Annotated in this window: 102 protein-coding genes and 1 other RNA gene (1 of these 103 running past the window's edge); 61 read left to right on the forward strand and 42 right to left on the reverse strand. The window is 73.2% G+C overall.

From position 1 onward, the window contains the following. A protein-coding gene (locus tag OZ948_08905; GenBank protein ID MEB2344847.1) for a nitronate monooxygenase crosses the window boundary here: on the reverse strand, nt 1-394 show its 5' portion. It extends 578 nt beyond the left edge of the window; only the first 394 of its 972 coding nucleotides appear in the window; it begins with the start codon at nt 392-394; its stop codon lies off the left edge, out of view. 71 nt (nt 395-465) lie between these two features. On the opposite strand from OZ948_08905, the gene OZ948_08910 reads away from it, so the two are divergent. Together OZ948_08910 and metA are read left to right on the forward strand one after the other, a co-directional pair. Further along, a complete protein-coding gene (locus OZ948_08910; protein MEB2344848.1) occupies nt 466-1,791 on the forward strand; it encodes an O-acetylhomoserine aminocarboxypropyltransferase/cysteine synthase in 1,326 nt (441 codons plus the stop codon). Beyond that, nucleotides 1,782-2,684, forward strand: a complete 903-nt coding sequence (metA, locus tag OZ948_08915) for a homoserine O-succinyltransferase (protein MEB2344849.1) — start codon at nt 1,782-1,784, stop codon at nt 2,682-2,684. Before OZ948_08910 ends, metA begins: the two co-directional genes overlap by 10 nt. A gap of 127 nt (nt 2,685-2,811) precedes the next feature. Here the strand turns inward: metA and OZ948_08920 are convergent, their stop codons facing one another. The 11 genes from OZ948_08920 to OZ948_08970 all read right to left on the reverse strand — a co-directional run bounded on the left by OZ948_08920 (nt 2,812) and on the right by OZ948_08970 (nt 16,847). Further along, nucleotides 2,812-3,255 carry a DUF2304 domain-containing protein gene (locus OZ948_08920; protein ID MEB2344850.1) on the reverse strand — a complete coding sequence of 148 codons (444 nt, stop codon included), beginning with the start codon at nt 3,253-3,255 and terminating at the stop codon, nt 2,812-2,814. 10 nt (nt 3,256-3,265) lie between these two features. Next, on the reverse strand, nt 3,266-3,964 hold the full coding sequence (locus OZ948_08925) for a glycosyltransferase family 2 protein (protein ID MEB2344851.1): 699 nt from the start codon (nt 3,962-3,964) through the stop codon (nt 3,266-3,268). Continuing rightward, nucleotides 3,943-4,674, reverse strand: a complete 732-nt coding sequence (locus OZ948_08930) for a class I SAM-dependent methyltransferase (protein MEB2344852.1) — start codon at nt 4,672-4,674, stop codon at nt 3,943-3,945. The genes OZ948_08925 and OZ948_08930 overlap by 22 nt, the downstream gene beginning before the upstream one ends. Nucleotides 4,675-4,684: 10 nt before the next feature. Continuing rightward, nucleotides 4,685-6,637, reverse strand: coding sequence for a hypothetical protein (locus tag OZ948_08935; GenBank protein MEB2344853.1), 1,953 nt, complete (start codon nt 6,635-6,637; stop codon nt 4,685-4,687). Further along, nucleotides 6,634-8,481 (reverse strand): hypothetical protein, encoded by a 1,848-nt coding sequence (locus tag OZ948_08940; protein MEB2344854.1) that lies wholly within the window; start codon nt 8,479-8,481, stop codon nt 6,634-6,636. Before OZ948_08940 ends, OZ948_08935 begins: the two co-directional genes overlap by 4 nt. Nucleotides 8,482-8,692: 211 nt before the next feature. Then, the gene (locus tag OZ948_08945) at nt 8,693-10,837 is read right to left on the reverse strand and encodes a glycoside hydrolase family 3 C-terminal domain-containing protein (GenBank protein ID MEB2344855.1); all 2,145 of its coding nucleotides are present in this window, start codon (nt 10,835-10,837) and stop codon (nt 8,693-8,695) included. Nucleotides 10,838-11,596: 759 nt separating this feature from the next. Continuing rightward, nucleotides 11,597-12,391 carry an inositol monophosphatase family protein gene (locus OZ948_08950; protein MEB2344856.1) on the reverse strand — a complete coding sequence of 265 codons (795 nt, stop codon included), beginning with the start codon at nt 12,389-12,391 and terminating at the stop codon, nt 11,597-11,599. Continuing rightward, nucleotides 12,388-13,191 carry a TatD family hydrolase gene (locus OZ948_08955; protein ID MEB2344857.1) on the reverse strand — a complete coding sequence of 268 codons (804 nt, stop codon included), beginning with the start codon at nt 13,189-13,191 and terminating at the stop codon, nt 12,388-12,390. The genes OZ948_08950 and OZ948_08955 overlap by 4 nt, the downstream gene beginning before the upstream one ends. 6 nt (nt 13,192-13,197) lie before the next feature. After that, on the reverse strand, nt 13,198-14,739 hold the full coding sequence (metG, locus tag OZ948_08960; protein MEB2344858.1) for a methionine--tRNA ligase: 1,542 nt from the start codon (nt 14,737-14,739) through the stop codon (nt 13,198-13,200). Next, nucleotides 14,736-15,614, reverse strand: a complete 879-nt coding sequence (locus OZ948_08965) for a hypothetical protein (GenBank protein MEB2344859.1) — start codon at nt 15,612-15,614, stop codon at nt 14,736-14,738. Before OZ948_08965 ends, metG begins: the two co-directional genes overlap by 4 nt. Nucleotides 15,615-15,662: 48 nt before the next feature. After that, nucleotides 15,663-16,847 (reverse strand): aminotransferase class I/II-fold pyridoxal phosphate-dependent enzyme, encoded by a 1,185-nt coding sequence (locus tag OZ948_08970; GenBank protein MEB2344860.1) that lies wholly within the window; start codon nt 16,845-16,847, stop codon nt 15,663-15,665. Between the two features lie 117 nt (nt 16,848-16,964). On the opposite strand from OZ948_08970, the gene OZ948_08975 reads away from it, so the two are divergent. Beyond that, nucleotides 16,965-17,780 (forward strand): SDR family NAD(P)-dependent oxidoreductase, encoded by an 816-nt coding sequence (locus OZ948_08975; GenBank protein MEB2344861.1) that lies wholly within the window; start codon nt 16,965-16,967, stop codon nt 17,778-17,780. A 107-nt stretch (nt 17,781-17,887) separates the two neighbouring features. After that, the gene (locus OZ948_08980) at nt 17,888-18,289 is read left to right on the forward strand and encodes a polymer-forming cytoskeletal protein (GenBank protein MEB2344862.1); all 402 of its coding nucleotides are present in this window, start codon (nt 17,888-17,890) and stop codon (nt 18,287-18,289) included. 22 nt (nt 18,290-18,311) lie between these two features. On the opposite strand, the gene OZ948_08985 is transcribed toward OZ948_08980, so the two are convergent. After that, nucleotides 18,312-18,572 (reverse strand): NifU family protein, encoded by a 261-nt coding sequence (locus OZ948_08985; protein ID MEB2344863.1) that lies wholly within the window; start codon nt 18,570-18,572, stop codon nt 18,312-18,314. A gap of 58 nt (nt 18,573-18,630) precedes the next feature. Between OZ948_08985 and OZ948_08990 the strand changes: the two genes are divergently transcribed. Genes OZ948_08990 through OZ948_09000 form a run of 3 tightly spaced genes read left to right on the forward strand, consistent with a single transcriptional unit; the run spans nt 18,631 to nt 21,113 of the window. Next, the gene (locus tag OZ948_08990) at nt 18,631-19,302 is read left to right on the forward strand and encodes a molybdenum cofactor biosynthesis protein MoaE (protein MEB2344864.1); all 672 of its coding nucleotides are present in this window, start codon (nt 18,631-18,633) and stop codon (nt 19,300-19,302) included. Next, a complete protein-coding gene (locus tag OZ948_08995) occupies nt 19,299-19,841 on the forward strand; it encodes a MogA/MoaB family molybdenum cofactor biosynthesis protein (protein ID MEB2344865.1) in 543 nt (180 codons plus the stop codon). The genes OZ948_08990 and OZ948_08995 overlap by 4 nt, the downstream gene beginning before the upstream one ends. A gap of 3 nt (nt 19,842-19,844) precedes the next feature. Then, entirely contained in the window at nt 19,845-21,113 is a 1,269-nt protein-coding gene (locus OZ948_09000; GenBank protein MEB2344866.1) for a DUF4124 domain-containing protein, read from the forward strand. A gap of 97 nt (nt 21,114-21,210) precedes the next feature. Here the strand turns inward: OZ948_09000 and OZ948_09005 are convergent, their stop codons facing one another. After that, nucleotides 21,211-21,822, reverse strand: coding sequence for a DUF99 family protein (locus OZ948_09005; protein MEB2344867.1), 612 nt, complete (start codon nt 21,820-21,822; stop codon nt 21,211-21,213). Then, the gene (locus OZ948_09010) at nt 21,800-22,081 is read right to left on the reverse strand and encodes an acylphosphatase (protein ID MEB2344868.1); all 282 of its coding nucleotides are present in this window, start codon (nt 22,079-22,081) and stop codon (nt 21,800-21,802) included. Before OZ948_09010 ends, OZ948_09005 begins: the two co-directional genes overlap by 23 nt. A gap of 20 nt (nt 22,082-22,101) precedes the next feature. Here OZ948_09010 and OZ948_09015 point away from each other — a divergent pair, with 20 nt between their 5' ends. Together OZ948_09015 and OZ948_09020 are read left to right on the forward strand one after the other, a co-directional pair. Further along, nucleotides 22,102-23,310: a M20 family metallopeptidase gene (locus tag OZ948_09015; protein MEB2344869.1), complete on the forward strand. Its 1,209-nt coding sequence runs from the start codon at nt 22,102-22,104 to the stop codon at nt 23,308-23,310. Next, entirely contained in the window at nt 23,307-23,642 is a 336-nt protein-coding gene (locus OZ948_09020) for a hypothetical protein (GenBank protein MEB2344870.1), read from the forward strand. The genes OZ948_09015 and OZ948_09020 overlap by 4 nt, the downstream gene beginning before the upstream one ends. Here the strand turns inward: OZ948_09020 and OZ948_09025 are convergent. The 3 genes from OZ948_09025 to OZ948_09035 all read right to left on the reverse strand — a co-directional run bounded on the left by OZ948_09025 (nt 23,621) and on the right by OZ948_09035 (nt 26,724). Further along, on the reverse strand, nt 23,621-24,589 hold the full coding sequence (locus OZ948_09025) for an RNA polymerase factor sigma-32 (GenBank protein MEB2344871.1): 969 nt from the start codon (nt 24,587-24,589) through the stop codon (nt 23,621-23,623). The two genes, OZ948_09020 and OZ948_09025, sit on opposite strands and share 22 nt — an antisense overlap. An 86-nt stretch (nt 24,590-24,675) precedes the next feature. Next, nucleotides 24,676-25,062: a cytochrome c gene (locus tag OZ948_09030; protein MEB2344872.1), complete on the reverse strand. Its 387-nt coding sequence runs from the start codon at nt 25,060-25,062 to the stop codon at nt 24,676-24,678. Nucleotides 25,063-25,200: 138 nt separating this feature from the next. Then, nucleotides 25,201-26,724 (reverse strand): leucyl aminopeptidase, encoded by a 1,524-nt coding sequence (locus OZ948_09035; GenBank protein ID MEB2344873.1) that lies wholly within the window; start codon nt 26,722-26,724, stop codon nt 25,201-25,203. 89 nt (nt 26,725-26,813) lie between these two features. Between OZ948_09035 and OZ948_09040 the strand changes: the two genes are divergently transcribed. The 14 genes from OZ948_09040 to OZ948_09105 all read left to right on the forward strand — a co-directional run bounded on the left by OZ948_09040 (nt 26,814) and on the right by OZ948_09105 (nt 38,289). Further along, nucleotides 26,814-27,563 carry a MotA/TolQ/ExbB proton channel family protein gene (locus OZ948_09040; GenBank protein MEB2344874.1) on the forward strand — a complete coding sequence of 250 codons (750 nt, stop codon included), beginning with the start codon at nt 26,814-26,816 and terminating at the stop codon, nt 27,561-27,563. After that, on the forward strand, nt 27,563-27,973 hold the full coding sequence (locus OZ948_09045) for an ExbD/TolR family protein (GenBank protein ID MEB2344875.1): 411 nt from the start codon (nt 27,563-27,565) through the stop codon (nt 27,971-27,973). Before OZ948_09040 ends, OZ948_09045 begins: the two co-directional genes overlap by 1 nt. A 28-nt stretch (nt 27,974-28,001) precedes the next feature. Then, nucleotides 28,002-28,967, forward strand: a complete 966-nt coding sequence (locus OZ948_09050; GenBank protein ID MEB2344876.1) for an energy transducer TonB — start codon at nt 28,002-28,004, stop codon at nt 28,965-28,967. After that, complete coding sequence (locus tag OZ948_09055; protein MEB2344877.1) at nt 28,964-30,328, forward strand: DPP IV N-terminal domain-containing protein; 1,365 nt, start codon at nt 28,964-28,966, stop codon at nt 30,326-30,328. Before OZ948_09050 ends, OZ948_09055 begins: the two co-directional genes overlap by 4 nt. A 14-nt stretch (nt 30,329-30,342) precedes the next feature. After that, nucleotides 30,343-31,203 (forward strand): tol-pal system protein YbgF, encoded by an 861-nt coding sequence (gene ybgF / locus OZ948_09060; GenBank protein ID MEB2344878.1) that lies wholly within the window; start codon nt 30,343-30,345, stop codon nt 31,201-31,203. 52 nt (nt 31,204-31,255) lie between these two features. Then, complete coding sequence (dksA, locus tag OZ948_09065; GenBank protein MEB2344879.1) at nt 31,256-31,618, forward strand: RNA polymerase-binding protein DksA; 363 nt, start codon at nt 31,256-31,258, stop codon at nt 31,616-31,618. Nucleotides 31,619-31,623: 5 nt separating this feature from the next. After that, nucleotides 31,624-32,649 carry a tRNA (adenosine(37)-N6)-threonylcarbamoyltransferase complex transferase subunit TsaD gene (gene tsaD, locus OZ948_09070; GenBank protein ID MEB2344880.1) on the forward strand — a complete coding sequence of 342 codons (1,026 nt, stop codon included), beginning with the start codon at nt 31,624-31,626 and terminating at the stop codon, nt 32,647-32,649. Between the two features lie 25 nt (nt 32,650-32,674). After that, complete coding sequence (rsmA, locus tag OZ948_09075; GenBank protein MEB2344881.1) at nt 32,675-33,553, forward strand: 16S rRNA (adenine(1518)-N(6)/adenine(1519)-N(6))-dimethyltransferase RsmA; 879 nt, start codon at nt 32,675-32,677, stop codon at nt 33,551-33,553. A 19-nt stretch (nt 33,554-33,572) separates the two neighbouring features. Then, entirely contained in the window at nt 33,573-33,869 is a 297-nt protein-coding gene (locus OZ948_09080; protein ID MEB2344882.1) for a PilZ domain-containing protein, read from the forward strand. Nucleotides 33,870-34,058: 189 nt separating this feature from the next. Further along, nucleotides 34,059-34,913, forward strand: coding sequence for a 3-methyl-2-oxobutanoate hydroxymethyltransferase (gene panB / locus OZ948_09085; protein MEB2344883.1), 855 nt, complete (start codon nt 34,059-34,061; stop codon nt 34,911-34,913). Continuing rightward, a complete protein-coding gene (gene panC, locus OZ948_09090) occupies nt 34,913-35,806 on the forward strand; it encodes a pantoate--beta-alanine ligase (protein MEB2344884.1) in 894 nt (297 codons plus the stop codon). The genes panB and panC overlap by 1 nt, the downstream gene beginning before the upstream one ends. Beyond that, nucleotides 35,803-36,153 (forward strand): aspartate 1-decarboxylase, encoded by a 351-nt coding sequence (locus OZ948_09095; GenBank protein MEB2344885.1) that lies wholly within the window; start codon nt 35,803-35,805, stop codon nt 36,151-36,153. Before panC ends, OZ948_09095 begins: the two co-directional genes overlap by 4 nt. Nucleotides 36,154-36,190: 37 nt before the next feature. Beyond that, entirely contained in the window at nt 36,191-36,670 is a 480-nt protein-coding gene (gene smpB, locus OZ948_09100; GenBank protein MEB2344886.1) for an SsrA-binding protein SmpB, read from the forward strand. Continuing rightward, nucleotides 36,667-38,289 carry a matrixin family metalloprotease gene (locus tag OZ948_09105; GenBank protein ID MEB2344887.1) on the forward strand — a complete coding sequence of 541 codons (1,623 nt, stop codon included), beginning with the start codon at nt 36,667-36,669 and terminating at the stop codon, nt 38,287-38,289. The genes smpB and OZ948_09105 overlap by 4 nt, the downstream gene beginning before the upstream one ends. Here the strand turns inward: OZ948_09105 and OZ948_09110 are convergent, their stop codons facing one another. Together OZ948_09110 and OZ948_09115 are read right to left on the reverse strand one after the other, a co-directional pair. Next, nucleotides 38,290-39,354 (reverse strand): type IV pilus twitching motility protein PilT, encoded by a 1,065-nt coding sequence (locus OZ948_09110; protein ID MEB2344888.1) that lies wholly within the window; start codon nt 39,352-39,354, stop codon nt 38,290-38,292. It lies immediately after the preceding gene. Continuing rightward, nucleotides 39,354-40,403: a type IV pilus twitching motility protein PilT gene (locus tag OZ948_09115; protein MEB2344889.1), complete on the reverse strand. Its 1,050-nt coding sequence runs from the start codon at nt 40,401-40,403 to the stop codon at nt 39,354-39,356. The genes OZ948_09110 and OZ948_09115 overlap by 1 nt, the downstream gene beginning before the upstream one ends. Nucleotides 40,404-41,139: 736 nt before the next feature. Between OZ948_09115 and OZ948_09120 the strand changes: the two genes are divergently transcribed. Further along, complete coding sequence (locus OZ948_09120; GenBank protein MEB2344890.1) at nt 41,140-42,366, forward strand: acyl-CoA dehydrogenase family protein; 1,227 nt, start codon at nt 41,140-41,142, stop codon at nt 42,364-42,366. Between the two features lie 80 nt (nt 42,367-42,446). Here OZ948_09120 and OZ948_09125 read toward each other — a convergent pair whose 3' ends face one another. Continuing rightward, the gene (locus OZ948_09125) at nt 42,447-44,489 is read right to left on the reverse strand and encodes an ATP-binding domain-containing protein (protein ID MEB2344891.1); all 2,043 of its coding nucleotides are present in this window, start codon (nt 44,487-44,489) and stop codon (nt 42,447-42,449) included. A gap of 456 nt (nt 44,490-44,945) precedes the next feature. On the opposite strand from OZ948_09125, the gene ssrA reads away from it, so the two are divergent. Continuing rightward, nucleotides 44,946-45,307, forward strand: a transfer-messenger RNA (tmRNA) gene (gene ssrA, locus OZ948_09130). 1,338 nt (nt 45,308-46,645) lie between these two features. Here the strand turns inward: ssrA and OZ948_09135 are convergent. Then, nucleotides 46,646-47,239: a hypothetical protein gene (locus OZ948_09135; GenBank protein MEB2344892.1), complete on the reverse strand. Its 594-nt coding sequence runs from the start codon at nt 47,237-47,239 to the stop codon at nt 46,646-46,648. A 144-nt stretch (nt 47,240-47,383) separates the two neighbouring features. On the opposite strand from OZ948_09135, the gene OZ948_09140 reads away from it, so the two are divergent. From OZ948_09140 to OZ948_09170, 7 genes are read left to right on the forward strand one after another with little or no spacing between them, the layout of a single operon-like run. After that, complete coding sequence (locus OZ948_09140; protein MEB2344893.1) at nt 47,384-47,638, forward strand: helix-turn-helix domain-containing protein; 255 nt, start codon at nt 47,384-47,386, stop codon at nt 47,636-47,638. Between the two features lie 59 nt (nt 47,639-47,697). Further along, nucleotides 47,698-49,281 (forward strand): class I SAM-dependent DNA methyltransferase, encoded by a 1,584-nt coding sequence (locus OZ948_09145; GenBank protein MEB2344894.1) that lies wholly within the window; start codon nt 47,698-47,700, stop codon nt 49,279-49,281. Next, complete coding sequence (locus OZ948_09150) at nt 49,271-50,521, forward strand: restriction endonuclease subunit S (protein ID MEB2344895.1); 1,251 nt, start codon at nt 49,271-49,273, stop codon at nt 50,519-50,521. The genes OZ948_09145 and OZ948_09150 overlap by 11 nt, the downstream gene beginning before the upstream one ends. Further along, the gene (locus OZ948_09155; protein MEB2344896.1) at nt 50,518-51,588 is read left to right on the forward strand and encodes a hypothetical protein; all 1,071 of its coding nucleotides are present in this window, start codon (nt 50,518-50,520) and stop codon (nt 51,586-51,588) included. Before OZ948_09150 ends, OZ948_09155 begins: the two co-directional genes overlap by 4 nt. Continuing rightward, a complete protein-coding gene (locus OZ948_09160; GenBank protein MEB2344897.1) occupies nt 51,585-54,737 on the forward strand; it encodes a type I restriction endonuclease subunit R in 3,153 nt (1,050 codons plus the stop codon). Before OZ948_09155 ends, OZ948_09160 begins: the two co-directional genes overlap by 4 nt. Before the next feature lie 25 nt (nt 54,738-54,762). Further along, nucleotides 54,763-56,841 (forward strand): DEAD/DEAH box helicase, encoded by a 2,079-nt coding sequence (locus OZ948_09165; GenBank protein ID MEB2344898.1) that lies wholly within the window; start codon nt 54,763-54,765, stop codon nt 56,839-56,841. Beyond that, the gene (locus OZ948_09170; GenBank protein ID MEB2344899.1) at nt 56,834-58,177 is read left to right on the forward strand and encodes a DNA-processing protein DprA; all 1,344 of its coding nucleotides are present in this window, start codon (nt 56,834-56,836) and stop codon (nt 58,175-58,177) included. The genes OZ948_09165 and OZ948_09170 overlap by 8 nt, the downstream gene beginning before the upstream one ends. 88 nt (nt 58,178-58,265) lie before the next feature. Here the strand turns inward: OZ948_09170 and OZ948_09175 are convergent, their stop codons facing one another. The 3 genes from OZ948_09175 to tnpB form a co-directional block, all read right to left on the reverse strand. Next, nucleotides 58,266-58,436 carry a hypothetical protein gene (locus tag OZ948_09175; protein ID MEB2344900.1) on the reverse strand — a complete coding sequence of 57 codons (171 nt, stop codon included), beginning with the start codon at nt 58,434-58,436 and terminating at the stop codon, nt 58,266-58,268. Nucleotides 58,437-58,539: 103 nt separating this feature from the next. Continuing rightward, nucleotides 58,540-60,057, reverse strand: a complete 1,518-nt coding sequence (locus OZ948_09180) for an IS66 family transposase (protein ID MEB2344901.1) — start codon at nt 60,055-60,057, stop codon at nt 58,540-58,542. 9 nt (nt 60,058-60,066) lie between these two features. Next, nucleotides 60,067-60,423, reverse strand: a complete 357-nt coding sequence (tnpB, locus tag OZ948_09185) for an IS66 family insertion sequence element accessory protein TnpB (protein ID MEB2344902.1) — start codon at nt 60,421-60,423, stop codon at nt 60,067-60,069. A 93-nt stretch (nt 60,424-60,516) separates the two neighbouring features. On the opposite strand from tnpB, the gene OZ948_09190 reads away from it, so the two are divergent. Further along, on the forward strand, nt 60,517-60,690 hold the full coding sequence (locus OZ948_09190) for a hypothetical protein (GenBank protein MEB2344903.1): 174 nt from the start codon (nt 60,517-60,519) through the stop codon (nt 60,688-60,690). Nucleotides 60,691-61,018: 328 nt separating this feature from the next. On the opposite strand, the gene OZ948_09195 is transcribed toward OZ948_09190, so the two are convergent. Together OZ948_09195 and OZ948_09200 are read right to left on the reverse strand one after the other, a co-directional pair. Beyond that, entirely contained in the window at nt 61,019-61,825 is an 807-nt protein-coding gene (locus tag OZ948_09195) for a hypothetical protein (GenBank protein MEB2344904.1), read from the reverse strand. A gap of 74 nt (nt 61,826-61,899) precedes the next feature. Continuing rightward, a complete protein-coding gene (locus OZ948_09200; GenBank protein MEB2344905.1) occupies nt 61,900-62,388 on the reverse strand; it encodes a VOC family protein in 489 nt (162 codons plus the stop codon). A 153-nt stretch (nt 62,389-62,541) separates the two neighbouring features. On the opposite strand from OZ948_09200, the gene OZ948_09205 reads away from it, so the two are divergent. Beyond that, nucleotides 62,542-63,123, forward strand: a complete 582-nt coding sequence (locus tag OZ948_09205) for a hypothetical protein (protein MEB2344906.1) — start codon at nt 62,542-62,544, stop codon at nt 63,121-63,123. 60 nt (nt 63,124-63,183) lie between these two features. Here the strand turns inward: OZ948_09205 and OZ948_09210 are convergent, their stop codons facing one another. Beyond that, on the reverse strand, nt 63,184-63,852 hold the full coding sequence (locus tag OZ948_09210) for a hypothetical protein (GenBank protein MEB2344907.1): 669 nt from the start codon (nt 63,850-63,852) through the stop codon (nt 63,184-63,186). A gap of 119 nt (nt 63,853-63,971) precedes the next feature. On the opposite strand from OZ948_09210, the gene OZ948_09215 reads away from it, so the two are divergent. The 3 genes from OZ948_09215 to OZ948_09225 all read left to right on the forward strand — a co-directional run bounded on the left by OZ948_09215 (nt 63,972) and on the right by OZ948_09225 (nt 69,803). After that, entirely contained in the window at nt 63,972-64,661 is a 690-nt protein-coding gene (locus OZ948_09215) for a hypothetical protein (protein ID MEB2344908.1), read from the forward strand. Nucleotides 64,662-65,259: 598 nt separating this feature from the next. Beyond that, nucleotides 65,260-68,541 carry a hypothetical protein gene (locus tag OZ948_09220; protein ID MEB2344909.1) on the forward strand — a complete coding sequence of 1,094 codons (3,282 nt, stop codon included), beginning with the start codon at nt 65,260-65,262 and terminating at the stop codon, nt 68,539-68,541. Nucleotides 68,542-68,678: 137 nt separating this feature from the next. Next, nucleotides 68,679-69,803, forward strand: a complete 1,125-nt coding sequence (locus OZ948_09225; GenBank protein MEB2344910.1) for a HEAT repeat domain-containing protein — start codon at nt 68,679-68,681, stop codon at nt 69,801-69,803. Between the two features lie 58 nt (nt 69,804-69,861). Here OZ948_09225 and OZ948_09230 read toward each other — a convergent pair whose 3' ends face one another. After that, on the reverse strand, nt 69,862-70,605 hold the full coding sequence (locus OZ948_09230) for a hypothetical protein (protein MEB2344911.1): 744 nt from the start codon (nt 70,603-70,605) through the stop codon (nt 69,862-69,864). 23 nt (nt 70,606-70,628) lie between these two features. Next, entirely contained in the window at nt 70,629-71,978 is a 1,350-nt protein-coding gene (locus tag OZ948_09235; GenBank protein MEB2344912.1) for a hypothetical protein, read from the reverse strand. Between the two features lie 263 nt (nt 71,979-72,241). Here OZ948_09235 and OZ948_09240 point away from each other — a divergent pair, with 263 nt between their 5' ends. From OZ948_09240 to OZ948_09270, 7 genes are all read left to right on the forward strand, one after another. Further along, nucleotides 72,242-72,661 (forward strand): DUF1924 domain-containing protein, encoded by a 420-nt coding sequence (locus OZ948_09240; protein ID MEB2344913.1) that lies wholly within the window; start codon nt 72,242-72,244, stop codon nt 72,659-72,661. Then, entirely contained in the window at nt 72,658-73,137 is a 480-nt protein-coding gene (locus tag OZ948_09245; protein ID MEB2344914.1) for a cytochrome C, read from the forward strand. Before OZ948_09240 ends, OZ948_09245 begins: the two co-directional genes overlap by 4 nt. Next, a complete protein-coding gene (locus OZ948_09250) occupies nt 73,134-73,817 on the forward strand; it encodes a cytochrome b/b6 domain-containing protein (protein MEB2344915.1) in 684 nt (227 codons plus the stop codon). The genes OZ948_09245 and OZ948_09250 overlap by 4 nt, the downstream gene beginning before the upstream one ends. A gap of 18 nt (nt 73,818-73,835) precedes the next feature. Continuing rightward, complete coding sequence (locus OZ948_09255) at nt 73,836-74,501, forward strand: response regulator transcription factor (protein ID MEB2344916.1); 666 nt, start codon at nt 73,836-73,838, stop codon at nt 74,499-74,501. Next, nucleotides 74,498-75,880, forward strand: coding sequence for an ATP-binding protein (locus OZ948_09260; GenBank protein MEB2344917.1), 1,383 nt, complete (start codon nt 74,498-74,500; stop codon nt 75,878-75,880). The genes OZ948_09255 and OZ948_09260 overlap by 4 nt, the downstream gene beginning before the upstream one ends. Before the next feature lie 225 nt (nt 75,881-76,105). Beyond that, nucleotides 76,106-78,958: a YncE family protein gene (locus OZ948_09265; protein MEB2344918.1), complete on the forward strand. Its 2,853-nt coding sequence runs from the start codon at nt 76,106-76,108 to the stop codon at nt 78,956-78,958. 244 nt (nt 78,959-79,202) lie between these two features. Next, nucleotides 79,203-79,460, forward strand: coding sequence for a DUF2249 domain-containing protein (locus OZ948_09270; protein MEB2344919.1), 258 nt, complete (start codon nt 79,203-79,205; stop codon nt 79,458-79,460). Here the strand turns inward: OZ948_09270 and OZ948_09275 are convergent. Together OZ948_09275 and OZ948_09280 are read right to left on the reverse strand one after the other, a co-directional pair. Further along, nucleotides 79,447-80,634, reverse strand: coding sequence for a serine hydrolase (locus tag OZ948_09275; GenBank protein MEB2344920.1), 1,188 nt, complete (start codon nt 80,632-80,634; stop codon nt 79,447-79,449). The genes OZ948_09270 and OZ948_09275 overlap by 14 nt on opposite strands. Before the next feature lie 87 nt (nt 80,635-80,721). Then, a complete protein-coding gene (locus OZ948_09280; protein ID MEB2344921.1) occupies nt 80,722-81,405 on the reverse strand; it encodes a DUF4336 domain-containing protein in 684 nt (227 codons plus the stop codon). Nucleotides 81,406-81,572: 167 nt separating this feature from the next. Between OZ948_09280 and OZ948_09285 the strand changes: the two genes are divergently transcribed. The 5 genes from OZ948_09285 (at nt 81,573) to OZ948_09305 (ending at nt 85,662) form a co-directional block, all read left to right on the forward strand. Next, the gene (locus tag OZ948_09285) at nt 81,573-82,019 is read left to right on the forward strand and encodes an Hsp20/alpha crystallin family protein (GenBank protein ID MEB2344922.1); all 447 of its coding nucleotides are present in this window, start codon (nt 81,573-81,575) and stop codon (nt 82,017-82,019) included. A gap of 237 nt (nt 82,020-82,256) precedes the next feature. Beyond that, entirely contained in the window at nt 82,257-82,910 is a 654-nt protein-coding gene (locus OZ948_09290) for a TetR/AcrR family transcriptional regulator (protein MEB2344923.1), read from the forward strand. A gap of 30 nt (nt 82,911-82,940) precedes the next feature. Continuing rightward, nucleotides 82,941-83,378: a hypothetical protein gene (locus OZ948_09295; GenBank protein ID MEB2344924.1), complete on the forward strand. Its 438-nt coding sequence runs from the start codon at nt 82,941-82,943 to the stop codon at nt 83,376-83,378. Nucleotides 83,379-83,402: 24 nt separating this feature from the next. Then, entirely contained in the window at nt 83,403-84,536 is a 1,134-nt protein-coding gene (locus tag OZ948_09300; GenBank protein MEB2344925.1) for a ferritin-like domain-containing protein, read from the forward strand. A gap of 19 nt (nt 84,537-84,555) precedes the next feature. Then, complete coding sequence (locus OZ948_09305; GenBank protein MEB2344926.1) at nt 84,556-85,662, forward strand: hypothetical protein; 1,107 nt, start codon at nt 84,556-84,558, stop codon at nt 85,660-85,662. 54 nt (nt 85,663-85,716) lie between these two features. On the opposite strand, the gene OZ948_09310 is transcribed toward OZ948_09305, so the two are convergent. Beyond that, nucleotides 85,717-86,616, reverse strand: a complete 900-nt coding sequence (locus OZ948_09310; GenBank protein ID MEB2344927.1) for a hypothetical protein — start codon at nt 86,614-86,616, stop codon at nt 85,717-85,719. After that, entirely contained in the window at nt 86,613-88,502 is a 1,890-nt protein-coding gene (locus OZ948_09315; GenBank protein ID MEB2344928.1) for a hypothetical protein, read from the reverse strand. The genes OZ948_09310 and OZ948_09315 overlap by 4 nt, the downstream gene beginning before the upstream one ends. 369 nt (nt 88,503-88,871) lie before the next feature. Between OZ948_09315 and OZ948_09320 the strand changes: the two genes are divergently transcribed. Continuing rightward, nucleotides 88,872-89,603 (forward strand): hypothetical protein, encoded by a 732-nt coding sequence (locus tag OZ948_09320; protein ID MEB2344929.1) that lies wholly within the window; start codon nt 88,872-88,874, stop codon nt 89,601-89,603. Between the two features lie 55 nt (nt 89,604-89,658). Here OZ948_09320 and OZ948_09325 read toward each other — a convergent pair whose 3' ends face one another. Then, nucleotides 89,659-90,585 (reverse strand): oxygenase MpaB family protein, encoded by a 927-nt coding sequence (locus OZ948_09325; GenBank protein ID MEB2344930.1) that lies wholly within the window; start codon nt 90,583-90,585, stop codon nt 89,659-89,661. 140 nt (nt 90,586-90,725) lie between these two features. Between OZ948_09325 and OZ948_09330 the strand changes: the two genes are divergently transcribed. From OZ948_09330 to OZ948_09340, 3 genes are all read left to right on the forward strand, one after another. Beyond that, nucleotides 90,726-91,304, forward strand: a complete 579-nt coding sequence (locus OZ948_09330) for a TetR/AcrR family transcriptional regulator (protein MEB2344931.1) — start codon at nt 90,726-90,728, stop codon at nt 91,302-91,304. A 404-nt stretch (nt 91,305-91,708) separates the two neighbouring features. Then, nucleotides 91,709-92,344, forward strand: a complete 636-nt coding sequence (locus OZ948_09335) for a hypothetical protein (GenBank protein MEB2344932.1) — start codon at nt 91,709-91,711, stop codon at nt 92,342-92,344. An 87-nt stretch (nt 92,345-92,431) separates the two neighbouring features. Next, nucleotides 92,432-94,381, forward strand: coding sequence for a right-handed parallel beta-helix repeat-containing protein (locus OZ948_09340; protein ID MEB2344933.1), 1,950 nt, complete (start codon nt 92,432-92,434; stop codon nt 94,379-94,381). Nucleotides 94,382-94,439: 58 nt separating this feature from the next. On the opposite strand, the gene OZ948_09345 is transcribed toward OZ948_09340, so the two are convergent. The 6 genes from OZ948_09345 to OZ948_09370 form a co-directional block, all read right to left on the reverse strand. Further along, a complete protein-coding gene (locus tag OZ948_09345; protein ID MEB2344934.1) occupies nt 94,440-96,575 on the reverse strand; it encodes a TonB-dependent receptor in 2,136 nt (711 codons plus the stop codon). A 62-nt stretch (nt 96,576-96,637) separates the two neighbouring features. After that, nucleotides 96,638-96,961: an energy transducer TonB gene (locus tag OZ948_09350; protein MEB2344935.1), complete on the reverse strand. Its 324-nt coding sequence runs from the start codon at nt 96,959-96,961 to the stop codon at nt 96,638-96,640. A gap of 810 nt (nt 96,962-97,771) precedes the next feature. After that, nucleotides 97,772-98,182: a hypothetical protein gene (locus OZ948_09355; GenBank protein ID MEB2344936.1), complete on the reverse strand. Its 411-nt coding sequence runs from the start codon at nt 98,180-98,182 to the stop codon at nt 97,772-97,774. A 143-nt stretch (nt 98,183-98,325) separates the two neighbouring features. After that, a complete protein-coding gene (locus tag OZ948_09360; protein MEB2344937.1) occupies nt 98,326-101,418 on the reverse strand; it encodes an efflux RND transporter permease subunit in 3,093 nt (1,030 codons plus the stop codon). Next, the gene (locus OZ948_09365) at nt 101,415-102,497 is read right to left on the reverse strand and encodes an efflux RND transporter periplasmic adaptor subunit (protein ID MEB2344938.1); all 1,083 of its coding nucleotides are present in this window, start codon (nt 102,495-102,497) and stop codon (nt 101,415-101,417) included. Before OZ948_09365 ends, OZ948_09360 begins: the two co-directional genes overlap by 4 nt. 1 nt (nt 102,498) lies before the next feature. Next, nucleotides 102,499-103,194: a TetR/AcrR family transcriptional regulator gene (locus tag OZ948_09370; GenBank protein MEB2344939.1), complete on the reverse strand. Its 696-nt coding sequence runs from the start codon at nt 103,192-103,194 to the stop codon at nt 102,499-102,501. A 703-nt stretch (nt 103,195-103,897) separates the two neighbouring features. On the opposite strand from OZ948_09370, the gene OZ948_09375 reads away from it, so the two are divergent. Then, nucleotides 103,898-105,073 (forward strand): acetate/propionate family kinase, encoded by a 1,176-nt coding sequence (locus OZ948_09375; GenBank protein ID MEB2344940.1) that lies wholly within the window; start codon nt 103,898-103,900, stop codon nt 105,071-105,073. 31 nt (nt 105,074-105,104) lie between these two features. Beyond that, nucleotides 105,105-105,485, forward strand: a complete 381-nt coding sequence (locus tag OZ948_09380) for a RidA family protein (GenBank protein ID MEB2344941.1) — start codon at nt 105,105-105,107, stop codon at nt 105,483-105,485. Between the two features lie 40 nt (nt 105,486-105,525). On the opposite strand, the gene OZ948_09385 is transcribed toward OZ948_09380, so the two are convergent. Then, a complete protein-coding gene (locus tag OZ948_09385; protein ID MEB2344942.1) occupies nt 105,526-106,056 on the reverse strand; it encodes an Rrf2 family transcriptional regulator in 531 nt (176 codons plus the stop codon). 194 nt (nt 106,057-106,250) lie between these two features. On the opposite strand from OZ948_09385, the gene OZ948_09390 reads away from it, so the two are divergent. The 6 genes from OZ948_09390 to OZ948_09415 are packed head-to-tail and all read left to right on the forward strand — an operon-like array spanning nt 106,251 to nt 113,183. Beyond that, nucleotides 106,251-107,651, forward strand: coding sequence for a cbb3-type cytochrome c oxidase subunit I (locus OZ948_09390; protein MEB2344943.1), 1,401 nt, complete (start codon nt 106,251-106,253; stop codon nt 107,649-107,651). A gap of 4 nt (nt 107,652-107,655) precedes the next feature. Beyond that, entirely contained in the window at nt 107,656-107,811 is a 156-nt protein-coding gene (locus OZ948_09395; protein ID MEB2344944.1) for a hypothetical protein, read from the forward strand. Between the two features lie 18 nt (nt 107,812-107,829). Further along, complete coding sequence (locus OZ948_09400) at nt 107,830-108,357, forward strand: cytochrome C oxidase subunit II (GenBank protein ID MEB2344945.1); 528 nt, start codon at nt 107,830-107,832, stop codon at nt 108,355-108,357. A 5-nt stretch (nt 108,358-108,362) separates the two neighbouring features. Then, nucleotides 108,363-110,108, forward strand: a complete 1,746-nt coding sequence (locus OZ948_09405; protein ID MEB2344946.1) for a cbb3-type cytochrome c oxidase subunit I — start codon at nt 108,363-108,365, stop codon at nt 110,106-110,108. Between the two features lie 29 nt (nt 110,109-110,137). Continuing rightward, complete coding sequence (locus tag OZ948_09410; protein MEB2344947.1) at nt 110,138-111,073, forward strand: SCO family protein; 936 nt, start codon at nt 110,138-110,140, stop codon at nt 111,071-111,073. Next, on the forward strand, nt 111,063-113,183 hold the full coding sequence (locus tag OZ948_09415) for a hydrogenase iron-sulfur subunit (protein MEB2344948.1): 2,121 nt from the start codon (nt 111,063-111,065) through the stop codon (nt 113,181-113,183). Before OZ948_09410 ends, OZ948_09415 begins: the two co-directional genes overlap by 11 nt. The last annotated feature ends 1 nt before the right edge of the window (nt 113,184 follow it).

The raw sequence follows: 113,184 nt of genomic DNA on the forward strand, positions 1-113,184 counted from the left end.
CCGCCGCACCCGCGGCGAGGGCCGCGCGCGCCATCTCCCGATCCTGGACCTGGCAGAGGAGCGGCACGCCCGCGTCGTGGATGCGCTTCGCGAACGGCCGGGGGTCGCCGAAGGAGAGCAGGAGCGCGGCCGGACGGTGGCCGAGCACGAGGTCGAGGAGCGCCGGCGCCTGGGCGAGGGACCAGGTGATGAAGCCGCATCCGACGCGCGCGTCGCCCGCGCGCTCGAGCTCCGACCGGAGCCAGTCGGGATCCCCGTAGCCGCCGCCGATCAGCCCGAGCCCTCCCGCGCGCGAGACCGCGCCCGCGAGCGCCCCGCCGGCTGCGAACGCCATGGGCGCGAGGATCACGGGATGCTCGAGCGCGAAGCGATCGGTTAGTCGCGTCCTCAGCATTCGATACATTCCCGCCCGTCCCGACCCGAGACCCCACCTCCGGGGGCTCGACGCGGAGCCGAGAGAGGCCGATGGCGGAAGCGAAGACGAGACGCATCGACACGCTGGCGATCCACGCCGGCCAGGCGCCGGACCCGACGACCGGCTCCCTCGCGGTGCCCATCCACCAGACGACGAGCTTCGTCTTCGAGGACGCCGAGCACGCGGCAGACCTCTTCGCGTTGCGGCGCTTCGGGAACATCTACACCCGGCTCACGAACCCGACGACGGCGGTCCTGGAAGAGCGCCTCGCGGCGATGCACGGCGCCACCGGCGCGACGGCGACCTCCTCCGGCATGGCGGCCATCTTCTACGCCGTCGCGACGATCACGAAGGCCGGCCAGAACATCGTCGCCGGCTCGAACCTCTACGGCGGCACGCTCACCCTCTTCCAGCACACGCTCCCTCGCTTCGGCATCGAGGTGCGGGTCGTGGACACCCAGGACCTCGACGCCGTGCGCGCCGCGATCGACGCGGAGACCCGGCTCGTCTTCACCGAGTCGGTCGGCAACCCGCGCGGCAACGTCGACGACTTCGAGGCGCTGGCCCGGGTCGCCCACGAGGCCGGCATCCCCTTCGTCGTGGACAACACCTTCACGCCGCCGCCGCTCTTCGATCCCTTCGCCCACGGGGCGGACATCGCCGTGTACGCGCTCACGAAGATGATCGGGGGGCATGGCACCTCGATCGGCGGGATCGTCATCGAGAAGGGCGACTTCGACTGGAAGCGTAGCGGACGGTTTCCGGAGATCTGCGAGCCCGACCCGAGCTACCACGGCGTGAACTTCTGGGAGGCCTTCGGCAATCACCCGAAGGCCGTGGCGCCGGGGCTGGCCTTCGCCCTGAAGATCCGGACCGGCCTGCTGCGGAACACCGGCGCCTGCCTCTCGCCCTTCAACGCGCAGCAGATCCTGCTCGGCATCGAGACGCTCCCGCTCCGGGCGCGCCGCCACGCCGAGAGCGCCCAGGTGGTCGCGCGGCACCTCGAACAGCATCCGCTGGTCGAGTGGGTGCACTTCGCGGCGCTTCCCTCGCACCCGGATCACGCCCGCTGCAAGAAGTACATGCCGCTCGGGCCGGGAGCGGTCTTCGGCTTCGGGATCCAGGGCGGGGCCGAGGCCGGCAGGCGGTTCATCGGGGCCGTGAAGCTGGCCTATCACCTCGCGAACGTCCTCGACGCCAAGACGCTCGTGATCCACCCCGCCTCGACGACGCACCAGCAGCTCTCCGAGGAGGAGCAGCGCGCGGCGGGCATCACGCCCGACCTCGTGCGCCTGTCCGTCGGCCTCGAGGACGTGGAGGACATCCTCGCAGATCTCGACCAGGCGCTCGCCGCCAGCCAGTCCGGATGCCGCTGATCATCCAGAACGACCTGCCCGCGACGAAGATCCTCGACGCGGAGGGGATCTTCGTCATCCCGCGGAGCGAGGCGGTCCGCCAGGACATCCGGGCGCTCCAGGTGGCGCTCGTGAACCTGATGCCGACGAAGGTCGAAACCGAGACGCAGATCGCGAGGCTCCTCGCCAACTCGCCGCTCCAGGTCGAGCTCACGCTCGTCACGATGGACTCCCATCGGGCCGTGAACACCTCCGAGGAGCACCTGCTCCAGTTCTACCAGACCTTCGATCGCGTGCGGGATCGGCGCTTCGACGGGCTGATCGTCACGGGGGCGCCCGTGGAGCGCCTGCCCTTCGAGGAGGTCGACTACTGGCCCGAGCTCGTCTCGCTCTTCGAATGGAGCGGCTCGCAGGTGCACGCCTCGCTCTTCATCTGCTGGGGCGCGCAAGCGGCGCTCCATCACTTCCACGGGATCCCGAAGTATCCCCTCGTCGCGAAGCACTCCGGGGTCTACAAGCACCGGCTCGTCACCCCGTACGCGCCGGTCGTCCGTGGCATCGACGACGAGTTCTACGTGCCCGTGAGCCGCTTCACCGAGGTGCGCAAGGAGGACGTCACGAAGATCGGCGCGCTCGAGATCCTCGCCGAGTCGCCGGGGACGGGGCTCTACCTCGTGCACGATCGGGACCACCGGAGGCTCTACTCCTTCAATCACGCCGAGTACGATCCCGATACGCTGGCCCGCGAGTACCGGCGCGATCTCGAGAAGGGCCTGCGGCCGTCGGTCCCGTGCAACTACTACCCGGACGACGACCCGGCCCAGCCCCCGGTGGTCCGCTGGCGCTCGCACGCCTGGGCGCTCTTCGCGAACTGGCTCAACTACGAGGTGTACCAGGGCTTCTCGCCCCTGTGACGAGCGGGTTCCCGCCCGGGGCTCGGCGCCGCCGCGTGAGGGTCCGCGTGCAGGACGCCGTTGCTCGCGAGGATCGAGCGCCCGCTGGCGCGCGCGGGGCCACCGGCGCCCGCCGATCGCCAGCCGGCTACCGCGCCTCGCCGGCGGCCGGCGGCCGCGTCTGCGAGGGGGCGGGCTCGAGCCGTTCGAGGCGCTGGCGCAGCAGCGCGACCTCCTGGGCGAGATCGCGGATGTGGACGGCCGACTGCGAGATGCGCACGGCGTAGTTGAGGCAGATCGCGACCAGGAAGAGCTGTCCGAGCATGAAGAGCGTGGCGCTGATGGTCCAGGCGCCGAGCAGGCGCGAGAGCCAGCGCAGCACGTCGAGGTCCACGCCGACGACCAGCGTCGCGAGCGCCACCGCCATCCAGATCGGCGTGTACTCCGCACGCAGGGTGCGCCGGCGGACGAGCCACAGCACGCCGGCGGCGAGCGAAAGCCCGAAGACGAGCGCCACCGCCTGGGCGGCGCCCGACTCGGGAGCGTGGAGGAAGAGCTCCCGCAGGTCGGCCAGGCGTTCGGCCTCGGTCATCGCGATCCCCTCATCGACGCGACTCCGTCCAGAGCGAGAGCAGCATCTTGTAGGCGTAGTAGAAGTCGCGCGTTCCGCCGTGCAGCGTCGAGCTGCGCGGGCTCTCGTACATCTTCACCGGCACCTCGTGGATCCGGATGCCGCGGCGGACCGCTGCCACGAGCACGTCGACGTCCGGGTAGTCGGGCGGGAAGAAGGGCTCGCAGTAGAGCGCGATCACCCGGCCGTTCAGCGCCTGGAAGCCCGAGGTGGGATCGCTCACCTCGACCCCGGCGAAGCGAGCGAGCGCCGAGAGGAGCCGGCGCCCGAAGCTGCGCAGCGGCCCCATCCGGTAGTCGGACGGCGCGACGAAGCGCGAGCCGATCGCGAGGTCGCACGCGCCGCCCGTGACCAGGGCAGCGAGGCGCGGGATCTCCGCGGGGTCGTGCTGGCCGTCGGCGTCGAGCTGGACGACGAGGTCGGCGCCCCGCCGGCGCGCGTACTTGTAGAGCGTCTGCAGGGCGGCGCCGTAGCCGAGGTTGAAGGGATGGCGGAGCACCGTGGCGCCGTGGTGCGCAGCGACGTCCCCGGTGCCGTCCCGCGAGCCGTCGTCGACGACGACGATCTCCGCCGAGGGCATCGCCGCGACGACGGAGCGGAGTACGCCGGGCAGCCGGGCGGCCTCGTTGTAGGCGGGCAGGCCGACGATCACGGGCCGGCGGAACGCCACGCCACCGTCAGGTAGCGGTTCGTGAAGCCGAAGCGCAGCGTGGCGGCGGCCCTGCGCAACGCCGCCCGCGGGTGGTGCAGGTAGTAGCGGAGCAGGTCCGGCCGCAGGTCCGCCATGCGCTGCTCCGTGCGGCCGAGCGCGGCGAAGAGCCGGTAGGGCTGGACCTGGGGGAGCGAGGCGACCTCGCGCAGGCCGAGGCCCGCGAACAGGCGGCGGAACGAGGCGGCGGTGAAGTCGTGCAGGTGGTGCAGGTTCACGTCCGCCGACGGCGTCGTCGGCGCCGACGCCACGAGGACGCCGCCCGGCCGGAGCAGGCTCGCGAGGTGCGCCACGAGGCGCCCGGGCTCGGGCACGTGCTCGATCGTCTCGAGCGAGACGATCGTGTCGAAGCCGGCCGCGTCCCGGAAGGTGAGCCCGTCGCAGGCGCGGTACTCGACGCCCTCGCGCCCGTAGTGGTCGCGGGCGTAGGCGACGGCCTCGGGCGAGAGGTCGACGCCGAGGGCGCTCTCGACGCCGGCCGCGTCGTCGGCCACGAGGCGCGTGCCGTAGCCGACCCCGCAGGCGAGGTCGAGGAGACGTCCGGGGCGGGCGCAGCGCGCCGCGAAGCGGTAGCGCTCCAGGTGCAGCTCGAGCGTCTGCCGGCCCGTGACGTCCCGGCCGTCGAGCTCCGAGGGCACCAGGCGCTCGAGCGTGCTGGCATCGACGGGCATGGCGGCGATGCTAGCCCGGATTCCGCGCCGGGCCGCTCGCGCGGACCCGGAACAGGTGCACGTTCCCGACGGAGCCGAGCGGCTCGAAGCCGGACATCTCTTCGAAACGCCGCCGGCTTGCCTCGCCGCCCTGCACCAGGACGTGTGTCACCCCGAGCGCCCGGAGTCCGGGCCCGCCCGGGTCGAGCCGCAGCGCGAGGACGTCCCGGGAGACGAGGCGGAAGGGCGGGCCCGCGACCCGCCTCGCCACCAGGTTCACGTGGGCGTAGCGGTTGTAGATCTCCTGCGCGGCGGCGGAGGGGTCGATCCGGCGCCAGAGCTCGAGCTGGGGCACGGGGTGCACGCCGCTGATCGACCGGACGCCCAGGATCCGGAACAGGTTCCCGATCTCGTCGGGCCCGAAGGAGGCCCAGACGCTGCGGCCACCCTCGGCGCGGTCGATCGCGAGGATGCGCTGCGAGACCTCGTTCTCGACCAGCCAGCGCGTGCCGCCGACGGTGAGGGGGTGGAACCAGATCGCGCCGGCGAGCGAAGCCGCGGCCAGGATCGCCAGCGGCCAGCGGGGCCGGCGCGCCACCAGCACGAGCCACGCGAGCCCGCCGTTCGCCACGACGAGGGCCCCCAGCAAGAGGGGCGGGGCGCCCGGGAGATCGCGAGCCAGCTCGAGCGCCGCCGCGCCGAGCAAGGCGCTCCAGCCCGCGGCGAGCCCGACCCCGAGCCCCAGCCTCCGCTCCTCCGCTCGCAGCGGCTCCGCGCGCGCGAGCCAGCGGACGACCAGCAGCGTATCGGCGAGCCCGATGCCGATCACGGCGCGCGGGCCGGGCACCAGCGAGAGCCCCGTGGCCCGCGCCACGAGGGCCGGCGCGCCGATCACCGTGAAGGCGCCGAGCAGCCAGAGGTAGACGAGCAGCGCCGCGGCGACCGGGTCGACCCGCTCGCCGCGTGCCCAGCGGACCAGCCAGAGCACGGCGGGGACGGGTGCCAGGAGCCAGAACGAAGCAGCCTCGCAGATGTTGTGCAGCGGCCCCCAGCCCTCCGCCCACCAGGCGGCGGCGAGATTCGCGGTCGTGAGCTGCGCGAGCGTCCGTCCCCCTCCGGTCGAGACCCGGGCGCCGGGATAGGCGGTCTGCCGCATGGTCTCGATCGACTCGCGCGCCGCGAGGTAGAGGCCCGCCACCGCCGCGAGCACGACCAGGGCCGCCGCGATCGCCGCCAACAGGCGCAGCCCCGGGTGGCGTCGCCACGGAGCCTCGCCACGCAGCTCGAGGGCGCGCCCCACGAGCAGCGCCACGACCAGCCAGGCGAGGGTCACCTGGTACGGGGGATAGGTCGCCAGGGCGAAGCAGGCTCCTGCGAAGCCGAGGCCGGCGCCGCTCGCGACGATTCCGGCCCGGCTTTGCGCGCGCAGCAGCGAGGCGGCCGCCAGGAACACGCCGCCGCCGGCGGCCGCGATCGTCGCGGACTGGAAGTACGACCAGAGCTGGAAGAAGGGCGCTGCGGTGACGGCGAGTGCGCCGATCCCGGCCAGGTCGGCGCGCCCGGCCGACACCACGAAGAGTACGCCGTACCACACCGCGAACAGCCCGAGAACGCGCGACCACCAGAGCCATGCCACCCCGACGTCGCCGCCCAGGAAGAAGCCCCAGACGGTCGGCCGGAAGGCGACGAGCGGGTGCGCCACGGGCAGCTCGAAGGGCACGAGGGCGCTCTGGCCGAGGGCGATCGACTCGTTCACGAGCGGGAACGGCGGATCGTGCGCGCGCTGAGCGAGCGCGAGCGGCAGGTGCACCTTCCAGTCGTCCGAGCGGATCGACCGGGGCGCCCCGAGCAGCACCTCGCCCGGCTCGCTGCCGTCGATCACCTGGTGCCACATCGCGAGCGAGAAGCCATGCACGCGCAGGCCGACCAGCAGCGCGAAGACGAGCAGCACGCCGGCCGGCACGGCCCAGGGCGAGCGCCTCATCGCGTGCCGGGCGCCCGGGCCGGAGCGCTGCCGCCGGCGGTCGGCCAGGCGGCGAAGGCCGCGACCGCGTTGCCCGTGCCGACGCCGGCCTGCTCGATCCGATCGATCCGCCAGGGGGAGCCCGGCGCGCTGCGGACCAGGAAGAAGCGCTGCTCGAAGGGCGCGCCCTCCGGCGCGGTGAGCGGGAGCGAGACCTCCGCCCGGTCCGCGTCCACCTCCACCGAGGCCGCCCCGGCGCCGAGCCGGCCCGCGAGTCGGAGGACCGGCCCGCCCGTCTGCACGGCGAGCCAGCCGAGCAGGCGGTCCTCCGGGCGGACGTCGCGTGCCTCGCCCGCCGTGGCCGCGGTGCCCACCCCGAGGCCGTGCTGCTCGTGGGCGGCCGGGGTGAGGAGCGGCAGCGTGCGGAGCGGGTCGCGGCCGAGCGCCCGGAGGTAGGCGTAGACGGTCGCCTGCGGGCTCCCTTCCGGGGCGGCCGGGAGCGCGGCGGCGGGAGCTTCCGGGCGCGGCGCCTCCCACCAGCCCCAACGCGTGGCCCATCCCGCGGCGAGCGCGTAGGCGAGCAGGGCCGCGCGTGCGGCGGCGCGCGCGCCGCCGGGCAGCGAGGCGGTCCCGAGCGCGAGCAGGAGCGCGAAGGGCAGGAGCGCCGGCAGCAGGTAGCTCGCCTTCACCGCCGAGTAGTAGGGCAGCAGCCAGCTCTGCACGACGAAGCCGGCGAGCAGCAGCGCCGCGAACAGGAACCACGGCGCGGTCGGGCCGAGCCGGTGGCGCCGGCGCCATGCAGCGCGGGCGCCGAGGCACCCGATGGCGGTCGGCAGCAGGCCCCCGATCGCGAGCAGCGCCGCCACGCGCGCCACCCGGGGATCCTTCGCCGGCAGCAGCCGGCCATGGCCGTCGGCCCAGGTGCTGGCGTAGAGGAGCCCCGGCACGGAGGTCACCATGCCCGGCGCATCGTGGAACGGGGCGACGAGGGCCGAGCGCGGGACCCGGAGGTAGTGGGCGAGCGAGCGGAAGCCGGGTGGCTGCCCCGACATCGCCGCCCGCATCGCCTCGGAGTGCGCGTACCCGCTCAGGGGGGCGAGGAGCGAGCCGCCGTGCGCCAGGAGGCGGCCGTAATGGGCCCCGAGCAGCAGCACCGCGACCAGCGCCGAGAGGGCGAGCGGGCGCAGCGCCCGCGCGGGGGAGCGGCGCCCCCGCCAGGCCAGCCAGAGCCAGCTCACACCGACGGCGACGAGGCCGGTGCTCTTGGCGAGCGCTGCCAGGGCGGCGAGCCCGACCGTCCCCATCGCGTGTCGGGACGCGCGAGGGTCCTCGCTGGCAGGCGTCCGGGCGAGCGCGGCGAGGGCGAGGGTCGTGAAGAGCACGCAGGTGGTCTCGTTGCCGAGCATGCTCGTCGGGAGCGCGAAGACGGCGGAGCCCGCGACGAGCGCGATGGCGACCGCCGCGTCGGCGCGCGGCACGAAGCGGGCCAGGGCGCGAGAGGCGACCACGAGCGCCGCGAAGCCCGCCGCCGCCGACAGCAGGCGGAGCCCCGCGTGGACCGGCACCGCTGCCGGCAGGAGGGACCAGAGCGCCGCGCCCGCGGCATGGAAGAGCGGGGGGTGGAAGCCCGACCAGGTGGCGGGATCCGGAAGCCGGCCCTGGTACAGGCGGAAGACGTTGAGCGCGTGGCCGGCGCCGTCGAAGTCGTGGAGCGGGGGGAAGGCGAAGGCATTGTGGACCCGGGCCGCCGCGGCGGCGGCGACCACGACGAGGGAGGCCGCCTGCCAGCGCCGCGCACCGCCGCCGGCCGGGGCTCGATCGGGCCCCGCAGGGTCGGGCGCGGAGTCCGAGGCGGCGTCGTCCATGGGGCCGCCGAGGGTACACGCCCGGCAGACCGTGTCGCAGGTGGGGAGGGGGGCGTCTCCACCCCAGGTGGCCGGGGCGGCTCGCGCTTCGGGACGCCCCGGTCCGTAGCGCCGAGGGTCGCACCGCGCCCGCGCCGAAGGCCGGGAGGGCGCGCCGGTGCGCCCGCGGTCGGGTGCACACCCCGATCACCGATCGCGAGACGAGCGAGGCTCACGGCGTGATCGGGCGAGGTCGCGGTGACCGGCGGAGACGCCGGCTGCCGAGGAGGGCCACGAGGGCGGCGCAGGATCGAGCCCACCCCACCGGCTCCGGCACGGTGATCGAATCGCCGAGGACGATGTCGCCGGCTGAACGTCCCACGTAGACCTGGTACTGGCCGGGGGCGACCTTCCACGCCTGCGTCGCGTCGTCCCAGATTCCCAGGGGATGGTTCGCCGCTGCCGGGTCGATCACGATCTGCACGCTCTCCACCTGTCCTGGGTCCAGCCACACCTTCTCGAAGCCGACCAGACGCTTCGGCGGCTCGCCCAGTCCTTCCGGCAGGCCGAGGTACACCTGCGGCACCTCGGCGCCCCGCCGGCTGCCGGTGTTCTCGACGAGGAACTCCACCGTGATCGGAGGCGTGCCGTCCGAGACCTCCGGCGTCACCTCCAGGCCCGAGATCTCGAACGTCGTGAAGGACAGGCCGTGGCCGAACGGAAAGGCGGGAGCGATCCCGTTGGCGTCGTACCAGCGATAGCCGACCTCCAGGCCTTCGCGGTACGTGACCTCGGGCTGGTTGGAGGCGTTCCTCACCCCTGGAAACACCGACGCGTCGCTCCTGGCCCAGTCGAGGAATCCCTGACCGGCCACCGGGAAGGTGACCGGCAGCCTGCCCGACGGATCGACCACACCGAACAGCAGGTCGGCCACGATGTGGCCGTCCTCCTGTCCGGGGAACCAGACCTCCAGGATGGCTGGCCCGGCTGGACCCAGCAGGGCGGGATCGATCGCGACGCCGCCGTTGTCCTTGAGCACCAGCGCGGTCTTCGCGGCCATGGGCTTCGCCGTCGTCGAGGTCGCGGCGAGGATGCCCTCGATCATCGCCACCGTCTGGCTGTCGGCCGGTGGGTTGGATGCCAGCGTCGAGATCTGGTTCGGCCTGGCCACGTACCAATCGAGGTGATCACCCATCTCCACCACCGCGTTGCCGCTCCCGTCGCTGAACGTCACGCGGTCCGCGCCTTCCTCGGCAATCGTGCCCGCCATGAGGATCACCGCATCCGCCGCGGCGGCAGCCGCCTTCGCCGCCTCCAGGTCGCTGTTGTCGTCCTCGACGGTGATCAGCGTGACCGTCGCCGACGCGTTGCCCAGCGCCGCGAGCACGTCCTCCAGCCCGTCGATCGGGGACACCGTGTAGGCGGGCACCACGTCCGAGCTGCCGCCTCCGGCGCCCATCGGCTCGCCGACCCGGGATCCGCCGGCCACCGCCTGTTGGGCGTAGACCTGCGTCGCCTTGCCGATCAGGACGACGCTCTCGAGCGTGCTGGCGTCGAAGGGCAGCACCCCGTTGGGGTCCTGGAGCAGGACTCCACCGTGTCCCCCGATCGTCCGCGCAGCGACCCCGCCCGCGGCGTAGTCGATCGGCGCCTGCACGAGCGGCTGGCGTTCGAAGATGCCCAGCTCGAACATCTTCGTGTAACGACGCAGGAGCGCCCGGTCGAGGTCGGCGACCTGGAGCTCTCCCGCTGCCAGCGCCACGTCCAGCTCGTCCGCCGTCCACGGCGCCGGCACCACCAGGAGCGGCGTCGGAACGGGCATGTGGTGGTCGAGCCCGGCGAGCATCGCGGGTGCCGTGCTGCGGACGGCAAAGAAATCCGATTGCACGTAGCCGGCGAAGCCCCACCGGTCGCGCAGGACATCGGTCAGCAGCTCCCGGTTCTCACAGGCCTGGAACCCGTTCACGAAGTTGTAGGCGCACATCACCGCGGCGACGTCGCCATCCCGGACCGACATCTCGAACGGCAACAGGTAGAGCTCGTGCAGGACCCGCGCGCCGACGGTGGTCTGGAGCTCGAACATCCGGTTCGTCTCCTGCTCGTTGCCCGCGAAGTGCTTGGCCATCGCGATGACGCCGTGGGCCTGGACCGCCTCGATCTCCGCGACCGCCATCGTGCCCGCCAGGAAGGGATCCTCGCCGAAGTACTCGAAGTTGCGCCCCAGGACGGGGGTGCGCGCGAGGTTCATGCCCGGCGCTTCGAGGACGTGGAGCGCGAGGTCGTTGGCTTCGCTGGCGACCACGTCGCCGAAGAGGCCGGCGACGGCGGGATCGAACGACGCCGCGACCGCCGGGGCCGACGGCAGCGCGGTCGCCATCGCCGACGAGGGATCGCTGAAGGCCCCGATGCCCGTGACCGACGGGTCGACGCAGTCGTTCTGGCCGATGCCGACGGGCCCGTTGGTGATGCGCAGGGTCGGGATGGCCAGCGACGCGATCCCGCGCACGTGCCGCGCGCCCATGCAATCGGGAAGCTCGGGGACGAGCTCGGGGGCGCTGCCGGCGAGCTGCTGCTGCTTCTCCTCGAGCGTCATGGCGCCGACCAGCAGCGCGGCCCGCGTCTCGGGCGCGAGCGCGGGATCCATCCACGGGAGCGGCTCGGCGCCGGCTCCCGGCGCCAGCAGCACCGCCGCGATGGCCACGATGGCCGTCCGACTCCTCGCCACGCGGTCCCTCCCGCGGATCCCGATGGCCCGCTTCGAGCCGGAACAGGTCTTCGGATGCCTCGCGACCGAAGGTAGCGCCCGGGCGCCGGCGGCCGGACTCGAGCCAGGCGATCGAGAGGCAGACCGGGCGCGGTCCGCGGCCCGTGGCCGTCAGGGCTCGCCGATCCGCTTGCAGTCGAGCCGGATCGGCGCCTTCGCCGCCACGGCCGAGGCGGTGATCGCGGTCATCGGTGGCTTGGTGGTGGCGCTCGTGGGCGCAGCGGCGCGGCACCGCCGCGCTGGCAGCGCTCGCCGCGATCGGGGCGCGGCGCCGCCGAACCCGCTGCCACTCCCGGTGAGCGCGAGGCATCGGCGCGCCGCCTGGCAGACGGATCCCGGCGCTGCGCCCTGCTCCGCGGGGCTCGCGACGGCTCAGCGCAGCAGCGCCACGAGCTCGTCGTGGAGGAGCGCGTTGCTCGCGAGGATCTCGCGTCCGCTCGCGGGGGCCGCGCCCCCCGCCAGATCGCTCACCCGGCCGCCGGCCTCCTCGACGATCAGGAGGCCAGCCGCGACGTCCCAGGGATGGAGCTTCAGCTCCCAGTAGCCGTCGAAGCGGCCGCAGGCGACGTAGCAGAGGTCGAGGGCGGCGCTGCCGTCGCGGCGCACGCCGCCGGCGCGCTTCACGGCACGCACGACCCGGTCGAGGTTGTCGTCGGCGGAGTCGTGGACGTCGTAGGCGAAGCCCGTCGCGAGCAGGGCCCGGCCGACACCGGTGGCCTTCGAGACCTCGATCGGCTGGCCGTTGCGGCGCGCGCCGCCGCCGCGCACGGCCTCGAAGAGCTCGTCGCGCAGCGCGTCGTAGACGACGCCCACGTGGCGCCGGCCGTCGTGCTCGACCCCGATCGAGACGCAGAAGCAGGGATAGCCGTGCGCGAAGTTCACCGTGCCGTCGAGGGGGTCGACGACCCAGCGCCAGCGCGCGCCGGTGTCGGCGTGGGCACCGCCCTCCTCGGCGAGGATGTCGTCACCCGGGCGCTCGCGGCGCAGCGCGCCGACGATCAGCGCCTCGCAGGCGCGGTCCACCTCGGTGACGAGGTCGATCGGGCGGCTCTTGCTCGCCACCTCGAGCACGGTCTCGTAGCGGGCACGCTGGATCGCGCCGGCCTCGCGCGCGAGCCGGACGGCGAGCGCGTGGACCGCGCCCGTCTCGGCGTCGATCGCGCTCACGCGGGCCCCGGCGGCGCGGGCAGCCGGAACAGCCGGCGCGCGTTGGCGCTGCTGGCGCGCGCCACCTCCTCGACCGGGATCCCGCGCGCCCGGGCGATCGCGGCCCCCACGTGCGCGACGTGGGCCGGCTCGTTGCGCCGTCCCCGGTGCGGGACCGGTGCGAGCAGGGGACAGTCGGTCTCGACCAGGATCCGATCGAGCGGCAGCGCCGCGGCCACCGCCCGCAGGTCGTCGGCGTTGCGGAAGGTGACGATGCCCGAGAACGAGATCTCGAGCCGTGCGTCGAGCGCGCGGCGCGCGAAGGCGAGCGAGCCCGTGTAGCAGTGGAGCACGCCGGCCACCTCGCCGCGGCCCTCGGCGCGCCAGACGTCGAGCAGCTCCTCCCAGGCGGCGGGATCGTCGCCGCGGACGTGGATCGAGACGGGCAGGTCGCGCGCGCGCGCCCAGGCCACGTGCTCGGCGAAGACCGCGCGCTGCACGGGGCGGGGCGAGTGGTCGTAGTGGTGGTCGAGGCCGCACTCGCCCACCGCCACCACGCGCGGGCGCTCGAGCCAGGCGGCGATGCGCGCGCGGCCTTCGTCGTCGAGGGCCTGGGCGTCGTGCGGGTGGACGCCGACGGCGGCCCACACGTCGGGCTCGCTCGCCGCAAGGGCGACCGCGGCTTCGTTGGCGTCGATCCCCCAGCCCGCGCCGATGGCCAGGAAGCCCGACACACCGGCGTCGCGGGCCCGCTCGAGCACCGCCGTGCGGTCGGCCCCGAACTCGGGGGCCGTCAGGTGCGCGTGGCTGTCGATCCACACGCCCGCTCAGGCCTCCGCTACGAGCTCGACGCGGGGGAAGAGCGGGGCGCCCTTGCGCACCGGCGTGCCGGCCACGACGGCGCCGTCCGCGCCGGCGCCGACGCGCGCGGCGATCTCGGCCGCGGCGGCGGGCAGGAAGGGCGCCAGCAGCGCGGAGAGCCGCCCGAGCGCCAGACAGGCGTGGTGCAGCGTCGTGCGCGCCTGCGGCAGCGTGGCCGGGTCCCGGGCGCCCTTCCACGGCGCGCGCGCATCGACGTAGCGGTTGACCGCGCTCGCGTACTCCTGGATCGCCGCGAGCGCGAGGTGCGGCTGGACGGCCTCGAGCGCCGCGTCGACCCGCACCCGCGCCGCATCGGCCCCCGCCACGACCGCCAGGTCCGCGTCGCCCGCCGGCCCGGCCTCGGGCAGCACCCCGCCGCAGAGCTTCTCGACGAGGTTGAGCGCGCGGCTCACCAGGTTGCCGAGGTTGTTGGCGAGGTCGGCGTTCACGCGCTCGACGAGCGCCTCCTCCGAGAACCCCGCGTCGAGGCCGAAGCTCATCTCGCGGAGCAGGAACCAGCGGAAGGGCTCGAAGCCGTAGCGCTCGCGCATCGCGAGCGGCGAGACCATGTTGCCGAGGCTCTTCGACACCTTGCGGTCGTCGACGTTCCAGTAGCCGTGCACGTGCAGGCGCCGGTAGGGTGCGAGGCCGATCGCGCGCAGCATGATCGGCCAGAAGATCGCATGCGGCTTCAGGATGTCCTTGCCGATCAGGTGCTCGGCGGCAGCCCAGCGCGCCGTGAAGGCGGGCGGCTGCGCGTCGGCCGGTCGCGTGCCGTCGAAGCCGGCCCCGGTCAGGTAGGAGAGGAGGGCGTCGAACCAGACGTAGCAGACGTGGTCGCGGTCGAAGGGCAGCTCGACGCCCCAGTCGAGACGGGTCTTCGGGCGCGAGATCGAGAGGTCGCCGAGGCCCGACTCGTCGCGCAGCATCGCGAGCGCCTCGTTGCGGTAGCGCTCGGGGCGGATGAGCTCGGGGTTGCGCTCGATCTGCTCGCGCAGCCAGGCGAACTCGCGGCTCATCCGGAAGAAGTAGTTGACCTCGCGGCGGCGCTCGGGGACGCGCTCGTGGTCGCGGCAGCGGCCGTCCTCCAGGTCGCGCTCGGTCAGGAAGCGTTCGCAGCCGACGCAGTAGAGGCCTTCGTACTCGCGCTGCTCGATCCAGCCCGCGTCGTGGACGCGCTGGAGCACGGCCTGGACGTTGCGGACGTGGGCCGGCTCGGTGGTGCGGACGAAGCGGGAGGGCGCGATGTCGAGCTCGGACCAGGTACGCTGGAAGGCCTCCGAGACGCCCGCCGTGAACACGGCCGGCGACACCCCGCGCGCCCGCGCGGCCTCCACCATCTTCTCGCCGTGCTCGTCGGTTCCCGACACCGAGAATGCGTCGTCTCCACGCTGGCGGCGCCAGCGCACCAGCACGTCGGCCACCACGGTCGTGTAGGTGTGGCCGATGTGAGGCGCGGCGTTCGCGTAGTAGATCGGCGTGGTGACGAAGACCGTCCGGCCGCTCATCGCAGCGCCCCGTGCAGCGCGAGCAGCGCGCGTTCCGCCACCATCTGCGGGTTCGCGTTGCGCTGCGCGAGCGACTGGCGGCAGGCCTGGAGCTCGGCGAAGGCCGCGAGCTCGCGCTCGAGGTCGCCCGCGCCGGCGCGCGCGGCCACCCGCTCGCGCAGCCAGAGCGACGCGGTGTGGAGGAGCCCGGTGACGGCCTGCGCCGCCTCGGCGCGGGCTCCCCGGTACTCCTCCGCCCAGTCGAGGAGCTCCGGGACGCGGAGCGCCCCGGCGCCGGCCAGGCGCTCGGCGAGGGCACGCGTCTCGGGGTCGTCGGCGAGCCGGGCGGGGGGCGTCGCGAAGGGGACGCGCTGGCAGCGCGAGCGCACGGTCGCGAGCAGGCCGCTCGCGGTGGCGGCCACCAGCACCAGCACGGTGCGGGGCGGCGGCTCCTCGAGCAGGCGCAGGAGCGCGTTCTGGGCCTCCTGGTTCAGCCACTCGGCGTCGGCGACCACCGCGGCCCGCCAGCCGTCCTCGCGGGCGGCGCGCAGCCGCAGCCGCTCCTGGAGCGCGCGCACCTGTCCGATCCGCACGCGCGTGTCGTCGGCGCCGCGCTCCACCCAGAGCAGGTCGGGATGGTCCCCGACGTGCCGGTAGAGGGGGCCCTTCCTGCCGGCGCCGTCGATCGCGATCGGCTCGCCCGCGGCCGAGCGCCGGCACGAGGCGCAGGCCTCGCAGGGGCGCTCGCGCCCAGCCGCCTCGCACGCGAGCCCGCGCACGAAGCGCAGCGCCGCCTCGCGCGGCGCGTCCCCGGGACCCGAGAGCAGGTAGGCCGAGTGCACCCGCCCCGAGGCGAGCGCACGGCGCAGCAGGTCGTCGGCAGGGGAGCGCTCCATCGGCGCGCGCAGTCTAGCGAGGGCCCGTGGTCCCGCCGCGCGGAGCCCTCAGCGGACGCCCAGCTCGCGCCCGACCCGGGCGATCGCGTCGAGCGCGCGATCGAGGTGCGCCCGCTGGTGGGTGGCCATGTAGGAGGTGCGGACCATCGCGCGGTCCTCGGGCACGCCCGGCGAGATCACGCAGTTGACGAAGACGCCCTCCTCGTGGAGTCGCCGCACCATCCGGAGCGCGCGCATGTCGTCGCCCACGATGATCGGGATCACCGGCGACTCCGAGTCGCCGGTGTCGAAGCCGAGCCCCGCGAGCTCGCGCTTCATGTAGGCGGTGACCTCCCAGAGCTGCTTGCGCCGCTCGGGCTCACGCTCGACGATCGCGAGCGCCGCGAGCGCCGCGGCGGCCGAGGCGGGCGGCAGGGCGGCGGAGAAGACCGCCGAGCGCGCCGTGTGTCGCACGTAGTCGATCACCGTCGCGTCGCCGGCCACGAAGCCGCCGATCGCCGCCAGCGACTTCGAGAAGGTTCCCATCACGAGGTCGACCTCGCCCTCGACGCCGAAGTGCTCGGCCGTGCCGCGGCCCGACGCGCCGAGGACGCCGAGGCCGTGCGCGTCGTCCACCATCAGGCGTGCGCCGAAGCGCTGCTTCAGCGCCACGATCCCGGGCAGCGGCGCGAGGTCGCCCTCCATCGAGTAGACGCCGTCCACCACGATCAGCCGGCCGCGGTCCTCGGGCACCGCCGCGAGCTTCGCCTCGAGGCTCGCCAGGTCGTTGTGCCGGAACTTGTAGAGCTTGCCGAAGCCGAGCCGGCAGCCGTCGAGGATGCAGGCGTGGTCGAGCGCGTCGAGGATCGCGACGTCGTGCCGGCCGAGCAGGCAGGAGAGCGTGCCGAGGTTCACCTGGAAGCCGGTCGAGAAGGTGACGGCGGCCTCGCGGTGCATGAAGGCGGCGAGCCGCGCCTCGAGCTCCTCGTGCAGGTCGAGCGAGCCGTTGAGCAGGCGCGAGCCCGCGCAGCCGGTGCCGTAGCGGGCGAGGGCGGCGGCCGCGGCCTCCTTCACCTCCGGGTGGTTCGTGAGGCCCAGGTAGTTGTTGGAGCCGAGCATCACGAGCCGGCGGCCGTCGGCGGTCGTGACCTCGGGGTCCTGGGCCGAGGCGAGCGGCCGGTAGTAGGAGTAGACGTCGGCCGCGCGCAGGCTGCGCGCCTGGCCGTAGTCCCGGCACTTGTCGAAGACGTCCAACCCGCGTCCCTCCCGGGGGTGGCCGCATTGTAACGAACAGCGGGGTGGGTCTCGCGCCTTCCGGGACCGTTCTCGCGCGCAGTGGCCCCCGCGGGCGAAGCCCGGCATCGTTGGGCGATGCCTTCCTCCGCCTTCCGCGACCGGCGCGCGCTCGTGACCGGGGGCTCGAGCGGGATCGGACGCGCGCTCGCGCTCGCGCTCGCGCGCGCCGGCGCGCACGTCGCGATCGTGGCGCGCCGCGAGGCGCCGCTGCGCGAGGCCGAAGGGGCGCTGCGTGCCGCCGCGCCCGGCGCCGTCCAGCGCTTCACGGCGATCGCCGCCGACGTGGCCGAGCCCGAGGCGGCGGCGCGCGCCGTCGCCGAGGCGGTGGCGGCGCTCGGCGGGCTCGACCTCGTCGTCAACAACGCGGGCGTGGCCCGTGCGCTGCGCTTCGAGGACACGCCGCCCGCCGAGTTCCAGCGCCTCGTCGCGGTGAACTACCTCGGCGCCGTCCACGTCGTGCGCGCGGCGCTGCCGCACCTCGCGGCGGGTGCGCGGATCGCCAACGTCTCGTCGCTGGCCGGCGCGCTCGCCATCTACGGCTACGCGGCCTACGCGCCGAGCAAGTTCGCGCTGACCGCCTTCTCGGAGGTGCTGCGCCAGGAGCTGCGCCCGCGCGGGATCGCGGTCTCCGTGCTCCTGCCGCCGGACACCGACACGCCGCAGCTCGCCGAGGAGAACCGCGAGAAGCCGGCCGCGACGCGCGCGCTCGCCGGCAACGTCCCGGTGCTCGCGCCCGAGGCGGTGGCCGACGCGCTGCTCGAGGGGCTCGCGAGCGGGCGGGCCGTGATCGTCCCCGGCTGGCGCGCGCGCGCCACCCTGTGGGCCGCCCGGCTCGCGCCGGGCCTCGTGCGGCGCATCATCGACCGCGAGATCGCCCGCGCCGGCGGGTAGCGGGCCCGACGGGCGGTGCCCTCAAGTGGCCCCGCGCTCCGGCCGATCCCACCCCACGTTCCAGAGGGCCCGGCGCTGCGCGCGGGCCATCCAGGGGGGGGACCGAGATGGCTCTGTTCGGGAATCGCGGCGACGAGGGGACGACCCAGGAGTCCGCCGGCCTGGCACCGGCGACGACGGCGAGCCGGCAGGCGCTCAGCGCCTTCATCGACCAGGGCTCCGAGTTCGAGGGCAAGCTCAGCTTCAAGGACACCGTCCGGATCGACGGCTGCTTCCGCGGCGAGATCGCGAGCGAGAACACGCTCGTGGTCGGCGAGAGCGGCGAGATCTTCGCGACCGTGCGCTCGCGCACGGTGGTGATCGCCGGCGCCGTGACGGGCGACGTGGTCGCCAGCGACCGCCTGGTGCTCCAGAAGAGCGCGCGCGTCGAAGGCGACGTCGAGGCCGGCTCGCTCCAGATGGAGGACGGCGCGGTGCTGAACGGCCGGATCTCGATGAAGAAGGGCTAGGCCGCGCGCAAGCCCGGCGCCCTCAGTGTGGATCCGCCGGCACCACCTGCGTGACGGCCGGCACCTCGCGCCGCAGCGTCGGCTCGATCACGAGGCGCAGCGTCGCGAGCTGCGCCGGGCAGCGCGCACACGCGCCCTGGAAGAGCAGGCTCACGGCACCCTCCTCGTCGACACCCGCCAGCTCGACGTTGCCGCCGTCGAGCACGAGCCCGGGCCGGAGCCGGTCGATCACGGCCTCCACCTGCTGGCGCATGCGCCGTACCCACTCGAGGTCGTTGCCCATGGGCTGCCTATCGGAAGGCCCGTGGGCTTCGTTGAGCCCGTGGGGTAGCCTGCCCGCCATGCGCGTGACCGTCCGGCTGTTCGGGCCGATCCGCGAGCTTGCCGGTGCGAAGGAGCTGCACGTCCAGCTTCCGGCCGGCGCGACGGTGGCCGCGCTGCGCGCGCTGCTCGCCGGGAAGCACCCGGAGATCGCCGCCCTGGGCCCGCGGCTGCGCATCTCCGTGAACCGCGAGCTCGCGGCCGAGGACGCCCCGCTGGCCGACGGCGACGAGGCGGCGCTCCTGCCGCCGGTGTCGGGCGGCTCCGGTGGGGACCCCCCGCGCTGCACGATCTCGGAGCGCCCGCTCGACCCGGAGGCGGTCGCTGCCCGGGTGCTCGGGCCCGACGCCGGCGGCGTGGTCAGCTTCGCCGGCGCCGTGCGCGAGCACGCGCGCGGCCACGCGATCGAGCACCTCGAGTACGAGGCGTACCCGGAGATGGCGGTCCAGGAGATGGAGCGCATCTGCGACGAGGCGGCGCGCCGCTGGCCGGGCGCGCGCGTCGCGATCGCGCACCGGGTGGGCCACCTCGCGATCGGCGAGCTGGCCGTCGTCGTCGTGGCGGCCGCCGCCCACCGCGCCGAGGCCTTCGACGCCTGCCGCTTCGCGATCGACGCCCTCAAGGAGACCGTGCCGATCTGGAAGAAGGAGGTCGCGCGCGACGGGTCGTACTGGGTGGACGACCACGCGTGAGCGGGCATCGCGGGCGTGCGGGCGAGCCCTCGAGCGCGGGCGCCCACCGGAGCGCCGCCCCGCGCCGCGTGCCGTCGGTGGTGATCACGGTGAGCGACACGCGCACGCTCGCCGACGACACGGGCGGGGCGCTGCTGGTCGAGCTGCTCGAGGGCGCCGGGCACCCGGTCGCCGGCCGCGTGCTGGTGCCCGACGACGTCGGCGCGATCCAGAACGCGCTCGACGAGGCGGTGATGCGCGACGACGTCGCCGCGGTGTTCCTGACCGGCGGCACCGGGATCGCGCCGCGCGACGTGACCCCCGAGGCGCTGCTGCCGGTGCTCGACCGGCCGATCCCGGGCTTCGGCGAGCTGTTCCGGGTGCTCTCCTACCAGGAGATCGGGCCCGCCGCGCTGCTCTCGCGCGCGCTGGCCGGCACCGTGCGCGGCCGGCTCGTGGCCGCGCTGCCCGGCTCGCGCGCCGCGATCCGGCTCGCCATGGAGAAGCTGCTGCTCCCGGAGCTCGGCCACCTCGCCGCCGAGGCGGTCAAGAAGGGCTGAGGCATGCACGCGGTCGTGTCGGCCTTCCTGGGCATCGCCCTGCTGGCGGCTCCGGCCGCCGCCGAGCTGTGGGTGTGGGTCGACGGCGAGGGCCGCACCCACGTCACCGACGACGCCGCCAAGGTCCCGGGCGAGGCGCGCGCGCGCGACGGCGGCGGGGCCGGGCTCGACGCGCTCTGGGGCGGTCGCGTGCGCGGCCCCGCGCCCGCGCCGGCGGCCCGCGGCTCGAGCCGCCCCGAGGACCGCGCCGCGAGCCTCGTGCGCTCCGCCCTCGACGACCTCCAGCACGGCGAGAGCGGCCGCGCCGCAGCGGCGCTCGAGGGCGCGCTGCGCGCCGACCCCGGCAACGTCGAGGCGCACTGGTACCTGGCGCTCCTCGACCGCCAGCGCGGGCGCCTCGACTCCTCGCAGCGACACCTGGAGGCGTTCCTCGCGCGCGCCGGTGACGAGCACGACGACTGGCGCGAGTCGGCGCGCCGCCGGCTGGCCGCGGTGGGCGACGAGAAGCGCCTCGCGGCCGCGCAGGCCGCCGAGGGGCCGCTGCGCCTCGCCGCCGCCGCAAGCCCCCACTTCCGGATCCAGTACGACGAGCGCCTCGGCGAGGCGCGCGCCGACTACGCCCGCACCGTGACCCGCTACCTCGAGGAGGCCTTCGAGCACGCGCGCCGGCGGCTCGGCGTCGCGCCGGCGGAGCCGACGGGCGTGGTCTTCTACGGCAAGGCGGCCTACCTGGCCGCCCACCAGCACCGCTTCAGCTTCCCGACCGTCGGCTTCTACGACGGCCGCATCCACGTCGCCTCGGCCGCGCACCCGGCCGGCGAGCTGCGCGCGCTGCTCTTCCACGAGTACGTCCACGCGGTCTTCGCCGAGCGCACCGGCGGGCACCGGCCGTTCTGGCTGAACGAAGGCCTCGCCGAGCTCGCGGAGCGCGCGTCGAGCGCGCAGGAGCCGCTCTCGCGCCGCGAGCGGGCGATCCTGCACGAGCGCATCGCCTCCGGCGACTGGACCCCGCTCGGCGAGCTGGTCGCCGGCTTCGGCGGCCTTCGCGAGGGGGCGGCGCGGCTCGCCTATCTCGAGTCGACCGCGGCCGCGGCCTGGGTCCACGCGCGCACGACACCGTCGGGGATCGCCGCGCTCCTCGACCAGCTCGGCGCCGGCGCCGCGCCCGACGCCGCCCTGCGCGCGGCGGTGGGGACCGACACGGCCGGCGTCGACACCGCCGTGCGCGCCGGGATCGAGGCCGAGTTCCCGCGCCAGGCGCAGGCGCCGTAGCGCCCGGGCCGGATTCGCGCACCGGGCTCGCTCCGGGGCTCACGAGATGGGCTCTAGGGAAGATCCGGCGTGTCAAAGCTATTTCGGATACGGAACACTAGGGCCGCCCGCGCGACTCCCCCGTCGCCACGGCGCGCGCGAAGAGGTGCGCGAGGCGCAGTGCCTCGGGGAGGTCGGACTTGCGGCGCGAGGCCGCGACCAGCGCGGCGGCGCGCGCGGGCTCGATCCCCGCGCACGCGAGCCACGGCCCGCCCTCGATCCGGAACGCGGCCGGACAGGCGGCCACGCTGGCGAGCCGCGCCTCGAGCCCGGCGGCGCGCAGCGCGCCGGCGAGCCGGTGGTCGGCGGGATCGCGGCGGTTCACGACCAGCACCGGGCGGGCCAGCGCGCGCGCGAGGGCCGGCACGTCGACGACGCCGAGGCCGGCGATGGTGACGCCGCCGAGGACCACGCCCGCGAGCCCCTGGGCGAGGCGGAGCGCGCCGATCCAGCCGGCCAGGAAGCCGGTCGCGCCGTCGCCGTCGACCGGGAAGCGGGTCAGGGCCACGCCTTCCACCTGGTCGGCACCCTCGGTACGCACGGCCACGATCGGGACGTCGCGGTCGCGGTGCTTGTCGAAGGCGCCGTCGTCGATGCCGAGCAGGTGCGGCCGGAGCCGATCGCCGCGGCGCGCGGGCGCGCCCGCGTCAGCGGCGCACGGCGAAGCCATCGAGGCCTTCGGGCGGCTCGTCCGCGACGTCCACCTGCTCGACGCGCGCCGCGGGCGGCCCGCGCCGGCAGAAGGCGAGCGCGGCCTCCACCGCCTCGCGCGCGCCCTCGAAGACGGCCTCGACGCTCCCGTCGGCGCGGTTGCGCACCCAGCCGGCGAGGCCGAGCGCGCGCGCCCGCTCCTCGGTGGCGCCGCGGAACCAGACGCCCTGCACGCGTCCCTGCACGACCACCCGCCTGCGCACCCGGTCGGCCGCCATCGCCGCTACGCTAGCCGACCATGTCCACCCGACTCGACGGCCTGCTCGACGAAGCCCGCGACCTCCTGCCCGAGCTGGTGCGGCTGCGCCGCCGTCTGCACGAGAACCCGGAGCTCGGCCTGGTCCTCCCCGAGACCCAGAAGGCGGTGCTCGAGGCGCTCGCGCCGCTCGGGATCGAGACGGCGACCGGCGGCGCCACCAGCGCGGTCGTCGCGACCCTGCGCGGCCGGGCGGCGGGCGCGGGCCCGACGCTCCTGCTGCGCGCCGACATGGACGCGCTGCCGATGCCCGAGCAGACCGGGCTGCCCTTCGCCTCGCGCCACGACGACCGCATGCACGCCTGCGGGCACGACGCGCACGTCGCCATGCTGGCGGGCGCCGCGACGCTCCTGGCGCGCCGCCGCGAGGCCCTGCCCGGCACCGTGAAGCTGCTCTTCCAGCCCGGCGAGGAGGGCTACGGCGGCGCCCGCATCCTGGTCGAGGAGGGCCTGCTCGAGGCCGCCCCCGCCGTCGACGCCGCCTTCGCGATCCACGTCGACTCGACGCTTCCGCCGGGCCGGATCGCGCTGCGCCCCGGCCCGATCCTCGCCTCGGCCGACGTGCTCTCGATCGACCTCCACGGCCGCGGCGGGCACGCCTCGATGCCGCACCTGGCGGGCGATCCGATCCCCGCGGCCGCCGAGATCGTGCTCGCGCTGCAGAGCTTCGTGACGCGCCGGATCGACGTCTTCGACCCGGTCGTGATCACGGTGACGCGCCTCCAGGCCGGCACCACGAGCAACGTGATCCCCGCCACGGCGAACCTGCTCGGCACGATCCGCAGCACCTCCGAACGCGCGCGCGCGGCGGCGCACGAGGGCGTGCGGCGCGTGGCGGCCGGCGTGGCGGCCGCGCACGGGCTCGAGGCGCAGGTGCACGTCCTCCCGGGCTACCCGGTGACCGTGAACGACGCGGGCTTCACCGCCTTCACCCGCTTGGTGGGCGGCGAGCTGCTCGGCGAAGCGGCGCTCGTCGAGATGGCGGCGCCGGTGATGGGCGCCGAGGACTTCTCGTTCGTGCTCCAGCGCGTGCCCGGAGCCCTCGTCTTCCTCGGCGTGCGGCCGCCCGGCGAGCGCGGCGAGCCCCTGCACTCGAACCGCATGACGATCGACGAGGACGCGATGGCGCAGGGCGCGGCGCTGCACGCGGCGATGGCCTTGCGCTTCCTCGAGGAGCGAAGCCGGGCGTGAGCCGCGCGTGGCCGCTCTCGCCGCGCGCGGCGCGGGTCTTCTACAACGCGGCCGACGCCTGGCTCGGGCCGGAGGCGGCCGCCGCCGACCGGGTGGCGGCGCTCGGCCCGCTTCCGGCGGCCGGGCGCCGGCGGCTCGAGCGCGCGCTCTTCTGGCTCGAGTGGTCGCCGCGCCTGCTGCTGCACTCGCGGCGCGGGCTTGCGTGGCTGCCGCGCGCCGAGCGGCGTGCCTGGCTCGACCGCCTCGGCGCCGGCCGGCTCTTCCGCCGTCCGGTGGCGGTCGTCCGCCGCCACGTCGAAGCCGTCGCCGCTCAGTCGCGCGACGGCGCGTAGTACTCGAAGTCCACGAGCTGCTCGCGCAGGTAGTCCCGCAGGCGCGACACCACGCGCGCCTCGAGCTGGCGCACCCGCTCGCGGGTCACGCCGAAGGCGTCGCCCATCTCCTGGAGCGTCCGCGGCTCCTCGGCGAGGATGCGCTCGTTGACGATGCGCTGCTCGCGCTCGTCGAGCGTCGCGGCGAACTCGCGGACCTTCTCGAGGAAGACCCGGCGCAGCTCCTCGTCGGCCACGTTCTGCTCGGCCGAGCGCACGCCGGAGGCGAGGAAGTCGCCGAAGGTGGCGCTGCCCTCTTCGTCGCCGACCGGCGCGTCGATCGAGAGATCGCCCTGGCCGAGGCGCTGCTCCATCTCGCGCACGTCCTCCTCGCTCACGTCGAGCCGCTCGGCGATCAGGCGCGGCTCCACCTCGAAGCCCTGCCGCTCGAGCTCGCGCTTCTCCTTGTTGAGCCGGAAGAAGAGCTTGCGCTGGGCCCGCGTGGTGCCGAGCCGCACGAGCCGGATGTTGTCGAGCAGGTACTTGAGGATGTAGGCGCGGATCCAGTAGGCGGCGTAGGAGGAGAGCTTGACGCCCTGGTAGGGATCGAAGCGCTGCACCGCCTGGAGCAGGCCGACGTTGCCCTCCTGCACCAGGTCGAGGAGGTTCGTCCAGGTGCGGCGGTACTCCATCGCGATCTTCACGACCAGCCGCAGGTTCGCGAGCACCAGCCGGCGCGCGGCCTCGACGTCGCCGTGCTCGACCCAGCGCAGCGCGAGGGCGTGCTCCTCCTCGCGCGGGATCGGCGCGTGGTGGCGGAGCTCGGCCATGTAGCGGCCGAGGGCGTCGGCGGGGCCGACGTCGCGGTCCGCGGCGGGCAGCGCAGGCAGACCCGGCGCCGGGGGTGCGAGCGTTGCGGCCGGCGACGCCGGAGGATCCCGGCGCTCGGGGGGATCGTTCGACGTCACGCGTGCAGGCTAGCGCAAGCGAACGCGCGGGCCGGCAGGCAAAGCCTGCCGGCCCGCGCGCCAGCGGGCTCGCGCGACGGCGCGCTCTACTGGTGGAAGGTGCGGATGTACGCGACGAGGTCGGCGATCGCCGGGTCGCCGAGGTAGCCCCAGGGTGCCATCAGCGGCGAGCCGCCGTAGGCGGCGGCGCCGTTCTTGATCACCTGCTCGAGATCGGCGTCGGTGCCGGGCTTGCCGTCCTTGTCCGCGTCGAACTTGAAGTCGGCCTTCGTGAAGTCGCGGGGTGCGGTGCCCTGGGCCGCGAGCGCCTGGCCGGTCGGGCCGTCGCCCTTGCCGCTGGTGCCGTGGCAGCTCGCGCAGTTCGCCTCGAACAGGGTCTTGCCCTTCGCCGCATCGCCCGCCGCCTGGGATGCGGCCGGGAGCAGGAGGCCCAGCACGGCAGCGAGCCCGCCGATCGCCAGGAACTTGATCATCGGAGCCTCTCCTCTGTCGCCCGGCGATCGCATGGCGCGCGCGGGCGCTCGGTGGTGCGACCTTCGACGCGGCCGGAGCCGCCCGATTCGAGGGTCGGGCGCGGAGCATAAGGAAGTGCAGGGGGGGTGCAAGAACGCTCAGCCGAGCCCGAGCCGCGGCCACTCCTGGAGGAGCTGGACCAGCAGGCGCACGCCGAAGCCCGTGGCGCCGTAGGGCTGGCAGGGCCCGGCCTTGCTCGTGTAGGCGGTGCCGGCGATGTCGAGGTGCGCCCAGGGCACGTCGCCGACGAAGCGCGAGAGGAAGGCGGCCGCCGTACACGCGCCGGCGTCGCGGCTGCCGCTCACGTTCTTGAGGTCGGCGACGGGGCTCTTCATCTGCTCGCGGTGCTCGTCGAAGAGCGGCATCGGCCAGGCGCGCTCGCCGGCCGCGTCGCCCGCGCGGCGCAGCGCGTCGACCAGCCCCTCGTGGGTCCCGAAGAGCCCGCAGGCCGCGCTGCCGAGCGCGACCACGCAGGCGCCGGTGAGGGTGGCCAGGTCGATCATCGCGGCCGGCTCCCAGGTGGTGCGCGCGTAGTGGAGCGCGTCGCACAGCACGAGCCGGCCCTCGGCGTCGGTGTTCTGGACCTCGATGGTGAGCCCGGACATGGAGGTGAGGATGTCGCCAGGCCGATAGGCCTCGCCGCCGGGCAGGTTCTCGGCCGCGGCCAGGATCCCGACCAGGTGCAGCGGCAGGTCGAGGAGCGCCGCCGCGCGCAGCGTCGCGACCACGGTCGCCGCGCCCGACATGTCGTGCTTCATCTCGTGCATGCCGGCGGAGGGCTTGATCGAGATGCCGCCCGAGTCGAAGGTGATGCCCTTGCCCACCAGGCACACGGTGGGCCGCGTGCGGCCGCGCCGGGGCTTGTGCTCGAGCACGACGAGGCGCGGCGGGTGCTGGCTGCCCTGGCCCACCCCGAGGAGCGCCCCCATCTTGCGCCGGCGCAGCTCGGCGACGTCGAGCACGCGGACCGTGAGGCCCACCTCGCCCGCCACCTTGCGCGCCTCGCGGGCGAGGGCCTCGGGGGTGAGCGCGTTGGGCGGCTCGTTGGAGAGCCGGCGCGCCAGGTTCTGGCACTCGGCGAGGACGGTGCCGAGCTCGGCGGCCTCGCGCGCGGCGGCGAGGTCGGCGGCGCGCTCGACGAGCAGGGTGGTGCGCGCGACGGGCGGCTTCTCGTCCTCGCGCCGGGTGCGCCAGGGGTCGGAGCGGTAGGCGGCGAGCAGGGCGCCCTCGGCCAGGGCCCGGGCGGCGGGGCCGGCCGGGACGCGGCGGCTCGCGGGGAGCGCGATCGCGAGCTGGCGGGCGCCGCGGCCGGCGGCGGCGCCGAGCGCGCGGCCCGCGGCCTGGCGCAGGCCCTCGGCGTCGAGCTTCGCCTCGTCGCCGAGGCCCAGCAGCAGCACGCGGCGCGGGCCGGTCCGGCCGCGCGCGTACACGATCTGGTGCTCGCCCCGCCGGCCCCGGAAGTCGCCGCTCTGCGCCGCGAGCGCGAGCGCGCCCCCGAGCGCGCGGTCGAGCGCGGCGGCGCGGGCGGGAAGCCGGCCGCCGGCGGCCAGGGTGGGCAGGGGCAGGGCGAGCAGGTCCGCCTTCACGCGGGCCGGCTCGTGCGAATCGACCGACAGCTTCATCCGTCCTCCATCGCGCGGGTTTGAAGGCCCGCGCCCCGTTTCCTACCCTCGGCCGCCAGATCCGACAGGTCTGCTGCAACGAGAGGCACATGGCGCTGGTTCTCGCCGGGACGCACTGGGGGGTACGTCTCGCGAGCCTCGACATCCTCGACCTGATCCTTCAGGCGAGTTGGCTCGCCAAGCTCGTCCTCCTCCTGCTCGCCATCGCATCGGTCGTCAGCTGGGCGATCATCGCCTTCAAGTGGCGCGAGCTCCGGCGAGCGGCCCAAGATAGCGAGACGTTCCTCGAGGTGTACCACGAGGGCTCGCTCGAGTCGGCCCACGAGGCCGCGCGCGAGCTGTCGTCGAGCCCGCTCGCCCAGGTGTTCCTCGAGGGCTACGGCGAGCTCTCGCGCATCGCACGCTACGCGGGCAAGTCGCTCGGCGGCGGCCTCGGGGAGCTGCAGCAGCGCGCGCTCGAGCGGGTCGTCGAGTGGAGCGCCGCCAGCGAGGCGCAGCGGCTCGAGCGCGGGCTCGAGTTCCTCGCCACGACCGGCAGCGCCGCGCCCTTCGTCGGGCTGTTCGGGACGGTGGTCGGCATCATCGCCTCCTTCCACCAGATCGGGGAGGCGGGCAGCGCGAGCCTCGCGGTGGTGGCGCCCGGCATCGCCGAGGCCCTGATCGCGACGGCGATGGGTCTGTTCGCCGCGATCCCGGCCTCGATCTTCTACAACCACTACGTCGGCGAGCTGCGCAAGCTCGGCAACTCGATCGACCTCTTCACCGCGCAGTTCCAGGCCGACCTGCGGGCGCGCGGCCCGCGCGTGGCCGAGGGCGGCCCGCGCGCGACGGTGGGCTGATGGCGGCGGTCCGGCGCGGCGGGCACGGGGGCCTCAGCGCGGAGATCAACGTCACGCCCTTCGTGGACGTGATGCTGGTGCTGCTCGTGATCTTCATGGTGACGGCGCCGCTCATGCAGCAGGGCATGGACGTGGACCTGCCCGAGACCACCACCCAGCCCCTGCGCCTGTCCGAGGAGCCGCTGGTGCTGACCGTGCAGCGCGACGGCCGCACCTTCCTGGCCCGCGAGGAGATCGCGCTCGACGGCCTCGAGGCGAAGCTCGGGGCGGTGTTCGCGGCCCGGGGCGACAAGGAGCTCTACCTGCGCGCCGACCGCGAAGCCCCCTACGGCCTGGTCGTCCAGGCCATGGCCGCGGCCCGCGGCGCGGGCGCCACCCGGCTCGGCATCGTGACCGAGCCCGAGCCCTGAGACCGGGGAGCGGGAGGATCCGACGCTGTTGCGCGACCGCTCGCGGAGGCGCTCGATCGACTGGCTGGACCCCGACGCCGCGCGGCGCCGGGAGCTGCGGCGCTTCGTCGGGTGGTCGGCCGCCGCGCACGCGCTCGTGCTCGGCGCGCTCGCCTGGAGCCCGGGGCCCGGGGCCCCGAAGCTGCCGGGGGTCGTGACGGTGGACCTGGTGGCGATGGCGGCCCCGGCGTCGGGGCCGGCCAGCGCGCGTGCGGCGCGCGCGCCGAGCCCGCGGGCGCCTGCGCGGCCCCAGGCCGCGCCGAAGCCGATCCCGAAGCCCGAGCCGCCGAAGCCGGCGCCCAGGCCCGAGCCCCCGCGCCGCGAGGCGGCGCTGCCGAAGCCGCAGCCGGCGCCCGAGCCGAAGAAGGCGCGCGAGCGCGCGCAGGCCGACCCGAAGCCCGAGCCGGAGCCCGGGCCCAGGCCCGAGGCGAAGCCGCGCGAGCCCGCGAAGCCGCAGCCGCCGCCGAAGCCGGAGCCCGCCCGCGCGGCCAAGCCACCCGAGCCTCCGAAGCCGCCGCGCGAGGAGGAGGCCTACGACGACGTGCTTGCCGAGCTGCGGGCCGAGCGCGGCGAGAGCCGGCCCGCGCCCGTCGCGAGCGCCGCACCCGCGGCGGGCGTCGCCGGCGCAACCGGCGTCGCGGGCGCGTCGGCGCGGGGCGCTGGCCAGCCGCTCGACGCCGACGTCGCCTTCTGGCTGCGCGCCGCGAAGCTCCACGTCGAGAGCGCCTGGATCCTGCCGCCCGGGATCCAGCGCGCGGCGCTGCGCACGGTCGTGAGCGTGCGCCTCGACGAGGGCGGGCGCGTGCTCGGCGCGCCGCGCGTCACCGAGCGCTCGGCGAACCCCTGGTACGACGAGAGCGTCGTGCGCGCGATCCAGAAGGCGAGCCCGCTGCCGCCGCCGCCCGAGTCCGGCGAGTGGCGCTTCGAGTTCACGCCGCCCGGGAGCGCCGGGTGAGACGCGCCGCCGCCTCGCTCGCCGCACTGGCCCTGCTCGCCGCCGCCGCGGCCGCCCGCGCGCAGGACGAGCGGCCGACCGTGGTCGTGACCGATCCCAACGCGCGCGCCTTCCGGGCCGCCGTGCAGGAGTTCCTCGCGCAGTCCCCGGGATCCTCCGGGCCTGCGGCGGGGCTCGACACGGCGCGCTTCCGCAGCGAGCTCGCGGACGCGCTCGACTTCTCGGGCGTCTTCACGAGCCTCGACCCCGCCGCCTTCCTCGCCCCGCGCCGCACCGCCTCGCTCGACGGCACGCTCGCCTGTGCGGACTGGGCCCCGATCGGCGCGGACGCCGTCGTCGAGGGCGTGACCTCGGGCGGCCCCGCGATCGCGGTCGACTTCCGGGTCTGGGACGTCGCGCGCTGCACCGCGCTCCTGCACAAGCGCTACACGGGCGGCGCGAGCGACGCCGGGCGCATCGCCAAGCGCATCGCCGACGACGTGGTCGAGGCCTTCACCGGCAAGCGCGGGGTGGCGAGCACGGAGATCGCCTACGTCTCGACGCGCGCGAAGGCCGCCGGGTCCGCGAAGGCTTCCGCGGGCACGCCCGAGATCTGGGTGATGGATGCCGACGGCGCGAACGCGCGCCAGGCCACCCGCAACCGCTCGATCAACGGCTTCCCGGCCTGGTCGCCCGACGGCAAGGCGATCGTCTACATGTCGTATCTCTTCGAGCGCGCGCCGCACCTGTTCCGCCTGGTGCGCGGCGGCGGCCTCCGGGCCGGCCGCATCCTCGAGGGGCTCGACGCCGGAACCCCCGTGTATCGCGGCGTCTACGACCCGAGCGGCCAGCGGCTGGCCGTGGTCGTGAGCCGCGGCGGCGCGCCCGAGATCTACGTCGTCGACGCCGACGGGCGCAACCCGCGCCGGCTCACCCGGCACGACGCGATCGACGTGTCGCCCACCTGGTCGCCCGACGGCCAGCGCATCGCCTTCGTCTCCGACCGCAGCGGGTCGCCCAACCTCTACGTGATGGACGCCGACGGCGGCAACCTGCGCCGGCTCACCTTCGGGGGCTACCACACGGCGCCGGCGTGGTCGCCCGACGGGCGCTGGATCGCCTACGAGGTGCGCGCGGGCGGCGGGCAGTTCGACCTCTGGCTCGCCGACCCCGAGGGCAACGGCCAGATGCCGCTCGTCACCCACCCGCGCAGCGACGAGAACCCGAGCTGGGCGCCGGACTCGCGCAAGCTCGCCTTCCACTCCACGCGCACGGGCCGCCCCGAGATCTTCGTCGTGGACGTCGACGGCGAGAACGTGCGCCAGATCACCCGGGGTGGCGGCGAGAGCACGGCGCCCGCCTGGGGTCCGTACCCTCGCTGAGGAAAGGAGCAGGCATGCGCGACGAACGGGCGAGAAGGGGAGGCGCGCCGGCGCGCGTGCTCGCCGCTGCGTTGGGCGGCGTGCTGGCCGCGGCGGCCCTCGGCGGCTGCGCGACCGTGGCCGAGCACCGCAAGCTCGAGCGCGAGGTGCTCGCGATGAAGCGCGGCGGCTCGGGCTCGCGCGTCGCGGACCTCGGCGCGCAGCTCTCCGAGATCGAACGCCGGCTCGGCGTGATCGAGGGCCGACTCGAGGAGGTGTCGCACGACGCCGGCCTCGCGCTCGAGGAGGCCCGCAAGGCGCGCGCGGAGGGCGCGCGCGGGGGCGCGGCTCCGGGTGCGGCGCCGCTGGCCGCGCCCCCGGGCGCCGCGCCGCCGGAGATGCCCCCGGCGCCCGCTGCCGCCGGGCCCGGCGCCGAGCCGCCGCCGCGCGCCGCGCTCGCGCCGGCGGAGCCCGCGGCGGGCGAGCCTCCCGCGGCGGCCGGGGCGAGCGCGGAGGAGGTGGCCGAGTACCGCGCAGCGCACGCCGCGTGGCGCGCCGGCGACCTCGACGGCTGCATTGACCGATTCAAGCGCTTCCTGCAAACTCGCCCGACTTCGCCCTACGCGGACGACGCGGCTTACTGGATGGCGGAGTGTCACTTCAAACAGGGCGACTACAAATCCGCCATCCTCCGCTTCGACGACGTCGTGGCACGCTATCCGGAAGGGGACAAATCGGCGGATGCCCTCTATCGCCAGGGCGAGGCGCTCCTGAAGCTCGGGCCGAGCTACTCGAAGGCGGCCGGCAAGGCCTTCGAGCGGGTGATCGAGGAGTATCCGAGCTCGCCGCGGGCGGCGGAGGCGAAGCGGCAGCTCGACCTGCTGGGAGCGGGCTGAGGCAGGAGGCGGATCCGGAGCCGGATCCACGGATCCACGGGAGAAGGGCGAGTTGAGGAAGCGCGACCTCGAGAAGTTCAAGAAGATCCTGAGCGAGCAGCGCGACCAGCTCGCGGGCAACGCGAAGCGCGCGCTGACCGGCGACGTGCACCTGGACCCGGACGACTTCCCCGACGAGATGGACGCCGCCTCGTCGGAGATCAACCTCGCCTTCACCGGGCGCCTGCGCGAGCGCGAGCGCCACCTGCTGGCCAAGATCGAGCAGGCCCTCGAGAAGATCGAGGCCAACGAGTACGGCCTGTGCGAGAGCTGCGGCGAGGAGATCGGGCTCAAGCGCCTCGAGGCGCGCCCCGTCGCGGAGCTGTGCATCGACTGCAAGTCCGAGCAGGAGCGTCTCGAACGACGCATGGGGTGAGGGCGATGCTCGGCGACCGGCCGGTGCTGGGCATCGAGAGCTCGTGCGACGAGCTGGCCGCCGCGGTGGTGCGCGGCCGCGAGCTGCTCGCGAGCGTGGTGCACGGGCAGGGCGACGTGCACGCGCCCTACGGCGGCGTCGTGCCGGAGCTCGCGTCGCGCGACCACGCCCGCCACGTCTCGCAGGTGGTCGAGGCGGCGCTGCGCGCGGCCGGCACCGGGCCCGAGGCGCTCGGCGGCGTGGCGGTGACCGCCGGGCCCGGTCTCGTCGGCTCGCTCCTGGTCGGGCTCTGCTTCGCGAAGGCCTTCGCCGCGCGCTTCGGGCTGCCGCTCGCCGGTGTGCACCACGTGGCGGGGCACCTGGCGTCGGCCGAGCTGGCCGACCCGGAGCTCGCGCCGCCCTACCTGGGCCTCGTCGTCTCGGGCGGCCACACGGCGCTCTACCGGATCCGCGCCGACGCGCCGCCCGCGCTGCTCGGCGAGACCCGCGACGACGCCGTCGGCGAGGCCTTCGACAAGGTCGCGAAGCTGCTGGGGCTCCCCTACCCGGGCGGCCCGGCGCTGGCGCGCGTCGCCGAGACCGGCGACGAGCAGGCGGTGGCGCTCCCGCGGCCGATGCTGGCCGGGCCCGGCCTCGACTTCTCCTACAGCGGCCTCAAGACCGCCGTCGCGCTCGAGGTCGAGCGGCGGAGCAGCGCGGGCGGTGCCCTCTCCGAGCGCGAGCGCGCGGATCTAGCGGCGTCGTTCCAGGCCGCGGCCACCGACGCGCTGGTCGCGAAGGCGCGCCGGGCGCTCGCGCGCGAGGGGCTCGGGCGGCTCGCGGTGGTGGGCGGCGTCGCGGCCAACCAGCGCCTGCGCGAGCGGATCGCGGCGGCCGCCCGTGCCGACGGCTTCCGCGCGACCTTCCCGCCGCTCGCGCTCTGCACCGACAATGCCGCCATGATCGCGGCCGCCGGCGCGCGCCGGCTCGCGCGCGGCGAGCGCGACGACTTCTCGCTCGGCGCCTTCGCCCGCGCGCCCGTCCCGGCATGAGGGCCCGCGGCGGGCGCGCTGCCGCGTGAGCGAGCGTGCCGCGATCCGCGCGCTGCTCGCGCGCCGCGGCCTGGCGGCGCACCGCGAGCGCGGCCAGAACTTCCTGGTCGACCCGGCCCTGGCGGCCGCGATCGCCGACGCCGCGGGCATCGCGCCGGACGACGCGGTGGTCGAGATCGGCCCCGGCCTCGGGATCCTGACCCGCGCGCTCGCCGCGCGTGCCGCGCGCGTCGTGGCGATCGAGATCGACGCGGGGCTCGTGCGGGCGCTCGGCGAGGAGGGCGGCCTGCCGGCGAACGTCGAGCTCCTCCACGCGGACGCGCTCGCCGTGGACCTCGACGCGCTCGCGGGGCGCCTCGGCCCCTCCGTGCGGGTGGTCGCGAACCTGCCGTACTCGGCCTCGGCGCCGATCCTGCGCCGGCTCCTCGCGCTGCGCGGGCGCCTGCAGGGCTGGCTCGTGCTCGTGCAGCGCGAGATGGCGCTGCGGCTCGTGGCGCGGCCGAGCGAGCCCGACTACGGCTCGCTCGCCGTGCTGCACGCGCTCTGCGTGCGCCTCGAGCGGGTGCGCGACCTGCCGGCCGCCTGCTTCCACCCGGTCCCCAAGGTCACCTCGACGCTCGTGCGGGCCACTCCCCTCGAGGCGGCGCCGATCGCTCCGGCACGCGGACCGGTGGACGAGCTCCGGGACCTCGAGCGGCTGGTCCGGGCCGCCTTCGGGACCCGGCGCAAGACGCTCGTGAACGCGCTCCGGGCCGGGCTCGCGCCGCCGCCGGCCCAGGAGGAGCTCCATGCCGCCCTCGACCGCCTCGGGCTCGACCACCGCTGCCGGGCCGAGGCGCTCGCGCCCGAGGCGTTCCTCGCCCTCACCCGGGCCCTCGGGGGATCCCGCCCGCCAGACCAGTGAGCGCCGCCGCGACCTGCCGGTGCCGCTGCCGGTCGAGATCCGCAGCCGGGACGGCGCGCTGCGGGTCGAGTACGCGGTGAACGTCTCCTCGAGCGGCCTCGGCCTGCACCTGCCGCATCCCCTGCCGGCGGGCGAGACGCTCGCGCTCGGCTTCGAGCTCCCCGACGGAGGGGGCCGCATCGAGGCGCGCGGGCGGGTGGCCTGGGTCGAGGCGATCCGCCGCACCGCGCGCGCCCGCCTGCGCGAGGCCGGCATCCGCTTCGAGGTGCTGCGCGAGGAGGACCGGCGCCGGCTCGCCCGCTTCGCGGCCCGTTGACACGTCCGGGGCCGCGTCCCATGCTCGCGACCGCTGCCCGAGGGGTCTCGCAGGTTGCGATCCCCATCGCGGCCGCAGGTCCGACAGAGCGCGCCGGCGACTCACCCCAGCGCCGGCGCAGGCATGACAGATCGGTGTGGGGCCAACGCTCGGATCCCGGCCACAGGGACCGAGACGGAGGTTCAGCCCGTGTCGTTCCACCCTCGCCCGCCGGCGGCCAGCGTGGCCGCTTCGTCCCACGAGTCCCGGGTCACCGTGCGCACCCTCGCCGCGCGCAAGCGCCGCGGCGAGAAGCTCACGATGCTGACCGCCTACGACTTCGCCTTCGCGCGCATCCTCGACGCCGCCGGGATCGACCTGCTCCTGGTCGGCGACAGCCTCGGCAACGTCGTCCAGGGCCACGATACGACCCTGCCGGTGACGCTCGACGAGGTCGTCTACCACACGCGGCTCGTCGCGCGCGGGGCGCGGCGCGCGATGGTGATCGGCGACATGCCCTTCGGGTCCTACCAGGTCTCGCCCGAGGACGCCGTGCGCAGCGCGATCCGCCTGGTCAAGGAGGGCGGCGCGCAGGCCGTGAAGCTCGAAGGCGGCGTCGCCGCGGCCCCTGCGATCACGCGCATCGCGCGCGCCGAGATCCCCGTCTTCGGCCACGTCGGGCTCACGCCCCAGGCGGTCCACCGCATGGGCGGCTTCCGCGTCCAGGGCCGCACCGACGACGAGCGCGCCCGCGTCCTCGCCGACGCGCAGGCCGTCGAGGAGGCCGGCGCCGTCGCGGTCGTGCTCGAGGGCATGCCGGCGGAGCTGGCGGCCGACGTGACCCGCAAGCTCGCGATCCCGACGATCGGGATCGGCGCGGGCCCCGCCTGCGACGGCCAGGTGCTGGTGCTGCACGACATGCTCGGCCTCGACGACCGGGCGCCGAGCTTCGTGAAGCAGTTCGCCGACCTCGGCGCGGCGGCCGCGCGGGCGGCGCGCGCCTTCGCCGACGAGGTGACGAGCGGCAAGTTCCCCGCCGAAGAGCACTGCTACCGGGCGCGCTGATGGAGCTGCTGCGGACCGTGGCGGAGCTGCGCGCCTGGAGCGAGGCGCAGCGCAAGGACCCGCTCGCAGGCCCGGGCGGGAGGCGGGTGGCGCTGGTGCCCACGATGGGCGCGCTCCACGCCGGGCACGTCGCGCTGATCGCCGAAGCGCGCCGGCGCGCCGAGGCGGTGGTGGTCTCGATCTTCGTGAACCCCACCCAGTTCGCGCCCCACGAGGACCTCGCGAGCTATCCGCGCGACCTCGAGGGCGACCTCGCCGCGTGCCGGGCCGCGGGCGCCGGCGCCGTCTTCGCGCCCGCGCCCGCCGAGCTCTACCCGCCCGGCGCCCAGACCTGGGTCGAGGTGGCGGAGCTCCAGAAGCCCCTGTGCGGCGGCTCGCGGCCGCACTTCTTCCGGGGCGTCGCGACGGTGGTGACGAAGCTCCTGGTGGCCGCCCGCCCGCACGTCGCCGTCTTCGGCGAGAAGGACTTCCAGCAGCTCCAGGTCGTGCGGCGCCTCGCGCGCGACCTCCTCCTCGACGTCGAGATCGTGGGGGTGCCCATCGTGCGCGAGCCGGACGGGCTCGCGCTGTCGAGCCGCAACGCCTACCTGGACGGGGCGGCGCGCGCCGAGGCGCGCGTGCTCTCGTGCGCGCTCGACGCGGCCGAGGCGGCGGTCGCGGCCGGCGAGCGCGACGCGGCGGCGCTCCTCGAGATCGTGCGCAAGGAGATCGCGCGCGCACCGCACGCCGCCATCGACTACGCCGAGCTGCGCGATCCCGCGACGCTCGCGCCCGTGACCCGCCTCGAGGGCCCCGCCCTCCTGGCCCTCGCCGTGCGTCTTCCGGCGCGCGCGGCGGGCCCGGCGGCGGTCCGCTTGATCGACAACCGCGTCCTGGAGGCCCCGCGCCGATGACCCGCACGATGCTCAAGTCGAAGATCCACCGCGCCACCGTGACCGAGGCCAACCTCGAGTACGAGGGCAGCGTCTCGATCGACACGGACCTGCTCGAGGCGGCCGACATCCTCCCCTACGAGGCCGTCGACATCTGGGACTGCACGAACGGAGCGCGCCTGCGGACCTACGCGATCCCGGGCGGGAAGGGCACGGGCGAGATCTGCGTCAACGGCGCCGCGGCCCACCGGATCAAGCCGCACGACGTCGTCATCATCGCGAGCTGGGTGGACGTGCCCGAGGAGCGCGCGCGGGGCTGGCAGGCGCGGCGCGTCTTCGTGGACGCCGAGAACCGCATCCGCGAGTAGCGCCCGCCGCGCGTCCCGGTTGCTACCTTCCGCCGCGATGGCGGAGGGGGGACGCAAGCTCGCCCAGAAGTTCGTCGCCGTGAACCGGCGCGCCCGCCACGATTACGAGATCCTCGATACGATCGAGGCCGGGATGGTGCTGGTCGGTCCGGAGGTGAAGTCGCTGCGGCAGGGCAGGGCCAGCCTCTCCGACGCGTACGCGGTGGTGCGCCGCGGGGAGCTGTGGCTCGTGAACGCCCACGTGAGCCCCTACGAGCAGGCGGGGCGCGACAACCCGAACCCGCGCCGCGAGCGCAAGCTCCTGGCGCACCGCGCGGAGATCGCGCGGCTGGCCGGGCAGGTGGCGGAGCGAGGGCTCACGCTCGTGCCGCTGTCGCTCTACTTCAAGGACGGGCGCGCCAAGGTCGAGCTGGCCCTGGCCCGCGGCAAGCGCAGCGCCGACAAGCGCGACACCATCCGCGAGCGCGAGCAGGCGCGCGAGATCGAGCGCGCGATGAGCCGCGGGAGGCGCCGGTGACGGGCCCCTGCGCGCGCTGGGCGCTCGCGGCGGTGGCGCTCGCGGCCGCCGGCTGCGGCGCGTACGCCAAGCCCTCCCGCGAGCCCTTCCTCCCGAGCCGCTACGACTACGCCCGGTTCCGTGACGAGGGTCCGGGCCGGGCCGACGCGCTCCTCGAGCCCAACTACCTGCCCTTCGCGGCGCACCGGATGGAGCTCGCCGGCCACCGGGAGGACGTGATCGTCTTCTGCCGCTGGGACCAGGACCGCTTCCCGCTCTCGGTCTACGTCTACCAGCCGAGCATCCCGGCGGAGCTCCAGAGCGAGTTCCGGACGCAGGACCCCTCCGAGTACGTGGACGCGGCCTGGCGCGCGCTCGCGAGCTGGCAGGAGGCGGGCACGGGCGCCGTCTCGTTCCAGCGCGCGGCGAACGCCGACGACGCCGACCTGCGCGTGGAGCTGATCGGCGCCGCGGGCCCCGCCCCCGAGGAGGGCGTGCAGGTGCTCGGCACGACCCCGCTCGCGCGCGCGTGCCGGGTGCAGGGGCGCAGCATCGTCCAGGACCGGCTCGACGTGCGCTTCAAGGTGCCGGTGATCCGCATCTACGTGGCCGACCAGCACGGCCTGCTCCCGCCCGACCAGGTGGAGCGCAACGTGCTCCACGAGATGGGGCACGCGCTCGGCATGAAGGGCCACAGCCCGATCCCGGCCGATCTGATGTACGAGGTCGCGCGCGACCGGCGCGTCTCGCGCCTGTCGCAGGCCGACGCGAACACGCTGCGCGCCCTCTACGCGATCCCGAACGGCACGATCTACGCCGAGATGCCGCGCGGCGCGGCGCCCGAGCGGCCCGCGCCGGCGGCGCCCTCCGGGCCGCTCCAGCTCTCGGTGGCGCCCTACGTCGACGACCGGCTCGGCTTCTCCCTGCACGTCCCGCTCGGCTGGCGCCTGATCCCGGCCCAGCGCGGCGTGGTCGCCATCGACGGGCTCGCCTGGGACTACGAGGGCTCCTTCCAGGTGATCGTGCACAGCTATGCGACGATCGCGTCCTACCTGCAGCGCCACGGGGAGGGGCACGTGCGCGGGGGCCGGGTGCTCGACCAGGCGAGCTTCGACCTCGCGGGCCATCCCGCCTTCCGCCTGCGCGTGGCCCAGCGCGGCGACACCCTGATCGAGGAGCACCTCTTCATCGAGACCGGCGACGGGCGCCTGATCGTCGTGATCGAGGAGTCGCCGGCCGACCTCTACGCCGGCTTCGCGCCCTGGTTCGAGGCGATCCAGGCCTCGCTCCAGGTGCTGCCGGCGCAGATCCCGGGCGCGCCGATGCCGAAGGCGAAGGCGGCGAAGAAGGACGGGCGCCCGCGGCGGCCGGTGCAGGCCCGATCCGCGGTGCCCGCACCCGCGCCGCCGGCGCCGGCCGCTGCGCCCGAGGCCGCCGCGCCCGGGACCGCTGCGCCCGGGACCGCTGCGACCGAAGCGGCCGCGCCCGAGGCCGCGCCGCTGCCGCAGGCGCCCGCGCTCGGCGTGCCGGTGCCCGCGCCGCCGGCGCCCGCCGCCGCAGCGGCGGAGCCGGCGCCCGAGCCGGCCCCCGCGCCCAGGCCCCGGCCCCGCCGCCGGGGCGGGCCCGGCGCGCGGCGCTGATCACTCGGCGGGCGCGTACTGCTCGAAGCGCGCCTTGTCGGTTGCCTTGAAGTAGGCGTCCGCGGGGCGGATCCGGTTGGCCTGGACGAGCGCGAGGAGGGCGTCGTCCATGGTCTGCATGCCGGCGGCCTTCCCGGACTGCATGATGTTGAGCAGCATCGGCGTGTTGCCCTCGCGGATCACGTTGGCGAGGCCGCTCGTGCGGATCAGGACCTCGTTGGCGGCGCAGCGGCCCTTGCCGTCGGCGGTGCGCAGGAGCTGCTGCGACACCACCCCGGCGAGCGACTCCGAGAGCGAGAGCCGCGCCTGGGGCTGCTCGTCGGCCGGGAAGGCGTCGATCACGCGGTCGATGGTCTTGGCGGCGCCGTTCGTGTGCAGGGTGCCGAAGACGAGCGCCCCCATCTCGGCCGCGGCGAGCGCCAGCGAGATGGTCTCGTAGTCGCGCATCTCGCCGACCAGGATCACATCGGCGTCCTCGCGCAGGGCCGCGCGCAGCGCCGGCGCGAAGCCGCGGCTGTGGATCCCGACCTCCCGGTGCGAGAACACGCAGCGCTTGTTCGGGTGCACGAACTCGATCGGGTCCTCGATCGTGAGCACGTGCTTGGCGTAGGCCTCGTTGATCTCGTTGATGATCGCGGCGAGCGTCGTCGACTTGCCCGAGCCGGTCGGGCCGGTGACCAGCACGAGCCCGCGGTCCAGGTGGGCGAACGAGTGGGCCGCCTTCGGCAGCGCCAGCTCCTCGAGGGTCAGGATCTCCTCGGGGATGATCCGGAACACGGCGCCCGCGCCGTTCTCGTGGGCGAAGTAGTTGGCGCGGAAGCGCGCCACGCCGGGGATCCCGTAGGCGAAGTCGAGGTCGTTCTGCTGCTCGTAGCTCTCCCACTGCGCGGGGGTCGCGATCTCGCGCAGGAGCGCGCGCACGCCGGCGTCGTCGAGCGGCGCCGCGCCCTCGATCGGGTCGAGCGAGCCCTTGCGGCGCATGCGCGGCGGCTGGCCGGCGGCGAGGTGCAGGTCCGAGCCGCCCTGCTCGCGCAGCGCGACGAGCATCTCCGTCAGGCTCCCCATCACGCGCCTCCCGCGCCGCCGAAGCGCTTCGGGTCCTCGCAGTGCCGGCGCGCCTCCTCCTGGGTGATCGTGCCGCTCTTCACGAGGCCCTCGAGCGAGGTGTCGAGCAGGCACATGCCCTGGCTGGCGCCGGTCTGGAGGATCGAGCGGATCTGGAAGGTCTTGTTCTCCCGGATCAGGTTCGAGACCGCCTTGTTCACCACCAGCACCTCGAGCGCAGGCACGCGGCCCTGGCCGTCGGCGCGGCGCACGAGCCGCTGCGACACCACCGCGCGCAGCGACTCCGAGAGCATCGTGCGCACCTGGCTCTGCTGATCGGGCGGGAAGACCCCGATCAGGCGGTCGATCGTGCGCACCGTGCTGTTCGTGTGGAGCGTGCCGAGCACGAAGTGGCCGGTCTCGGCGGCGGTGAGCGCGAGCGAGATGGTCTCGAGGTCGCGCAGCTCGCCGATCGCGATCACGTCGGGGTCCTCGCGCAGGGCGGCGCGCAGCGCGCGGGCGAAGGTCTCCGTGTGCGCGCGCACCTGGCGCTGGTTCACGAGGCAGCGCTGCGAGGGATGCAGCACCTCGATCGGGTCCTCGATGGTGAGGATGTGGTCGGTGCGCTCGCCGTTCACGAGGTGGAGGAAGGCCGCCATCGTGGACGACTTCCCGCAGCCGGCGGGCCCCGTCACGAGCACCATGCCCTGGTGGTAGTTGGTGAGCCGCGCGAGCGTCGTCGGCAGGCCCAGCTCCTGGAGCGAGGGCGGGTGGTCGGGCACCACGCGGAAGACGCCGTCGAGGCCGCGCTGCTGGCGGTAGACGTTGGCGCGGAAGCGCCCTACGCCGGGAAGGGTATAGGCGAGGTCGACCTGGCCGTCGGCGTCGAGCGCGGCGGCCTGCTCGGGCGTCAGGATCGAGCGCAGGAGCGCCTCGCCGCGGGCGGCGTCGAGCGCCTCGCTGCCCTGGGTCTCGAGCACGCCGTGGCGGCGCCAGCGCAGGGGTGCGCCGCCGTGGAGGTGCAGGTCGGAGGCGCCCGCCGCGACGCCCGCGCGCAGGATCTCGTGCATCGCCTCGCGCGCGGCGCCGTCGCCGGGCGCGGCCGCCGGGGCGCCGGGCGCGGCGGCCCCGGCGGCCGTGGGCTTCGCCGCCGGCGCCGTGACCCCGCGCGCGCTCGCCTCGCCGGCGGTGGGCTTCGCCGCGGGCGCCGGCGGCGCGGTGGGCCGGGCAGCCGGGGGGGTCTGGGCGGGAGACTTCGCCGCAGGCGCCGGCCCACTGGCCGGTGCGGGCGCTGCGCCCGGGCGCGCCTGCGCCTGCGTCGCGGGCGCCGGCAGCGTACGGGCGGTCACCGCCCCCGGCTCGGGCCCGGGCACCAGGGCCGCCGCCACCTCGCCGGCGCGCTTCGCGGCCTGCTTCGCGAGCACCTGCTTCTGCGCCACCAGGAGCTTCTGGAGCTGCGTCGGCGTCAGGAATCCCTTCTCGACCAGGATCTCGCCGAGGCGCAGGCGGCCGCCGCTGCGGCCCTGCTCGTCGGTGGCCTCCTCGAGCTGGGCAGGCGTCAGGAGCTTGTTGTGGAGGGCGATGCGGCCGAGCAGCACGTCGTTGTCGGGCGGCGGCGGAGGCATGGCCCGGCACTCATCGGCCGCGGCTGCGCAGGCATTGAATCGGGCCTGCGCCAGGCTCCCAGAAGAATGGGACCCCGTGGGGAGCCAATCCGTGCGGGCCCTTCTGGATCCCGGAGCGCCGGACGTGCGCGGCGCCAGGCTGGCTACCCTCGGCCGCCCATCCCCAGCAGGAGCCCCGCCGATGGCCATCGACTTCCGCTTCCCCGAAGAGATCGAGCTCGTCCGCACCAAGGTCCGCGAGTTCTGCGAGCAGGTCGTGCGGCCGGCGGAGAAGGAGATCGCGGCGCACGAGGGCGACCGCAAGGTGCTCGTCGAGCAGGTGATCCGGATGCGCAAGGCCGCCCAGGAGTGGGGCCTGTGGCTGCCGCACATGCCCGAGGAGTGGGGCGGGATGGGGCTCGGGCACGTCGCGATGGCGGCGGTGTCGGCGGAGGCGGCGAAGACCCGCTTCGGGCCCTTCGCGCTGAACGCGCAGGCGCCCGACGAGGGCAACATGCACACGCTCCTGCACTGGGGCACGCCGGCGCAGAAGGAGAAGTACCTGCGGCCGCTCTGCCAGGGCCGCGCCCGCTCGTGCTTCGCGATGACCGAGCCCGAGGTGGCGGGCTCCGACCCGACCCTGATCCAGACCCGCGCCGTCCCGGACGGCGACGACTGGGTGATCGAGGGCCACAAGTGGTTCATCTCGGGCGCGCACGGCGCACAGTTCGCGATCCTGATCGCGCGCACCGAGGAGGACCCCGCCGTGCCGCAGGCGGTGACCAGCGCCTTCCTCGTCGACCTGCCGAGCCCCGGCTGGGAGTTCGTGCGCGACATCCACACCATGAGCGGAAGCCACAACCACTGCGAGGTGCGGATCCACGGGCTGCGCGTGCCCGGCGCGAACCTCCTCGGCGGGCGCGGCGACGGGCACCGCCTCGGCCAGTACCGGCTCGGCCCCGCGCGGCTCGCGCACTGCATGCGCTGGATCGGCCAGGCCGAGATGGCGCTCGACATGACCATCGACCGCGCCATGAAGCGCTACGCGCACGGCTCGCTGCTCGGCGAGAAGCAGGGCATCCAGTGGATGATCGCCGACAGCACCCTGGAGCTGTACCAGTGCAAGCTCATGGTGCTCCACGCCGCCTACAAGGTGGACCGCGGCGAGGACTTCAAGAGCGAGGTCTCGATGGCCAAGCACTTCGTCGCGGGCGCGCTCAACCGCATCGTCGACCGCGCGATCCAGGTCCACGGCGCGCTCGGCTACTCGAGCGACACGCCGCTCGCCCAGATGGCCACCCAGGCACGCTGGGCACGCTTCGCCGACGGCGCCGACGAGGTCCACCAGTGGCGGATCGCCCAGCGCGCGATCGAGGCCTACACCAAGACCGGCAGCGTCGGACCGGCGGCGGGGGATCTGCCGATCTAGCTAGGGCGCGAGGAGCTCGCGAGCGGTCCCTGGCCCCCCAGCGGGCGCATTCGAATGTCGGGTCTCGCAGGCGCCGCCCGTCAGGTGATCCCTGGCTCGAGGAGCGGCAGACGCCGTATCACCTCCGTCATCTCCGCGAGCAGCCCAGAGGGCGTGCCGTGGCCGGTGACGACGAGCTTCACCTGGGCACGCGTCGCGCCCACGTAGAAGCGAGCACGCGACTCGCGGTCGGTGCCGAAGCCCTGCGCGTTGACGAGGAAGACGACCGGTGCGTCGTAGCCCTTGGCGGCATGGACGGTCGAGAGTGTCAGCCGCCCCTCCTCGAACACGAGACGATCCCTGTCCCTGCGGCTCTTCGGTACCCGGCAAGCCACTCCGGCCTCCTCGAGACCCGCCCGGAACGGCTCGAGCGCCTGCCAGCCGTAGTCGGACTGGATGAGGATCTCCTCGGGACGCACCTGCTCGCAGTGCAGGAGGTCCCGGACTCCGGTGACGACCTCGTTCACCTCTTCGGCCACGTTCTCGAGAACGTGCAGGAGCGGAGCGGCACCTGGTCGTTGAGCAAACTCGATGACGACACCATTCTCGGTCTCGAGGAACTGATCGCTGTCGCGTAGCGACTGGACGTCCGCAAATCCTCGCATGCCGACACGATCGGACTCGGCGGAAGCCGTACCGAGCAGGACGTTGAAGGCGAAGGTCGCGATCGGTCTCGAGGTGCGCCGGCTCCTATTCATTGCAACGGTGCGCCCGCCTGTCACGTGAATGCCCAGGTCACGCCAGACCGGCCGGGGGCGCCCATAGAGGTTCTGGGCATCGTCGTAGAAGAAGGCGATGCCCCGCTCCTGCGTCTTCGGGTGGAGGCGGCTGAGACGATGGAGGATGCGCAGCGCTTGCGGGTGGAGGTCCTGCGCCTCGTCCACGAAGACGAAGTCGAAGAGCAGCTCGTGCTCGAGCGCCTCGTCTCCATCGAGCAGTTCTTCGACTTGGTCGAAGACGAAGGGGAGGCGCTCCTCGTCGGGGGTCTTCTTGCAGGAGGGCACCTCGAGACCCCACTCCTTCCCCATGCGGGTGAGAAGACCCTCGAAGTGGGAGAAGGTCAGGTCCGAGGCGTCCAACTCGAGTCGCGCCATGCTTGCAAACGCATGGACGTCTCGGCAGAGCAGCGGGACGAGGGCGCGGTTGAAGCAGGTCACGAGGATCCGCGGGCGAGGGGCGCCAGGCTCTGCGTGAGCATGGCGGGATTCCAACAGGTCGACGAGGCCCTTGGCCAGGAGGATCGACTTGCCACTGCCCGCCACGCCGCGCACGAGCGTCGGGTGCCCGTCGAGGGGACGCAGGGCGATCCTGCGCTGGTCTGGATAGAGACAGTTGCCGTCCTTGAGCCGGTCGATCTCTTCCCCGACGCCAGCCGATCGACGCTCCTTCCTGAGATCGCGGAGATTCGGCGGCAGAAGGCCGAGCGTGCGGTCGAGGAGCTCGATCGACCGGGATGAGGTGGGAAGCCGTCGTCGAGAACCTTCGCAGCCGCGTCGAGCCGCTCGTGCTAGCGCGCTGCGCAAGGCCTCAGGCTCCAACGTCTCTTCGAAGAGGAGATGGTCGTAGGGGATCTGCTGGTCCGCGAAGGGACAGGCAGCCAAGTCCTTCTGGGATACGCGAGGAAGGACCACGGCAAACGAGACCGGGGGATATGGGATCTCGAGCTTCCGACTCTGCTCCTCCAGCTTCCTGAGCAGGAATCTCAAGCTGCCGTCCACCTGTTCGAACACCGTCCTATGACGATTCCCGTAACGGACCGTGAGGCCTCGACCGCTCCAGCCGAGCTCACGGACCGGATGCCCCTTCACCTCGATGACAACGGCCCCGATCGTCGGGTTTGCCACCAAGATGTCGGCTGTCTCGTAGACGGGGCTTCGCGGATCGCGCACGCTGTAGTAGACCGAGGTGGTCTTCTCGTTGCAATACGCCTCGAGGGTCGCAGTCAACACCTGCAACTCGCACTCGACACCACCATGTGATGGATCGATGCTCGCGTGCGATGGCCCCAGGAAGCGATTCCCTCGCTGGCAGAAGATCTCCCTGGCTTTGGCGAACCTGCGGAGCACTTCGGTGTAGTTTGCCATCGATCCTCCAAGGGAGACCTCGAGGATCGGTCGACGTGGCGTCGTGTCTTAGATTCTGCCTACAAGAGATGCGATCTTCGCCGGGCTTTCGTTGCCGCTTTCCTACGGTGCGCGAGCCGTGCTCACGCAGAACGTTGGCCAGCGCGCGAAGGCTGGCGTTGTCGTGGCAGTCCGCGAGCCGACGGATGCGGTCGTCGTCCGCGAAGCAGGCCGCCTCCTGGCGCTCGAAGAAGGGGTCCGGGACACCGGGCGCGGGGTTGGCCGCCTTCCCGCAGGCCCAAGCGGAGTGGCCCGTCGAACAGGCGCGCCTCGCACGAGGCGAAGCGCCGATCGAGGCCGTCGAGCACACGCCGGAAGCAGGCCAGGATCGAGGGGGTGGGGTGCGGCCCGAGGGGCAGGGCCGTGTCGGGTTGACATCCCCTCGACCGCCCATAGCCTCTCGCGGTTCCCGAGAAAGGGGGCGATCGGCTTCGACGGGTGGTCGAAGGCGAACGCTGCGTGCCGACGTCGTCACAACCGTCGCTAAACAGGTGGCAAGTTGGTAGTACAACTGCCGACGCTGACTACGCTCTCGCGGCCTAGCCGAAACTAGGTACGCGACGCTCGTCCGCGACGCCTTCTAGCGGGTCGCGAGCGTCATCAGGAGGCTGGTCTCCGGAGCGCCGCCCGACCGTAGCCGGAGACGAGACCCACGTGGGGCTGGGCGCGGCCCTCCTGCTCTCGTGATGTGCCGCGCCGAGATCGAACGGGAGCTACGCACGTAGACGCGTTGGCTGGACGCCATTCGGACCCGGGTTCGATTCCCGGCGCCTCCACCATCGCAAAGAATTCGAACCGCCTTCCGGGTCGTTCTGGCCCGGGAGCGGCGCGAGCAGCGCCAGCGTGTCGAGCGAGGTTCGCGCCACGTAGTACGGCCGACCGATCTGGCCCCGGTTCGGCTCCAGGCGGATCTGCCCCAGCAAGGACGGCAGCAGAATCGCCGAGCGGTCCGTCCGCCGCTTCCGCGCCCCCTGCATCCCGGCCAGCCGTTCCTCGATCCACTCCACCGGAGGAGCCTGGAACACCTTCTCGCGGCTTCGCCGCAGGCCGTCCAGCTCCTCGCGCAGGGCCTCGACCCTGCGCTCCGTCTCGACGAGCGCCTTGCCAAGGGCCTGGCTCCCCCGCCCCTCGCCGATGAAGTCGACGAAGTTGGCGAGGCGCCGCTCCTCGGCGCCCAGCTCGGCCTCCTTGGTGTGGACCGTCTCGGGGATGTGGGCGTGGAGCCTGGCAACCTCGGCTTCGACCTGCTTCGAGCAGGTAGCGGATGTGCTCGGCGCGACTGAGCTGCTCGCGCACCGCCTTCAGGACGATCGTCTCGGCGAGCTTCCGCCGGACGAGCATCTTGTTGTCGCAGGCGCCCTTCGCGGCACCGAGGCAGCCGTAGTAGCCGCCGGCCTTCCCGCTCACCTGGGCGATCGTCGCTCCGCACTGTCCGCAGACCATCGAGCCCGAGAGCAGGTGCGTGGGGAAGTGCCGCTCTCGACCACCCTGCTCGCGCGAGAAGCCGCGCCGGCCCTTGCCGCCGGGCCAGCTCCGCCGCACCTCCTGGCGTCGCACCCGAACCTGATCCCACAGTGCCTCGGGCACGATGCGGAGTGAGTCGTCCTCCTGCACGACCCAGTCGGCGTCCGGCTTCGTGAAGCGCCGCCTGCGCCCCGTCCGCGGGTCGCGGCGGCTCTCCGTCTTGTTCCAGACCCAGCGCCCGACGTACTTCTCGTTGTCCAGCAGCCGGCTCACGGTGGCCGGAGACCAGCCCTTTGCCGCGCGCATCCGACCCGGCACCTGCTCCTCGTTGAGCATGCAGACGATGCGCGTGAGCGAGAGCCCGTCGGCGTAGGCCCGCGCGTAGATCGCCGCACGCATGCTAAGCCTTCCTCCGATCTCCACTCGTGGAGACGTCCCGATCGTCCTCGCGGGCGGCTTGTTCCATCAGGCGCACGTACTCCCGAGCGAGGTCCTCGGCGATGTGGTCGAGGAGCGCTGCCACGGCGGGATCGATGGAGGCAGGCCGGGCGGGTCCTTCCCGGCTCGTCCTCACCTTCACGGCCGCCGTCTTCGATCGTGCCACCGCTCCTCTAGAAATGATAGTCATTGTCTATCATTTCTGGAGAGCACTGTCAAACCTCGAGAGGGAGGTCCTGCGCGATGTGGGTGACGCTGATCTCGACCCGCGTGTGCCGGCTGCGTTCCGGCCCGCCGAAGTCATCTGCACCGGAGGCTCGGCCAGGGGGTGGCGCGGGCTTGACGAGCCTCAGCTTGGGTCGAGAGCCAGCGGCCGTCGTCCCTTCCTTCAAGCCATCCAAGTCGATCCCGCCGTAGACCTTCGGGGGTCCACCCGCAGCACCGAGCGTGAAGTAGAGGCGCCGCCCGTCACCGATCACCACGCGCAGGTCGGGCGCGTTCTTCGCCTGCAGGCTCTCGGGGAGCCGGAAGCCGCGGATCTCCCTTCCCACCGCAGCCTCGAAGGCCCGCATCACGTGAACCACCGCGCCGATCAGCGTGGCCGGAAGCTCCAGATCCCGCAGCCGCAACGCCACCGCCAACTCGAGCAGGTTCCGGCTCGAGAACCTCCGGCTGCTGCCTCGGCCCTCCGCGTCCTGGAGGTCGGGCTCCACCACGCCCTTCTCGCACAGGTAGATCAGCCGGTGCTGCGGCTCGTCCAGGAGCCGCGCCGCCTCCGTCAGCGTCCAGTCGCCCGTTTCGTGCGCCATCGTGATAGGCATCGTCTATCATGAGGCTCGCCCGGTCAAGGCCACCCCGCGGCGGAGCGGCCCTTGACCGGAAACGCCTGGGGATGTCTACTTTCGTCTGCACTGACCGACTTTCGTTGGCAGGGGTGCGGGAGGTGCGGCTAAGTGGCGCCGGACGAGCGCTGGGTCGGCGTCGACGACGTGGCCGCGCATCTCGGCGTGGGCAAGGACTCCATCTACCGCTGGGTCGAGAACCGCGGTCTTCCTGCCCGCAAGGTGGGGCGCCTCCTCCGCTTCAGGCTCTCGGAGGTGGACGCTTGGGTCGAGGCGGGGGAGGGCGAGCGACCCGCCGAGCCTCCGCCTCCCGCGCCGGCCCCTAGGCGCGGCAGGCGCAGCAAGAAGAAGGACGGCGGGCGATGAGCCAGGCGTCGCGGTGTCGGGCCAGGGAACGAACCCACGATCGGAAGGCGGGGTAGGGGATGGCAGCACGGCGCAAGAGCAAGAAGGAGGCGGAGGGCACGGCCGCGAACGTCGGCTACGAGGCCCAGCTCTGGCAGATGGCCGATGCGCTCCGCGGCAGCATGGACGCCGCCGAGTACAAGCACGTCGTCCTCGGCCTGATCTTCCTCAAGTACATCTCCGACGCCTTCGAGGAGCAGCACGCGAAGCTCGTCGCTGACAAGAAGAGCGGCGCTGACCCCGAGGACCCGGACGAGTACCGCGCCCAGAGCATCTTCTGGGTCCCGCCCGAGGCGCGCTGGACGCACCTGAAGGCGCAGGCGAAGCAGCCCACCATCGGCCAGCTCGTGGACGACGCGATGGCCGGCATCGAGCGCGACAACCCGGCGCTCAAGGGCGTGCTGCCCAAGGACTACGCCCGCCCCGCGCTCGACAAGACGCGCCTCGGCCAGCTCATCGATCTCATCAGCAACATCAAGGTCGGCGACGAGGCCGCCCGCGCCAAGGACGTGCTCGGCCGCGTCTACGAGTACTTCCTCTCGCAGTTCGCGAGCGCCGAGGGCAAGAAGGGCGGCGAGTTCTACACGCCGCGCTGCGTGGTCAAGCTGCTGGTCGAGATGCTCGAGCCCTACCGCGGCCGCGTCTACGACCCCTGCTGCGGCTCCTCGGGCATGTTCGTGCAGTCGGTGGAGTTCATCCGCGCCCACGCGAACGGCAACGGGAACGGTGGCAAGGCCAGGACCGACATCTCGATCTACGGCCAGGAGTCGAACTACACGACCTGGCGCCTCGCCAAGATGAACCTCGCCATCCGTGGCATCGACGGCCAGATCGCCCACGGCGACACCTTCTACGCCGACCGCCACCCCGACCTCAAGGCCGACTTCATCCTCGCCAATCCACCCTTCAACATCTCCGACTGGGGCGGCGAGCGCTTAGGCCAAGACAAGCGCTGGCAGTACGGCGCCCCGCCCAAGGGCAACGCCAACTTCGCCTGGGTGCAGCACATCGTCCACCACCTCGCGCCCGCGGGCGTGGCCGGCTTCGTGCTCGCCAACGGCTCGATGTCGTCCAACCAGTCCGGCGAGGGCGAGATCCGAAGGAGCCTCGTCGAGGCCGACCTCGTGGACTGCATGGTGGCGCTGCCGGGCCAGCTCTTCTATTCGACGCAGATCCCGGCCTGCCTGTGGTTCCTCGCGCGCGACCGCAGGAACGGCAAGTTCCGCAACCGCCGCGGCCAGGTGCTTTTCATCGACGCCCGCAAGCTCGGCCGCATGGTGGACCGCACCCACCGCGAGCTGACCGACGAGGACATCGCCCGCATCGCCGACACCTACCACGCCTGGCGCGGCGAAAAGGAGGCGGGCGAGTACGCCGACGTGCCCGGCTTCTGCAAGAGCGCGGTGCTGGAGGAGGTTCGCAAGCACGGACACGTGCTCACCCCCGGACGCTACGTCGGCGCCGAGGCGCAGGGGGACGACGGCGAGCCGTTCGACGAAAAGATGAAGCGCCTCACCGCGACGCTGCGCGAGCAGCAGGCCGAGGCCGCAAAGCTCGATGCCGCCATCGCCGCCAACCTGAAGGAGCTTGGGTATGGCGGGTAAGCGGCTTGCGGACGCTTGTATTGTCGTGATGGGGCAATCGCCCCCGGGCGAGTCCTGCAACACCGATGGAGTCGGGGTGCCGCTCCTCAATGGACCAACTGAGTACGGGCCGGACCACCCAGCTCCCGTTCAGTTCACGACCGATGCGCGGAAGCGTGCCAAACCAGGCGATTTGCTCTTCTGCGTTCGCGGTTCGACCACGGGTCGCATGAATTGGGCCGATCAGGAGTACGCAATAGGTCGAGGCATCGCAGCGGTAAGACACAAGAATGACCCCCGCCTTCAGCCCTTCGTCCGGGCAGCAATTGAGTATTCCTTGCCCGGCCTACTCGCTCAAGCCACTGGGTCGACGTTCCCAAACGTCTCGGCCGATCAGCTCTCGGGACTCTGGTGGCCGCCACTCAATGTCGGCGAGCAACGCGCCATCGCGCACATCCTCGGCACGCTGGATGACAAGATCGAGCTGAACCGGCGGATGAGCGAGACGCTGGAGGCGATGGCGCGGGCGCTCTTCAAGTCGTGGTTCGTGGACTTCGACCCCGTCCGCGCCAAGGCCGAAGGCCGCGATCCCGGCCTCCCCCAGCCCCTCGCCGACCTCTTCCCCGCCCGCCTCGTCGAGTCTGAACTCGGCGAGATCCCCGAGGGGTGGGAGGTGAAGAGCCTCGACGAGATCGCACGCTTCCTCAATGGACTGGCCTTGCAGAAATATCCGCCGGTTGGTGATCGGTCGCTGCCGGTGATCAAGATTGCCCAGCTCCGCGCGGGCAACACCACTGGCTCAGATCGCGCCAGCGCGGATCTGGACCCGGACTACATCGTGAAGGACGGCGAAATCCTCTTCTCGTGGTCCGGATCCCTTGAGTCCGTGTTGTGGGCGGGAGGTGAGGGCGCGCTGAACCAACACCTGTTCAAGGTCACATCGGCGACGTACCCGCGCTGGCTCTGCTACCTCGGAGTGCACGCGCATCTTGACGACTTCCGTCACATCGCCGCAGGTAAGGCGACCACGATGGGCCATATCCAGCGTCACCACCTATCTGACGCCAAGCTCGCGGTGCCGCCTGCGCAACTCCTGGGAGCAATGAGTGAGCACCTCGCGCCAATGATCGAATCGCTTTGGCGGCGCAAAGTCGACTCTCGCACCCTCGCCGCCCTGCGCGACACACTGCTGCCCAAGCTCATCTCCGGCGAGCTGCGAGTGAACAACCCAGAGCGGGTCGCCGGGATAGGCGCAGAATGAAGCGTGAGGCGAAACTGCTCCTGGCCAAGGCGAGCGACTCGCTGGTCCTGGCCATCGAGATTTTCAACCGCCCTCATGATCGGGGTCGAGTCAGCAGCACACTGATCCAGCTCGATCATGGCTTCGAGATGCTGATGAAGGCCGCGATCCTGCACCGAGGAGGACGCATCCGTGAGAAGCGGGCCAAGGAGACAATCGGCTTCGACGCCTGCGTACGACGGTCGCTCAGCGACGGCAAGATCAGGTACCTGACCGAGGAGCAGGCCCTCGTACTTCAGACGCTCAACGGCCTGCGCGATGCCGCACAGCATCACTTGCTCGATATCTCCGAAGGTCAGCTCTACGTGCACGTGCAGTCGGGCGTCACGCTGTTCCGTGACCTCTTGAAGAACGTGTTCGACCAGGACTTTGCAGGCGAATTGCCGGCACGCGTGCTCCCGGTCTCGACGGCGCCCCCCACGGACCTAGCGACCCTGTTTGAATCCGAGGTTGCCGAGATCAAGAAGCTCTTGAAGCCAGGTCGACGTCGTCACGTTGAAGCCTTGGCCCGACTTCGTCCGCTGGCGATCCTGGACGCGACGATCCAGGGCGAGAAGGGCCAGCCCAGCGATGGAGACCTACGACGGATCGGCAAAGAGGTTTTGCAGGGTCGCGCATGGGAAAAGGTGTTCCGCGGTGCAGTGGCGGTTGAGATCGCGGCGGATGGCACGGGACCGAGCCTGTCTCTGCGATTGTCGAAGAAGGAGGGCATTCCCATTCAGCTGGTGGCCGAGGGAACCCCAGGTGCGTCGGTCGTCGCCGTAAAGCGCGTCGATGAACTGGGGTTCTACAGTCTCGGCGCGAAGCAGCTCGCCGAGAAGGTTGGATTGACGATGCCGAAGGCGGTCGCGGTGGTTGATTATCTCGGTCTTCGCGACAAGGCTGAGTGCTACAAGGAAATCAAGATCGGCAAGGCTGTGTTCAAGCGCTATTCCCCGAGGGCCATCGACGAGGTCAAGCAAGCACTGCAGCATGAGAGCGCCGATAAGATCTGGGCGAAGCGCAATGGAGGTGGCCGCAAGCAATGAGCGGGCACTTCACCGAATCAACCGTCGAGCAGGCCGCCCTCGCCTGGCTGGAGGCCGGCGGCTGGCAGGTCGCCCACGGCCCCGTCATCGCCCCCGACATGCCCGCCGCCGAGCGCGCCGACTACGGCGAGGTGGTCCTCGCCCACCGGCTGCGCGACGCGCTCACGCGCCTCAATCCCGACCTCCCTACCGAAGCGCTGGAGGACGCCTTCCGCAGACTGTCGCGTCCCGAAGGCGCGGAGCTGATCCAGCGCAACCGGGCACTGCACCGGCTGCTGGTGGACGGTGTGACGGTCGAGTACCGCGACGCCGACGGTGCGATCCGTGGCGCGCAGGCGCGCGTGATCGGATTCGAGGACGTACAGGCCAACGACTGGCTGGCGGTCAACCAGTTCACGGTGGTCGAGAACAGGCACACGCGCCGACCGGACGTCGTGCTGTTCGTCAACGGCCTGCCACTCGCGGTGCTGGAGCTCAAGAACGCCGCCAGCGAGGATGCCACGATCTGGACCGCCTTCCAGCAGCTTCAGACCTACAAGTCCGAGCTGCCGGCACTCTTCGCGACCAACGCCGTGCTGGTCGTGTCGGACGGTGTCGAAGCCCGCGTCGGGACGCTCTCGGCCGGTCAGGAGTGGTTCAAGCCCTGGCGCACGATATCGGGCGAGGCGGTGGCCGACGCGCACGTGCCCGAGCTCCAGGTCGTGATCGAGGGGTTGCTGGCGCCGCGGCGCTTCCTGGATCTGGTGCGTGACTTCATCGTGTTCGAGGACGACGGCGGCCGCGTCGTCAAGAAGATGGCGGGCTACCACCAGTTCCACGCCGTGCAGGTGGCGGTGGGCGAGACGCTGCGGGCCGCCGAGCTGGCGCGCGCGGATCACGTGGCCGAGGGCGGCGGGCGCTACGAGGCGGGGCGCAGGCCGGGCGGCAAGCCCGGCGACCGGCGCGTCGGCGTGGTCTGGCACACCCAGGGCTCGGGAAAGAGCCTGACCATGGCCTTCTACGCCGGCCGCATCGTTCGCGAGCCGGCGATGGAGAACCCGACGATCGTGGTGCTCACCGATCGCAACGACCTCGACGACCAGCTCTTCGGCACCTTCTCACGCTGCCAGGACCTGCTGCGACAGCCGCCGGTGCAGGCCGAGAGCCGCGCGCATCTGCGCGAGCTGCTCGCGGTGCAGGCGGGCGGCGTGGTCTTCACGACCATCCACAAGTTCTTCCCCGAGGAGAAAGGCGACCGGCACCCGACACTCTCGGAGCGCCGCAACATCGTGGTGATCGCCGACGAGGCGCACCGCAGTCAGTACGACTTCATCGACGGCTACGCGCGCCACATGCGCGATGCCCTACCGCACGCCTCGTTCATCGGCTTCACCGGCACGCCGATCGAGCTGCAGGACGCCAACACGCGCGCCGTGTTCGGCGGCTACATCAGCGTCTACGACATCCAGCGTGCGGTGGAGGACGGCGCCACGGTGCCGATCTACTACGAGAGCCGGCTTGCGAAGCTGGCGCTCGATGAGGCGGAACGGCCGAGGATCGACCCCGACTTCGAGGAAGCCACCGAGGGCGAGGAGGTCGAGCGCAAGGAGAAGCTCAAGACCAAGTGGGCGCAGCTCGAAGCCGTGGTGGGCTCACAGAAGCGGCTGGAGATCGTGGCGCGCGACATCGTCGAGCACTTCGAGAAGCGGCTGGACGCGAGGGACGGCAAGGCCATGGTCGTGTGCATGAGCCGGCGCATCTGCGTCGAGCTGTACGACGAGATCGTCAAGCTGCGGCCCGATTGGGCGGGCGACGAGGACGGCGTTTCCGATGAGCGGGGCGCCATCAAGGTCGTCATGACCGGCTCGGCCTCCGATCCGGTCGAGTGGCAGAAGCACATCCGCAACAAGCCCCGGCGCGAGGCGCTGGCCAACCGTTTCCGCGACCCCGCGGATCCGCTGCGCATGGTGCTCGTGCGCGACATGTGGCTCACCGGCTTCGACGCGCCGAGCCTGCACACGATGTACGTGGACAAGCCGATGCGCGGGCATGGGCTGATGCAGGCGATCGCGCGCGTCAACCGGGTGTTCGAGCGCAAGCTCGGCGGGCTCGTCGTGGACTATCTGGGGCTGGCGCACGAGCTGAAGCGGGCGCTCGCGACCTACACCGAGAGTGGCGGCACCGGGCGCACGGCCCTCGACCAGGACGAAGCCGTGGCCGTGATGCTGGAGAAGTACGAGGTCTGCTGCGGGCTCTTCCACGGCTTCGACCGTGGCAAGTGGACCACCGGCACACCGCAGGAGCGGCTCGGCCTGCTGCCGCCGGCCCAGGAGCACATCCTCGCCCAGGAGAACGGCAAGGACCGCTGCCTGCGTGCCGTCCGTGAGCTGTCGCAGGCCTTCGCGCTGGCGGTGCCGCACGAGGAGGCGCTGCGCATCCGCGACGACGTGTCGTTCTTCCAGGCCGTGGCTGCCGTGCTCGCCAAGCGCGCGCCCGGCGAGGCCCGGCCGGAGGAGGACCTCGATCACGCGGTCCGCCAGATCATCTCCCGCGCGGTGGCCCCCGAAGGCGTCGTGGACATCTTCGCCGCGGCCGGGCTCGAGAAGCCCGAGATCTCGATCCTGTCGGACGAGTTCCTCGCCGAGGTGCGCGGCATGCCGCAGCGCAACCTGGCGGTCGAGCTGCTGCAGAAGCTGCTCAAGGGAGAGCTGGCCACGCGGCGACGAAAGAACGTCGTCCAGGCCCGTTCCTTCGCCGAGATGCTGGAGCAGACCATCCGGCGCTACCAGAACCGCGCGATCGAGGCGGCGCAGGTGATCGAGGAGCTGATCCAGCTCGCGAAGGATATGCGGGCGGCGAACGCGCGCGGCGAGACGCTCGGTCTCTCGGAAGACGAGCTCGCCTTCTACGACGCCCTGGAGACGAACGACAGCGCGGTGAAGGTGCTCGGCGACGAGACCCTGCGCGGCATCGCCCGCGAGCTGGTCGAGACCGTGCGGAACAATGTGACCATCGACTGGACGCTGCGGGAGAACGTGCGTGCCCAGCTCCGGGTGCTCGTCAAGCGCATCCTCCGCAAGCACGGATACCCGCCGGACAAGCAGGAGAAGGCAACGCAGACCGTGCTCGAGCAGGCGGCGTTGCTGTCCGAAGTCTGGGCCACGGCGTGAGCTCGTGGGCATGATCGAGCGGGGCGTGCGCTACGACGCGGAGCGCGCCCTGGAGCTGCTCCGCCTGGGATCGGGGCGGCGCGATGCCGTGTTCCGCGAAGGGCAGGGGGAGGCGATCCGTCACATTGTCGAAGGCGCCGGGCGGCTGCTCGTGGTGCAGAAGACGGGCTGGGGGAAGAGCTTCGTCTACTTTATCGCGACGAAGCTGCTGCGTGAAGCTGGTCTGGGCCCTGCGATCCTCATCTCGCCGCTGCTGGCCCTGATGCGCAACCAGATCCTCGCCGCCGAGCGCATGGGCGTACGCGCCCGGACCATCCACTCCGGCAATCAGGAGGAATGGGAGGAGGTCGAGCGCGCGATCCGGCGCGACGAAGTGGACATCCTGCTCGTCTCTCCCGAGCGGCTCGCCAACGAGCGCTTCCGCGAAGAGGTCTTGGCGCAGGTCGCCGATCGGGTTGCCCTGCTCGTGATCGACGAGGCCCACTGCATCTCCGATTGGGGGCACGACTTCCGCCCGCACTACCGGCTGCTCGAGCGCATCGTGGGCACCCTCCCGTCGAGCCTGCGGCTGCTCGCGACGACCGCCACCGCGAACGACCGGGTGATGGAGGATCTGGCGGCCGTGCTCGGGCCCGACCTGGCGATCTCTCGGGGAGACCTTCAGCGCCCCTCGCTTGCGCTCCAGACGATCCGCCTGCCGAGCCAGGCCGAGCGTCTGGCCTGGCTCGCGGAGCACGTGCCGGCGCTTCCGGGCAACGGCGTCATCTACACGCTGACTGTTCGCGACGCGGGGCAGGTGGCCGCATGGCTCCGGTCGCGCGGGATCGATGTCGAGGCATACACCGGCGACACGGGCGATCGCCGTGCCGAGCTCGAGCAGGCGCTCCTCGAGAACCGCGTGAAGGCGCTGGTGGCGACGACTGCGCTGGGCATGGGATTCGACAAGCCTGACCTGGCTTTCGTCATCCACTACCAGACGCCGGGCTCGGTGGTGGCCTACTACCAGCAGGTGGGCCGCGCGGGCCGCGCACTCGATGCGGCCTACGGCGTGCTGCTGTCCGGCGAGGAGGAGACCGACATCACCGACTACTTCATCGAGAGCGCGTTCCCCACGCCCGAAGAGGTCGGTGCGGTGCTCGAGGCACTCGAGGCGGCGCCGCAGGGTCTTTCGGTGCGGGAGCTGATGGGCGAGGTCAATGTCAGCTTTGGGCGGATCCAGAAGACCATCGACCTGCTCTCGCTGGAGTCGCCCGCCCCGATCGCCAAGCAGGGCGCGAAGTGGCAGCTCACCGCCGCGAACCTGAGCGATGCCTTCTGGGCGCGCGCCGAGCGGCTCACGGCGCTGCGACGGGCGGAGCAGGGCCACATGCAGGAGTACGTGACCCTGGGTTCTGGGCACATGGAGTTCTTGATCCGGGCGCTCGACGGACCGCCCGGCGAGCTCTCACAGCCGGTTCTGCCGCCCCTGCCAACCACGGTAGATCCGGGGCTCGTCCGCGATGCGATCGAGTTCCTGCGACGTACGAGCCTGCCCATCGAGCCGCGGAAGCAGTGGCCGGCCGGAGGTCTGCCGCGCTACGGCGTCTCCGGTCGCATCCCGAAGGAGCTCCAGGCCCAGCCGGGCAAGGCGCTCTGCGTGTGGGGCGATGCCGGCTGGGGGGCCTCGGTCCGGCTCGGGAAGTATCATGACGGTCGGTTCTCGGATGATCTCGTTGAGGCTTGTCGGCAGCTCGTCGAGCAATGGGGCCCGGACCCGGCCCCGACGTGGGTGACTTGCGTGGCCTCACGGCGCCACCCTGACCTCGTGCCGGATTTCGCGCGACGGCTCGCCGGTGCACTCGGGTTTGCGTTCGAGTCGGTCCTGGTGAGGACGGATGACCGCCCGGAGCAGAAAACCATGGCCAACAGCACCCAGCAGGCACGGAACGTTGATGGGTCACTGGAGGTTCGCGGCCGGGTGCGGGGCGAGCCCGTGCTGCTGGTAGACGACATGGTGGATTCGCGGTGGACCCTCACCGTGGCCGCCTGGCTGCTGCGCTCGCATGAGAGCGGCGTGGTCTGGCCGCTTGCCCTGGCCCAGACGGGATCGGGCTCCAATGACTGACGCGCTCTCGCCGAACACGAAGGCGATCTTGCTGCTGACGGCCCCGTTGATCACCGGGCGCAGCAAGAAGTCCAGCGATCTCCTCACACCGGGCGAGTACAAGAAGCTCGCCAAGCACCTGCTCGAGCTGGGAGCGAAGCCCGCCGATTTTCTGGCCCCTGCAGCCGACCAGCTCCTCGGCGATTGCCACCGCGTGATCGACAAGGCCCGACTCGAGCGCCTGCTGGCCCGGGGCTTCCTCCTGAGCCAGGCTGTCGAACGCTGGCATGCCCGGGCGATCTGGGTGGTGAGCCGGGCCGACGGCACGTACCCACAGAGACTGAAGGCGCGTCTGCGCGAGAATGCTCCGGCCGTTCTCTACGGCTGCGGAGACAGGAAGCTCCTGGAGAGCGGTGGTCTGGCTGTCGTGGGCTCGCGCAACGTCGACGACGCACTGATCGAGTACACGCAGGAGATCGGCCGGCTCGCGGCGTCGGCCGGGCGAACGCTGGTTTCCGGGGGCGCCCGGGGCATCGACCAGGCGGCCATGCGCGGTGCCCTGGAAACGGGCGGCAGGGTGACGGGCGTGCTCGCGGACAGCCTCGAGAAGACAGCCATGCAGCGAGAACACCGGAATATGCTGCTGGAGGATCAGCTCGTCCTGGTCTCTCCCTATGACCCGAGTGCGGGGTTCAACGTCGGCCATGCGATGCAACGCAACAAGCTGATCTACGCCCTGGCCGATGCCGCTCTGGTCGTGAGCGCAGACCGCGGCAAGGGCGGCACGTGGGCCGGTGCGATCGAGCAGCTCGAGACGCTGCACCTGGTGCCCGTCTTCGTGCGCACGACAGCGGGATCCTCCGCCGGGCTCGATGCGCTTGCTGAGAAGGGGGCGCTGGCTTGGCCGGAGCCGGTCGATGCCGATGGTCTGGCCGCCGCGATCGCGACGCCAGCCCCCGAGCACAGGCCTCCGGCGGACCAGGGGCAGCTCTCCTTCCCGCCGCCTCGGGATGGCGCGGGGGAGGTCCGAGAAGCGGGGACTCCCGCTTCCGTGTCTCCAGCGAGCTTTCCTCCAGCGGACCAACGCGAGCTCTTGGCTGCCGATGAGCTGTTCTCGACTGTGCGTTCGCTGGTCGTTCGGCTCGTGCGCGGACCCACGAAGGCAGCCGAGATCGCCCGCGGCCTGGGAGTCACCGGACCTCAGGCCCAGAAATGGCTGAAGCGTCTCGTGGAGGAAGGTGTGCTGGAGAAGAACAAGAAGGATGCGCGCTATTCGATCTCCCAGGCGCGTCTGTTCGAATCCGAGGGTGCGCGCGAGCCGGCCGCCAAGACCAAGCCTGCAGGAACAGGGGAGTGAAGTCCGACACCACCGAGCCAGGCCTCGAGCGGTCGTTGCCGACCGGGAAGCGCAGGCGGGCAGGGGAGCGGCCCGCGCTGGCCTCCTTTCAGCGGCGAGCGGTCGCTCGAAGCCAACGAATCGCCTTGGCGACCGTCTTGTCGGTGACGCCGAGCCGGGCGGCGATCACCGGGTCGGTCAAGCCAAGCTCGCGCAGTTGAAGAGCTTTCGAGGCGATGGCCTGGTCGACGGGCGGCTCCGAGGTCGCGACCAGCGCCACCTCGAATGGCTGCGCCCCGGCGGTTCGAATGTAACTGCTCGCCGCGCCCCGTCTCGACGCTCGGTGGTGCGCGGAGCAGCCTGTGCGCTCGATGGCGGTGGGATCAGCCGAGGTCGCTGGGCAGCGTGACGGTGCCAGGCGTGGCGATGGCGCGGCGCGTGGCCTCGGCGAGATAGGCGGCGGGCTCGAGGCCAGCGAGCTTGGCCGACTCGAGCAGCGAGTAGAAGAGCGCCGCCACCTGGGTCCCGCGCAGGGACTTCGAGCCGTAGTGGTTCTTGCGCCCGACGACGAGGCCTCGCAGCGCGCGCTCGGTGGCGTTGTTGTCGAGCGGGATGGCCGGGTCGTCGAGGAAGCGCACGAGCCCGGGCCACAAGCCGTCGGCGTAGGCGATGGCCCGGCCGAGCCCGGACTGGGGCAGCACGCGCTGCGCGAGCATCCAGGCGCGGAGCTCTGCGACGAGCGGCGCCGAGCGCTCGCGGCGAAGGCGCGCGAGGTACGCAGCGGGATCGTCGACCGTGGCCTTCTTCGCACAGGCCTCGACGTCGTAGAGCCGCCCGATCAGATCGAGGGCCTCGCCGGCCTGCGGGAAGGCGGGCTCGCACTCGAGGAGCTTCCTCCTCACGTGCGCCCAGCAGTGGGCGAGCGTGAAGCGGGCGGCCTCGGGCCCGTCGCGCATCTTGGCGAGCGTCGCGTAGCCGCTATAGCCGTCGCATACGACCACACCCGCGTAGTCGCGCAGGATCGCGCCCGCAGCCTGGGCGGAGCGCGAGGGGTCGATGCGATAGAAGACGCTGTCCGGGGCGGTGATCGACCAGGCATACCAGCGTTTGCCGCCGCCGCGCTCGAGCAGCGGCCAGACCGTCTCGTCGGCCCCGACGACCGGCGCCGCAAGGACGTGCCCGTGCAGGGCCTCGTAGGTCGGGGCGAGGTGGTGGTGGAGGGCGAGGAGCTGGTCGAAGAGGGTCTGGGTCTCGACCGTGAGCCCGCCGCGCGCCATCTGGCGCACCTGGCGGGCGAGCGGGAGATGGTCGGCGTACTTGGCAACGGCCACCGCGACGGCGAAGTCGACCGAGTAGCGGCCACCGGGCCGGAGCTTGGGCGCCCCGAGGGCGGTCTCGACGCACCCGCCGCAGCGGCAGCGGTACTTCTGGCGCCGGTGGCGGACGATCCGGAAGCTGCGCTCGACGACGTCGACCTCCTCGCTCTCCTCGTACTGGCCCGCCATCTCCGTGAGGGCGCCCCCGCAGGCGGTGCAGGCCTGGTCGGCCGGGTCGAGGGTGTGGAGGACCTCGACGAGCGGGAGCTTGGGCTGGGGGCGCGGGCCGTGGCCGCGGCGCGCTGCGGGCGGCGGAGGCGGCGGGGGTGCGTCGGGCGCCGGTGCGTCCGCCGCGGGGCGCTGCTCGGCGGAGCGGCCGAAGAGCTTGCGCTGCATCTGTGCGAGCTGCGTGCGCAGCGCCTCGAGCTCGAGCTGGAGCGCCACGCTGGCGTCCTTGCCCTCGAGCGCGGCGAGGCGCGCTACGAGTGTGGCGATGCGCTGGTGAAGCTTCGTGTTCTCCTGCTGCTGCAGGAGCGCCACCTGGCGCAGCACGTCGAGACGCGACTCGGTGGCGAGATCGATCACGGCGGCGACTTACACCGATCTACGTCTCTCCGCAAGGGGCTGCGGCCGAATCGTGCGCGGCGAGAGGGCAACCCGCCCGATCATGCGGCTGCCCTCGAGATAGAGCGCGAGCTCGCTCATCGTAAGCTCGAGTGCGATCCCGTCCGCACGTTCCCACGGCGCCGCGAAGCGGCCCGCCTCGAGCCGCTTGTGGTAGAGGCAAAGACCCGTGCCGTCGTAATGGAGAACCTTCGCGCGCGTGCGCGTCTTGCTCGTGAAGAGGAAACACTCGCCCGAGAGGGGATCGCGCCCGAGCGCCGAGGCGACCAGCGCCGAGAGCCCATCGAAGCCCTTGCGCAGGTCCGCCGGCGCCGCGTAGGCGAACACCCGCAGTGCCCGCGTGCTCCCGATCGAGCGAGCGCCCGCACCACCTCGAGCGCCTCGCCGAGCGAGAGGCCCTCGACCCGATGCCCCGCACGGGTGACCACCGAGAGTTCGTGCGACGGCTGCGGCGGCGCCACGACCCGCACGCGGCGCAGCGTCGAGACCTGCGCGTCGCGCCGGCGCCAGCGCGTCAGCGCGCTCTTCGAGAGCCCGAGCGTCGCTGTGATCTCGGCCCACGGCCGCCCCACGCCGCGCGCCTCGGCCACATAGCGCAACACCTCCCGGCGCACCGCGTCCGGGATCCGCTGCCGCACGCCCCGTCGTCCGAGCGACCGCACCGCCGCCCGTGCTCGCCTCGCGCTCGTCTCCATCTCATGCCCTCCTCGTGCCCCGCATCCTCCACGCGCAGGGCGCCGAGCTCAAGACGGGGGACGGCGAGCAGTTACGACCGAAGCGGCCCCGCAACGACGACGATGCCAACCCGCATCGATCCGGCGGCGTGTCGCTCGGGAGCCACGTGTGCGGGACGGACAGCAGGTGTTCGTGAGCCGGGCCGCGCGCGGCCGTGAGGGCCGGATCGGGGTCGCTCCCGCGCCGTCTAGCGCCTCCGCCGACGCAGCGCCAGCGCGAACAAGGCGGCTGCGCCGAGCGCCTGCGGCGTCGGTTCGGGCGTCGGGATCACCGTGTTCGTGCCCGACCATCGATAGTCCGCGTCGCCGAGGCCGCCGCCGGACACGTGGACCCAGAGCCCCCCGCTCGCGCTCGAGCTGCTCTCCCCGTCCGCCGCGAAGAGCTCGAGCGTCGCGCTCACCTGCCCCGCGACGTCGATCTCGTAGCTCCGGGCGGCGAGCTCCTCGAGCGTGAAGGTGCGCGTGACCGTTCCCTCGCCCGCCGATCCCGCCGGACACCAGCCCGAGGGGGCGGCGTCGGTGGAAACGCTCGCGGCGCAGGTCTCGCTGAAGGGCTCGATCTGCACCTGCCCGGAGGCCTTGGCGACCGTCCCGCCGAGAAGGACAGCGAGATCCGCCGCGATGCCCGCCGTCACGGTCACGGGACCGCTGGGAAAGGGATGCGGCGGTCCGAGGCGGATCGTCTCTTCGATGCGTGCCGTCGCGCTGTGGCTGATCGGAGCGAAGGGCGGAATCCCGACCGACTCCGCATGAGCGGAGAGCGCACCGTCACCCCACGCGCTGGCCGTGTAGCTCTCGTGCGACGCGCTGGGCTCGAGCGGATTCAGGTAGCTGGCGGAGAGGGCATCTATGGAAATGTCCGATGTCGCCTGCTGGTCGCCTCCGGCATAGGCCGACAACGAGTAGTTGTAGGCATCAGCGCGCGCGGCGTGGAGCAGCAGGACCACGCCGGCCATGAGCCGTATCGCAATCGCTTCGTGCGTCGTCCGTGTCATCTGGGTTCCTCCAGGACCGCTTCCGCGGAGACCCGCAGTCCCGGTGAGCATTCGCCGTGAAGCGATGGGGCTAGCTAGGCCGAGGGCCTGCCGTCGGCGGCGAGCTCGAGCGTGGCGATGTCGATCTTGCGCATCTCCAGCATGGCTTGCATGGCGCGGCGAGCGCGGCCCTCGTCGGGGTCGGCCAGCAGCTCGGTCAGGCGCCGCGGAACGATCTGCCACGAGCAGCCCCAGCGGTCCTTGAGCCAGCCGCAGGCGCTCTCCTGGCCGCCGTTGGCGATCAGTGCCGTCCAGAGCCGGTCGGTCTCGGCCTGGTCGGCGGTCTCGATCTGGAACGACACCGCCTCGGTGAACGGGAACTGCGGTCCGCCGTTGAGCCCGACGAACTTCTGTCCGGCCAGGGTGAAGTCGACCAGGAGCGGGTAGCCCTCCGGGCCGGAGGGCGTGGCGGCCGGCGAACGCAGGACCCTGTCGACCCGCGAATCGGGCAGCAGAGCCACGTAGAAGCGGGCCGCCTCCTCGGCCTGGCCGTCGTACCAGAGGCAGGGGGTGATCTTGGACATGGGTCCCTCCCTTCGCTGCTGGGCGCAAGCGGATGGTCGCTCTCCGGGGTGATGACGAACGGGGGGGTACGGATTCGACCCGGCAGCGTTCGCCGGTGTCGGCGCGGACGTGCTACCGAGCCTCTCGTGGGGCCCGCGCCGAGGAGCCGCTCGATGAACCAGGGCAAGCCGCGATCCATCGTGGCAACGATCGTGGGTCTCGTGGCCCTGGGCGCCGGGCTGGCCGCCTTCCTGGTTCCCCTCCGGCACGCGGGTCCCTACGGAATCCCCGGGCTCGGCCTGGTGGGCGGGCTCCTGTGCTTCGTGATCTCCGGAGCGCTGCTCGCGCGCGGCGCGCCGGCGCCCGCCCGGGTCACCGCCCTGGTGGCGTCCCCGTTCGTCCTGTTCCTGGCGCTCTACGGCGCCCTCGCGGAGCTCGAGGAGGTCGTCGTCCTCTACAGCGGGGACGCCGAGCTGCGCTTGTGGGTCGTCGATGCCGACGGGGTCCCGTGGGTCTCGATGGCGCGCGCCAAGGCGGAGCGGCACGCGCTCGACGGCGCAAGGCTCGAGCTGCTGCGCGGCGGCGTGACGCGTTGCGTGGTCCCTCGGATCGTCGACGATCCGGTGGCGAACCGGCGCACCTTCGATCTGCGGCAGGAGAAGTATGCGATCCAGCGGCTGGGAGGCGTTCTCGGCATGTTCGGCGACGGACCCGGCCGCGACACGATCACGTTGCGCCTCGATCCTTGCGGGTGAGCAGCCCGGAGCATCGCAGCGACGATCGGCCCATGGCCCTCGGGCGTCCGCCTGCCGCCCTCAGTCGGCTTCGGTGACCGAGTCCTGGACCCGGGCAGTCCAGTCCTTGGTCTTGTTCATCGCGTCGGAGAGCGCAGCGTTGGCCGTGGCGGCGTCCCGCTTCGACTCCGCGAGGCGAGCCGCGACGAGCCGCGCCTTCGTCTCCTGCACGGGCAGGTCGATCTCGAGGTAGCCGACCCCCCGGCTCGCCTCGACGATGTCGGCCTCGGCATCCACGCTGGGCTCGGCGACCAGCTTGCCCTTCAGCTTCTCGAGCCTGGTGTGGGTGTCGGCCACCTCCACGCCGGTCACCTCCTTCACGTCGTCGAGCACGCCCATCACGGGAACGACGTCGTCCCCCTTGGCCTTCCTGGCCTTGTGACGGTGGAGCAGGTTGGCGAGCGCGGCGCGATAGCTCTGGCGCGGGCTCAGGCCGTCGAGAAGCAGCAGCGCGTGCTCGGTCTCGCGGGCCGCGGTCGCGAAGTCCGACGACGTCGCCATCGCCTTCTGCGCCGCGGCGATGTGATCCATGATGGCCTGTCCGGTCTTGCCATAGGAGACGCGCACGTCCTGGCTCATCGCCGAGACGGCGACGACATCCTCGGTCTCCGCGCGGGTGACACCGGGGAGCAAGGTGCCGGCGAGCGCCAGCGCCCCGGCGGCGGCGATCCAGATCCTGATCGGTTGCATGGGGGTCTCTCCTGTTGGTCGGGTCCGGAAGTCGGACATGGAGCGAAGGGAGCGAGTGTACGAAACTGGCGACGCAGCGCGGGCGGGCGCCGGGTGGGCTTCGAATGGGATGGCGTCGAATGACAGGACGGGCGGATCCGGGCCGCAGATCGCTTCTCGAACGCTACCGCGCGAAGCGCTTCGCCTGGCTGTTCTTCACCTTGCTGCTGGCGTTGGCTCTTCACCCCATCTTCGAGGCGGCGCTGCCCCGCCTGCATCCGATGGACTGGCTGCTGGGGCTCACCCTGGCGGTCGCGGTCGCCGGCGTGGAGCAGGGTCGCCACACCCGCGCGTTGCTGGTGCTCGCTGCCGGCTTCGTCGCGGCGCGGCTCCTGGACCCGCTGCTCGGAGACGCCCGCCTGCACTCGCTCAGTCAGCTCTGCTGGGCAGCGGCGAGCATGATCGCGGCGGCGCTCTGCGTCCGCCACGCCTTCCGCTCGCGCGGCGCCGGAACGGACGCCGAGCGGATCTTCGCCGCGCTCGACGCCTACCTGCTGGCCGGGCTTGCGTTCGGCAGCCTCTACTGGGTGCTCGAGCGCGAGCTGCCGGGCTCGTTCGGGCCGGCGCCGCTCGAGCTGACACCGCAGCTCGCGGTCTACGTGAGCCTGGCGACCATGAGCACGCTCGGACCCGGAAACGTCGTCGCGATGAACGGGCCCGCGCGCGGGCTCATGACCTTCGAAGCCGTCGCTGGCCAGATCTATCTAGCGGTGCTCGTGGCGCGGCTCGTGAGCCTGTACGGACAGCCGAAGGGGGGCCAGGCGGGTTGAGGGCGCCGGCGCACCGCGCCGCAGCCGGCCGATCCCGGGACGTAGCTGGTCCAGCCCGGCGTCGCGTCACCGATCACGAGCTGCGTGATCGGCGCGGCGTCCGTCCGCGAGATCCGCCGGAAGATCCGGCGAGTCGACGCATTGTCGGATACGGAACACAGGCCCACGTCCATCGCCTTGGCAAGCTCACGCCTCTGGCCGCGCCGCTCGACTCCAAGGTCTCGAACGCCCTTGGCCGGTGAAGCGAGCGGCGTTGCTCGAGCACAGCACCATCCACCTCACGGGACGCGTCATTGTCGCGACGGAAGGAAGGGCCTGGAATGCAGGGTTGATCCCGTCACCCGACGAAAGGCCCGTGAAGGGTCGTCTCCCTCTCGGCTGCGAACGCGGCATGACGTCGGAACCCGGGCGGGGGGACCGGCGATCGCAGCTCGCGCAGCGCCAGGCGCCACCCTGTGGCCGGGAAGCGCACGCCCCCCGAGGTGTCGTCACGAGGGGTGGAATTCCCGCGCTTTCCCCCGCCCGTTCCCGTATGATCCGGCCCGTGCTGCGAGATCCGCGTGCCCCCCCGGCCCGTGGAAGCGCGCCGGAGGGCCCCATGAAGCTGCGTCACGTCCTGCTCACCCCGTTCCTGCTCGTCCCGTTCGCCCTCGGGAGCACCTGCGAGCCGGCGATCGTCTCCGTGAGCCCCGGCGACGGAACGGTGATCGCGACGCCGAGCTTCCAGGTGCAGGTGGAGCTCGGATCGACCGCGGTACCCGCGACGCTGGAGGTGACGCTGAACGGCGTGCCGCTGGCCATGACCGGCGGGCCTCCGTCCTACGCCGCCACGCTGGTGCCGGGCGCGCCGCTGCTCGACGACAACCATCTCGCCGTCTCGGTGAATCTGACCAGCGGCGTGCGCTTCACGGAGAACCGGCACTTCGTCTACGCGCCGCCCAAGGCCCGCGCGCGCCGCATCACGTCCGAGAGCGAGCGGATCCGGGGCCCTCTCGGCCACAGCCGGATCGGCGACTGGCTGCTCGAGAACGACGTCGCGCGCTTCGCGGTCCAGGACGCCCCGCAGCGCGACCTGCACAGCGTCGGGCAGTACGGCGGCAACCTGATCGACGCCGAGCTCGTCGGCCGCGAGGACCGGGACGCCTTCTTCGAGGTGCAGCCGGCGATCAACGTCGAGACGGTCCTGAACGCCGAGTTCGTGGAGGTGGTGAACGACGGCCAGGACGGCACGGCGGCGATCCTGCGCGCCTGCGGTCCCGACGACCTGAACGACTACATCAACCCCTCGTCCCAGCTGTCCTCGCTCGGCCTCACGCTCCCCAACTTCCTGGCCGCCGCCGACGATCGCGACTACGACGTCGAGGCGTGCACCGAGTACCGGCTCGAGCCCGGCGACCGCCACGTGGCGATGGAGACGACCGTCACGAGCTACGAGCCGGTGCCGATCGTCCAGTACGTCGGGTACTACATCAACGGGATGGGCACGCTCGAGCAGTTCATCCGCGGCGGGCTCCCGCCGATGGGTCTCGGCGAGCCGCTGCTCAGCCCGATCACCGAGGTGCTCGGCTTCTTCGGCTACGACAGCAGCGAGGGCATCGACTACGGCCTCGTGCCGATCGCCTTCGCGGGCGGCCAGCCCTCGTCGAGCTCCTTCAGCACCTCGGGCGTCAGCTTCATGATGCACAGCCAGAACCTCGTCTTCGTGCTCGCGGCCGACGCCCCTGCCGTCTTCGCGGTCCCGGCCAACGGCTCGAAGTCGTTCCTCAGCTACTTCAGCGTGGGCGACGGCAGCGTCGCCAACAGCGTCGGCCTCGAGGCCGAGGTGAAGGGCCTCGCCACCGGCCGGATCGAGGGCTGCGTGACCGTGGCCGGCGCGCCGGCGCCCGGCGCACGGGTGGCGGTGGGGCCGCTCGCGAGCGGCCGCATCCGGACGCTCACGGCCCACTTCGTGACGGACGCGGCCGGTTGCTACGGCGGCCGCATCGAGGCCGGCACCTACGGGCTTGCCGGCGCCCGCGACGGCGTGCCCTACGAGGGCGGGGGGCTCGCCCCGACCTATCACACCGTGACGGTGCCCGCGGGCGGCACGGTCGTGCAGGACATCGCGCTGCCCGCCACGGGCCGCGTGCGCGTGGCGGTCGCCGACGAGAACGGCGCGCCGCTCCCGGCGCGCGTCAGCGTGGTCGGGGCGATCACCGTGACGAGCTCGTCGGATCCGCGCTACGGCACCTCGAACCCGAGCCCAGACCCGCTCTTCCTGCTCTCCGTGCTCAGCGCCAACGACACGCGCACGGGTATGTTCTACGACCAGACCGATCGGCCGACCCCGGGCTACGCGAAGGTCGCCTACGCCGACGCGAGCGGCGTCGCGGAGTTCGACCTCCAGCCCGGCAGCTACGAGGTCGTGGTCTCGCGCGGCGACGAGTATTCGGTCCACCGGCAGCCGGTCACGACCACGGCCGGGGTGACCACCACGGTGGACGCCCGGATCGCCCGCGTGCTGGACACGCCGGGCTTCGTGTCCGCCGACTTCCACGTGCACATGCTGAACAGCCCGGACGCGCGGGTGGCGCTCACGACGCGCGCGCTCTCCTTCGCGGCGGAGGGCGTGGAGAACCTGGTCGCCACCGACCACGACGCGATCACCGACCTCAACCCGACGATCGCTTCGATGGGGCTCGCGCCGTACCTGATCTCGACGATCGGCGAGGAGATCACCTCCTTCGACTACGGGCACTTCAACTCGTATCCGCAGGGCGTGGACCCGACGCGGGTGTCGAACGGCTCGACGGACTGGGGCGGGGCGGCGCCGATCGGCGAGGACTTCCCGAGCCTTGGCAACTACGTGCTCACGCCCGCCCAGATCGAGGCTGCCGCGCTCGCGAAGCCGCAGAACGCGGGGCTCGAGACGGTGGTCCAGGTCAACCACATCGGGAGCCACTTCGGCCCGCTGCAGATCGACACCGGCGTGACGCCGCCGCAGTCGTTCCTCCCCGATCCGACGATCTTCCGGCTCGATCCGTCGGTCGCGAACTTCTTCCATCCCTTCAAGGCGCTCGAGCTGTGGAACGGCAACCACAACTCGCACCAGAACCGCTTCCTGAACGAGTGGATCGGGATCTGGATGAACCTGCTCAACCAGGGCTACGCGACCACGGCGCTCGCGGCCACCGACACCCACACCGTGCTCAACCTCGACAGCGCCGGGGCGCGGAGCTGGACGGCCTCGTCCACGGACGATCCGCCCGCGATCCTGCCGGCGCAGGTCGGGCAGGCGGTGAAGACCCAGCGGCTGGTCGGCGGGCAGGGCCTGTACGTCCAGACCCGCCTCGTCGCCGGCCCGGCCACGGCGCACCTCGGGCTCGGGGGCGACACCCTGGTGACCACCAACACCGGCTCCGTGGATCTCGAGATCCGGGTCCAGGCCCCGGTCTGGGCGCCCTACGATCGGATCGAGATCTACCGCAACGCGCAGACCGCCGTCACCGGGACCACCGGCGGCACGCCGACCTCCTACAGCGCCATCCCGAGCCAGGTGCTGACGCTCGGCGGCGGCGACTTTGCTCGCGCCACGGTGAACGTGCACCCCTCCGTGCCAGGCGCCGAGCGCTACGAGACCAACCTCGTGGTCCCGCTCACCGGCCTCAGCGCGGACGAGTGGGTGGTGGTGGTCGCGCGCGGGACGGTCGGCAACTCGCCGCCGATGTTCCCGATCTACGGCGGCAACCTGAACGTCGGTGGCAACCTGACGCTCGCGAACCTCACCACGCTCGACCCGGCCGAGTCCGGGGTGCGCGCGCTCGGCTTCACGAACGCGCTGTACGTCGACGTCGACGGCAACGGCGTCTTCGATCCGCCGGGCGTCCAGGTCGCGCCCTGAGAGTTCGCTGCGCGCTCTGGGCCTTCGTTGCGCTCGCCACCGCGCTGGCCGGTGGGGCGTCGGGCGCGCCCCCGGCGGCGGGCGCGCCCCCGGCGGCGGGCGGCCACGAGCTGCTGTCCGCTGCCGAGGGCGCCTCCGTGGTCGTCGTGGGCCGCGTCGGGGCGCCCGGGCCGTTGGACCGCAACGGCTGGCGCGCGACGCTGGTGGTGGAGCGCACGCTCGTCGGGCCGCACGCGCCCGGCGAGCCCCTCGTGATTGCGTGGGAGGAGCTGGGCTCGCGGCGGCCGCCGCGCTTCGCGGACGGCGCGCGGGTCCTCGTGGCGCTCGAGCCGCTGCCGCCAGGCTCGCTGTGGACGAAGCGCTTCCCGCTGCGCGACGCCCTCGCGATCGCCGCGCGCGGCGAGGGCTTCCTGCGCGATCCCGACCCGGTGACCCTCGACGGTCTCGAGGCCTGGCTGCGACTACCCGGCGAGGAGCGCGGTGGGCCGCCGGGCGTCGAGGCGCTCGCGCGCCTGGCAGCGGGCGGGGAGCCGCGGGTCGCCAGCGCCGCCCTCGCGCGGCTCGACGGGACGCCGGGGCTCGCCGAGGCCACGGGCGGCGCGGCCGACGCGGCGCTCGCGCAGCTCGTGACGGACGGCGGGCGGCCGCTCGAGCTGCGCCGCGCCGCGATCGCGCTCGCCGGCCGGCGGAGCCTCGAGGCGCTCGTGCCGACCCTCGAGGCGATCGCGACAGCACCCTCTCCGCTGCAGGGTGACGCCCTCGACGCGCTCGGGCAGATGCGGGGTGGGCTCGCGCCCACCCACGTCGCGGAGCTCCTCCACGCCGCGGATCCTTCGGTGCGCGCGGCGGCCGTGCGCCGCTCGGGTCCGGCGATCGACGGCGGCCGGCTGCGCTCGCTCTTGCGCAACGACCCGGCCGGTGAGGTGCGGGCCGCCGCCGCCTTGACGCTGGCCGCGCGCGAGGCGTCCGGCGCCAGCGACGACCTCGTGCGGGCGCTCCGGGACGACGCGCCGCCGGTCCGTCAGGCTGCGATGCAGGCGCTCGCGATGCTCGGCCCGGGCGGGATCCCGGCCCTCCAGCGCGAGATCTGGGAGGCGGCGCCGGCGGACCCGTCCGCGAAGCCGGCCACGGCGGTCCTCACCCTCGGCCTGCTCGGCCCGGAAGGCGTCGCGGAGCTCGAGCGCATCGCTCACGAGCACCCGAGCCTTCAGGTCCGCCGGCTCGCGGAGCTCGCGCTCGGCCGCCTCCCCGAAGACCACTGAGGCCACTCCGCAGGGCGATGGCGCCCGCGCGCGCCTCGACGGAATCCGGGGGCGGGGCTCATCGCCTCGCGGACGAGAGGCCCCTTCCGCTCGCCCTGCGCCGGCGCTGGCGGCAGGCCGCGAGCGCCGCGATCGCGACACCGCTGCTGGCGAGCGACGCCGGCTCGGGCACGCACAGCGAGAGGTCGTCGAAGTAGGCGACGAAGCTGCCGCCGGCCTGGTCCTTCGTGACGGAGAGGCCGATCGCGAGGCTGTCCACGCCCGGCGGTGCGGTGACGACGTCCTCCACGAAGGTCCAGCCGGCCGGCACCGACACCTGCGTCGTGTCGGCCCAGCCCATCGTGCCGTCGCAGTGCGAGAGGTGCGACCAGCGCAGGGAGATCGACGCGAAGCCGGTGGTCGGCTGCGAAGCAGGAACCCAGATCCAGCCGCTGACCGCGACCTGCTCGCCGGCGGTCACGCCCGCGCAGTGGTTCGCCTCGAGCGGAAAGGTGCCGACGGCCGAGCCGGCGCCGCTGCTGTCGTTCGTGACGAGGCCGGCGTACCCGCCCGGGTCGCCGCCCCGATCGTCGGGGGCCGCGAGCAGGTAGACGCTCACGCCGCCGCCCGTCAGCTCCGACTCCCAGCCCGTCGTACCGAGGTCGAAGCCCGGATTCGAGAGCGTGTTCGTGCAGGTGGCGTGGGCGGCGCCGCCCGCGCCGGCGAACGCCAGCAAGAGCGCGAGCGCGGCGAGCCGGGCCGCTGCGCGCGGCGCCCGGCCGCCCGCGCCGGCCGGCCCTCGACGAGGCCGCGCACCCCGCACCGATCCCCCGCGCCGGGGCGAGCTCATCGCGAGCTGCCGCCCGTGGCTCCGGCGCCACCGTTCGCTGTCGGCGGGGGGCGCCGCGCCCGGAGCCCGAGCGCGGCCAGGGTCCCGCCGCACGCGAGGCCCGCGAGCGCCGTCCCGGGCTCGGGCACGAAGACGCAGCCCGCGGTCTCGAAGGGCTCGACGTCCAGCGAGCCGGTGCCGGTCACCTCGATCGGGTCGCCCGTCCCCGGGCCGTCGCCGCCGGGGCCGTCGGCCGCTCCCCACCAGTTGCGCTCGAGGACGAGTGCCGCGCTGCCCTCGTGGAGGAGGCCGGTGGCGTTGCCGGCCAGGCAGTTGCCCTGGGAGAGGGGTGACAGGGTGGCGTCCAGGTAGACCCGCAGGCCGGTCGTCCCGCCCGCGATCACGTTGTTGCGCACGACGGTGTCGGTGCTGCCCCGGAGATCGATGGCGACGCCGTTGGCAGCCACCGCGCCGAAGCGGTTCCGTACCACCTGGTTGCCCGTGCCGTTGCTGGGATCCTGCACCAACACGCCCGTGGTGCAGCCCTCGAAGCGGTTGGCCTCGAGGTCGTCGGAGAGGCCGTCCTCGTCGCTGCCGACCAGGTTCGTGCTCGAGCCCTGGCGGACGAGGACGGCGGTCGCGCAGGGGCGCGGGGTGATCCCGTCGCCGGCCAGCCCGAAGAGGTTGCCCGCGATGCGGTTGTCGTGGTTGCCGTTGACGTAGACGCCGTAGCTGGACGCGGGGCTGAAGGCGTTGCGCTCGCCGAGGTCGTCCCCGCCGTCCCCGTCGCTGCCGATGATCGCGAAGCGGCCGTTGGTCTCGATGATGACCCCCGCGAAGCCCAGCGCGAGGTTGCCCGTCCCCGGTCCGTCGAGGCCGACGTGGTTGCACTGCACGCGATGGGTCCCGCTGCTGCGCAGCCGGATCGGAGCGCCACCGCCCAGGGCGAGCCCGCGGATCGAGACGGGCTCCGCGGCCGTGACGTTGAAGACCGGCGTCAGACCCTCGAGTGGCCCCGTCACCTCGACCCGCATGTAGGAAGGCGCCTCCCGACCGGCGCAGACGTTGTCCGGCGCCGTCCCGTAGCGCGGCTGCGTGGTGCCGTCGATCTCCACGCCCTCGCTGACGTCCGGCAGGCTGCTCGCGAGCGCGATCGAGCACACGCCGGCTGCCGAGCACGAGCCAGCGGGGATCGCGAAGGTGATCCCGTCCACGCCGGGGCTCGCGTTGGCGTCGGCGACCGCCTGGCGCAGCGATCCCTCCCCGGTGTCGGCGGTGGTGGAGACGAGGAAGGACGCGGCCCCGGCCGGACCGGCCAGGAACGCGAGCATCGGGATCGACAGGCAGGCGGATCGACACCAGGGCATGCGGGCTCCTCGTGGTACGGCGCTACGGACGTGCGTGGGGGGGCGGCGGAGCCTAGCGCGCCTTCGAGCGCGAGCGCGATCGCGCCTCCTCCGGCACGCCCTCCGCCCGCGCGGCCATCCCCCGGGCCGCCACCCCGGTCGGCGCAGGGCCGCGCCCTGCCCGTCGGGACGGCCCGAGCGCGGTGTGGCGAGCCGCGGCGATAAGTTTCGCTTAAGCCGGGTCCGCGAGGCTCGCCCCCATCGAAACCCCGATGGAGGTCGCCATGCGGTTCCCGATCCTCGCCCTCACGGCCCTGGTGCTCGGCGCTGCCGCGGCGCGCGCCGAGCGCCCCGCCGACTTCGAGGCCGCCTTCGCGGCCGAAGCGCGGCGCGCCGATCCCGCCTTCGCGGGCTTCGCGGCGGCGCGCGGCGAGCGCCTCTTCCGCGAGACCCAGGGCGGCGACTGGAGCTGCGCGACGTGCCACGGCGCGACACCCACCGGCCCCGGCGAGCACACCGTCACCGGCAAGCGCATCGAGGCGCTCGCGCCGGCGGCGAATCCGGGGCGCTTCACCGACGCCGCGAAGGTCGAGAAGTGGTTCAAGCGCAACTGCAACGACGTGCTCGCCCGCCCCTGCACCGCGCAGGAGAAGGGCGACCTGCTGGCGTGGCTGGTGAGCCTGCCCGCGAAGGAGACCCGATGAGGCGTACGATCCGGTTGCTCTCGGCGGGCGGCGTCCTGCTCGCGGCGGCCGTCACGGCCTCCGCCGGGTCGAAGCGTGTGCCGCTGCCTCCTGCCTATGCGGAGGAGTGCGGGGCCTGCCACGTGGCGTACCCCGCCCGCATGCTGGACGCCGCCTCGTGGAACGCGGTGATCGGAGGCCTCGAGCGCCACTTCGGCGTCGACGCGAGCGCCGACGCCGCCACGCTCGAGCCGATCCGCGCCTACCTGCTGCGCGGCGCGCGCAGCAAGCCCACGGCCGGCGCCGGCGGCCAGCCGCTCCTGCGCATCACCGAGACCCGCTGGTTCCGCCACGAGCACGACGAGCTGCCGTCGCGTCTCGTGAAGGGCCCCGCGGCGCCGAGGCCGGCCGACTGCGGCGCCTGCCACCGGCAGGCGGCGTCTGGCAGCTACTCCGAACGGAGCCTCCGGCTCCCCGGGAAGGAAGGTGCGCGATGAACGAACGGATCCTCGTCTGGGACCTCCCGCTGCGGGTCTTCCACTGGGTGCTGGCCGCGAGCTTCGCCGGCGCCTTCCTCACCGCCGAGAGCGAGCGCCTGCGGGACCTGCATCTGCTCTGCGGCTACACCTTCGCCGGCGCGATCGCGTTCCGCGTGGCGTGGGGCTTCGTCGGCTCGCGCCACGCGCGCTTCTCGTCGCTGCGCTTCGGGCCGGTCGCGCTCGCCCGCTACCTGCGCTCGCTCGCCGCCGGCCGGCCCGAGCCGCACGCCGGGCACGGTCCCGTCGCGATCGTGATGATCCCGCTCCTGCTCGGGCTCGGCCTGGCGGTCGCGGCATCGGGTCTCGCGACCTACGCGGAATGGGGCGGCGAGTGGCTCGAGGAGGCGCACGAGGCGGCCGCCTTCGCGATGCTCGCGGTGGTGATCGCGCACGTGGCGGGCGTCGTGGTCCTGAGCGTGCTCCAGCGCGAGAACCTGGCGCTCGCGCTCGTGACGGGCCGCAAGCGCGGTGCGGCGGGCGACGCGATCCGCGGCTCGCGCCCGCTCGTGGCGCTGCTACTCCTTGCGGCGCTGGCAGGCCTGTGGCTGCCCGGCCTTGCGGCACGTGAGCACCGGCATGCGGCGCGCGGAGCACACGTTGCCGCGCATGGAGTGGAGTCGAGGGACCACGCCGACTGAAGGGAGGCGCCGCGGCTCATGCGCGTGCTCGTCGTCGAGGATGATCCGCTGCTCGGCGACGCGCTGCGGGCAGGGCTCGCGCAGGCGGGCTTCGCCGCGGACTGGGTGCGCGACGGCCGCGCCGGGCTGGTCGCCGCCGTGAGCGAGCCCTTCGCCGCGATCGTGCTCGACCTGGGCCTCCCCGCGCTCTCGGGCCTCGAGCTGCTCCGGCGCCTGCGCGCCGAGCGCCACGCGGTTCCCGTCCTGATCCTCACCGCGCGCGACGCGGTCGCGGACCGCATCGCCGGCCTCGACGCGGGGGCCGACGACTACCTCGTGAAGCCCGTCGACCTCGGCGAGCTCGCCGCGCGGCTGCGCGCGCTGGTGCGCCGTGCGGCAGGGCAGGCCGCGCCGACCCTCGAGGTCGGGCCGCTGCGCATCGACCCCGCCGCGCACGGGGTTGCCTTCCGCGGTCAGGCGGTCGAGCTGTCGGCACGCGAGTTCGCGGTCCTCCACGAGCTCGCCCGCGCGGCGGGCCGCGTGCTCTCGAAGGAGCAGATCGCCGAGCGGGTCTACGGGTGGGGCGAGGAGGTCGAGTCGAACGCCGTCGAGGTGCACGTACACCATCTGCGCCGCAAGCTCGCGCCCGAGGCGATCGTCACGGTGCGCGGCGTCGGCTACCTGGTACCCCGGGACCTCGCGTGAGCCGCGCCCCTTCGTTGCGCGCGCGGCTGCTCGGCGGGGTGCTGCTGGCCGTCGCGCTCGTGTGGCTCGCGGTCGCGACCGCCGGCTGGCTGCGCGCCCGGCGCGAGGCCGAGGCGCTCTTCGACGCGCATCTCGCGCAGGCGGCGGCCGTGCTGGTGGCCCTGCTCGCGGACGACGACGACGATGACGACGACGATCACGAGGAGCTCGAGCTCGAGATCGAGCACGCCCCCGAGCTGCACCGCTATGCACGCAACGTGGCCTTCCAGGTCTGGGAGGGCCGGACCCTGCGCGTGCACTCGCGCAACGCGCCGCGCGAGCGGCTCTCCGGCGTCGAGCAGGGCTTCTCGGACGCCACGGTGGCAGGCGCGCGCTGGCGCGTGTTCAGCGCGAGGGCCTTCGGCGGGCGCGGGCTCGTGCAGGTGGGCGAGCGCGCCGATACGCGGGAGGCCGTCGCCGCCAGGCTGGCCTGGCAGCTCCTGCTGCCGCTCGCCGTGGCGCTGCCGCTCCTCGCGGCCGCCCTCTCGCTCGCGATCGGGCGCGCGCTCGGGCCGCTGCGCGCGCTCGCCGACGCGGTCGCGACGCGCGATCCCCAGCGGCTCGAGCCGATCGCTGCGGAGCGGGTGCCGCGCGAGGTGCGCGCGCTGGTGGATCGCCTCAACGAGCTGTTCGCCCGCATCGACGCCTCGCTCGAGCGCGAGCGTGCCTTCACGGCGGATGCGGCCCACGAGCTCCGCACGCCGCTCGCCGCGATCCGCGCGCAGGCCGAGGTGGCCCGCGCGGCGGCGGCCGGCGCCGAGCGGCGGCACGCGCTCGATGCGGTGATCGCGGGCTGTGACCGCGCCGCCCACCTGGCGGAGCAGCTTCTCACGCTCGCGCGGCTCGAGGCGGAGGCGTGGCCCGAGCGCCTCGCCGGCTGCGACCTCGCCGCGGTCGCGCGCGGCGTGCTGGCCGAGCTCGGGCAGGCAGCGCACTCGCGCGGGGTGGCGCTCGCGCTCGACGCGCCCGAGCCGGTGCCCGTGCGCGGTGACGCGGCGCTGCTGCACGTGCTGGTGCGCAACCTTGCGGACAACGCACTGCGCTACGGGGCTTCCGGCGGGCGCGTGCGGGTGGTGGCCGAGGCGGGCGCGGCGGGGGCCGTGCTGCGCGTCGAGGACCAGGGCCCGGGCCTTGCGCCCGAGGCACGCGCGCGCGTGCTCGATCGCTTCCACCGCGAGCTCGGAACGGGCGAGAGCGGTGCGGGCCTCGGGCTCGCGATCGCGGCGCGCGTCGCCGCGCTGCACGGCGCGCGGCTCGGCCTCGCGGACGGCCCCGGCGGGCGGGGCCTCACCGTGTCCGTCTCGTTTCCCGTCGAGGCCGCACGCCTTAGCGGCGGATGACGCCGGAGGGCGTCGCGTCGTCGGCGAGGTCGCCGGGCAAGGCGCGTGCTGGGTACGCGCCGGCCGGCGCGACGGACCCGGCATCGGGAAGGGAGCGCCGATCGGCTGCCGCACCTCCGGATCGGCGGAGCCGGGGCCGGCATCCCCCTCGTCCGGCCGCCGTCAGGTTCCCGCCGGCTCCGCGCGCCGCGTATACTGGGCTCCCCGTCACGAGGAGGGCAGACCGTGTCCGTCCCTGGGCCCCGCGTGCTGACGCCGTCGCAAGCCGTTCGCCTCCTCGCCCTGCTCGCCGCCTCCGGGTTCGCGCTCGGCGCCGACTGTGGGGGTGGCACCGTGGCCCTTCCGGGCTCCGGCTCGGTCCTCTACGAGAGCCCGCAGGTGGATCCGCTCGCCCTCTCCGCCGACGGGACCCGTCTCTACGTGGCCAACACCACGAGCGGGACCCTGTCGGTGCTCGACGTCACGAACCCGGCGAGCCCGCGCTTCCTTGCCGAGATCAAGGTCGGCCACGACCCGGTGGGCGTCGCGGTCCGGCCGAAGGCGGGTCCGGAGGAGGACGAGCTCGTCTTCGTCACGAACCACGTCTCGGACTCGATCAGCGTCGTGAGCCGTGCCCAGCTCGAGGTGGTCCAGACGATCCAGGCCCTCGACGCGAACGGGGTCACCACCACCGACGAGCCGGTGGGCATCGCCTTCGCCGGACCGGACCGGGCCTTCGTCGCGCTCGACCAGCCGAACCAGGTGCTGCGCCTCGACCTCGACGCCGCCGGCACCGCCACCATCCATCCGACGCGGCTCGCGATCCGTGGCCAGGCCCCGCGCGCGCTGGCCGTGGCCGGCAACCGGCTCTACGTCGCGGCCTTCGAGTCGGGCAACGAGACCGAGCTCGGCACCTGCGCGCCGGGCGACCCGCGCGGCCTCGATCCGAACCCGGCGGCCCCCGACCAGGGCTGCGAGTTCGAGCTCACGCCGCAGTTCTTCCTGCAGTTCGCCCAGAGTCCGAACGTGGGCGGGCGCGTGATCCACGACACCGACGTGCCGGACCGCGACCTCTTCGTGTTCGACACCGACACGCTGGCGCCGGTCGCGACGATCGAGGGCGTCGGCACCCTGCTCTACGGTGTCGCAACGAGCCCGAGCGGCTCCCGCATCTACGTGACCAACACGAACGCACGAAACCTCCAGAACGGCCTGCTCGCCCTCGGCAACCGCGCCTTCGAGAACCGGCTCAGCTACGTGGACTGCGTGGGCGGCTGCGCCTCGTTCTCGCCGCCGGTCCACGTCGACCTCGACGCGTCCGCGCCGGGCGCGCAGACCGTTCCGACGCCCTACGGAATCGCGGCGAGCGCCGACGGCGACACGCTGGTCGTGACCGCCGCCGGGTCGGACGGGCAGCCGGGGCTGCCGGGGCTCTTCACGCTCGATGGCGCCGGAACCGTGCTCGGAGCGGTGGTGACCGGTGCCATTCCGCAGGGCGTCGCCCTGCGCTCCGACCCCGCCACCGGCGCGGCCCGGACGGCCTATGTCCTCGACACGGTCCAGAGCCGCGTCACGGTGGTCGACGTCTCGAACCCCGGAGCGCCCGCCACGCTCGCGGCGTTGGCGGTGGGCTCCGACCCCACGCCGGCCGCCGTGAGGCGCGGTCGCATCGCGTTCCACTCCGCACGCGGCTCGACCAGCGCGACCTTCGCGTGCGGGTCCTGCCACCCCGCCGGCAACGAGGACCAGCTCCTCTGGACGATCAACACCGCCGCCGGGCCGGGCGGCACGGACCCGAACGGGGCGGAGCCGGAGCCGCGCACGACGATGCCGATCCGAGGGCTCCGCGACACGCTCCCGCTCCACTGGGACGGCTCGCTCGGCGATCCCTTCCCCGGCGTGTTCGTGCCCGGCGACAGCGCGCCGGACTGCAGCCTCGCGGGCGGCGACCACGCCTGCTTCCGCGATCTGGTCGACGCGAGCCTCGCGGGCGTGATGTGCGACCCGACGAGCTGCCCGGTCGGCCCGTCGGGCCTGCCCGGCGCCCTCGACGGCGCACAGCGTGACGACATGGCGACCTTCCTCGGCGCCGTCTCCTACCCGCCCTCACCGGCGCGGCGGCCGACCGACGCGCTCACCGCTGCGGCCCTCCAGGGTGCCCGGGATTTCTTCACTGCGGACGACGGCGGCGGCCTCGTCGGCCTGACCTGCGCCGACAACGCGGCCGGATGCCACTCCCTGCCGCTCGGCGTCGTCACCAACTCGTCGACCGTGGGCGGCTTCGACGCGCCGACCATGCGTGGCATGTGGGACCGGAGCCTCGTGTTCTCGAACGCCATCTTCTCGTCCCAGGAGGCGCTCGTCTACACGCAGGGCCTGTCGGGCGAGACGATCTGGAATCCCGCCGTGGGAATGACCGAGCGCGGCTCCTTCCTCGCCACCTTCCCGGCCGGCTTCCAGCCCGTCTACGGCGTGCCCGGGCCGGAGATCTGGGAGTTCATCACGCAGATGAGCGTCGGCCTGCCCGGCCTCACCGGCCGGCAGATCTCCCTCTCCGCTGCCACCGCCGCGCTGCCCGCCACCGTGGCCGCCATGGACCAGCTCGAGGCTGCGGCGGCGCTCGGCAAGGTCACCGCCGTGGCGAGCGTCGGCAGCGCCGGCCAGCTCCGCTACGTGCCCGCGACGGGGAAGTGGACGAACCCGATGGGGAGCGTCGCCCTGACCGGAGCCGAGCTCCGCAGCACCGTCGGCGCCTCGGCCGACGTGGTCACGCTGACGGCCGACCTGCCGGCGGGCGTCCAGGCGGGAGGAGCGCGCCAGCCGCTGCTCTCGCCGCTCCTGCCCGATCCGGGGCCGCCCGACGTGCCGCGGCCTGCCGCGGGCACGACGGCGGTCGTGACCCTCGCCCAGTCCTACGTGGACCCCGCCGGCCGGGTGCTGGTGGACGGCGCGGCCTGCGCGGGCTGCTCCTTCACGCTGCCGGCACCGGGCGAGATCGAGCTCACGATCGCCCCGGTGCCCGCCGCCGGGCCCCACGTGGTCCAGGTGCTGAACCCGAACGGCCTCGCGAGCAACGAGATGCCGATCATCAGCCAGTAGGCGCCGCGACGAGTCCGGTGGAGCTCCACCGCCTGGCGGGGGCTCTCGCCGGCGCGCGTCCCGGATGGAGCCGATCCGGGACGCGCTCCGACACGGGACGGACGTCGCGTGTCCGCCTTGACCCTCGAAAAGCTGTATTCTAGGCTCCTCTTTTCGGGAATGGCCACGATGCGCCCCGTGCCTTCACCGGATTCACCGGCCATCAGCGGCCATCAGCGGCCATCAGCAGACGGGAGCAGCGAGAATGTCTCGAGACGACCTGCAGATCCTCGACGAGAACACCCATCCCTTCGACGCCCGCGGCGTCGCGCGGCGCTTCCGCCATTCGGCGATCTTCGGTGCGCTCGGCGCCCTGCAGCCCGGCGAGACGATGCGCTTCCTGAACGACCACGATCCGCTGCCGCTGCTCGACCAGATCCGCGGCCGCTTCGGCGAGCAGGTGGACATCCGCTACGTGCGCCGCGATCCCGGCGCGATCGTCATCGACTTCACGATCCGCTGAGGCGAGCGGGAGCCGATCCGCCGCGCCGCTCCGCGTAGACGGCGTCGACGAGCGCCCGGTTGCGGGAGCTCTGCCAGCGCGGGATCACGTGGTTCATCACGTAGCCGAAGCCGATCCGGGCCGCGGGGTCGGCGAAGCCGAGCGCGCCGCCGGTGCCGAAGTGCCCGAAGCTGCGCGGGTTCGGGCCGAAGGGCCGGCGCGGGGTGGTCGGGGTGAAGCCGAGCCCGAAGGTGGCCTCGTCGCGCAGGATCGGACACGGGCCGGTCGACTGCGGGCGGGTGGCCTCGCGGAGGAGGTCGTGCGACACGAGGCGGTCGCGCTCGGCGAGGGCGGCGTAGATCGTGGCGATGCCCCGCGCGCTGCCGTGTCCGCTCGTCGAGCCGAGCGGGAGGGCCCGCCATCGCGGTGTGTTGACCAGCCCGATGGAGGAGTAGCCCGGCGGGTTCAGGTGGGCGAGCGCGCTCATGGCCGCGTCACCGCCGAGCGTGGCCATCCGATCGGCGTCGAGGGAGGGGATGGGCGCCGCCGGGGACCAGATCACGTCCGCGCAGCGATGCTGCTGCGAGGCAGGCACCCCGAAATGGACCTCGGCGCCGAGCGGCTCCGCGAGCGCGCGCAGCGCGTCGCCGGGACGGGTCGCGGTGACGCGGTGGACCAGCTCGCCCGCGATGTGCCCGAAGGTGTTCGTGTGGTAGGCGTGGCGGCTCCCGGGCGGGAACCACGCCTCGGTGGCGGCGATCGCTCCGGTCATCCGGCCCCAGTCGAAGAGCTCGTCGTCGTGAAGGCGCTCGCGGATGGCGGGCACCCCGGCCTGGTGGCACAGGACGTGGCGCAGGGTCGCGCCCGCCTTGCCGCGGGTCGCGAACTCGGGCCACAGCGAGCCGACCGGGTCGTCGAGCCCGACGAGCCCGGCGTCGATGCTGCGCAGCAGGAGCAGGGCGAGGAAGGACTTGCCCACCGAGTAGAAGTCGCAGAGCGTGTCGTGGGTCCACGCGCGGGTCCGGGCCTCGTCGGCCCAGCCGCCGACGAGATCGACGACGACCTCGCCGGCGTGGATCACGCAGACCGCGGCGCCGACCTCGCCGCGATCCGTGAAGTTGGCCCGGAAGGCGCTCCGGACCGGCTCGAAGGCGGGGTCGCACGCCCCACGGATCTCGGGCTCCACGTCACCCACCAGGAGGGGCTGGCAGGATAGGACCGCGCTCCCCGCGCGGCGAGACGGAGCGGGCGGGCGGGCATTGCCGCGGGCGGTGCCAGCCGGCTAGATCCAGGCGAGCGCCCGGCGCAGGATCGCGGTGGCGTCGCGCTGCGCGCACGCTCCGTGGGCCACGATCAGCCGCTCCGGCTGCCAGTCGAGCAGCCGTGCGCGCGCCGCGCGCGCCGGCCCGCGGCGCCGGAAGGTGACCCGCCACTCCCGCGGCGTGCTCCCGCGCTCGCCGACCAGGCCGTCGAGGCGCATCGCGAGCCCGCGCCAGCCCCCGATCGGCGCGTGCCGCTGCACCAGGTCGCCGACGATCGCCGTACGTGAAGGCCGGTGCAGGAAGACGACCTCCGTCAACGCGCGCGAGCCGCGGAAGACCGCCTGGTCGATCTCGCCGGCCCAGCCCGGGTCGGGCGCGTCGCCGAGCTCGGCGGCGAAGAGGAGGTCGGGGCGGCGCGCGGCCAGCTCGGGCGGCGCGTGCAGCCGCGCCTGCGGCCAGCGCGCGGCCCAGTCGGAGAGGAAGAGATGGTGGATCCTGTTCGGCGACACGATCTCCCGGACCGGTCCCAGGGCGTCCACGGCGGCGGCGAGAGCCGGCGTCAGCGCCACCGGCGACCAGACCCACAGGTCCCCGCTCGCCAGGCGCGCCACCGCCATCCGCGTGGGATACGGGAAGCCGTAGAAGGAGACCGTGGGCCCTTCGGCGAGGTAGAGGGCGGGGGCGAACGCAGCGAGAGCGGTCATGGCGTACACGCTAGCGGCGCCTGGCGCGCCGCGACGCCCGCTACCGCGAACGACCCGCGGGGTGCGATCCCGAGGATCCCCGCTCGAGGGCTTGCCTCGGCCGGCTCCGGAACCAGAGTGACCGTGGCCCGGCAAGCCCCCAACCCGCCGGGCGAGGAGGATCGAGAATGGCAGAGCGAAAGCGCGAGCGCGCGCTCGAGACCTGGAGCCCGTTCCGGGAGTTCGGCTTCGGCGGCCTCGGCCGCGTCTTCGACGACCTGCTGGCCGAGCGGTCGCCGGCCGGGCGCTGGGCGCCGGCGCTCGACGTCACCGAGAGCGACGGCACCTGGGTGCTCACGATGGAGCTGCCCGGCGCCAAGCGCGAGGACGTGAGCATCGAGGTGCACGAAGACCTGCTCACGATCCGCGGCGAGAAGAAGAGCGAGCGCGAGGAGAAGGACGAGAAGCGCCACTACGTGGAGCGGAGCTACGGGAGCTTCAGCCGCTCGCTCCGGCTCCCCGCCCAGGTGGACGCCGAGCGGATCAAGGCCGGCTTCAAGGACGGCGTGCTCACGATCGAGGTCCCCAAGACCGAGGCGCAGAAGCCGAAGCTGATCGACATCAAGTCCGCCTGAACCCGGCGCGGCCGGGCGCGCTGCCCGTTCGGGCAGCGCGCTTCCGGCCTGCGGCCCGGGGCCCCGTCCGTCCCCTGCGCCAGCGGCTGCTGCCGCGCCGGCGCCGCTTCCCCTCCGGGGTCGCGATCGCAGCCCAGGAATGTCTTGACAGTCGCCTGCGGCGCGTGCGAGAATCAGAACCTGATTCGTAGTTATCAAAATTCATATTGATAAACAGATAGATATGAGCTTCATGCGATGAGGGAGCGGATTCACTGGGTCCGCCGCGTCCACCAGGCGCGGAGCGCCGCCACGCTCCAGCGCATGCTCGACAGCGCCGAGGAGCTGATCAGCGAGAAGGGCTTCGCGGACGTGCCGGTGGCGGAGATCGCGCGGCGGGCGGGCTTCTCGGTCGGCGCGGTCTACGCCCGCTTCCGGGACAAGGACGCGCTCCTCCGCTGCCTCGAGGACCGGCTGATCCAGGAGACCCGCGCCACCGCCGATGCCGCCCTCGATCCGGCGCGCTGGAAGGGCGCCTCGATCGCCGAGATCGCCGAGGAGCTGATCGCCTTCCTGGTGCAGATCCACCGGGAACGGCTCGGCATCCTGCGCGAGCTCCTGGGGCGGGCGCACGCCGAGCCGGAGGCGGGAGTGCAGATCGAGCAGACGATCGCCTACATCTGCGAGCGCCTGCACGCGCTCCTGCTCGAGCGCCCGGAGGAGATCCATCATCCCGAGCCGGCGCTGGCCGCGCGCTTCGCCGGCCACCTGGTGCTCGGCGCGCTGAACGAGGCGGTCCTGTTCTCCGGGCCCGGTGCCTCCGGCGTGCCGCGATCCGACGCGAAGCTGGCCCGCGAGCTGACGCGCGCCTTCCTGGGCTACCTCGGTGTGAGGGAGCCCGCGGTCCGGTGATCGACCCCAGCGAAACGGAGCACACGAGCCATGGCGTTCAAGTTCCCGTCTCTCGACTTCTTCCGCGAGCTGGCCCGCCGCATGAACGCGGACCGGGCCACCTTCGAGAAGCTCGGCTTCTGCGACACCGTGATGGGGGTGCGGGTGCAGGGCCCGACGCCGCACCTCTACGCGCTGACCTTCGAGGTGTTCGACTGCAGCGACGTCCGTGAGATCGGCGACGCGCGCGAAGCCGAGCTCGACTTCACCCTCGAGGCTCCCCTCGAGCTGTGGCGCGCGATGCTCGAGTCGATCTGCGAGCACGGCCGCCCCGCGCCCGAGTACACGCTCAACAGCCTCTCGCACCTCGGCAACCGCATGCGCGTGGTCTACGACGACCCCGAGGGCCACGACAAGCTCTATCGCTTCATGGCGACCCTGCAGGCCTACTTCGACAACGCCCGCGATCTCGAGATCGAGTGGGCCTGAGCCCCCTTCGGAGGTGACGACGAGATGAGCTACTACGGCACCAACGACTACTCCTACAACTCCGACTTCTCGCTCCGCGTCCGTGACATGAAGAAGGGCAACCTCGACCTCGGCTGGCTCGAGCAGGCGCGCGAGCGGGTCGAGGTGCGTCCGCGCGATCGCCGGCGCGGCCTCGAGGTCTCCGACTGCGAGGTGGGCCCCTACGCGATCGACGCGCTCGAGGACGTCGTGCGCGACAACCGCGGCCTGGCGCCGCGGGGCGCGATCCTCCCGGCCGGCTACCAGCCCGACCTCGGACCCGACCTGAACAAGCGGACCGACGTCTGGGCCTACCGCGTCCAGCGCTACTGGGAAGAGGCCGTGAGCCGGCAGTGGAACGTCTCGACCGACGTTCCCTGGCGGGACATGGACAAGTACGAGATCCCGCTCGACATCGAGATCGCCTTCTGCCAGCTCTGCACGCTCCTCGCCGAGGTCGAGATGATCGCGACCGACCTGCCGGCGAAGTGGAGCCACCACATGAACTCCTACTTCCAGGAGGTGAAGGGCTTCATCGCGACGCAGTGCATGGACGAGGCCCGCCACACCGAGGTGTTCCGCAAGCGCGCCCTGGCCGGCGGCGTCGGCCTGCTGCGGGCGAGCGCGCGCAGCGAGCACGCGCTGAAGGGCATCCTCGAGGCCGACAGCTACAGCGAGGGCAGCGTCTTCATGCACGTGCTCGGCGAGGGCTTCGTGCTCACGCTGTTCCGCTCGAGCGAGTTCATCTCGCCCACGCCCGTCGAGCAGCGGATGTTCCAGCTCGTGATGCAGGACGAGGCGCGGCACGTCTCCTACGGCCTGCAGCACCTCAAGTACCTGATGGACAAGGCTCCCGAGCACCGGGCCCAGATCAACATGTTCCTCGACGAGGCCGAGCAGCTCCTCACGGGCCTGTTCAACTCGGAGCAGCTCGAGGCGATGATCGTGCTCGGCGGCAAGGGGACGAGTCCGGAGTGCATCCGGCGCGGGATCGAGGTCGTGGGCGCCTTCCAGGGCAAGCAGATCCTCGAGTACTTCCAGCGCTGCGAGCGCGCGGGCCTTCCCGAGCGCAAGGAGCGCAGCCCGCTGCTCGCGCTCCAGCACCAGATGCTCGCCGCACTCCAGGCCGCCGCCATCTGACCCGACGGAGGAACCTCCCATGGCCTACTACGCTCCCAAGGACTTCGTGCGCAACCCCGAGCTGCTCGAGTCGGTCGTCGAGATCTTCCGGGGCCGGATGGACCTGCAGTGGATGCACGCCGCCACCGAGCGGGTGCGGTTCCGGCCCTCGCATCCCGACCGCGGCCTCGTCTACGACGACACCAACCACGGCAGCTACGGGTGGGACGCGATCCCCGAGAAGATCCGGCACAACTTCTCGATGGCGCCGCGCGGCGCCTTCCAGCCGCCCGGGCTCCCGCACCTCGGCTACGACATCAACCGCAAGAGCGAGGTGTGGAGCGACGCGGCGCCGGGGCTCTACGAGGAGGCGAAGGCGCGGCACTGGGTGCCCACCCGGGAGGTTCCCTGGGAGGCGCTCGCGGCGCTCGGTCACTCCGAGGACCGGGAGCGGGGCCTCGCGCAGATCTACACCGCACTCACGTCGATGGCGATCGCCCTCGAGGACATTCCCTCGAAGTGGGTCTGGCACATCAACCACGAGATGGTCGAGCTCAAGAGCTGGCTGTGCGCCCAGATGATGGACGCGGCCCAGCTCGCCGACGCCTTCCGCAAGCGCGCGATCGCGGGCGGTACGGGGCTCGGCCACGACCAGGCCCCGCTCGGCGAGCTCCTGAAGGGCGTGCTCGACGCCGGGACCTTCCCCTGCACCTCGATCGGGGGGAACCTGGTGCTCGCAGGGCTCGTGCAGGTGCTGCTGCGCCAGATCGGCAGCGTCTCGACCAACGACGCCGACCAGACGCTCGCGCGCTTCGGGGTGCAGGACGTCTCGCGCATGCTGAGCTACGGCACGAGCCACCTGCGCTCCCTGCTCGCGGCACGGCCGCACGAGCGCAAGGCCCTGAGCGACCACCTCGACGAGCTCGAGAACCTCCTGATCGGCCTGCTCGGCTCGCCGCTCTTCTTCTCGAGCCTGGCCGTCGCCACCGGCGGCTCCCGCGAGAAGGCCGGCGCCGCCGGTCCGGAGATCGTGCGCCTGTACCGCGTCCTGGCCGACGAGCACCTCGCGCGCTGCAAGGCCGCTGGCCTCGAGCGCGCGCCCGGGCAGACGCCGCTCGCGGTGTTCGTGCGCGAGATCGAGGGCTAGCCGCGAGGGGGAACGGAGCGCGAGGCAGGTACGCCTCGCGCTCCGCGAGTCCGCTCAGGGGATCCGAGAGCGCAGGGCCGCCGATTCCTGGGCCTCGCGCACGGCGCGCTGGACCCACGGGCGTTCGTCGCCGGCCAGGCTCGCGAGCCAGGTCTGGAGCGCCGGGTCGTCGCTGGCTCCCGCCACCTGGATCATCTGCGCCAGCTCCGCGCCGCTGCCCGCCCGCGCCTCCCCGGCGAGGCTGCGCAGGGCGGGGCGCGGGTCGAAGCCCGGCGCCGCTTCGAGAAGGCGCACGAGCGCGAGGCGCTGGGTGAGGGAGAGAGCGGGCGAATCGACGAACGGGCGCAGCGCGGCGAGGCCCTCGGCATCGAGGAAGCCCGGCAGGGTGTGCATGCGCACGAGCTCGCCGATGGCGTCGGTTTGCAGGCGCGCGACGCCCGAGCCGAGCTCCTCGACCACGATCGCGCGCACGGCGGCCGGCGGGTCCGCCGCGCGCTGCGCGCGCAGCCCGAGCCAGCGCCGCGCGACGGCCAGCGTGCGCTCGCCGTCCGTGCCGGCGAGGCGCCACTCGTGCCCGGCGCCCTGCACGGAGAACCACGGGAAGCGCGCCGCGAGGGATGCGAACTCGGGCCGCGTGGCCGTGCGCTCGAGGAAGAGGAGCGCCCGATCCCCGGCGTGGAAGGCGGGAAAGCCCTCGGCGTGGGGGAAGAAGTCGAAGGCGCCGTCCGGCGCGGCGCCGTGGAGCGTCTCGAGCGCGCGCACGCGGAAGTACTCCTGGCGGTCGCTGCCGTCGGGGGCGGTCCAGATCCGGGCGTCGCTCTCGAACGCCGCCACCAGCACGAGGTCCGAGCGCGTGATCCACTCGCGCAGCGAGGTGCGCTCGAAGACGACGTGGGCCCGGACCGGGAGCGCCAGCAGCGCGAGCGCGAGGCCGAGCCACGCGCGCCGGCTCATGCCGGCGGCGCGCTCCGCCGCCGCCGGCGAGCGAGGGCGCCGAGCGCCGCGGCGGCGAGCGCGCCGCTGCCCGCCGCCGCCGGCTCGGGCGCGTTCACGACCTCCAGCACCGCGGCCATCTCGGCCTGCAGGAGCGGGTCCGCGCTCGGGCCCAGGTTGTTCTCGAACACGGTGCTGCAGTCCACCACCTCGTCCCCGACCGCGGCGTAGAGCGGGCAGTCGCTCACGTCGCCGAACAGGATGTCGAGCGCGCAGGCGAAGCACGAGGGGTTGAACTTCGCGGCCGGCATCTGGTAGCCGACCTCGTCGTTGCCGAGGCCGACGAGCCAGCGGTGCTGCGCGTGGGTCATCTGCTCGCGGTAGAGGTCGCCGATCTGGGGATCGAGCTCGTTCGGCGTGAAGGCGAGCTGCGCCGGGCCGATGCGGAGCGCGTTCACCTCGGTCTCCACGTAGAGGACGCTGCCGACCAGCTCGGGCACGCGGCGCCCGAAGATCCCGAGCGACGCCAGCGCACCGAAGAAGGGGTTCTCCACCTCCAGGAGCAGGGGGCCGCTCGAGGCCACCTCGAGCGCCGGGTCCGCCTCCCAGCGCGCCGCGTCGAGCGCCGAGGCGGCGCGCTCGGCGAGCAGGTCGCCCATCACCTCGGCGAAGCGGAAGGTGCGGCGCGTCGCCGGCAGCCCCGTGTCGGGGTCGGTCACGTCCACGTCGAGGGGTCCCTGGAGGACGCCGAGGTCGCCGGCGACGTAGACCGCGACGCCGCCGAAGCGCTCCTCGAGGGCCGCGCGCATGTAGCCCGGGAAGTCCGAGGTGAGCAGCGTGTTGCTGGAGCCCAGCGACTCGGGATGGCTCGCGTAGTTGACGACGGTGGCCAGCACGTCGCCGCTCGCCACGTCGCGCAGCTGGAGCGCCGGCACGGAGGGGTTGATGATCTCACCGGAATCGCCCTCGACGACGTAGTCGCCGGCCACCGGCGGCACCAGGAGCTCGCCCGGGAGCACGTAGGCCTGGAGGACGTGGCCGTCGGCCACGAGGTCCGGGTGGGGCGGGAGCGAGGCGCCGACCGTGCTGCCGGTCGCGAAGCGGGCCTCGGCCGGCACCAGCGCCGCCTCGGCCTCGAGCACGCACTGGACCACCTGCGCGTTCACGAAGTCGAGGTAGCCGAGGTCTGCGCCGCTGGTGAGCTGGTCCGGGCCCCACAGGCCCATCGTGTCCGGCCCCTCGTGCTGGTGCGTGCTGCTCACCAGGATCGCGTCGAAGCCGTGCCCGGCGAGGGCGGGGTCGGCGCGGATGGTCTGGATCTCGTTGTTGAAGTAGCCGATCAGGTCGAGCGTCACGACCGCGATCTTGCGCGAGGCGTTCTGGAGGACGAAGCCCCGGGCCCACAGGTCGTCGTGCACGCCGGTGGCCTGGCGGTCGTTGCCGAAGCCCGCCATGTAGATCGGATCGCTGTGGTTCACGCCGGCGACCGGGGTGATCGCCTTCGCGCAGGCGGCCGCGCGCAGGGGATCCCAGCGGAAGGTCACCGAGGCGAGGTCGTCGGGCTGGCCGTCGCCTTCGGCGTCGGTGCCGGCGTAGAGCACGTTGCGGCCCGGCGCGAGGTCGGCGGCGCCGAGCGACGCGGTGGCCTCGGTGCCGACCACCGTGAAGCGCTCGCTCACGTCGAGCGACGACACGTGGTCGCCGTCGATGCCACGGAGCAGCGTCACGACCAGCGCGCCACCCTCGGGCAGGGGCTCCGCCAGCGCCAGCTCCACGGCGAGCGTGCCGTCGAGCGGCAGCTCGGCGTCGGCGAGCGGCGCGACGAAGGTGGGAGGAACGCCGCAGCCCGCGGCCAGGGCGAGCGCGAGCACGGCGAGCGGGGCGGCGAGCCGGCGGCGAGAGCGCATGAGGTCCTCCTCGGGCGAGCCAGGGCGATTCCGGAAACGCCGGCAGTATACGCGCAGGTCCCCGGCAGGGGGGACGAAAGGAGCCGCGGGCCGCCCGTCGCCGCCTGCGGCGGCGGGTCACGGCGGGAGCGGTCGGCGTGTCCATGGGGGGATCGGTCGGTACCGGTTGGGGACGCTCCTGTCCGGGCGAGAGCCGGAGGAGGCGCCCGCCGGCTCTTGCCTCCGCCACCCGGGCCTGGCCCGCTTCGCTGCACGTTCCCTGCCCGTGCGGGGCCCCACCCCGGCACGGGCGGCCCGTCACCTGCACGGCGCCGGGAGACACCAACCGTCCGAGGACCCTACCTGCGCGCTGCGCAAGGAGTCGATCGGATGCGGAAGCTGTACACGTGGACCGCGGCCCTGGCTGCTCTCTCGCTGGTCTCCGCGCTCGACGCCGGCGCGTCGCCGGTTGCCTTCGGCGACACCCATCGCTACTGGGCCGGCTACCAGAACGGAACCGGGGACGACACGCGCGACACGATCGGGACCCCCGATCTCCAGGGTGGCGTCGCCGAGCTCGGCGCCTCGGGCCTGCTCACGAGCATCCGCTTCGACTACGCGGGCCGCTTCACGCTCACCGCCTCGGGCAACGGGCGCGTGATCCCGGGCGACCTCTTCCTCGACGCCGGCAGCGACGGCGACTGGGACTACGTCGTGAAGCTCGTCGCGGGCGCGCACACGCCGGTCGCGAGCTACGCCTCGCTCTCGGTCCTCGACGTCTCCGGCGAGTCGGCTGCGTACCTGATGAGCGGCAGCGACAACACCGGCTACTGGCGAGGCTGGGGCATCCGTGACCGCCACCCCTACGCGTGGGACGGCGGCGGGAGCGCGATCGGGACGGCCAGCCTCGCTCCCTTCGACCCGTCGGCGCCGGGCGGCAGCCTGTTCTTCTCGCTCGGCGCGGGGCTCGACGTCGGCCCGCGCGTCACGATCGCCTTCGCGCCGAACTGCGCGAACGACGTCCTGCGCGAGGAGATCTCGGCGCCGGTGCCCGAGCCGACCGCCGCCCTGGTCTTCGGCGTGGGCCTGTTCGTCGCGGCGCGCGCGCGAAGGCGCGCCTGAGCGGCCTACCGGGGGGGGCACGCGGGGGCGAGCCGACCCCGGCGCGCGAGGAGCCTCAGGCGGCGCCGGCGACGCGGCGCCCGCCCGCGACGCCGAGCGCGCGCTCGAGCGCCATCGCCTTGCACGGCAGCTCGGGGTAGGCCCAGCGCACGAGGCGTGCCTTCAGGCGGTCCGTCGGGATCAGCCACGCACGCTGGAGCGCCTCGGGCAGGTGGGTGCCGGTGAGCCGCTGCGCCCACTCGGGCATCAGCGTCATCGAAGCGCGGATGCCGACCCAGCGATCGAAGCGCTCGCGGCGCCCGACCGGGACGTCGCCGCTCGTGCCGGCGAGGAAGTCGAGGAAGCCGCGGAACTGCTCGTTCGGCTCCAGGAGGGGTCGCATCCGCTCCAGGTAGCCCTCGAGCTCCGACACGGTCTCGGGGACCCACTCGGCACCGCCCAGGCGGCCGATCGTGGCCTGCTCGCGCAGGTAGCGGTTCTTCTCGTCGTCGCCGAGCGGGCGGTGGTAGCGGTCGAAGGCCGTCATCACCGCCCACGGGATGCAGGTATGCACCCACGCGACCAGCTCGGGATCGAGGGCGCGGTACGCGACACCGTCGGGTCGCGCGCCCTCGACGCCCGCGTGGATCCGCTTCACGCTCTCGATCACGCGCGTCGCGGCGGGGGTGCTGCCGAAGGTCGTGCGCAGCACGTAGCCGAGCGTGTTGCGTGCGCGGCGCAGCGGATCGCTCCGGTACGACGACCAGGCGGACACCCCCGCCATCACCGACGGGTGCAGCACCTCCATCAGGATCGCCGCCGTCCCCGCGACGACGAGGCTCCCGAGGTCGCCGTGGAGCTGCCACGACACCGAGTCCGGGCCGCCGGCCAGGCCCGGATCGCCCGCGTCGCCCGCGTAGATCTCCCGCTCGTCGTGGCGCCCCCCGGCAGCCTCGATCTGGGCGGCGATCGAGCGCTGCCAGCGTTCGAGCATCGCGGACATGGCGTGCCTCCGGTCGGGTGCGTCAGCATAATCCAAGTCTGGACTGGGATTGCTCGGGTTCGAGCGGGCTCGGACCCGGGCCGGAGCCGCCGATGCAACGAGCCACCCAAGCCCTCGACTTCGCGCCGAGAAAGCGCCCCGTGCAGGCGCGCTCACGCGCGACCTTCGCGGCGCTCGTCGAGGCGTGTACTGGGCTTCTGGCCGAGCGCGGCTACGCGCGTACGACCACCAACCACATCGCCGAACGGGCGGGCGTCGACATCGCGTCGCTCTACGAGTACTTCCCGGGCAAGGACGCGATCGTGGCGCAGGTCGCGGAGCGCCTCGTGGACCGCGTGCTGGGGCGCCTTGCGCGCGGTGCCGCGCGCGTGATGGAGGGCGGCGAGGACCGTGCGGTGCGCGCGTGGATCGAACGGATCCACGACACCGTCGCACGCGAGAAGCAGCTCGTCGCGGTCTTCCTCTACCAGGTTCCCTACACGAACCAGCTCGATCCGATCCGCACCATCGGCCAGCGCGTGCTCGAGCTCTCGCAGGCGATCCGGCGCCACGCGGGCGGCTTCGTGCGCGAGGACTTCGACGACGCGCAGCTCCACCTTCTGGTCAACCTGGTGACCTCGACGATCCTGCAGCTCGTCTTCGACCCACCCGAGGACGTGAGCCGTCGCGCACTGCTCGACCAGCTCGTCGTGCGTGCGGAGGAGTGGATCCGGGGCTGAAGCGGCTGCGCTCCCTCGCGCCGCTCGTGGGACCCGCTCGACGCCCTCGTCGTCGCGTGCAGGGAGGTGGGCGTCCTTCCGGGCCGACACGGTGCCCGGAGCCGGAGCTCCCGGACCCCGAAGCGGGTGCGGAGCCCGGCTGCCGGCTGCGGATCACGAGGCGGCCGTGGTCGGATCGGGATCGTCCGGGTCCACCGGCTCGCCCGGTCCGGCCGCGGCCCGCGCGCGGCGGGCGTCGGTGCTGGCGGGATCGGGTGCGGCCGCCGCGGCCGGGCGGTCCGGGATCGACTCCCCGTGGGCGCCCGGGCGTGGGCGCAGCAGAATCCGGAACCTGCGCGCGCTTCCCTGGCGCGGTGGGAGCCGCGGCGTGATAGGATGCGCCGCTTCTCTCGCGGAGGTTTGCCATGCGTCGCCGCTCGCTCGGAGCCTCGTTCCCGCTCGCCGTGGCGGGACTCCTGGCGGTCGCGCCGGCGCAGCCCGCCGCGGCGACCGCCGTCACCCTCGAGGCCGACGTGGATCCGGCTGCGATCGTGACGGGAACCGTGTTCACGGTCGTGGTCGGCCTCGACGACGTCGACGAGATCCGGGGCTACCTGCTCGGCATCGCGTGGGGGGATCGACTCGCGCTCGTCGATGCGGAGGCGATCGCCTGCCGGCGGATCGGCCCGAGCGTCTGCGAGCAGGAGCCGTTCACCGTCGATCCGCTCACGGAGGTCACCGAGGACGGCACGACGCAGGCTGCCGTGCTCGTGGCGCCGCCGCTCGTGCTGGCCCTCGACGGGAGCACCACCGACCCGATCCCGGATCCCCGGCGAGGCCTCTTCGCGCTCACCTTCGAGGCCCTCGAGGAGGGGCCGAGCGAGGTGACGAGCGGAGCGTTCGACCCGCTCGACGAGGGCGTCGCCGGGATCGACACCCTCGTGCTCCTCGACCCGGCCACGACGACGCTCGCGTTCGAGATCGTTCCCGAGCCCGGGGCGGCGTCGGGGCTCGCGGCGGCGGCGCTGGCCCTCGTCGCTCTCGGCCGGGCGCGCCGCTAGGCGCGTGTCCGGCCGCGCTGGTTCCAACCGCCCCGCGCAGGCGCCCTCGCGTGGCGCTCCCACCTTGCAGACCTGGAGGCGTGGCAGATGAAGCGTGAGACCCTCGCAGCGGCCCTCTCGATCCTCGCGGCCTCGCTCGGGACGGCCGTCGGCGCGCCGCCCGCGTACGCCTTCCCGGGAATCCTCGCCGAATGGAACGCGCGCTACGGCGCGGCCTCGACCTCCGGAGCCGCCGCGTGCCAGCTCTGCCACACGAGCGAGACCGGCGGGCCCTCGTGGAACGGCTATGGCTGGGCGGTGAACCTCGCGCTCGATGACCTGGCCTGCGACGCCGATGCGAACGAGGACGTCTCCTATGCGGAGGCCTTCGCCTGCGTCGAGCTGCTCGAGTCCGACGGCGACCCCGCCGGTGTGGACAACGGCAGCGAGATCGGCCTCGGGACCCAGCCCGGCTGGACCGAGGGCCCGAACAACACGATCCACGACTACGTGATCGGCGCGACGCCGAACCAGCTCCCGCCCGCGGACCTCGGGCCCCTCGACCCGGACCAGGACGGGGACGGCGTGCTCGACCCGCTCGACAACTGCCTGGCGGTCCCGAACGGGCCCGCCGACGGCCCCAACGACCAGCTCGACGCCGACGGGGACGGGATCGGCAACGCCTGCGACGGCGACTTCGACCAGAGCGAGCGCGTCGGCATCCCGGACTTCTTCGTGCTCGTGGGCTGCTGGGGCAGGGCGGCCGGCGTGGAGGGAGGCCCCGCGCAGGATCCCACCTGCAGCGCGACGGACATGGACGGGAGCGGGAGCACGGGCTTCGAGGACTTCCTCTTCTTCCTCCATGGCTTCAACGCCCCGCCCGGCCCCACGGGCGCGAAGAAGGGGACCGCGCTCTGGGTGTGGCCGGGGCAGTCGATCCAGGCGGCGATCGACCGCGCGCCCGAGTACGCCGCGATCCACGTCCGGCCGGGCACCTACCTGGAAGGGGCGACCGAGACCAACGGGCTCAGCATCACGAAGAGCGGGATCCGGCTGATCGGGGAGTCCTCCGGCGAGGACCGCGTGGTCCTGCGCAAGGCCCAGGACCAGCGCAACGGCATCGTCGTCGTGCCTCCGGCGGTGACCGACTGCATGAGCTGCCACGCGAGCATGGGGCCGCCCTTCGACCTCCTGGAGGGGGTCCCGCCGGGCCTGCCCGATCCGGAGCCGCTGCTCTACGACATCGAGGTCCGCGGCATCACGATCGAGGACTTCCGGAACAACGGCCTGTTCACGGAGCGCGTGGACGGCTTCCGGATCCAGGACGTGCGCTCGGTCGGCAACCGCAACTACGGCATCTTCCCGACGCTCTCGAAGAACGGCGTGATCACCCGCAGCTACGCGAGCGGCGCCGACGACAGCGGCATCTGGGTCGAGACCTCGACGAACGTCCAGGTCACGCACAACCTCGTCGAGGACAACGTGAACGGCTTCGAGGTCTCGAACAGCGACGACGTCGTGATCGCCCGCAACGAGATGCGGAACAACACGGTCGGGGCGGCGATCCTCCTGCTCCCCGACATCTTCGACGACCGGCCCGGCGCCAAGCGCATCGACGTCCGCAACAACTGGATCCACGACAACAACCGGCCGAACACCGCGTCGCCCGGCTCGATCCTGGCCGAGGTGCCCTCGGGCCTCGGGATCCTGTATCTCGGCGTCGACGACTCGTCGATCCGGCGCAACCGGATCGAGCGCAACAACTCCGTCGGCATCGCGGTCGTGGACTACTGCCTCGCGGTGGCGTTGACGCCCTTCAACTGCTTCGAGGATCCCACGGCGACCGACGAGTTCGAACTCGACGAGGCGGCGACCAACATCCGCGTGACGGACAACGTCCTGCGCGACAACGGCCTGGATCCGGATCCCGCGCATGCCTTCGCCCCGCTGGCCGCCGATCTCTCCCTGTTCAGCTTCGGGGCGGGGAACTGCTATCTGCGCAACGTCTTCAGCACCTTCACCTCGGTCACGGGGGATCCCCTGCCCCCGTGCCCGTAGGAGATCGCGGGTGCGGCGGGGGGAGCCAAGGAGCGGCTGCGCGGGAGGCCGGGGCGCGTCACCAGGTCGCCGTCAGCGCCGCGTGGAAGAAGCGCCCGGCACCGGGCAGCCGCTCCCCGAGCGCGACGTCCGAGCCCGTCACCCGGTCGAGCCCGCTCGTGTGCTCCGCCCAGGAGACGTCGAAGAGGTTGTCGAGGCCCATCGCGAGGCGCACCCCGCGCCCCGGCGGCTGCCAGGCGACGGCGAGGTTCACGATCCCGTAGCCGTCGGTCGTGGGCTCGTCGTTGTAGCGGGCGACCTGGTCCTGGCGCGCGGCCCACTCGAGCTCGGCGGTCGCGGTGAACGCGCGCCACGGCAGGTCGAGCGCCAGCGCGCCGCGCAGCGGCGCGATCCGGTAGAGATCGTCGTGGCTCGAGTGGTTGCGGCCGCGCACGTAGCCGAGCTGGCCGCGTACCTGCAGGTGCTCGTGCAGGGAGACGCGGGCGCTGGCCTCGACGCCGTAGAGGCGCACGTCGTCGAAGTTCTCGTAGCGGAGCACGGGCAGGCCGGTCGCGGGATCCCGGCGGTCCGCGAGCGGGCTGCCCTGGATGTAGTCCTCGACCCAGGTGTAGAACGGCGCGACCCGCAGCTCGAGCCGCTCGCTCCGCCACTCGGCGGCGAGGCCCAGGTGCCAGGCGGTCTCCGCCTCGAGGTCGAGGTTGCCGACGTAGAGCCTGCCGTCGGCGAGGCCTGCGTTGGCGGCCAGCGGCGTCCACTGGTAGCGCTCGAGCAGGCTCGGGGCGCGCTGCTTGCGGGCGGCGCCGAGCTCGAGGCGCAGCGCGTCGCTCGCCTGCAAGCGGGCCAGGGCGGTCGCCTCCCAGTCCACGTCGCTGCGCCGGTGGCCGCGGGCGTCGAAGGCGTCGCGGTCGGCGCGCAGCGCGGCGGCGAGCAGCGGGTTCATCGGCATCATCAGCTCGCGGACGTCCCCGGCGTTGCTCCACACCGTGTCGTTGCGCACGCCGACCAGCGTCGTCCAGCGCGGGCTCCAGCTTGCCTCCCACTCCGCGAAGCTGCCGACGCGGCGCCGCCTGCCGTCGGGGATCCCCGTCTGCCGGCGGCCCATCGTGAGGTCGTGGATCTCGGAGTCGAAGGAGGCGAGGTGCAGGTCGCTGCCCACCCGGAGCTGGTGGCCCTCGCGGAGCGGGCGCGTGAAGTCGATCCGGTAGCCGATGTCCTGGCTCTCGGCGGGGGAGCGCATGCGCATCGCGCCCGCCGGGCGCAGCGAGAAGTTGTCCATCACGTGGTCGATCTCGTGCCAGTAGAGGCGCGCCGCCAGCTCGCCGCCGCCGAGCGCGCGCCGCAGGCGCAGGCCGGCGCGATGGCTCTCGTCGCTCACGATGTCCATCGGAAGCGACGGCGTGCCCGCCTCGTCCGTGATGCCGAGGCCCAGGTCCAGGGCGAGCTCGCCCCAGCCCCGCCGCGAGCCGACCAGGAGCCCGTGGTCGTGGCGCTCGTAGCCGCTCGCCGACACGCGCCCGCCCGGGAAGCGCAGGTCGTCGCCGTGCTGCCAGGAGCCCGTGTAGGCGAGGGCGAGCTTGCGGTCGCCGGCCCCGAGCAGGCCTCCGGTCCGGACGGCGCCCTGGCTGCCGTCGAAGCTGGCGGTCCCCCGGGCGGTGACGTGCAGGCCGTCGTCCTCCGCGAAGGGCGGGGGCGCGCTCTCCACCACGATCGTGCCCGCGAGGCTGTCGCCGCCCAGGCTGACGGGCGTGATGCCGGCGACCGTGCGCAGCGCGTCGATCGCCTCGACGGGCGCGTAGGCGAGCGGCGGGTCCATGTGGTTGGCGCAGGCCGGCGTGATTTGCATGTCGTCCACCAGCACCTTGACGCGGTCGTTCGAGAGCCCGCGTAGCTGCGCGATCCCCGTGAGCGGGCCGTTGCGGACGACGGCGGCGCCGGGCACCGCCTCGAGCAGCGCCGCGGCGTCGCTCGCGCGGCTGCGCGCGCGGGCCGAGAGATCGGCCTCGCGGCTCGCGAGCGGCCGCGTGAGCTCGTCCGCCGGGCGCGGCGCGGTCACGACCAGGCCGGGCAGCTCGGGCGCCTCCGCTCCGGGGCCGTCCGGCTGGGCGGCGGTGGGGAGCGCGAGGAGGAGCAGGGCGAGGGTCCCGAGCAACGGGGCCCACGCGGGTCGGGGAGCTACGGACAGGTGGCTTTGCATCGCGATCTCTCCTTCGGGGTTGGTCGCGGCTCGCCCTGGCCGCGGGGAACGCCGATCACCGCTCATTCGAGGCGGAACTCGATCGGCACGAGGAACCAGGTGGCGCTCCAGTCGACACCGGGAGGCGACGGAACGAAGCGCCAGCGGCGGACGGCGGCGAGCGCGGCCTCGTCCAGCGACGGGTCGCCGGCCGAGCGGTGCAGGCGCGTGGCGACGACGCGCCCGTCGCGTCCGATCCGGAGCGCGATCTCGGAGCGCCCCTCGCGGCCGGCGCGGCGTGCACGCGCGGGATAGGCGGGAGCGGCTCGCTGCTGGATGCGGGGGAGGGCGGCTCCTCCGCGCGCCCCGTGTTCCCCCGCGGCAGCACCGGGCCATCCGACGTCCATCGGTGTCGATCCAGCGACACCAGGGGCGGGCGGAGGCGCGCCCGGGAGCGGGGAGGGAGCCGCCGCGGCCGGCGGAGGCGCGCCCGGGAGCGGGGAGGGAGCCGCCGCGGCCGGCGCCGGCGCGCCCGGTGTGGCGGGCGAACGCGCGGGCGGCACGGGCCGCGGTGGCGGCCGGGGGGCCTGCATGCGGGGGGATGCCGGGTCCGGCGTGGCGCTGGCGGGCCCTGCCAGCGGTCCGCTCGCGACGGCGGGCGGCGGCTGTGGACTCCCGGCGGCCGGCGCCCGCGTGGGAGGTACGGCGTCCTCCACCCAGGCGACGGCGAGCGGAAGCGGCGGGGTCGCGAGCGGCCGCGGCGGTGCGTGCCCGGCCGCGGCGAGCGTCAGGGCGTGGAGCAGCGCCGAGAGGGCGAGCCAGGGCCGGAGCCGCACCCGCGCGGGCGCCGGCGGGATCGGCGCGCCGCCGGTGCGCGCGATCCGCCGCCGGACACCCGCCTTGCCAGCGTGTCTACCAACACTGGAACGTGTCGATGGCACCCGGCGTTGGGCGCCGGGCAAGCGCAGCTCGTACAGACGCGACTCCAGCGGCGAGACCTCTCGCACGGCGGAATGGCGGGAACGGGCCGGCGGTGGCCGCGCGCAGGAGCGCGGGCGCCGCCGGCGGACCGGGCGGAAGGAGGCGCAGGCGCCGCACGGGGACCGGGCAGCCCTCCGGCACGCAGCCCGGACGCGCCCGAGCACGGCGAGCGAGCTCGCCGCCCCTGGCGCACCGGCGCGCGGCGCGGGCGATCGATCCGGATGTGGACGCCGGCGCTAGGCGGCGAGCGGGACGTGCTCGATGGGATCCGGTGCGGGCTCGGGCAGCCGGAGCGGCGGCGCTGCGGGTGCCCGAGCGGCGCCGAGCGGAACGCCAAGGGACGCGCTCGCCAGCAGGAGCGTGGAGCCGAGCGGGGACGCCAGGCTCGCCGGCCCGTCCTCACAGCCGCACGGGCAGGGTGCGGCCAGGACCGCGAGCGGGCGGCCACACCAGGCATCGGACAGCGATGCCCGTGCGGCGTGCGCGGCATGCGCCGCCGCCGCGTCGGCGACGGCTGCGGGCGCGTGGTCGGCTGCGCGCTCGCCCGCAGCGGGCGGACAGGGGCTTCCGAGCGCTGCTAGGACCGCGAGCGCGACGACGACGCGGAGCGCCTTTCGCCCGGGCTCGACGTAGCGACGGGGGGCCATGCGGCGAAGGAACATAGGCAACGGGTGCTCGTGGTCGAGGCCACGCGCCCGACCTCGGCGTCGTCGCGGGGAGCCGCAGGCCCCAGCGAGAAGAGGTCGCGCAAGCGACACGCGCTGCAGACCCTCGGCGTGTCGCGGGCGCGTCACGCCCGTGTCGGCACGAACCCCTCGCCCAGGGGCGCGGCCGTCTCCGGCACGCTCTTCACCGCGACCTCCGGCGCCAGCAGCTTGTACATCACCGGGGTCACCAGGCGCGCCAGGATCGTCGAGGAGACGAGGCCGCCCATGATCACGATCGCGAGCGGCGAGTAGAGCGGGGAGCCTTCGAGAGCGAGCGGGAGCAGGCCGCCGAGCGCCGTCAGCGTCGTCAGCAGGATCGGGAAGAAGCGCGCCTGCCCGGCGCGTTCGATCGCTTCGTCGAGCTCGACCCCGTCCTCGCGCAGCAGGTTCGTGAAGTCGACCAGCAGGATCGAGTTCTTGACCTCGATGCCGATCAGCGCGATGAAGCCGATCATCGCGGTGAACGAGATCGAGTAGCCGGTGAGCCAGAGTGCGAGGATGCCGCCCGCCACGCCGAGCGGGATCACCGAGGCGACGATCCCGGTGCTCTTGAAGGTGCGGAACTCGAGCACCAGGACGGCGAGCACGCCGAAGGCTGCAATGAGCAGCGCGGCTCCGAAGCCGCCGAAGCTCTCCTGGCGGCTCTCGAGCTCGCCCGCGACCTCCCAGTGCGTACCGGGCTCCCACTCGAGCGCCGCGAGGCGCGCCATCACCTCGCGCGTGACCTTCTCGGTGTTGTAGCCCGAGGCGACGTGCGCGGAGACCGTCGTCACGCGCAGCTTGTCGTGATGCTCGATCTCCGGCGGCGACGCCTCGAGCTCGAGCCGGGCGAGCTGGCGCAGGGGAACCTGCGCGCCCGACGCCGACGCGACGCTGAGGTCGTCGAGCGCCGCGAGGCTCGCGCGCGACCCCTGCGGGAGCGTCATCCGGATCTCGTATTCCTCGCCGGCCGTGTCGCGCAGGCTTCCCGCCACGAGCCCGGCGATCGCGAGCCGGACCGCGTGTTTGATCTCGAGCTCCGGGACGCCCAGGCGCCCGGCCTGCGCGGAGTCGATGCGCACCGCGAGATCCGTCTTGGTGGCACGCAGCGGGTCGTCCACGTAGATCGCGCCGGGCGTCGCCTCGATCACCGCGGCGACCTTCGACGAGAGCGCGCGCAGGCCCGCGAGGTCCTCGTCGAAGACGCGCATCTCGACCGGCGCGTCGATCGGGGGGCCGTTGCGGAACCGCTCGAGGCGCAGCTTGGCACGCGGATAGGCGGCCAGCTCGCGGCGGATCGCGTCGAGCAGGGCGGGCGTCGTCGCGGGCTCGTAGGCGTCTAGCTGCACGAAGAGCTCGCCCACGTGGCTCTTCGGATCCTCGGGCCGCACGTTGTAGTAGACCTGCGGATTGCCGTGCCCCACGTTGGCCGCGACGCGGGAGACCGCCGGGTGGCGCGCGAGCACCGCCTCGGCGAAGCGGACGGCCCGGTCCGTCTCGTCGAGCGAGGCGCCGTCGGGCGCCTCGACCTCGATGCGGAACATCGGGACGTCCGCGTCGGGGAAGAGCGAGAAGCCGATCCGTGGCACCAGGGCGATCGAAGCGATGAAGAAGAGGGCGGCGCCCGCGAGGGTCGCGCGCGGCCAGCCGAGCGCGAGGCGCAGGAGCGGCCGGTAGAGCCATTCGATCGCGCGATGGAAGAGCTGGAAGGCGCGGTTGCCGTGCTCGTCCTGCTCCTGCAGCACGAGGCTGCCGAGGAAGGGGATGATGGTGAGCGAGACGAAGAGCGAGGCGCCCACCGTGTAGAGCACGGCGACCGGCAGGCTGCGCGTGAACTGCCCCGCACCGCCCGGTAGCATGAGCAGCGGCAGGAACGCCAGCATCAGCGTGGCGGTGCAGCCGACGACGGCGATGCCGATCTGCCGGGTGGCCAGGATCGCCGCCTGCTTGCGGCTGTATCCCATGCGCAGGAAGCGCGTCAGGTTCTCGACGACCACGATCGAGTCGTCGACCAGGAGGCCGAGGGCGATCACGAAGCCGACGATGCTCAACTGGTTGATCGAGAAGCCGCTTGCGTGCAGGAGGGCGATGCCGATCGAGAGCGAGAGGGGGATCGAGATCATCACGATCAGGGAGGCGCGCAGCCCGAGCGGCAGGAGCGTCAGGAGCACGAGGCCGATCGCGAGCGCGAAGTCGCGGGTGAGGCCCTCCATGCGGTGCGCGACCTGGATCGACTGGTCGAAGACGAGCTCGAGCTCGATCTCGGGGGGGAGGGTTGCGCGGAACTCCTCGAGCACCACCAGCGCGCGGTCGCGCACGTCGAAGACGATCTGGTTCGGCTTCTGCTCGAGCGTCACGAAGACCGCGCGCCGCCCGTCCACCCGTGCGCGATGCGTCTCCTCGGCCGTCCCCCAGGCGACCCTTGCCACGTCGCCGAGGGTCGTGATCCGCGCGCCGTCGGCCGCGAGCACGGTCTCGCGCACCTCCTCGAGGGTCTCGAAGTGGCCGCCCGCCTCGACGTTGAAGCGCCGGGAGCCGACGTCGACGCCGCCGCCCGGCACGACCGCGTTGTCGCTGCGCAGGGCGTCCAGCACGCGTCCGATCGGGAGGCGCAGCGCCGCGAGGCGCTCGGGGTCGATCTCCACCCGCACCTGCTGCTCGGGATAGGCCCAGGTCTCGATCTCCTTGACGCCGGCCACGGCCTCGAGGCGCTCCTCGAGCCGCTCCGCCTGGCGCTGCAGCTCGCGCCAGGACGCGGTCTCGGAGAGCAGGGCGAGCTGGAGGACGGCGACGTTGGTCGTCTCGATCTTGTTCACCTCGAGGCGCTCGAGGTTCGCGGGCAGGTCGGCGCGCGCGGCGTTCACCTCGCGCACGACCTCCTCGTACTTGCGGGCGGTGTCGGCGTCGGCCTCGAACTCGACGACCGTGAGCGAGACGCCGTCCTCGGCCCTGGAGGAGAGCTCCTTCAGGTCGTCGAGCTCGGAGAGGCGGTCCTCGAGCGGGTCCACGACGAGCTGCTCCATGTCCGCGGGGGCCGCACCGGGATGGAGCGCGACGACCGTGAAGATCGGGATCGGGAAGGCGGGGTCCTCGGCGCGGGGAATCGTGCGCAGCGAGTTCCAGCCGAGCGCCACCAGCAGGGCGAAGAGGACCAGCGTGAACTGCGGCCGCGCGACCGCAGCCTCTGCGATCTTCACGGCAGGCTCGCGACGTCGGCCGGGAGGGTGCGCACGCGCGCGCCGTCGCGCAGCCAGGCCGCGCCGTCGGTCACCACCGCGTCCACCTCGAGGCCCGCGCGCAGCGCGGCCTCGTCGCCGCGCAGGAAGGCGAGGCGCACCGGGATGCGGCGCGCGACGTCGCCGTCGAGCGCGTAGACGGCGCCGCGGTCGCCGTCGCCCTCGAGGAAGGCCTCGATCGGAATCCAGACGACGGGCTCGCGGGCACCGGGCGCGATCTCGACGCGCGCGTGCATTCCCGAGAGCAGCCGCAGGTCGCCCGGCTCGACGGCGATCTCGACGTCGAAGGTGCCCGTGGCGGGCGAGGCGGCGGCGGCGATCTGCGCGACGCGGCCCGGGAGCGCGCGCTCCGGCCAGGCGGCGGCACGCACCTGCGCGGGATCGCCGAGCGCGACGCGCACGGCGTCGCGGTCGGCAAGGCCGACGCGCACCACCCAGCCCTCGCCGGCGCTCTTGAAGCGCAGGATCGGCTGGCCCGGCTGCACGGTCTCGTTCGGCTCGGCTTCGCGGCCGAGGATCACGCCGTCGGAGGGCGCGACGATGGCGGCGTGCGTCTCCTCGAAGCGCGCCATGGTGAGATCGGCACGCGCGACGTCGAGCGCAGTCTGCGAGTCCTGGAGGCGCTGCAGGGTGCCGACGCCTTCGTCGTGGAGGGTGCGGGCGCGGGCGAGGTCGCGCTCGGCCTTCTCGACGGCGCGGCGGGCCTGCGTCGCACGGGCGGAGGCCTCGTCCGGCTTCAGCGTCGCGAGCCGCTGCCCCGTGACGACGCGCGCGCCCTCGTCGACGTCGATGCGGTCGATCACGCCGAGCATCTTGAAGGCGAGCTCGGTCTCCTCCTTGCCGACCAGGAGGCCGCTCGCCCGCACCGGCTCGGCCGCCTCGGCGCGGCGCACGGGCGCGGTCCGCACGGGCACGGCGTCGTCGGCGACGGCCGTCGGCGCGGGTGGACGGCAGCCGGAGAGCGCCGCGAGGCCGGCGATCAGGAGGAGGGGCGGGGTGCCCCCGAGGAGGGCGCGCGCCCGAGCGTTCGGCTTGTGCATGTCACGGTCCTCTTCTCCGCGGCGAGCGTCGCGTCCCGGGGCGCGCGGAGGGACGTCTCTGCTCGTGCGTCATGGCGGCGTGCAAGAGCCACCGGTAGGCCTCGGTGACGAGCGCGGGAAGCGACTCGTCGGGAATCATCACGGTGCGGCCGCGCAGCAGGAGCGACGCGATCCCGTGGACGTTCGACCAGAGCGCGAACGACACGGCTTCGGCGTCACCGCGCGGAATCACGCCGGCGTCCATGCCGGCGCGGACGGCGCTGCGCAGGAACTCGTAGGTCTCGATCCCGACCTGCCAGTGCTCCTGTTCCTGGATCCGCTGCTTCGTGTTGCTCATGATGAACATGAGCTCGTAGAAGTGCGGGTTCTCGATCGCGAAGCGCAGGTAGATCTCGCCGACCCGCAGCAGGCGCTCGCGCGGCGGGAGCGAGGACGTCCCCTGCATCGCCTCGCGCAGGCACGTGAAGCCGGTCTCGAGCAGCGCGTAGAGGATCTCGTCCTTGTCCTCGAAGTAGGCGTAGAGCGCGCCGGGCGTGTAGCCGACGGCGTCCGCGATCCGGCGCATCGAGGTCTGCTCGAAGCCCTCCTCGACGAAGAGGCGCATGGCGGCGTCGCAGATGCGCTGGCGCGTCTCGGCGCGCGCCCGCGCGCGGCGCTCGTGCCGGAGGGCGGCGGGCGCCAGGGGCGTCGCGGGCATCGGAGCGGCCGGGGCAGTCGGCATTGAACACCGTTCAGGAGAATGAACGGTGTTTACTATCGCCCGTTCGCAGCGTCAACTGGAGCGTAAAGTGGAGCCCCGCGGGGAATGCTCCTCGCTCGCACGGTCCACCATGCTCATCCCGTCGTTCGAGGTCGCGTCCGGTGCAGGCACGTCCGGTACGGGGGGCGTCGGCGTCGCCCGGCGCGAGGCGCAGCGCACGACTCCTGGTCGCGTGCGTGTCGTCGGTGCTGGTGATGGCGGTGCGCTCGAGGATCTCGGCGTCGTCGAGCCCGGCCGCGCGGGGTCGCGTTGCCGTGCCGCGAGAGGACGAACCTGCTGCTGCGCGCATCGCCCGCGAGCAGCTTCCCGAGGTTGCCGAGCGGCGGTGAGATCCTGCGCCTCGCGCTTCGCTGGAACACGAAGCCCCGGAGGCCGTGGCAGGGCGCGCGCGCCGATCACGGCGCAGTCCCCCTCGGAGCGCCCGCGCAACGGAACGCGCAACGCGACGGGCTGCCGCCTGGCCAAGGCCGGGGTTCCGCGCCACGATCGGGCCCGACCGGCCTGCTCGGTCGTACGCACGGGAGCCTTCCCTGACCGGAGACATCGACACACGAGCATGTACCAGGTCCTGGCTGGAGGGGGCGAGGCGCTTCCGCCGGTGGTCGAGCGGGTGGCGGTACGGCCGCTCGGCAGGGTCCGAATGACCGGCGTGATCCTGGTCCTCAATGCCGGCTCGTCGAGCATCAAGTTCACCGAGTACCTCGCCGGGGCGGAAGGTGCCCTCGAGGCGCGGGTGGAGGGACACCTCGAGGAGCTCCAGGGCCGGGCGCGTTTCCTGGCCCGCGACGCACGGGGGCGGGTGGTGGGCGAGCACCGCTTCGCCGAGCCCCCGCGGCACGCCGGTGCGCTCACGTTCCTCTTCGACTGGATCCGCTCGCACGCCGGCGAGCCCGCGCTGGTCGCGGTCGGGCACCGCGTGGTACACGGCGGCCCCGGCTACTCCGCGCCCGTGCGTGTCGACGAGCGCGTGCTCGCGCGGCTCGAGGAGCTCGTGCCGCTCGCCCCCCTGCACCAGCCGCACAATCTCCTCCCCATCCGGACCATCGCGGCCCGCCACCCGGGACTCCCGCAGGTCGCCTGCTTCGACACGGCCTTCCACGGCAGCGCGGCGCCGCTGGCTCGGGCCTTCGCGCTGCCGGCCTGGATCACCGACCGCGGCGTCTGCCGCTACGGCTTCCACGGCCTCTCCTACGAGTACGTCGCGAGCGTCCTCCCGGAGCACGATCGGGTCGCGGGGGCGGGCAGGACGGTGGTGCTGCACCTCGGCAACGGCGCGAGCATGTGCGCGATGGAGCACGGGCGGAGCGTCGCGACCTCGATGGGTTTCAGCGCCCTCGACGGCCTCCCGATGGGCACGCGCCCGGGCAGCCTCGATCCCGGCGTGGTCCTGTATCTCGTGCAGGAGCTCGGGATGGACGCCGGCCGGCTCGAGGCGCTGCTCTACCACGAGTCCGGCCTCCTCGGCGTCTCGGGCGTGTCGAGCGACATGCGCGAGCTGCTCGCGAGCGCGGATCCGCGCGCGAAGCTCGCGATCGACCTCTTCGTGTACCGGATCGGCCGCGAGCTCGGCTCCCTGGCGGCCGCGCTCGGCGGGCTCGACGCGATCGTGTTCACCGCCGGCATCGGCGAGCACGCCGCGGAGATCCGGGCGGCCGTCTGCCGGCAGGCCGCGTGGCTGGGCGTCGAGCTCGACGCCGAGGCCAACGCCGCGCACGGCCCGCGCATCAGCACCGCCGCGAGCCGCGTCGCCGCGTGGGTGATCCCCACCGACGAGGAGCTGATGATCGCCCGCCACACCCGTGCGCTGGTGGCGTGATCCGCCGGGCGCGCAGACGAGGAGCAGGACCATGCAGACGATCCACAGCGACGACGCACCGAAGGCCATCGGGCCCTACTGCCAGGCGATCCTCCACGGAGGGCTCGTCTACTGCTCGGGCCAGATCCCGCTCGATCCGGCGACGATGAAGGTCGTGGAGGGTCCGATCGAGGTGCAGACCGAGCGGGTCCTCGCGAACCTGGGCGCCGTCCTCCGGGCGGCGGGCAGCGACCCGTCGAGGGTCCTGAAGACCACCGTCTTCCTGGCCGACCTCGCGGACTTCCCGGGGATGAACGCGGTGTACGAACGGGTGTTCGCGGGCCACACCCCGGCACGCTCCACCGTCCAGGTCGCGCGCCTGCCGCTCGACGTGCGCGTCGAGATCGAGTGCATCGCCGCCACCAGCCGATAACGGGACTGCGAGGCGCTCGACCGGCCCCGGGCCTCCCTGGTCAGGGGCGCCGGCGACGTCGGGGGGAGGGGCGGGGAGTCGGGCGGGAGGCCGGGCGAACGGTCGCACGCCGGCGCGCGGCGGTCTTGCGCAGGGCGGCCGGGAGGCGGGCCGAGGGATGCTCGGCGCCCCGTTGGACACTCGCGAGTGTCGTGGTCGCACTCCACTCGCGGAAGGCGGTGGCGAGCGCCGAACGCGATTCGTGGAGCGGGCAGGGGTGTGTCTCGTCGCAGGCGCCCCACCCGAAGGCGCAGCGGTCGCCCGTCGGATAGGCGTCGACGGCGGCGAGCACGTCGCGGAAGCGGATCTCCTCGGGAGGCCGCGCGAGCGCGAACCCGCCCCCGCGCCCCTTCTGGGACACGAGGAGCCCCGCGAGCACGAGCCGCCGGAGGATCTTCGCGAGGTAATGGGGGGGAACCCCGCTGCCCTCGGAGAGCTCGCGCGCCAGGACGGGCTCGGCCGGCTGGACCAGCGCCAGCCAGGCCATCGCGCGCAGCGCGTACTCGGCCGTCTGGGACAGGAAGCGATGCATGCGGGGATTCCTGACTTCGGGGAATTCGTGACTTCGGGGAATTCGTGACTGCGGGTCGCACCCGACCCCGTTCCGTTCCTCCCCGAGCCGAGGTGTGGGACGGCCGTGCGGGCTATCGTAGACACGCCGGATAAAAAGAGCTAGAAGTCTTTTTATCGTTCCGGGGGGCCTCCGGCAGGATGACGCGGCGCGGGTTGGATCTCGAACAGCTCCTGTCGGACCGGCCCTGCGCGCGGCGCTGGCTCGTCCTGTCGCTCGCCGTGCTGGTGCTGGCGGGCCTGTTCGCGCTGGCGGTCGTGATCGGCCGCATGCCGCCCTTCGACCGCTTCGTGACGGACCCCCTGTTCTTCAAGCGCTGCCTCGTCGCGCACGTGAACATGGCGCTGGTCGCCTGGTTCTACTCCTTCCTCGCCGCCCTGCTCCTGCTCCTGCTCCCGCGCGCCGGGGCACCGCGCGGGCCCGTGCGGCACTCGGCGTCGATCGCGGCCGCGGGCGTGGCGCTCCAGATGCTCGGGGCGGGCGTCCCCGACGCGCAGCCCCTGCTCGCGAACTACGTCCCGACCATCGACCACTGGCTGTTCCAGGCCGGTCAGCTCGTCTTCGCCGCCGGGGTCCTCGCGAGCCTGCTCGGGCCCCACGTGCTGCCCTGGCAGGGTGCGGAGGAGCCCGTACGCGCGCCGGCGGCGGTGCACGGCCTGCGGGCGGCCGCCGCGGCTCTCCTCCTCGCGACAGCGACCTTCGCGGTCGCGGCGGCGAGCCAGCCGGCCGACCTCGCGCCCGAGGCGCACTTCGAGCACCTGGTCTGGGGGCTCGGCCACGTGCTCCAGCTCGCCTGCGCGCTCGCGATGGTGGTGGTCTGGCTGCTGCTCCTCGAGTCGGCGACCGGCACGCCGCCGGTGAGCGCGAGCGCTGCGGCCGGCCTGTTCGGCGCGTCGCTCGCGCCGTGGGCGATCGCGCCGCTCCTCGCCGCGCAGGGGAACGGGCACGCGGGCTTCACGCTCCTCATGCAGCTCGGCATCGCTCCCACGGTGTGCATCTTCCTCGTGCTCTGCGCCGGCGCGCTGCGCCGCGCGCGGCGCGAAGGCCGTCTCGGCGAGCAGGGCCTCGCGGATCCGCGCATCGTCGGCTTCGCGGTGAGCGCCGCCCTCTCGCTCCTCGGCTTCGGGATCGGCGCGGCGATCCGTGGCTCGAGCACGATGGTGCCGGCCCACTACCACGCCTCGGTCGGCGCCGTCACGGTGGCGTTCATGACCGCCTGCTGCGCGCTGCTCGGCGTGCTCGCGCCGAGCGCCCCGCGCGCGCTGCGCCGCGCCGCCGCCTGGCAGCCGCCGCTCTACGGGGGCGGCATGCTGCTCTTCGCGGCGGGCTTCGCCCTGGCAGGCGCGCACGGGATGGGCCGCAAGCTCTACGGCGCCGAGCAGGCGACGCGGAGCTTCGCCGAGAGCGTCGGCCTCGTGGTGATGGGCGCGGGCGGATTCGTAGCCGTCGCCGGAGGCGTGCTCTTCCTGGTCCTCGGCGCGGCCGCCGTCTGGCGCCGCTCGACGCAGCGCACGCGTGCTCTCCCGCCGGCCCTCGCGCCGGCGACCTGGAGGTGAAGGCATGAAGTCCGACGAGGAGCCCCGCAAGCACCCGATCCAGCGCCTCATGGACAACGTCTGGTGGCTGCTGGTCCTGGGCTGCGTGATCCCGACCGTTTCCTACACGCTCTGGGCGTGGATCGACGTGCTGCTCGTGCCGCCGGCGACGTTGCCCTGAGCGGCAGAGGGGAAGACGATGAGCATCCAGTCACCGGCCGCCGGCTGGTTCAAGGCGCCCAGCGGGTCCGAGCGCGTCTGGATCGGCATCGCGATGGCGTGGTGCATCGTGATGACGATCGCGATGCCCTACTGGCTCTTCTTCGGCAAGCAGAACAGCACCGGCGAGGCCTATCGCGTGACCCCGGCGGACTTCGCGGCACGCGTCGGAACCTTCGTCGAGAGCCACAAGGTGGGCGAGCTCCAGGGCGTGCCGATCGTCGAGCCGGCGCCGGGCGGGGACGCCTACCTGCTGGCGCGCATGTGGCAGTGGTTCCCGGTGCTGAAGCTCCGCAAGGGCCAGACCTACCGCGTCCACATCTCGTCGATGGACCTCCAGCACGGCTTCTCGCTGCAGCCCCTGAACATGAACTTCCAGGTCCTGCCGACCTACGACCACGTGCTGACGCTCACGCCCACGAGCGCCGGCGAATTCACGATCGTCTGCAACGAATTCTGCGGGATCGGCCATCACCTGATGACGGGCCGGATCCTGGTCGAGGAGTAGATCCCGTGAGCTCCATCACCGTCAGCGGCGGCATTCCGGATCGCGCACCCGCGGGCAACCACGCGCCGGGGGCGGTCCGCACCTGCGCCACCACCGGCCTGTCCATCTGCGAGGTGTCGTCGCGCTTCGTGCGCTGGCACGCCGTCGCCGCCGTGGTCTTCCTGCTGATCGGCGGCAGCGCGGCGATCCTGCTCGCCCTGACGCGCTGGCCGGCCGTGCACCTGCTGAGCGCGCCCTGGTACTACCGCGTGCTGACGCTGCACGGCCTCAACATGCTGATCTTCTGGATCCTGAACTTCGAGGTCGCGCTGCTCTACTTCGTCGGTACCACGCTCCTGAAGAGCCGGCTCTACTCGAAGACGCTCGCGTGGGTGGGCTTCCTCATGATGGTTGCCGGCGCCATCGTCGTCGACGTCGCGATCTTCCAGGGCAAGAGCGACGTGCTGATGACCTCCTACGTCCCGCTGCTCGCGGCTCCGGCGTTCTACCTGGGCCTCATCCTGGTGGCGGTCGGCTGCCTGATCAGCGTCATCAACTACTTCGGCACCGTCTACATCGCCAAGCGCGACCACACCTACGAGGGCTCGGTGCCGCTCGTGGTCTTCGGCGCCCACGCCGCGGCGATCATCGCGGTGCTGACGCTGCTCCACGCCGCGGCCGCGATCGTCCCGGCCTTCCTGTGGTCGATCCACCTGATCGACGTCCCCGACCCCTCCTGGTACCGCTCGACCTGGTGGGGCCTCGGGCACATGTCGCAGCAGGTGAACGTCTGCGCGATGGTGTCGGTCTGGTACTTCATCGGCGCCCTCACGGTGGGCGCGAAGCCGCTCTCGGAGTCGGTCTGCCGCGGCGCCTTCCTGCTCTACATCCTCTTCATCAACGTCGCGTCCGCGCACCACCTGCTCACCGACCCGGGCGTCAGCGCAGCCTGGAAGATCTGGAACACCTCGTACGCGATGTACCTCGCGGTGCTCGCGTCGATGATCCACGGCTTCACGGTGCCGGCCTCGGTCGAGGTGGCGATGCGCGGCAAGGGCTTCCGGCGCGGGGTCTTCGGCTGGCTCACGGCCGCACCCTGGAGCAATCCGGCCTTCTCGGGCTTCCTCCTGTCGCTCGTGATCTTCGGCTTCGGCGGCGGGATCACCGGGGTGGTGCTCGGCACCCAGCAGATCAACATCATGGCGCACAACACGCTGCGCATTCCCGGCCACTTCCACGTCACGGTCGTGGGCGGCACGACGCTCGCCTTCATGGCGGTCACCTACTACATCGTGCCGCTGGTCTTCCAGCGCGAGTTCGTGGCCCGCGCGCTCTGCCGCATCCAGCCGTGGATCTTCGGGATCGGGATCACCGTGTTCGCGACCGGCATGTCCTTCGCCGGCTCCTACGGCGTCCCGCGCCGCCACTGGGACGTCGAGTTCAGCGGCGCCCAGTTCGCGACCGGCTTCGACTCGGGCGCGCACGTGATGCTCGGCATCATGGGGGTCGGGGGCGTGATCGCGGCCACGGGTCTCTTCCTCTTCATCGGCCTCGTCGTCGCGACGGTCTTCTTCGGCCGCTCGAACGCGGGCCGCGCGATGACGCCCTGGCACGTCGAGCGCAGCTCCGGGGAGGTGGCGCGTCACGACACGGATCACGAGGAGCACCACACCCCGGGGACGCTCGTGCTGACGGGCGTCTTCCTGCTGAGCTTCGTCGTCTACTACTTCGCGAACTGGAAGTGGCTGTCGGACGTCTGGCAGGTCCGGTAGGGCGGAGCCGGGACGAAAGGAGCAACGAGGTGGCGAGCGTCTCGGCAGAGGACGCGACGCGGGAGTTCCTGGGAGGCGCCGGCTTTCCGGTCTTCGCAGTGACCCTGCTCGCGCTCGTCGGTGCGGGCATGGTGGCGATCCTCGTCGTGCCGTCGGGGGAAGGCGGCCTCGGCGCCTTCGCCGACGAGTTCCGCCGCTGGTGCTTCGGCTGGGACCCGGCGACCGGCCGCTACGACCTGGCGCTCAGCTTCGTGATGCTCTCGCCGCCCTGGATGCTGGCCGCCATGATCGCCGCGCTCTGGTGGCAGCCGCTCCGGCAGGCGTTCGCGCGCCCGGCGCGGCTCGCCCGTCCGGCCGGCGCGGCTGCGCTGGTGGTGGCGGCGATCGCCGGGAGCTTCGCCTGGCTGGCACCCGCGGCGCCCGCCGGCGAGATCGCGTTCCCGGCGCGCGAGCTGCGGACGGCGCACCCGGCCCCCTCCCTGCAGCTCACGAACCAGGCCGGGGAGCCCGTCGACCTGGCCGCGCTGCGCGGCAAGGTGGTGATGCTGACGGCGGTCTACGCCTCGTGCGGTCACACCTGTCCCGCGATCCTCACCCAGGCGCGGGGTGCGATCGAGGCGCTGCCGGCTGCACAGCGCGAGGACCTGCGGGTCGTGGCCGTGACGATCGACCCGGCGCACGACTCGCCGGCCGTCCTTGCCGAGCTGGCGGGAAGGCACGCGCTCGAGCGACCGCTCTACCAGCTCGTCACCGGGCCCCCGCCCGAGGTGGAGCGCGTGCTCGACCAGATGGAGGTCGCGCGCGTGCGCGACCCGGAGACGGGCGTGATCGATCACGCGAACCTCTTCCTGCTGCTCGACCGCGAGGGCCGTGTCGCCTACCGCCTGACGCTCGGTGAGCGGCAGCAGCGCTGGCTCGCGGACGCCCTCGGCGTGCTCCTCGAGGAGCCGTCGCATGACGGCTGAGCCGCTCGAGCCGCTGCGCGTCGAGCGCAGCGCGAAGCCCGTAACCCCGATCACGCTGGCTCCCCCGACCTCGCTCGAGCCCGGGGTCCGCGCCGACGGGCTCCTGCGCCGCGGCGAGCGCCTCTTCCAGCTCCTCGACGCCGCCCTCGGGCGCTTCCTCCCGGTGGCCTGGAACCCCTTCCTCCACACGGGCGCCGTCGCGATCACCTCGCTCGCCGTCGCCACGGTGAGCGGGATCCTGCTCCTGCTCTGGTACCAGCCGAGCGTGCACGGGGCCTACGCCTCGGTCGCGGCGATGGGGGAAGCGCCGCTCACGGCGGGCCTCGTGCGATCGCTGCACCGCTACAGCTCGGACGCGGCGATGCTCTTCATCCTCGTCCACGCGCTGCGCATCGTCTTCGAGCGCCGCTTCGGCGGCGCGCGCTGGCTCGCCTGGGTGACGGGGATCGCCGGACTCGGCCTCCTCTGGCTGATCGGCTGGACCGGCTACTGGCTCGTGTGGGACGTGCGCGCGCAGCACATCGCGCTCGGCTCGGCGCGCCTGCTCGACGTGCTGCCGATCTTCGTCGACCCGATGGGCCGGTCGTTCCTGACCGACGAGGGCGTCAACTCGCTCCTCTTCTTCGTCGTCTTCTTCATCCACATGCTGCTTCCGCTCGGGCTCGCCGTCGCGCTCTGGCTGCACATCACGCGCCTCTCCCGGCCGCGCTTCCTCACGAACCGCCCGCTCACCGTCTGGCTGCTCGCCTCGCTGGTGCTGGTCTCGCTCGCGAGCCCGGCCACGAACGCAGCGCGGGCCCGGATGACGGAGGCCTCCCCCGGCTTCGCGATGGACTGGTGGTACCTGGCGCCGCTCGCGCTGACCGACCGCCTGGGCGGGGGCGCGCTCTGGGCGCTGTTGCTGGTGGGCGGAGCGATCACCTTCTCCTTCCCCTGGTGGATGCGCCGGCGGCGCCTGCCGAAGGCCTTCGTGACCACGTCGCGCTGCAACGCCTGCCGGCAGTGCTTCGAGGACTGCCCGTACAACGCGATCTCGATGGTGCCCCGCACGGACGGCAAGCCCTTCCCCGAGCAGGCGGAGGTGGACCCCGCCAAGTGCGTGTCGTGCGGGATCTGCATCGCCTCCTGCTCGACGATCGGCACCGACCTCGAGGGCTTCGGGCTGACGCCCCTGCGGCGCCGGCTCGAAGCCTGGGTGCGCGAGGCGACCGAGGCCGGGAGCCCCGTCCACGTGCTCTTCGCGTGCGCCGAGTCGAGCGCCGACGACCTCGGGGTGGACCCCGAGACGGGTACCTGCGCGGCGTTGCCCGGCTGGCGCGTGCTGGCGGTGCCGTGCACCGGCTGGGTGCACTCGCTCACCGTCGAGCGCGTGCTGCGGCGCGGGGCGCTGGGCGTCGCGATCGCGGGCTGCGCCGCCGGCTCGTGCCACTTCCGCGAAGGCGACGAGTGGCTGCTGCAGCGCCTCGCCGGGGTGCGTGCCGTCGAAGTCTCGCCCGAGGTCGCGGAGAGCGGGCGCGTGCTGATCGCGCCGCTCGCGGGGCTGCGCGGCCGCGCCCTGGTCCGGGCGCTCGAGCGCTTCGCGGGACGCGAGACGGTGGTGGCGGCGCCGCCGCCGCGCCGCCCGCTCGTGGCGGCGGCGGCCACCGTGCTGGGTCTCGCGGTCGCCGCCGTGCTCGGCACGGTGGCAGACCTCGGCTACGCGGCACCCGGCATCGACGGCTCCGAGCTGGTCGTGAGCTTCAAGCACCCCGGCGCCGTGAGCGAGCACTGCCGCACGCTCTCGCCCGAGGAGCTCGAAGCGCTGCCCGTGCACATGCGGCGGCCGGAGGTCTGCGACCGCGCGCGCGCCGACGTGCGGCTGCACGTCTCCGTCGACGGCAAGCCCGTGCTGGACGGCCGCTACCCGCCGAGCGGCATCTGGGGCGACGGCAACAGCGTCGCGGTCGAGCACATCCCGATGACCCCCGGCGAGCATCACGTGACGGTGGCGATCGGCGACACGCACGATCCCGAGGCCTGGGCCTTCCAGATCGAAGAGACGCTCGGCTTCGGCGAGAACGCGCGGCGGGTACTGACCTTCGACCGCCTCGCCGGCTTCCGGTGGCACTGAG

The organism is Deltaproteobacteria bacterium (genome assembly GCA_035063765.1).
Taxonomy (GTDB): domain Bacteria; phylum Myxococcota_A; class UBA9160; order UBA9160; family PR03; genus CAADGG01.

Bases quoted from the DNA above. Each gene is read 5' to 3' on its own strand.
- OZ948_09000 (MEB2344866.1), top strand. From the start codon at position 19,845: ATGCACGCGGTCGTGTCGGCCTTCCTGGGCATCGCCCTGCTGGCGGCT.
- OZ948_09010 (MEB2344868.1), bottom strand. From the start codon at position 22,081: ATGGCGGCCGACCGGGTGCGCAGGCGGGTGGTCGTGCAGGGACGCGTG.
- OZ948_09365 (MEB2344938.1), bottom strand. From the start codon at position 102,497: ATGCACAAGCCGAACGCTCGGGCGCGCGCCCTCCTCGGGGGCACCCCG.
- OZ948_08980 (MEB2344862.1), top strand. From the start codon at position 17,888: ATGGCTCTGTTCGGGAATCGCGGCGACGAGGGGACGACCCAGGAGTCC.
- OZ948_09120 (MEB2344890.1), top strand. From the start codon at position 41,140: ATGGCCATCGACTTCCGCTTCCCCGAAGAGATCGAGCTCGTCCGCACC.
- OZ948_08930 (MEB2344852.1), bottom strand. From the start codon at position 4,674: ATGCCCGTCGATGCCAGCACGCTCGAGCGCCTGGTGCCCTCGGAGCTC.
- OZ948_09005 (MEB2344867.1), bottom strand. From the start codon at position 21,822: ATGGCTTCGCCGTGCGCCGCTGACGCGGGCGCGCCCGCGCGCCGCGGC.
- OZ948_09345 (MEB2344934.1), bottom strand. From the start codon at position 96,575: ATGCAAAGCCACCTGTCCGTAGCTCCCCGACCCGCGTGGGCCCCGTTG.
- panC (MEB2344884.1), top strand. From the start codon at position 34,913: ATGGAGCTGCTGCGGACCGTGGCGGAGCTGCGCGCCTGGAGCGAGGCG.
- OZ948_09290 (MEB2344923.1), top strand. From the start codon at position 82,257: ATGAGGGAGCGGATTCACTGGGTCCGCCGCGTCCACCAGGCGCGGAGC.
- OZ948_09315 (MEB2344928.1), bottom strand. From the start codon at position 88,502: ATGCGCTCTCGCCGCCGGCTCGCCGCCCCGCTCGCCGTGCTCGCGCTC.
- tsaD (MEB2344880.1), top strand. From the start codon at position 31,624: ATGCTCGGCGACCGGCCGGTGCTGGGCATCGAGAGCTCGTGCGACGAG.
- OZ948_09110 (MEB2344888.1), bottom strand. From the start codon at position 39,354: ATGGGGAGCCTGACGGAGATGCTCGTCGCGCTGCGCGAGCAGGGCGGC.
- OZ948_09400 (MEB2344945.1), top strand. From the start codon at position 107,830: ATGAGCATCCAGTCACCGGCCGCCGGCTGGTTCAAGGCGCCCAGCGGG.
- OZ948_09155 (MEB2344896.1), top strand. From the start codon at position 50,518: ATGAAGCGTGAGGCGAAACTGCTCCTGGCCAAGGCGAGCGACTCGCTG.
- OZ948_09240 (MEB2344913.1), top strand. From the start codon at position 72,242: ATGCGGTTCCCGATCCTCGCCCTCACGGCCCTGGTGCTCGGCGCTGCC.
- OZ948_09170 (MEB2344899.1), top strand. From the start codon at position 56,834: ATGACTGACGCGCTCTCGCCGAACACGAAGGCGATCTTGCTGCTGACG.
- OZ948_09035 (MEB2344873.1), bottom strand. From the start codon at position 26,724: ATGAAGCTGTCGGTCGATTCGCACGAGCCGGCCCGCGTGAAGGCGGAC.
- OZ948_08920 (MEB2344850.1), bottom strand. From the start codon at position 3,255: ATGACCGAGGCCGAACGCCTGGCCGACCTGCGGGAGCTCTTCCTCCAC.
- OZ948_09375 (MEB2344940.1), top strand. From the start codon at position 103,898: ATGACCGGCGTGATCCTGGTCCTCAATGCCGGCTCGTCGAGCATCAAG.
- metA (MEB2344849.1), top strand. From the start codon at position 1,782: ATGCCGCTGATCATCCAGAACGACCTGCCCGCGACGAAGATCCTCGAC.
- OZ948_09370 (MEB2344939.1), bottom strand. From the start codon at position 103,194: ATGCCCGCGACGCCCCTGGCGCCCGCCGCCCTCCGGCACGAGCGCCGC.
- OZ948_08940 (MEB2344854.1), bottom strand. From the start codon at position 8,481: ATGGACGACGCCGCCTCGGACTCCGCGCCCGACCCTGCGGGGCCCGAT.
- OZ948_09245 (MEB2344914.1), top strand. From the start codon at position 72,658: ATGAGGCGTACGATCCGGTTGCTCTCGGCGGGCGGCGTCCTGCTCGCG.
- OZ948_09340 (MEB2344933.1), top strand. From the start codon at position 92,432: ATGAAGCGTGAGACCCTCGCAGCGGCCCTCTCGATCCTCGCGGCCTCG.
- OZ948_09380 (MEB2344941.1), top strand. From the start codon at position 105,105: ATGCAGACGATCCACAGCGACGACGCACCGAAGGCCATCGGGCCCTAC.
- OZ948_09320 (MEB2344929.1), top strand. From the start codon at position 88,872: ATGCGGAAGCTGTACACGTGGACCGCGGCCCTGGCTGCTCTCTCGCTG.
- OZ948_09030 (MEB2344872.1), bottom strand. From the start codon at position 25,062: ATGATCAAGTTCCTGGCGATCGGCGGGCTCGCTGCCGTGCTGGGCCTC.
- OZ948_08935 (MEB2344853.1), bottom strand. From the start codon at position 6,637: ATGAGGCGCTCGCCCTGGGCCGTGCCGGCCGGCGTGCTGCTCGTCTTC.
- OZ948_09145 (MEB2344894.1), top strand. From the start codon at position 47,698: ATGGCAGCACGGCGCAAGAGCAAGAAGGAGGCGGAGGGCACGGCCGCG.
- OZ948_09350 (MEB2344935.1), bottom strand. From the start codon at position 96,961: ATGGACGTCGGATGGCCCGGTGCTGCCGCGGGGGAACACGGGGCGCGC.
- OZ948_09160 (MEB2344897.1), top strand. From the start codon at position 51,585: ATGAGCGGGCACTTCACCGAATCAACCGTCGAGCAGGCCGCCCTCGCC.
- OZ948_09385 (MEB2344942.1), bottom strand. From the start codon at position 106,056: ATGCATCGCTTCCTGTCCCAGACGGCCGAGTACGCGCTGCGCGCGATG.
- OZ948_09200 (MEB2344905.1), bottom strand. From the start codon at position 62,388: ATGTCCAAGATCACCCCCTGCCTCTGGTACGACGGCCAGGCCGAGGAG.
- OZ948_09300 (MEB2344925.1), top strand. From the start codon at position 83,403: ATGAGCTACTACGGCACCAACGACTACTCCTACAACTCCGACTTCTCG.
- OZ948_08975 (MEB2344861.1), top strand. From the start codon at position 16,965: ATGCCTTCCTCCGCCTTCCGCGACCGGCGCGCGCTCGTGACCGGGGGC.
- OZ948_09150 (MEB2344895.1), top strand. From the start codon at position 49,271: ATGGCGGGTAAGCGGCTTGCGGACGCTTGTATTGTCGTGATGGGGCAA.
- OZ948_09125 (MEB2344891.1), bottom strand. From the start codon at position 44,489: ATGGCAAACTACACCGAAGTGCTCCGCAGGTTCGCCAAAGCCAGGGAG.
- OZ948_09015 (MEB2344869.1), top strand. From the start codon at position 22,102: ATGTCCACCCGACTCGACGGCCTGCTCGACGAAGCCCGCGACCTCCTG.
- OZ948_09285 (MEB2344922.1), top strand. From the start codon at position 81,573: ATGGCAGAGCGAAAGCGCGAGCGCGCGCTCGAGACCTGGAGCCCGTTC.
- OZ948_09195 (MEB2344904.1), bottom strand. From the start codon at position 61,825: ATGACACGGACGACGCACGAAGCGATTGCGATACGGCTCATGGCCGGC.
- OZ948_09295 (MEB2344924.1), top strand. From the start codon at position 82,941: ATGGCGTTCAAGTTCCCGTCTCTCGACTTCTTCCGCGAGCTGGCCCGC.
- OZ948_09235 (MEB2344912.1), bottom strand. From the start codon at position 71,978: ATGCCCTGGTGTCGATCCGCCTGCCTGTCGATCCCGATGCTCGCGTTC.
- OZ948_09095 (MEB2344885.1), top strand. From the start codon at position 35,803: ATGACCCGCACGATGCTCAAGTCGAAGATCCACCGCGCCACCGTGACC.
- OZ948_09415 (MEB2344948.1), top strand. From the start codon at position 111,063: ATGACGGCTGAGCCGCTCGAGCCGCTGCGCGTCGAGCGCAGCGCGAAG.
- smpB (MEB2344886.1), top strand. From the start codon at position 36,191: ATGGCGGAGGGGGGACGCAAGCTCGCCCAGAAGTTCGTCGCCGTGAAC.
- OZ948_09335 (MEB2344932.1), top strand. From the start codon at position 91,709: ATGCGTCGCCGCTCGCTCGGAGCCTCGTTCCCGCTCGCCGTGGCGGGA.
- OZ948_09310 (MEB2344927.1), bottom strand. From the start codon at position 86,616: ATGAGCCGGCGCGCGTGGCTCGGCCTCGCGCTCGCGCTGCTGGCGCTC.
- OZ948_09045 (MEB2344875.1), top strand. From the start codon at position 27,563: ATGGCGGCGGTCCGGCGCGGCGGGCACGGGGGCCTCAGCGCGGAGATC.
- OZ948_09395 (MEB2344944.1), top strand. From the start codon at position 107,656: ATGAAGTCCGACGAGGAGCCCCGCAAGCACCCGATCCAGCGCCTCATG.
- OZ948_09215 (MEB2344908.1), top strand. From the start codon at position 63,972: ATGACAGGACGGGCGGATCCGGGCCGCAGATCGCTTCTCGAACGCTAC.
- OZ948_08985 (MEB2344863.1), bottom strand. From the start codon at position 18,572: ATGGGCAACGACCTCGAGTGGGTACGGCGCATGCGCCAGCAGGTGGAG.
- OZ948_09135 (MEB2344892.1), bottom strand. From the start codon at position 47,239: ATGGCGCACGAAACGGGCGACTGGACGCTGACGGAGGCGGCGCGGCTC.
- OZ948_09210 (MEB2344907.1), bottom strand. From the start codon at position 63,852: ATGCAACCGATCAGGATCTGGATCGCCGCCGCCGGGGCGCTGGCGCTC.
- OZ948_09325 (MEB2344930.1), bottom strand. From the start codon at position 90,585: ATGTCCGCGATGCTCGAACGCTGGCAGCGCTCGATCGCCGCCCAGATC.
- OZ948_09270 (MEB2344919.1), top strand. From the start codon at position 79,203: ATGTCTCGAGACGACCTGCAGATCCTCGACGAGAACACCCATCCCTTC.
- OZ948_08910 (MEB2344848.1), top strand. From the start codon at position 466: ATGGCGGAAGCGAAGACGAGACGCATCGACACGCTGGCGATCCACGCC.
- OZ948_08990 (MEB2344864.1), top strand. From the start codon at position 18,631: ATGCGCGTGACCGTCCGGCTGTTCGGGCCGATCCGCGAGCTTGCCGGT.
- OZ948_09255 (MEB2344916.1), top strand. From the start codon at position 73,836: ATGCGCGTGCTCGTCGTCGAGGATGATCCGCTGCTCGGCGACGCGCTG.
- OZ948_09115 (MEB2344889.1), bottom strand. From the start codon at position 40,403: ATGCACGAGATCCTGCGCGCGGGCGTCGCGGCGGGCGCCTCCGACCTG.
- OZ948_09250 (MEB2344915.1), top strand. From the start codon at position 73,134: ATGAACGAACGGATCCTCGTCTGGGACCTCCCGCTGCGGGTCTTCCAC.
- OZ948_09220 (MEB2344909.1), top strand. From the start codon at position 65,260: ATGAAGCTGCGTCACGTCCTGCTCACCCCGTTCCTGCTCGTCCCGTTC.
- OZ948_09205 (MEB2344906.1), top strand. From the start codon at position 62,542: ATGAACCAGGGCAAGCCGCGATCCATCGTGGCAACGATCGTGGGTCTC.
- metG (MEB2344858.1), bottom strand. From the start codon at position 14,739: ATGAGCGGCCGGACGGTCTTCGTCACCACGCCGATCTACTACGCGAAC.
- OZ948_09355 (MEB2344936.1), bottom strand. From the start codon at position 98,182: ATGGCCCCCCGTCGCTACGTCGAGCCCGGGCGAAAGGCGCTCCGCGTC.
- OZ948_08965 (MEB2344859.1), bottom strand. From the start codon at position 15,614: ATGGAGCGCTCCCCTGCCGACGACCTGCTGCGCCGTGCGCTCGCCTCG.
- ybgF (MEB2344878.1), top strand. From the start codon at position 30,343: ATGCGCGACGAACGGGCGAGAAGGGGAGGCGCGCCGGCGCGCGTGCTC.
- OZ948_09280 (MEB2344921.1), bottom strand. From the start codon at position 81,405: ATGACCGCTCTCGCTGCGTTCGCCCCCGCCCTCTACCTCGCCGAAGGG.
- OZ948_09305 (MEB2344926.1), top strand. From the start codon at position 84,556: ATGGCCTACTACGCTCCCAAGGACTTCGTGCGCAACCCCGAGCTGCTC.
- OZ948_08945 (MEB2344855.1), bottom strand. From the start codon at position 10,837: ATGGCGACCGCGCTGCCGTCGGCCCCGGCGGTCGCGGCGTCGTTCGAT.
- OZ948_09040 (MEB2344874.1), top strand. From the start codon at position 26,814: ATGGCGCTGGTTCTCGCCGGGACGCACTGGGGGGTACGTCTCGCGAGC.